Source organism: Streptomyces sp. NBC_00287, from assembly GCF_036173105.1.
Lineage (GTDB): Bacteria > Actinomycetota > Actinomycetes > Streptomycetales > Streptomycetaceae > Streptomyces.
Map to the genome: position 1 here is coordinate 6,893,565 of NZ_CP108053.1, position 115,343 is coordinate 7,008,907.

Genomic DNA, 115,343 nt, shown 5'->3' on the forward strand with positions numbered 1-115,343 from the left:
GCGTCCCAGTCGGGCACGTTCAAGGACGCCCAGGTCAAACTCTTCGACCACCGGTTCGATGTGAAGACCGGCTTCGAGCCGCGTTTCACGGACGCCGATCTGTTGCGGGTCGCACACTGCAGGGTGCACGAGGAGCGTGCCGAGCACTTCACGCTGATGCAGGAGAAGGTCTGGAACCCGGCGATGGCCGGCTCACCCGGTATGGTCCGCGGACTGTTCGGCGAGGCGCCGGGCCACGAGTTCCTCGTACTGTCGATGTGGCTGTCCGCAGCCGAGCACGGCAAATACCGGGCCGAACGCGTCGAGCGTCTGGTCCTGCGGGCCCAAACCGAGGCGGACGTCGCCTCGCTCGCCGGCGACATCGTGGACTTGGAAACCACCTGGACGGTGTGATCATCACGCACATCTCCGGAACGATCACTCCCGGAAATGTGTGACCTACGCCGTATGGAGCCCGTACGGGTGCTCGATGGGCCGTCAACCGATCTAGGGTTTTGGCATGGCACGACCACGGCGCATCGTCCTTGTCCGACACGGCGAGTCAACGGGCAATGTTGATGACACCGTGTACGAGCGTGAACCCGACCACGCACTGGCCCTCACCGAGCGGGGCTGGGAGCAGGCCGAGGAGACGGGCAAACGGCTGCGCGAGGTGTTCGGCCGCGAGCGGATCAGCGTGTACGTCTCCCCCTACCGCCGTACGCATGAAACGTTGCGCGCCTTCCACCTGGACCCCGAACTCATACGCGTCCGCGAGGAGCCCCGGCTGCGCGAGCAGGACTGGGGGAACTGGCAGGACCGCGACGACGTACGCCTGCAGAAGGCCTACCGGGACGCCTACGGACACTTCTTCTACCGCTTCGCCCAGGGTGAGTCCGGCGCCGATGTGTACGACCGGGTCGGCGGCTTCCTGGAGAGCCTGTACCGCAGTTTCGAGGCCCCCGACCACCCGCCGAACGTGTTGCTCGTGACCCACGGCCTGGCGATGCGCCTGTTCTGCATGCGGTGGTTCCACTGGACCGTCGCGGAATTCGAGTCGCTGTCGAATCCCGGGAACGCGGAGATGCGGATGCTCGTTCTCGGGGACGACGGCAAGTACGCGCTTGACCGGCCTTTCGACTCGTGGCGGGATCCGAAACCGTATGGAATCACCGGATAGAGTGGCAGGGCGATGACCGCTGATTCCTCACCCGACGGGCGCCTGGACCGCGCCCTCGCCAGCCTGCGCGGGCTGTCCGTGGGAGACGCGCTGGGCTCCCAGTTCTTCGTGCCGGTGAACTATCCGCTGCTGAAGAACCGTGAGCTGCCGGCCGGCCCCTGGCAGTGGACCGACGACACGGAGATGGCCTGTTCCGTGGTCGCGATCCTCGCCGCCCACCACCGCATCGACCAGGACGCGCTGGCCCGCTCCTTCGCCGAGCACCACGACTTCGACCGGGGCTACGGTCCCGCCGTGAACCGCCTGCTGCGGCTGGTCCGGGAGGGCGGCGACTGGCGCGAGCTGGCCTCCGCGCTCTTCAAGGGGCAGGGCTCCTGGGGCAATGGCGCGGCAATGCGGATCGCGCCTTTGGGCGCCTGGTACGCGGACGATCCGGAGCAGGCAACCCACCAGGCCGAGATCTCGGCGTACCCCACCCATCAGCATCGCGAGGCCGTCGTCGGTTCCATGGCCGTCGCCGCAGCCGCGGCGCTGGCCGGCGCCCCCGGCGGTCCGCCCAGTGCGGAGGCGCTGCTCGACGGGGTGATCGCGCTGGTTCCGAAGAGCGCGGTCGGCGCGGGGCTGCGCCGGGCGCGCGACATGCTGGACTACGGCGACGCCGCCACCGTCGCCGCCGTGCTGGGCTGCGGTCGGCGGACGACGGCCCACGACACAGTGCCCTTCGCGCTCTGGTCGGCCGCGCGGTGCCTCGGTGACTACGAGCAGGCCTTCTGGGTGACTGCGCAGGTCGGCGGCGACATGGACACCACGTGCGCCATCGTAGGCGGGGTGCTCGCCGCGGGTAAGGCAGGAACTCCGCCGGCGGAGTGGGTGGAGCGGACCGAGGCGCTGCCGGAGTGGGTTCCGGGGGTCTGACGGGCGGGCTGGACCCCGGTGGGCGATCCGGGCCCGAGGCGTGGGCTCACAGAGGCCGTCATCTCAGCGACTCCGACGAAGCCGTCGATGGGCCGGTTCAAAACTCTCCGTGCATGTCGGGAACTCTCCGTGACCGTGCGTGCGTTCTCCTGGCATCCGCTGTGTGATCCATGGGCTCGCACAGCCAGGGGATGCGAAAGGGGTACGGGGGGTGGACATGTACGTGGTGCTGGGGCTGATTCTTCCGTTGCTCGGACTCCGGTGGCTGGGATGTGTGCGGATGGCCGGGCCGTCGCCCTCGCCGTCGGTTCCCCGGGCGAGGTCCGGCCATCCGCGGTCCCTTGCGGCCCCGGCCGGATCAACCGGCGATGGGGCCAGCCGTTCCGGCCAGGGCTTCCAGGTCGCTCTTGCGGACCTTGATCACCAACCAGGCGGTGGCCAGGGCGAGAACACCCATCGCGGCGGCCGCCACGAAGCCCATCGAGATGCCCTGGGTGAGCACCTCGTGTCCCCAGGGGCCGGGCAGCTGCTGCGTCTCGGCGAACTGCGCCTTCTGCTCCGGAGTGGCGTCGGCCATGAACTGCGGCAGTTGCTTCTCAGCCTCGTCCCTGCTGGCCGAGCCGAACACCGTGGTCAGGATGGACAGACCGAGCGACCCGCCCACCTGCTGTGTGGTGTTGAGCAGTCCGGACGCCGCGCCCGCCTCGTGCTGGGCGACCCCGGAGACCGCGGTGATCGTCAGCGTCACGAAGTTCAGCCCCATGCCGAAGCCGAACAGCAGCATCGGTCCCAGCACTCCGCCCACGTACGAGCTGTCGGCGCTGATGAGGGCCTGCCAGGCCAGTCCGAGCACGACGAGCGCCGAACCGGCGAGCATGAACGGCTTGGGGCCGAGCACCGGCAGGAACCGCTGCGACAGACCCGCGCCGATGGCGATCACCACTGTTACCGGAAGGAAGGCGAGACCCGCCTCGATCGGGGTGTACCCCAGCACGTTCTGCACGAAGAGCACGATGTAGAAGAACATCCCGAACATCGCCGCGGCCAGGCTCAGCATGATCACGTAGGTGCCGGAGCGGTTGCGGTCGGCGAACATCCGCAGCGGAGTGATCGGCTCCTTGGCCCGCCGCTCGATGAACGCGAAGGCCAGCAGCAGAACCACCGCCGCCACGAAGGAACCGATGGTCAGGCTGTCTCGCCAGCCTTCGTCCGCAGCCCGGATGAACCCGTACACGAGGGACGCCATGCCCAGTGTCGAGGTCATCGCGCCCGCGATGTCGAAGCGGCCGGTGTGCCGTTCGGACTCGTTGATGTAGAGCGGGGTGAGGACGGCGATCAGGATGCCGATCGGCACATTGACGAACAGCACCCATCGCCAGTCGAGCCACTCGGTGAGCATGCCGCCGGCGAGCAGTCCGATGGCGCCGCCGCCCGCGGAGACGGCGGCGAAGACGCCGAATGCCCGGTTCCGTTCCGGGCCTTCGGGGAACGTCGTGGTGATGAGCGCCAGCGAGGTCGGCGATGCGATGGCGCCACCCACGCCCTGAAGCACGCGCGCAGCAAGCAACTGCCAGGGTTCCTGGGCGAGTCCGCCGAGCAGCGAGGCGAAGGTGAAGAGCAGGATGCCGGTCATGAAGACCCGGCGGCGACCGAGGATGTCACCGGCCCGGCCGCCGAGGAGCAGCAGACCGCCGAAGGTCAGCGTGTAGGAACTGACGACCCAGGTGAGGTCGGTTGTGCTGAACTTGAGAGCGTCTTGAATGTGCGGGAGTGCGATGTTCACAATCGTCGCGTCGAGGACCACCATGAGTTGGCAGGCCGCGATGACGGTGAGCGCTATGCCGGGGTGGCCCTGCCTGCGGGCCGCACCTGGCTTCTGGTCCTGAATCAACTGAGAGGTTGTCACTATGGGTCCCCCACAAGTGCGTTAGTGAACGCTCGCGTTCACTGTCGCGTCAACGGTAGTGAGTCCCCAGTAGTGAACGCAAGCGTTCACTCAGCTTGTCGCCGCGTGGCGTTCCCCCTGTCGCTGCCGCGCGGTCTCCCTGAATCCCCCGAAATACCCGCTTCCTTGTTCGCTGGAGACGCTGATGGTTACCTCGCGCTGGACGGCCGCCCCCGCTCAGGCGGCCTCAATGCGCCGGCGCGGCGCCGTGCTCGAACGCGCGATCCTCGACGCCACGCTGGAACAGCTCAGTACGGTCGGCTGGAACGGCCTCACGATGGAGGGCGTCGCCGCCGGGGCCCAGACCGGCAAGGCCGCGGTCTACCGCCGGTGGCCGTCGAAGGAGGATCTCGTTGCCGACGCGCTGCAGGCCGGACTGCCGCGCATCGACGCGGTGCCCGACCTGGGCAGCGTGCGCGAAGACCTGCTCGCGCTGTGCCGCATTGCGCGTGACGCCATGTACTCGCGCCCCGGTTACGCCCTCCGTGCGGTCATTCACGAATGCGATCAGCTGCAGGCGGAGCGGTTCCACAGCGTGATCTACGACGGGGTCGTGGGACCCACCCTCAAGCTTCTCCGTGACGTCATCACCCGCGGAATAGAGCGGGGCGAGGTGCGCTCCGACGCCGCCAACGGATGCGTTTTCGACGCCATCCCGGCCATGATGATGTACCGGTCCAAGATGCGCGGAAGTGAATGGAGCGACGAGGAATTGGCGGAGATGATCGATCAGCTGATGCTGCCGCTGCTCCGGCCGGGCGGGGGTCGAGCGGCTGGAGCGGGGGCTGTGACGCCGCCGGGGGAAACCGGGGTACCGCCGGGTGATCCGGGCGGCGTACGCTAAGGGCGCCATGCCGTACGAACCACCTACTCACACCGTCGAGCGCTCACTCCGCGCCACGACCGGAGCGAAGATCATTGCCGGTGTCGACGAGGTGGGGCGCGGCGCCTGGGCCGGGCCCGTCACCGTCTGCGCGGCGATCACCGGACTGCGTCGGCCCCCGGAGGGGCTCACCGACTCCAAACTGCTGACCGTCAAACGGCGGACCGAGCTCGCCGTGACGCTGCGGGCGTGGGTGACGTCGTACGCCCTGGGGCATGCCTCGCCGGAGGAGATCGACGATCTGGGGATGACGGCCGCACTGCGACTGGCCGCGGTGCGCGCCCTGGAGGAGCTGCCGGTCCGTCCCGACGCGGTGATCCTCGACGGCAAGCACGACTACCTCGGGAACCCCTGGAAGGTCCGTACGGTGATCAAGGGCGACCAGTCCTGCGTCGCGGTCGCGGCGGCTTCGGTGATCGCCAAGGTTCAGCGCGACAAAATGATGGCCGAACTGGGTATCGACCATGCAGACTTCGGTTTTGCGGACAATGCCGGGTATCCGTCGCCCGTGCACAAGGCCGCACTGGAGGAGCGGGGACCCACCCCGTACCACCGCTTGTCGTGGGCGTATCTTGATGCGCTGCCCCAGTGGCGGCACCTCAAGAAGGTCCGCAGCTGGGCGGAACGGAGTGTTCCAGAGATCGAGGGGCAGCTCGGCTTCGATTTCTGACCGTTTCGTTCGCACTCATGTGCCACCCGTTCACGTGAGCCGCACCAACGTTTGATAAATATCAGCCCATGCCTCTCATTCCCGAGGAGCCTCAGATTCACGAGAGTGCCCAGGGTCCCCGCGCCACGCCGGCCAGTGGCCGCACCGCGCCGACCCCCCGCCCCGTACCCGGTCCGCGTCCCGCGGCTCCGTCGCGTCCCGGCCGTCCCGGGCCCCCGCGGCCCACGGCGCCGGCGCAACGCACGCCCCGAGACACGGCCGCGGCCAAGCCCGGACTGTCCGGTCCGCCTGCCCCCGTCTCCGCACCGGCTGCGGCGACTCCGCAGATCCAGCTGATCCCGGCCTCGGCCGAGGGTGCGCTGGACGCTGCCGAGGAAGCCGTCGACCTGTTGCTGGAGTCGGGCCGTCCCCCCGGTGACGTGCTGGTGATCACCACCGGCGAACAGCACCCGTGGGCTGCCCACGAACTGTCCTTCGGTGAAGCCTCCTACTGGGCCCAGCACGACGCGGGCGACGACGTCTTCTACACGGACGCCGCCGTCGCGAGCCGCGCGGCCTCGCGTGCCGTCGTCGTGGTCGCCGTCAACGGCGGATCCGACGCCGCTGCCGCCACCGCCCTGCCCCTGGCCCTCGGCCGGGCCGGCGCCCTGCTGATCGTCTGCGGGGACCCGCAGCAGATCAACTCGGTGCTGGGCGCGGGCGTCTGAGCCGCTTCCGGTTCGTCCGGGGCGGTCGGTGGCCCGGGTGCAGCCGAGGCGGTACCAGCACGGTGGGGACCTCGGCGTGCCCGCGTGAGCGCTCGCCCGGTTCGACGCTGTCACCATGGGGTGCTTCGGCGCGCGGGTCGGCCGGTCTTCCCGGGGGCGTACGAGTGCCGCAATCGGCGGGGAAACGTTCCGTCGGTGCTGGGCTCAGCGGGCCGCCGCGCGGCGCAGGAGGTCCGAGGCGGCGCCGCCGGTGCGGGGGAGCGGGGGCGGTGACTCGGAGGTGGCGAACGGTTCCGGCGCGGAGTCCACGTTCGGGCGACGGCCGCCACGCCCTTCACCGAGGACCTGCCAGCCGTCCCGGGTCAGCGTGATGTACGCGCCGCAGCGCAGGCCGTGCAGCGTGCAGGCGTCACGCAGGCCCCACATCCACGCTCCGTCCTCCTCCGTCCAACGCGCGTCGCCCTCACGGCAGTAGAGCAGGACGGCGGTGCGCACGGGGGTGCGGCGGCGCAGGTCGTGCGGGATGACCCGGCGCAACTGGTCGAGCAGGACATTGCGGAACATCCAGCCGTCGGCCGGGCTGGTCCGGCGGGTGAACGAGGCGCTCGCCCGGAGACGCTCGTCCGGGTCGAGGACGGCCACGATCGCGGTCGCCGGCTCGGGGCGGTGGCGGGAGTGCAGTCCGCTGACGACCTCACGGGGGTTACGCAGCAGAGGGATCCCGGCGGCGGCCCATTCCGCGGGCTCCAGCACGCGGCCCAGTGTGGTGGCGGACAGGTCGCTGGAGGTCGACGTGGATGCCGCGGGGGACGGAGCGAATCCGAAGGTCACGGTCCTCCCTTCGGCTACGCGCCCACACTGCGGGCGGGGTGGAATCGGGGGACGCGCACCGCAGCGGAGCCCTGCCGGACCACGGGCGAGCCGTGCGGGGAGCGGACCTCAATTCTTCCTGTCGAACTTGGTTGCGGCAACGAGCAATTGGGACGACCGACCGATATAGGACGGTAGGCGTTTTATATCCCTACCCATTGCGTCACCTGGTGACGCGTGGGGCACGAAGCTCTTTGGAGGGGATGAAGAGGGGGGAGCGGGTGAACGGCTGGTTCTGTGCGTCGTACAGAACCGTCCGCCCCGTAAACCTCGCTGTCGACGACCTCGGTCGATGTCCCTCCGGTGGCTGACTGTCAGTGCCATCGGGTTGCATGGGGGCATGGACGAACTGGAACTCCGTGCCGAAGCCGATGCCATCCTCGGGCAGCTCGTGGGCGACCCAGGAGGAGCGGCGCGCCTGCGGGAGGACCAGTGGCAGGCGGTCGCCGCTCTGGTGCGCGAGCGTCGGCGCGCGCTGGTGGTGCAGCGCACCGGCTGGGGCAAGTCGGCCGTGTACTTCGTCGCCACCGCCCTGCTGCGCCGACGCGGCTCAGGACCGACGGTGATCGTCTCGCCGCTGCTGGCGCTGATGCGCAACCAGGTCGAGGCGGCGCAGCGGGCCGGCATCCGGGCGCGCACGATCAACTCCGCCAACCAGGAGGAGTGGGATGCCATCCACGAGGAGGTCGAGCGCGGCGAGACCGATGTGCTCCTGGTGAGCCCGGAGCGCCTCAACTCCGTCGACTTCCGCGACCAGATGCTGCCCAAGCTGGCGGCCACGACGGGACTGCTGGTCGTCGACGAGGCGCACTGCATCTCCGACTGGGGCCATGACTTCCGCCCGGACTACCGTCGGCTGCGGGCGATGCTGGCCGAGCTCGCTCCCGGCGTCCCGGTGCTGGCCACGACCGCGACGGCCAACGCGCGCGTGACGGCCGATGTGGCCGAGCAGCTGGGAACCGGCGCCGGCGAGGCCCTGGTGCTGCGCGGTCCGCTGGACCGGGAGAGCCTGCGCCTCGGCGTGGTCCAACTGCCGGATGCCGCACACCGATTGGGCTGGTTGGCTGAGCACCTGGACGAACTGCCTGGATCGGGGATCATCTACACCCTCACCGTGGCCGCCGCCGAGGAGGCCACCGCCTTCCTGCGGCAGCGCGGCTTCCCCGTGGCCTCCTACACGGGGCGAACGGAGAACGCGGACCGCCTCCAGGCCGAGGAGGACCTGCTGGCGAACCGGGTGAAGGCGCTGGTGGCGACCTCGGCGCTCGGCATGGGCTTCGACAAACCGGACCTGGGCTTCGTGGTGCACCTCGGCTCACCCTCCTCGCCGATCGCCTACTACCAGCAGGTCGGACGGGCCGGCCGAGGCGTCGCCCACGCCGACGTGCTCCTGCTGCCGGGCAAGGAGGACGAGGCCATCTGGCGCTACTTCGCCGACACCGCCTTCCCGCCCGAGACCCAGGTCCGCCAGACCCTCTCGGCCCTCGCCGGCGCCGGACGGCCACTGTCCGTGCCCGCGCTGGAAGCGGTCGTGGACCTACGGCGCAGCCGGCTCGAGACCATGCTGAAGGTGCTGGACGTCGACGGCGCGGTCAAGCGGGTCAAGGGCGGCTGGATCGCCACCGGAGCCGACTGGGTGTACGACACCGAGCGCTATGCGTGGGTCGCGCGCCAGCGGGCCGCCGAGCAACAGGCCATGCGTGACTACGTCGGCACGTCCGGCTGCCGGATGGAGTTCCTGCGGCGACAGCTGGACGACGAGGGCGCGACCGCGTGCGGCCGCTGCGACAACTGCGCGGGCCCCTGGGCGGATTCCAGTGTTACGGCGGAGGCACTGACGGGAGCGACCAAGGAACTGGACCGTCCCGGTGTGGAGGTCGAGCCGCGCCGGATGTGGCCCACGGGAATGCCCGCCCTGGGCATCGAGCTCAAGGGCCGTATCCCCGCCGGGGAACAGTGCTCCACCGGGCGCGCCCTGGGGCGGCTCTCGGACATCGGCTGGGGCAACCGCCTGCGGCCACTGCTGGCCGAGAACGCGCCGGACGGCCCGGTCCCCGACGATGTCCTACGGGCGGCTGTGGCCGTGCTCGCCGACTGGGCGCGATCTCCTGGCGGTTGGGCGTCGGGTGCCCCTGATGCCCCGGCTCGGCCGGTGGGAGTCGTCGCGGTGCCCTCCCTGACGCGCCCACGGTTGGTGGGCACGCTGGCCCAGGGGATCGCGGACATCGGGCGGCTGCCGTTCCTCGGCACGCTGACCTACACCGGGCCGGGCGGCGCGCACACAGTGCGTCGCAGCAACTCCGCGCAACGGCTCAGGGCACTGTCCGGCGCGTTCAGCGTCTCCGGGGAACTTGCGGGGGCCCTGGCGAGCTCTCCTGGCCCGGTGCTGCTCGTCGATGACTACACCGACTCCGGCTGGACCCTGGCGGTCGCGGCCCGTCTGCTGCGGCGGGCGGGTAGTGGGGAGGTCCTTCCGCTGGTGCTTGCGGCGGCGGGCTGAGCCGAGTCGAGCGGTCGACAAACTCGGCCGATCGGCCGCTCGGCCGCTCGGAACGCCGAGGGCGGCACCCCGGGGTGAATTGCCATGTCCCTGCTCGGAGTTATCCACAGGCTCAAGCGGAGGTTCGCAATCCGCGAGATCGTCAGGGCATGACGAATCACGGCGAAAACGCTGGAAACCCTGAGAACGCCGACATCGTGGGGCACGAGACGCACCCCGCGGACCAACTCGACTGCACCGCCTACGAAGGCCACGGCAGCGACCAGCAAGTCACGCTGCGCACCCCGGCCGAGCTGGCCGACGCGCTGCCGTATCTGCTCGGATACCGGCCCGAGGACAGCATCGTGCTGGTCGCCCTGCACGACCGGGACGGCCGCGGCCGCTTCGGCGGACGGGCCCGGCTCGGCATCCCCACCAACCCGGACGACTGGCCCTCCGCGGCACGGCAGTTGGCCCAAGGCCTGGTCACGGGCAGCGAACGCCGCGGCGCCCGCCCCGAGCAGATGGTGGCGTACGTCTGCAAGGAGCCCGCACCCGGCGAGTCCGGCCGACAGATCATGGAACGCCTGCGGCCGCTGGCGCAGAAGCTGCGCATCGAATGCGGCCACCTCGACGTACCGGTGATCGAGGCCCTGTGCATCTCGGAGGGCCGCTTCTGGTCGTACTGCTGTGGGAACGAGGGCTGTTGCCCGTCCGACGGCACCCCGATGGGCCTGCCAGGCACCTCGGTCCTGGCCGCGGCCGCCACCTACGCCGGGCTCCAGGTACGAGGCACCCTGCGTGAGCTGCGGGCCCGGCTGTTCCCCTGGGAGAACGCGGCCGCCCTTGAACAGGAAATCGCCCTGGACACCGCCAGCATGGCCCTCGTCCCACGCATCCTCGACGAGACAAGCCGCGCGACGGTTGCCGAGGAGACCCTGGAACTTGCGGGTCAGGTCATGGGGCGCCTCGCCGGAGCATCACCCGTCTCCGGCACGCTCACCGCGGACCTCCGCGACGACCAACTGCTCACCCATGACGAAGCGGCCCTGCTCATCCTCGGCCTGCAGGACCGTACGACGCGCGACCGCGCCGCCGAGTGGATGGAGGGCGACGAGGCCGCCCCCGCCCTGCGCCTGTGGCGAGCACTGGCCCGCCGCTGCGTCGGCCCCTACGGCGAGCATGCCGCGGCGCCGCTCACCCTCGCCGGCTGGGTCGCCTGGTCCACGGGCGACGAACTGGAGGCCCGCGAGGCACTCGCCATGGCCCTCGGCGCGGACCCCGACTACCTCTTTGCCCGCCTCCTGCACCAGGCCTGCAACGAGGGACTGGACCCGGAGTCCATCCGCCGCTGCCTGCGCGCGGAACGCACGGACCGGAGGCCCACGGGGACGACTGAGGAGCCGGCTCGCAGGCGCCGTGCCCGGTCTGCCGCCCCGGCCGACAGCACGTCGCCCCGACCGGCCGGCAGGTCAGGCCGCCAGTCCGGGACGAGGGTGCCGCGCCCGCGTACGCCGGTGGGCGGCACGCACCCCGGCTCCCACCCCGGCTCCACACGAAAGCCCCGGACCACGCGTGCCCAGGGCAGGCGGCGCGGCGCATGCCAGGAAGGGACGAACACCGGAACCGAGGGGGAGTCGTGATCAAGTGCGACCCGCATCCCGGCCGGCCCCATTCGGCCGCACCCGGGCGTGACCCCGAGGAGCGTCGCCCCGTTCACCTGAGTGGCGGAACGCCTGGACGGGCCGTGCCGTCGACCTGCCCAGGTACCCCCGGATCCCCCACCCGGCGCCGAACACGCCCGAGGCGCACAGAGCGCAGAGGAAGCCGCCCCATGCACCAGCCGACTCCGCCCTCCGCCGCCGACCACAACCGCCCGCCCGCTGCCCGGCCCACACCACCCTTCGGACCGGGCGGGCCACCACCCCCCACGGTCGGAGCGGCCGGAGGCGAACCCCGAAAGGCGGCTTCCCTCCCACCCCCGCAGCCCCGCCGTCCCTCCGACCTTCCCCCTGTCCACACCGCCCTGATCTGCGTCGCCCTCCCAGGCCTCGCCATCTCCCCGGAACAAGGCCAGCTGACCGGCCGAGGCCTCGAGGGCTTCTACCGAGCAGGCCGGCGCGTACTCTCCCGGTGCCAGGTGCGCGTCGCCGGACGCGAACCCCTCCCCGTGCACGCCCGGATGACCGCGGCGGACCGAGCCCGCTTCGTCGGAACCCTCCGCGCCTCCCCGGAGGCGGGCCCCGACCCGGACGTCGTCGTCGAGCGCATCCGCCACGCGGACGGCACCGAGCGGATCACCCTCCACAGCGCAGCCTCTCGCCCCCTGCGCCTGCCGGTCGAGGTCGCCCTCGGCACCGACCTGGCCGACCTGGGAGCCATCGCGTCCGGCAGAACCGGCCCCGAACTGCCCGCCAGCGTCCACGACTCCGGCCTGCGCTGGACCTGCCCTTCGGGGAACTCGGCCGTCACGGCCGACCCCCCGCCCACCGACGCCCTGGCCTCCGCGGGCCTGCTGCGCTGGGAGTTCGCGCTGCCCCCGGGCGGCAGCGCGAGCGTGGAGCTACGGGTACGGCCGGACGCAGCTGGACCCGTCCGGGCCGTGGGCCGAACATCGGCGACTACCCCGCTGGCCCCCGCCCGCGCCGCAGGCGACCACCCCGGCGTCCAGCCACTGCTGCACACCTGCATCGAAGACCTCCAGGCCCTGCTGCTGCGCGACCCTGCCCACCCCACCGATACCCACCTCGCCGCCGGAGCCCCCTGGCGATGCGGGCTGGCGCCAGCCGAAGCGCTGGCCGCCGCCCGGATGACGCTCCCCCTCGGCACCCGGCTCGCCGCCGGCACCCTGCGCACCCTGGCCCGCACCCAGCTCACGGCACCCGGACCGCGGTCCGGCATGATCCCGGGGCCACGCCGGGACGCGGGCACCCATCTGCCACCGAGCTGCACGGCCACCGAAGCCACCCTGCTCTTCCCGACACTTCTCGCCGAAGCCCGCCACTGGGGGCTTCCGGAGAAGGAGACGGAAGAACTGCTTCCAGCCGCCGAGAACTGCCTGACCTGGCTGCGGACGGCCGTGGGCGACGACACATACCTCTGCGACCCCCACCCCGGCGGGCCACAGCGCTGCGAAACCCAGGCGCACGCCCACCGCGCGGCGCTGCTCGGCGCCGAGCTGCTCGACGCCTACGGCAGACCGGGCGGCGCCGGGCTGCGGCAGCGGGCGACGAGTCTGCGGACCGCCTTCCAGCGGGACTTCTGGATCGACGCCCTGGGCGGCGGCCGACCCGCGGCGGCCCGCTCCCCGGACGGGCGGCTCGTACCGCACCTGGGCGCGGCCACCGCTCACCTTCTCGACACCGGCCTCCTGGGCGGCGGCCAACCGGCGCCCGGACTGCTCGACAAGGTGCAGACCGAGCAACTCGCCCGACTCCTCGGCGGCCCGGCGATGGACTCCGGCTGGGGCCTGCGCGGACTGGGCGCGAAGGAGGCGGGGTTCAACCCGTTCGGCCACCGCAGCGGCGCCGTACGGACCCACGAGACGGCTGTCGCCGTGGCCGGACTGATCGCCGCCGGATATGAGAAGGAAGCGAACGGGCTGCTGCGCGGAGCCATCGCGGCCGCCGAGGCATTCGGCCACCGGCTGCCGGAAATGTACGGCGGACAACAGCGCACCGACGGGGGCACGCCCCTCCCGCACCCGGCGGCCTGCCGCCCCGCCGCCACCGCCGCGGCGGCCGGGGTCCTGCTGCTGACCACCCTCGCCGGCATCCGCCCCGACGCCCCCGCGGGAACCGTCACCCTCCGCCCCGCCGCCGGCGCACCCCTCGGGGAGATCGTCCTCACCGGACTGAGAGTCGCGGGCGCCCCCTTCTCCGTACGGGTCGGCCGACTCGGCCTCGCCATGGTCGAGGAGGCCGCCGACGGGCTGCAACTGGGAGTCTGACCTCGCGCGACGGGCTACCGCACAGCGGACGGAGGACCGATCCCAGACCGAAATCGATCAGCCGACGGACCTGCTGGACGACACACGGGCGACCAATGACGGACCCGACTCGATCAGCCGACGGACCGCCGGACGACACACAGACGACCGATCACGGACCGACCTCGATCAACGGTCGATGCGACCGGCGAAGGGAGTGTTTATCGTCAGGCAGACGACTATGATCGCCGCATGCCCTACGACCCGTCAGCCTTTCCGCCCTTCGCCGTCACTGTGGACCTGGTCGTGCTGACCGTGCGCCGCCATGCCCTGTGCGCGCTGGCGGTACGCAGGGGCGAGCCGCCGTTCCAGGGGCGCTGGGCCCTCCCCGGCGGATTCGTCAGGGCCGACGAGGACCTGGCCCAGGCAGCGGCCCGCGAACTGGCCGAGGAAACCGGCATGCGGGCCCACGACCCCGCCGTACCCGTCCAGGACAACGGCGCCCACCTGGAGCAGCTCGCCACCTACGGCGACCCCAAGCGGGACCCGCGCATGCGCGTCGTCAGCGTCGCCCACCTCGCACTCGCCCCCGACCTGCCCGCCCCACGCGCGGGCGGCGACGCCAGCAACGCCCGCTGGGCACCGGTCGAGGAACTGCTCCAGCAGGGCGGCTACGGCCGCGACGGCGAACCCGTCGCCCCCCTCGCCTTCGACCACGCCCAGATCCTGGCCGACGGAGTGGAGCGCGCCCGCTCCAAGATCGAGTACTCCTCGCTGGCCACAGCGTTCTGCCCCACCGAGTTCACCGTCGGCGAGCTGCGCCGCGTCTACGAAGCCGTCTGGGGCGTGGCCCTCGACCCGCGCAACTTCCACCGCAAGGTGACCGGCACCCCCGGCTTCCTCGTCCCCACCGGCGGCACCACCACCCGCCAGGGCGGACGCCCCGCCCAGCTCTTCCGGGCCGGCGGCGCCACCCTCCTCAACCCCCCGATGCTGCGCCCCGAAGTCTGAGACCAGCGCCGGGAACCCGGGCCCGCGAGCGAACGGCGAACAAGGGTCCGAGCGCACCGACTGCCGCCCGTGGAGCAGGCCTTGCGGTGCCCGAAAAACCGGACATAGCGCGCTATCTTGCTTCGGGTGATCCAGGCCTTCGGACTGACCAGCGACCCCCGCAAGGAGCTTCCGCCCGCCGTCGACGACGTCTCCTTCGAGGCGCACGCGGGCCGTGTCACCGCGCTGCTCGGTCCACCCGGAGCAGGTAAGACGACGGCGCTCAGACTTATGCTCGAACTCCAACAGGGCCGTGGACTCACCTACTTCAGAGGCCGCCCCCTGCACCGGATCGCCCACCCCTCACGCGAGGTCGGCGTACTCCTCGGTGATGTCCCTGGCCATCCCGCCCGCACGGTCCGCGGCCACCTGCGCATGCTGTGCGCCGCCGCCGGCGTTCCCGTCCGCCGCGCCGACGAAGTCCTCGAAGTCGTCGGCCTCGTCAGCCTGCGCGAAGAACGACTCGGGACCCTCTCCCGCGGCATGGACCGCCGCCTGGGCCTGGCCTGCGCCCTGCTCGCGGACCCGCACACCCTCATGCTCGACGACCCCGCCGACGGACTCTCCACCCGTGAGAGCCGCTGGCTGTACGGCGTACTGCGCGCCCACGCGACCCAGGGCGGCACGGTCCTGCTCACCACCGCCGACCCCAAGGAAGCCGCACGCACCGCCGACCGGGTCATCACCCTGGACCAGGGCCGACTCGTCGCCGACCAGGACGCCGCCGACTTCTCCCGCACCCGCCTGCGCCCCCGCGTCGCCGTCCGCACCCCGCACGCCGCCCGCCTCGCGGCCCTCCTCGCCAAGGACGCCCGCACCGCACAGCGCTCGGTGGAGATCGTCCGAGAGGGCGGCAACCGCCTCTCGGTGTACGGCAGTACCTGCGCCGACATCGGCGAACTCGCCTTCCGCCACGACGTCCTCGTACACCAACTCGCCGACGAGATCGGGGACATGGGACCGAGGGCGGCCGAGAGGCAGGAGGGGCAGGCGGAGGCGACGGAGATTCCCGGCGAGGCGCAGGGCGCCGGCCACTCCGGCCACTCCGAGAAGAGTCCGGGGGCCCCCTCCCCCCTCCCCTCCCTCCCACCCCCCATCTCCGTCCGCCCCGCCCCCAGCCCCCTCCGCCCCCTCCGCTACGAACTCCGCCGAGCCGCAGGCGTCGGCACCGGGTTCCTCACCACGGCCGCCGTGCTCGTCGTCTCCGCGCTCATCGCCCTGGTCCTCGCCCGTATCGGGCACACCCCGCAGGCACGGCTGCTGGCCGCCTGGCCGCGGGAGCTGCCGTTGCCGCCCGCGGCGCTCGGTGCGGGGCTGCTCGGTGCGCTGGCCTTCGGGGACGAGTTCCGCCACCCCGCGCTGGCGGCGGACCGCGGCACTGTGCCCCGCAGGCTGGGGCTGCTGGCCGCCAAGCTCCTCGTCTCCGGGGTCACCGCGCTCTCGCTGGCCGTTCTGACGGTGGGGTGTGACGCCGAGGTGCTGTATCTCGTATACGGACGGGAGCTCGCGGAGGTTCCCGTGGACTGGCTTTCGCTGGGCGTGAGTTGGATCGGGCTGGTGGTCGGTTGTGCCTGGGCCGGGGTGCTGGCCGCCGGAGTGTTCCGTTCCACCACTGCCGGGCTCGCCGCGGTGGTTGCGGTGCCCATTCTCGTCGTACCTATGGTGCACAAGGTGCTGGAGGGGCCAGGGGTGCGGTCGGCGGCCGGATTTCCGCTGCGGGTCAGGGAAGTGCTGCTGATGCAGTGGCCCTTCGGGGGAGAGCGCTATCTGGCGGCCGGCGCGCGCGTGGTCGCCCAACCCGTGGGCGGTGCGCTGATGTTGTCGCTTACCGCACTGCTGTGCGCGTATCTGCTCACGACCCTGCGAACCAGGGTCCGATGACGACTGTCTCGCCGCTTCCGGTGCTTGCTGTGCGCACAACTCCCCACGGAAAGCCCATTTCTTTCCGATAAGGCGTCAATTGCGACGGGGTGAGCGATCACCCTTTCGTGTGCTTTTCACCAAAGACCTCAAGGGAGTTGGAGAGGGCGCCGACAAAGGATCCGTGAGTACCCTTGCGCACACCATGATGACCGCCGCCCGCGCCGCCGACTCCGGTCTCGCCGGCCCGGGCGAACTCGACCGCTACCCCTACGCCGAGGCCCCTGGCGCCGACCGCGTCGGAGCCCCCTCCTGGGAGGGGGCGGACCCGGAGCTGGGCCGCGTGGGCCGGCGCGCCGCGGGCAGCCGCGGACGCGGACTGCACGGCCAACTCGTCCAGCAGCTCGGCCAGATGATCGTTTCCGGCGACCTGGGTGCGGACCGCCCGCTGGTGCCCGAGGAGATCGGCCAGCGCTTCGAGGTCTCCCGCACCGTCGTCCGTGAATCGCTCCGTGTCCTGGAGGCCAAGGGCCTGGTCAGCGCCCGGCCGAACGTCGGCACGCGCGTGCGTCCCGTCAGTGACTGGAACCTCCTCGATCCGGACATCATCGAGTGGCGGGCCTTCGGGCCGCAGCGCGACGACCAGCGGCGTGAGCTGAGCGAGCTGCGCTGGACGATCGAACCGCTCGCCGCGCGCCTCGCCGCGGGGCACGGCCGCGAGGACATCCAGCAGCGGCTGGCCGACATGGTCGAGATCATGGGCCATGCCATGGGGCAGGGCGACGCCCTCACCTTCTCCCGCGCCGACGCCGAGTTCCACTCCCTGCTCATCCAGGTCGCCGGCAACCGCATGCTGGAGCACCTATCCGGGATCGTGTCGGCCGCGCTCCAGGTCTCCGGAGGTCCGGTCACGGGCTGTGACCGGCCGAACGAGGCGTCGCTCGCGCACCACGCCCGGATCGTCGATACCCTCGCCGCCGGCGACGGCGCGGGCGCGGAGGCGGCGATGCGGCAGCTTCTCGCCGTCCACCCCGAGGTGGAGCGCGTGGTGCCCGCCCCGCGCGAGCACTGACCGCGCCCCACGGGCGGCGCGTCCGGGGATGCCACCCCCCTCCTGTGGCATCGCCCGGTCGGCGAACCGCCTCCCGTCGGACCCCGCAGGATCACCCGGATCCTGCGGGGTCCGACGGTGCGGCGAGGCGGCGGCGTGGGCGGTGAACTTCGGGCCGAACCCCCAGCTGACCGCCTCTGTCCGCGTCTGACCGTTTTTGAGCGCTTACGGGGTGTGACTCGGGCCACGCAGATTGGGCGTAACGCTCGCGGGAACAGCGCGATGACCTAAGAGGTGACAGCCGCGGAGGGAATACGGACGCCATTCAAGGCGCTGTGCATCTTCCCGGCCCCCGCCCGCACCGTCGGCCCATCCCCAGGCCGGTGGTCGGCTCCTGTCCACTGTGGACGGGGCCGGAAGCCGTTTTCCAACGTTCCGAGAGGTTGTTCGTGTCGGCCAGCACATCCCGTACGCTCCCGCCGGAGATCGCCGAGTCCGTCTCTGTCATGGCGCTCATTGAGCGGGGAAAGGCTGAGGGGCAGATCGCCGGCGATGACGTGCGTCGGGCCTTCGAAGCTGACCAGATTCCGGCCACTCAGTGGAAGAACGTACTGCGCAGCCTCAACCAGATCCTCGAGGAAGAGGGTGTGACGCTGATGGTCAGTGCCGCGGAGCCCAAGCGCACCCGAAAGAGCGTCGCAGCGAAGAGTCCGGCCAAGCGCACCGCCACCAAGACGGTCGCGGCGAAGACGGTGACCACCAAGAAGGCCACCGCCACCGCCACCCCGGAGGCACCTGCCGCCGAGGCCGCAGTCGAGGGCGAGGCGCCCGTGAAGAAGGCCGCTGCCAAGAAGGCGACGACCGCCAAGAAGGCGGCCGCGAAGAAGACCGTCGCCAAGAAGACGGCGGCCAAGAAGACGACCGCCGGCAAGGACGACGCCGAGGCCGTCGAGGAAGAGGTCCTCGAGGACGCTCCCAAGGGCGACGAGCCCGAGGGCGCCGAGAGTGCCGGCTTCGTGCTCTCCGACGAGGACGAGGACGACGCGCCCGCGCAGCAGGTCGCTGCCGCCGGTGCCACCGCCGACCCGGTCAAGGACTACCTCAAGCAGATCGGCAAGGTCCCGCTACTCAACGCCGAGCAGGAGGTCGAGCTCGCCAAGCGCATCGAGGCCGGTCTGTTCGCCGAGGACAAGCTGGCCAACGCCGACAAGCTCGCCCCCAAGCTCAAGCGCGAGCTGGAGATCATCGCCGAGGACGGCCGCCGGGCCAAGAACCACCTCCTGGAGGCCAACCTCCGTCTGGTGGTCTCCCTGGCCAAGCGCTACACCGGCCGCGGCATGCTCTTCCTGGACCTCATCCAGGAGGGCAACCTCGGTCTGATCCGCGCGGTCGAGAAGTTCGACTACACCAAGGGCTACAAGTTCTCCACGTACGCCACCTGGTGGATCCGTCAGGCGATCACCCGCGCGATGGCCGACCAGGCCCGCACCATCCGTATCCCGGTGCACATGGTCGAGGTCATCAACAAGCTCGCGCGCGTGCAGCGCCAGATGCTCCAGGACCTGGGCCGCGAGCCCACCCCGGAGGAGCTGGCCAAGGAACTCGACATGACCCCCGAGAAGGTCATCGAGGTCCAGAAGTACGGCCGCGAGCCCATCTCGCTGCACACCCCGCTGGGCGAGGACGGCGACAGCGAGTTCGGTGACCTCATCGAGGACTCCGAGGCCGTGGTCCCGGCCGACGCGGTCAGCTTCACGCTCCTGCAGGAGCAGCTGCACTCCGTCCTCGACACCCTGTCCGAGCGCGAGGCGGGCGTCGTCTCGATGCGCTTCGGTCTCACCGACGGTCAGCCGAAGACCCTCGACGAGATCGGCAAGGTGTACGGCGTGACGCGCGAGCGCATCCGCCAGATCGAGTCCAAGACCATGTCGAAGCTGCGCCACCCGTCGCGTTCTCAGGTGCTGCGCGACTACCTCGACTAGGTCGCGGTCCTACGACGCCGAAGGCCCGGTTCCCCGCGCGGGAGCCGGGCTTTTCGTGTGCCCGCGCGGGTGCGGGGCGCGGCGGGGTGGATCACTCTGGGTGTCTCATGACCACCCCTGAGTGAGGAGCGCGCATGCGTCGTCCCCTTGTCCGGGCGCTGGCCGGGCCGTTGGTCCTGGCTGCCGCCGCGGCCGTCATACCACTCGCGTCCGCCGCCCCCGCGGGCGCCGACAGCGTCGTCGTCGGGGGCTTCCCTGTCGATGTGTCCGAGGCCCCCTGGACAGTGGCGCTGTCCAGCCGTGACCGGTTCGGGGGTACGCGCTCGGGGCAGTTCTGCGGTGGCGTGGCCGTCGGCCCGTCCACCGTGCTCACCGCGGCCCACTGTCTGGGCGAGGATGTGCTCGGGGCGCCGCCGGACCAGGTGGAGGACCTCAGCGTCATCGCGGGCCGCACGGATCTGCGCTTGGCCGAGGGCCAGGAGATCGATGTACGGGAGACCTGGGTGAATCCCGGATACGACGACGTCACCAACGCCGGGGACTTCGCCGTGCTCACCCTCGACAAGAAGCTGCCGCAGGGATCGGTGATCGCGATGGCGGCGGCCGGGGATCCGGCGTACACGTCGGGCACGCAGGCCATGGTCTACGGGTGGGGCGATATGACCGGCAGCGGCGACTACGCGTCGGGTCTGCGGGCGGCACGTGTGCAGGTGCTGTCCGACAGTCTGTGCGAGCGGGCCTATCCCGGCGGTGGGGACGGCTCCTACCTCGCCGACAGCATGTTGTGCGCCGGAGAGGTGCTAGGGGGCCGGGACGCCTGTCAGGGGGACAGCGGAGGGCCGCTGGTCGCTCAGGGGCGGCTGGTCGGGCTGGTGTCCTGGGGAAGCGGCTGCGGTCGCCCCGGGAGCCCCGGGGTGTACACGCGCGTGTCCGACGCCCTGACGACCCTGCGCTGGGATGTCGGCGCCGCGCGAGGGCCGCGTACGGCCTTCTGAGCGAGTCCGAGCGGCTCGGCCACGCGTAAGGGCGGCTGCCCCTGGAGGATCAGGGGCAGCCGCCCTTACGCCGGCCTAATGCCTGGAGCTGGCTCGTCGTGGACGCGAGTTGTCAGCGCTCTTCTTCGGAGGCGGTGGCAGGAGCGGCAGTCAGTCGCTCCGTCTCGTCCTGTATCTCAGCGGCGATCTTCTTGAGTCCCGGCTCAAACTTGCGGCCGTGGTGGGCGCAGAAGAGCAGTTCTCCGCCGCTCAGCAGGACGACGCGCACGTATGCCTGAGCGCCGCAACGGTCGCAGCGGTCGGCGGCCGTCAGCGGGCTCGCGGGGGTCAGAACAGTAGTCACGTCGCCTCTTCTCTAGCTCGACGAGCTGTCGTACCAGGGTCAACATCCAACCAGTCGGAAAACGTTCCCGCTCGGGGCTTTTCCTTGAAAAAATCTTTCCAGCGGCTGGCTGCTGCCGGTTGGCGGCGAATGTGCCGTATTGCGTGTCTGTGTGTCGTACGGGTTCGCGCTGTCGGTCAGTGTCGGTCCTCCCGGCTGGATTGCCGGTTTGTTCATGAGGACGTGCCCGGAGCCTAAATGGTTCATGCCTGGAAGGGAACGTGATATGTACTTCACTCCATCGAGGGATCGAACACCTATGCGACTCTGGACTAGTCTGCCAACAGACGAGGGTGGCGTTACATCGGCTCTACCAGGCCTCGGTACCCTCTGAGCGGCAACCGAAGCCGCGCCCTTACCCAAAAGGGCACCACCTGAAATTCAGCGAGGAGCGAACCGCGTGACCGCCGAGACGTCCGTGCCGTCCACAGCGCTGCTGGCAGGAGCAGACCGGGACGGTTCCAACTACACCGCGCGGCACCTGCTCGTCCTTGAGGGCCTGGAAGCCGTGCGCAAGCGCCCGGGTATGTACATCGGCTCGACCGACAGTCGCGGTCTGATGCACTGCCTCTGGGAGATCATCGACAACTCCGTGGACGAGGCCCTCGGGGGCTACTGCGACCACATCGACGTCGTCCTCCACGACGACGGCTCGGTCGAGGTCCGGGACAACGGCCGGGGCATCCCGGTCGACGTCGAGCCCAAGACCGGCCTGTCCGGTGTCGAGGTCGTCATGACCAAGCTGCACGCCGGCGGCAAGTTCGGCGGCGGCTCCTACGCCGCCTCCGGCGGCCTGCACGGCGTCGGCGCCTCCGTGGTGAACGCCCTGTCCGCCCGGCTCGACGTCGAGGTGGACCGCAGCGGCCACACCCACGCCATCAGCTTCCGGCGCGGTGTCCCCGGCGCCTTCGCAGGTGAGGGGGCCGAGGCCAAGTTCGAGGCCAAGGGCGGACTGCGCAAGGCCAAGAAGATCCCCAGGACGCGCACCGGCACGCGCGTGCGCTACTGGGCCGACCGCCAGATCTTCCTCAAGGACGCCAAGCTCTCCCTGGAGCACCTGCACCAGCGCGCCCGCCAGACGGCCTTCCTGGTGCCCGGCCTGACCATCGTCGTCCGCGACGAGCTGGGCCTCGGCCAGGACGGCAGCAAGGGCGAGGAGTCCTTCCGCTTCGACGGCGGAATCAGCGAATTCTGCGAGTACCTGGCCACCGACAAGCCGGTCAACGACGTCCTGCGCTTCTCCGGGCAGGGCACCTTCAAGGAGACCGTCCCGGTCCTGGACGAGCACGGCCAGATGACGCCCACCCAGGTCACCCGCGAGCTCGACGTCGACGTCGCGATGCGCTGGGGCACCGGGTACGACACGACCCTGAAGTCGTTCGTGAACATCATCGCCACCCCCAAGGGCGGCACCCATGTCGCGGGGTTCGAGACGGCCGTGACCAGCACGATGAACGAGGTGCTGCGCGCCAAGAAGCTGCTGCGCGTCGCCGAGGACGACATCGTCAAGGACGACGCCCTGGAGGGCCTCACCGCCGTCGTCACCGTCCGCCTGGCCGAGCCCCAGTTCGAGGGCCAGACCAAGGAGGTCCTCGGCACCTCGGCGGCCCGGCGCATCGTGAACACCGTGATCTCCAAGGAGCTCAAGGCGTTCCTGACGTCCACCAAGCGGGACGCGGCCGCCCAGGCCAGGGTCGTCATGGAGAAGGCGGTCGCCGCCGCCCGTACGCGCATCGCGGCCCGCCAGCACAAGGACGCCCAGCGCCGCAAGACCGCCCTGGAGTCGTCCTCCCTGCCCGCCAAGCTCGCCGACTGCCGCAGCGACGACGTCGAGCGCAGCGAGCTGTTCATCGTCGAGGGAGACTCCGCGCTCGGCACCGCCAAGCTCGCCCGGAACTCCGAGTTCCAGGCGCTGCTGCCGATCCGCGGCAAGATCCTCAACGTCCAGAAGTCGTCCGTGACCGACATGCTGAAGAACGCCGAGTGCGGCGCGATCATCCAGGTCATAGGAGCGGGCTCGGGCCGGACCTTCGACATCGACGCGGCCCGCTACGGCAAGATCGTCATGATGACCGACGCCGATGTGGACGGCTCCCACATCCGCTGTCTGCTGCTGACGCTGTTCCAGCGCTACATGCGGCCCATGGTCGAGGCGGGACGCGTCTTCGCGGCCGTACCGCCGCTGCACCGGATCGAGATCGTCCAGCCCAAGAAGGGGCAGGACAAGTACGTCTACACATACTCGGACCGCGAACTGCGCGACAAGCTCATGGAGTTCCAGACCAAGGGCGTCCGCTACAAGGACTCGATCCAGCGCTACAAGGGCCTCGGTGAGATGGACGCCGACCAGCTGGCCGAGACCACGATGGACCCGCGCCACCGCACCCTGCGCCGCATCAACCTCTCCGACCTGGAGGCAGCTGAGCAGGTCTTCGACCTGCTGATGGGCAACGACGTGGCACCGCGCAAGGAGTTCATCTCCTCCTCGGCGGCGACCTTGGACCGCTCGCGTATCGACGCCTAGTCGCCGCGCCGGGCTCAGGTCGCATTCTCGGCCTCGGCCTCGCCGGAGGTGGTTCCCCTCGCTCATCACCTGATGGGGTGAAGCGCGAGGGGAACAAGAGTCGGGGATCTTCCCGTTCTGTCCATCCTTGGGCATGCACTCAAGCAACGGTCACTCCCGCGCGCGCGAGGGTGGTTCCGACAGGTCGGACCCGGTCGAGGCGCCCGACAGCGTGCGGTACGACGACCCCTGGTACGACGCCCTGGCCTCCGGCTGGGGCGAGGCGGACGACGCCCCCGCCGCCGTACCGCAGGCCCGTGCGGAGCGCGCGGACGGGGCCACGGCCGCGGACGTCTACCTGGAGGTGCAGCGCAGCGCCGCCTTCCAGGAAGTGCGCAGCCGGTACCGGAGGTTCGTGGTACCGGCCGTCATCGGCTTTCTGGCCTGGTACGTCGGCTATGTCGTGACCGCCACCTCCGCACCGGGGCTGATGGCCCAACCGGTGGCCGGCGCCGTGAACGTGGCGATGCTCGCCGGGCTCGGGCAGTTCCTCACCACGTTCCTGCTCACCTGGGCCTACGCCCGGCATGCGCGCCTGCATCGCGACCGCGCCGCGCTCGAACTGCGCTGGGACACCCAGGAGCTGACCCGTGGCGTGAGGGGCGGCCGCTCGTGACGGGCGATCACCAGACCCTGGCACTCCTGCTGTTCAGCGCGTTCGTCGCCGTCACCCTGGCCATCACGACCTGGGTGAGCCGCCACCGGCACGGTTCGGCCGAGGAGTTCTACGCCGGCGGCCGGCTCTTCTCACCGATGGAGAATGGTTTTGCCATCGCCGGCGACTACATGTCGGCCGCTTCCTTCCTCGGCATCTCCGGACTCATCGCGCTCTACGGCTACGACGGACTGCTGTACTCCGTTGGCTTCCTCGTCGCCTGGCTGGTCGTGCTCTTCCTGGTCGCCGAACTGGTCCGCAACTGCGGCCGGTTCACCCTCGCCGACGTGGTGGCCGCGCGGATGAGCGAACGGCCCGTGCGGATCGCGGCGGGAACTTCCTCGGTCGCCGTGTCCGTTCTGTATCTGGTGGCGCAGATGGTGGGTGCGGGCAGCCTGGTCGCGCTGCTGCTCGGCGGCCAGGGCGAGGCGGCGCAGACCTGGACCGTCATCGGCGTCGGCGCGCTCATGGTGATCTATGTGTCGTTGGGAGGGATGCGGGCCACCACCTGGATCCAGATCGTCAAGGCGGTCCTGCTGCTGGGCGGCACCATCACCTTGACCGTGCTCGTCCTGGTGCGATTCCACGGCGATTTCGACCAATTGCTGCTCACGGCGGCCGAGCGCAGCGGCCACGGCGAATCGTTCCTGGCGCCCGGACTCAAGTACGGCGCCGACTGGACCGCACGCTTCGACTTCATCAGCCTCGGACTCGCCCTGGTGCTCGGCACCGCCGGACTGCCGCACATCCTGTCCCGCTTCTACACCGTGCCCACCGCCCGGGCGGCCCGGCGCTCGGTGGTCTGGTCGATCGGGCTGATCGGCGGCTTCTACCTGATGACGATTGTCCTCGGCTTCGGCGCGGCCGCGATCGTGGGCCCGGACGCGGTACGAGGGTCGAATGCCGCGGGGAACACGGCCGTACCGCTGCTGGCGCTCGATCTCGGCGGCGGCGCCGACTCCACTGGCGGAACGGTTCTGTTCGCGATCGTCGCCGCCGTCGCCTTCGCCACCATCCTCGCCGTGGTCGCCGGGATCACCCTCGCCTCCTCGGCGTCCGTGGCCCACGACCTGTACGCGTCACTGCGGCGCCGGCACGCCAAACCGCGCAGCGAGGTCGCCGTCGCGCGCGTCGCCGCAGTCGGCATCGGCGTGGTCGCCATCGCCCTCGGCCTGCTCGCCCGCGATCTCAACGTCGCTTTCCTGGTGGGCCTCGCCTTCGCCGTCGCCGCGTCCGCCAATCTGCCCGTGCTGCTCTACTCACTGTTCTGGCGCGGCTTCACCACCCGCGGCGCCGTATGGGCGGTGTACGGCGGTCTGATCCCGGCCATGACACTCGTGCTGCTGTCGCCGGTGGTGTCCGGCAGCCCCGAATCCTTGTTCCCCGGCGTCGACTTCCAGGTGTTCCCGCTGCAGAACCCCGGCCTCGTCTCCATCCCCCTCGGCTTTCTCGCCGGCTGGCTCGGCACGGTCACCTCCTCCGAGGTGCCGGACGAGGCCAAGCACGCGGAGACCGAGGTGCGCTCACTCACGGGAGCGGGGGCGGCGTAACGCCTCGCGCGCTCCCGGAGACAACGGCACGCCGGATCCGTATGACATGGGCGGGGTACGGCCGCTTCCCCCGCCCCCACCACCGGCCGTGCCCTCAGGCGCGGGTCGCCCACACGTAACGGTGTTCCGGGCGGCCCGCGTCCCCGTACTTGAGGGTGAGTCGCGCCCGCCCCGTGCGCTCCAGGAGCTTCAGATAGCGCTGGGCGGTCTGCCGGCTGACACCGGTGCGTTCCGCGATCTCCTGGGCCGACAGGGGGCCCTCGGCGTTGATCAGGGAGCGGCGGACGAGGTCGGCGGTCGTGGGGGAGTGGCCCTTGGGCAGGTCCGGCTCCGAGGGCGTGGACAGGGCGCCGAAGATGCGGTCCACCTCGGCCTGTTCGGCCTCGCCGCCGCCGTCGAGGGTGCGGCGCAGCTCCGCGTACGCCTGCAGCTTGGCGCGCAGGCCCGCGAAGGCGAACGGCTTGACCAGGTACTGCAGCGCGCCGTGCCGCATCGCCTCCTGGACGGTGGAGACGTCCCGGGCCGCCGTCACCATGATCACGTCGGTCCGGAGGCCGCGCCGCCGCATCTCCCGTACGACCGACAGGCCCGTCTCGTCGGGCAGGTAATGGTCCATCAGGACCAGGTCCACCCGTGGCAGCTCCTCGACCTGCCGCAGCGCCTCGGCCGCGCTGTGCGCCTCGCCGGCCACGTGGAAGCCCGGCACCTTCTCGACGTAGGCGGCGTTGACCTGCGCGACCCGTGTGTCGTCGTCCACGACCAGGACCTCGATCATCGCGTCTCCTCCTCGGCAGTGCGGGGGGCCGTGGGCCCGGTGAGGGCCGGCTCGACATCCGGCTCGGTGAGTGCCTCGGGCAGGACGACGGTGAACTCCGCGCCGCCTCCGCGCGCCTGATCGACGCCGGCGCTGCCGCCCTGCCGTTCGGCGAGCCTGCGCACCAGGGAGAGGCCGATCCCGCGTTCCCGATGGGCCGGTGCCTCCTTGGTGGACCAGCCCTCGGTGAAGATCAACTCTCGCTGTGCGACCGGGATTCCCGGCCCCGTGTCGCGCACCCTGAGGACGGCCGCGCGCCCTTCGGTACGCAATTCGACCTCCACGCGTGCGTGCGCCGTCCCCGCGACCGCGTCCAGGGCGTTGTCCACCAGGTTGCCGACGATCGTGACGATGCCCCGGGGATCGATCAACCGGTCCGGGAGCCATGTCCGCTCCGACACCAGCAGCGCGACCCCTCGCTCGGCCGCCACGGTCGCCTTGCCGACCAGCAGCGCCGCGAGCAGCGGGTCCTGGATCTTCTCGGTGACCTGTTCCGCGGTCGCCCTGTGGTCGCCCACCACCTCGCCGACGAACTCCATGGCGTCGTCGTACATCTCCAGCTCCAGCAGCCCGAGGAGCGTGTGCATGCGATTGGCGTGCTCGTGGTCCTGGGCGCGCAGGGCGTCGATCAGGCCGCGCGTGGAGTCCAGCTCCCGGCCCAACTGCTCCAGCTCGGTGCGGTCGCGCAGGGTGGCGACGGCGCCGCCGTCGTCGGTGGGCATGCGGTTGGCGATCAGGACGCGCTGACCGCGCACGGTGAGCAGATCGGTGCCCGTCACCCGGCCCGCCAGCACATCGGTGGTACGGCCCTCCCCGAGCGCCTCGTCCAGGGACCGGCCGACGGCCTCGTCGCCGATGCCGAGCAGCCGGTGCGCCTCGTCATTGAGCAGGCGGATACGGCCTGCGCGATCCAGGGCGACGACGCCTTCCCGGATGCCGTGCAGCATCGCCTCGCGCTCCGCGAGCAGCGCCGAGATATCGGAGAAAGCCAGGTCACGCGTCTGCCGCTGAACCCGCCGGGAGATCAGCCAGGCAGCCAGCGCACCGACGGCCAGCGCACCGCCCGCGTACGCCAGCAGCTCCGGGATCGCGTGGATCAGCCGGGCCCGGACACTGTCGTACGCGATCCCCACCGAGACCGCGCCCACGATGTCGCCGTCGCTGTCGCGCAGCGGCACCTTGCCGCGGGCCGTGCGGCCGAGGGTGCCGCTGTCGATCTGCATGACCTCCTGGCCGGCCAGGGCCTGCCCGGGGTCGGTGGACACGGTCCTGCCGACCTCGCCGGGCGTGGGGTGCGACCACCGCACGCCCCGCCAGTCCATCACCACGATGTACTCGGCCTGCGTGGCCTTCCGGATCCGCTCCGCCTCCCGCTGCACCGGTCCGTCGGCCGTCGGGGGCGTATTCACGACGTCCTCGGCGATCTGCGGCTCGACGGCAGTGGTCTGGGCGATGGCCAGCGCCCGGCGCATCGCCTGGTCGTCGAGCTGGTTGCCGAGCGGCGCGAGGAACAGTCCGGTCGCGAGCACCGCGACTCCCGCCGCGATGGCCACCTGCATCAGCAGCACCTGCGAGAACATCCGCCGCGGCAGGCCGAGGCGCAGGCGGCGCGCGGGGGGAGTGGGGCTCATACCCAAGACGGTACGTGGACGCGCCGGGGCCACCGAAGGGGGTGTGGGCTGGATCTCTTGATCCATGACCTGCATATCTTGATCGTCAGGCTGGACCCTTTGATCACGGGCTCGATCCCTTGATCAATGGTGGACGGTCCACCGTTGAACTCAGCCGGCGAGTGCCGTCGCCATCGTCAGCTCCCGCACCGCGACCACGTCCATGCGCGCGGGCGAGCCCAGCACCGAGGTTCCACAGCTCTCCGCGCGGGGCGGCAGCGCGGCACCCTGGGCGACGACGACATGCCAGTGGCGTCCGTCGGTGTGCGCGACGGTCACGGTCCAGCGCGGCGCCGTGCCGTCCATGCGGACGACGCTCAGCGCGTCCGCCGCGTACTCACCCACGGCCGTCCGCACGGCCAGCTCGGCCGCCTGCCCGGGCCGCTCCCAGGCGGAGTTCCCACGGCACCCGTCGACGACGATCCGTCCCTCCCGCGTCTGGTGCAGGATCTCCTTCACCGTGTGCGCCTCGGCCCGGCCGTAGGCGTAGCCGTACGGCAGGACGAGCAGTGTCGGAGAGAAGCGATGTCCACCCAGATGTGTGACCTCCCAGACACCTTCGACGCCGGAGGTGTCGAGCTCGGCGGCGAGGGGGCGGCCGAGGAGGGCGCAGCAGCGGTCCCGTTTGCCGTTGGTGCACACGAGCGCCAGCGGGTCGCCCGTGTGCGGGCTCGCCTGGAGCGCCGAGTCGAAGGTGCGCGGGTCGCCGTCGCCGAGCGCGGCGAAGTCGAGGTCGAGCAGCAGGCGGGGGTCACGGATCGTGGCGCCGTGCAGCCAGACGTTCCCGGGTGTGGTGTGGGCGGCGTACACCTGGCGTGCGGTGGGCGTTCCACCGTCGGCGTGGCGTCCGGGGCGGCGGATGAGCGCGATGCGCACGCCGGTGCCCTTGGTGGCCGCCTCCAGGGCGCGGCCCAGTGCGGGGTCCAGATGGCTCGAGGTGAGCGCCTTGGCACCCCACGGCCCCGGCTGCTCCAGCAGCAGCCAGGTCCTCGCGGTGGCCGCGGTGCCCGCGATGGGCTCATCGAGGTCCCGGGAGACACTTGAGCAGGTACTCACGAAGGTGAGCCTAACCTGAGTTGATCCGGTGTGGCTTCCCGAACCGCTCGTGTCCTACTCCGGCAGGGGTTGCGGCGGCCTCGGGCCCACGTAGTTACCGCTGGGGCGCATCCGCAGCGGGCGCTCGCCGTACTCCTCCAGGGCGTGGGCGATCCAGCCCGCCGTACGGGCGACGGCGAAGATCGTCTCGCCGGCGGTGGCGGGCATGCCGCCGGCGACGGTGAGTACGGCCAGCGCCAGGTCGACATTGGCGTGCAGCGGGGTGTGGCGGGCGGTCGTGGCGACGATGTCGCGGGCCGCCGCGAGGGGGGACTCGGCCTGCGGGATCTCCTCAAGCAGACCGAAGAGCACACGCGCGCGTGGGTCTTCGCCGGGGTAGAGCCGGTGACCGAGGCCCGGGATGCGGCGGCCGGCCCGCAGTTCCTCGGCGATCACCGGGGCCGCGTCGCCGCGGTCGAGGACGTCCAGCAGCATTCGGTGGGCGAGGCCGCTGGCCGCGCCGTGCAGGGGGCCCTCCAGGACGCCCAGGCCCGCGGAGACGGCCGCGTAGGCGTGGGCGCGGGCGGACGCGGCGACGCGTACGGCGAGCGTCGACGCGGCGAGGTCGTGGTCGACCAGCAGGGCCAGTGCCGTGTCCAGGGTGCGCAGCGACGCCTCGTCCGCCTCACGGCCACTGAGCCGGGCCCACAGCCGGTGGGCCAGCGGGCCCGCGTCACGATGGTCGCGCCGGACCGGCGGCAGGGCGGCGACGAGCGTGGGGATGAAGCTGCGCGCGGTGCCCAGAACGGCGTTCTCGGACAGGTCGAAGCGCAGCGGGTCCGCGATCGAGGCGGCGACCGCGGCGACCCTCAACCGGTCGGTGGGGCCGGTGTGCTGGGGCAGGGCGTCGACGGCGCGGCGGGCGGCGGCGACCGTGGCTTCGGGCGCCGTGAAGGCGATGCCGGGGCGCAACTGCCCCGTCCACAGCCACTCGGCGACTTCTTCGTAGGAGTGGCGGACGGCGAGTTCGGTCGCGTCGACGCCCCGGAAGTAGTACCGGTCCGTGTCGATGAACGTGATCCGGGTACGCACGGACAGCTCACCTCCGGAGCCCGAAGTCCCGCTGCTCTCCCGCCGGTTGCGCCGGGCCAGCGCCTCGACCTCCTTCGCGTCGAAGGTGCTGCCCCGGCCGCTGGGCACACGTTGACTGCTGAGCTGACCGCGGCTGACGTACGCGTACACGGTCTCGGGCTTCACGCCGAGCAACTCGGCGGCCTCTTTGGTGGTCAGCCGCTGGGTCGTGTGACCGGGGTCGGGCTCTTGATCGCGCATGGGGGTCACCGTATCCGCTGGACAACACATTGACGCTTGCATTGATTTAATCAATATTGACAGGCATTGAGTCAAGCATGGACAGTCGAATCAAGTCCAGGGAGGAAATCATGTCCGTCAACAGGTCGGCCACTGCTCTTGTCGAGGCGCCGCGCGGGCTCGCCGGCGTCGTCGTCACCGACACCGCCATCGGCGACGTCCGGGGCCTTGAGGGCTTCTACCACTACCGCCAGTACTCCGCCGTCGAACTCGCGCAGACCCGCGGCTTCGAGGACGTGTGGCATCTGCTGGTCCACGGTGAACTGCCGGACGCCGAACGGGCCGCGGCCTTCGCCGCCCAGACCGCGGCGCTACGGCGCCTGCCCGACGAGGTGCGCGCCGTCCTGCCCGCCATCGCCACAGCGAGCACCGGTGCCGGCGGATCCGGACCACTGGCCGGCATGCGCACCGCGCTGTCGCTGCTCGGTGCGGTGAAGGGCTTCCGGCCGCTGTACGACATCGCCGGGGACGAGCGCCGCCGGGACACGCTCGCCGCGGCGGCCGCCGTACCGACGCTTCTCACGGCGCTGTACCGGCTGGGCGAGGGTCTTGACCCAGTAGAGCCACGCGAGGACCTGTCGTACGCGGCGAACTACTTGTACATGTTGACGGGCTCAGAACCCGACCCGATAGAGACCAGGGCGATCGAGCAATACTTGATCTCAACCATTGACCATGGATTCAATGCATCAACCTTCACGGCACGAGTGATCGCCTCCACCGGAGCGGATGTCGCGGCCTGTCTCGTGGGAGCGGTCGGCGCGCTCTCCGGCCCCCTGCACGGCGGCGCCCCCAGCCGGGCGCTGGACACCCTGGACGCGATCGGCACCCCCGACCGCATCGACCCCTGGATCCGCGAACGCGTCCTCGCCGGCGACCGCATCATGGGCTTCGGTCACGCCGTCTACCGCACGGAGGACCCCCGCTCCCGCATGCTCCGCGACATCGCGCAGCGCTTCGGCGGCCCACGCGTCGACTTCGCCGTACAGGTGGAGCGCCAAGTGGAGACGATCCTCGCCGAGCTGAAGCCCGGCCGCGAACTCCACACCAACGTCGAGTTCTACGCAGGCGTGGTCATGGAACTCTGCGGTCTGCCCCGCGAGATGTTCACCCCCACCTTCGCGGCGGCCCGAGTCGTCGGCTGGAGCGCCAACATCCTGGAGCAGGCGGAGGACCGCAAGATCATCCGTCCGGCGGCTCGGTATGTGGGGCCGGGGGCACCGGTGGCGGTGCCGACGGCGTGACGGGCCTGCCTCGGTCCGCAGTACAGGACTGGTAGTGCTTCGTCATGCGGGCGGATCGCCCCCGCCGGTCTCGGCGATGGCGCGCTCGAACAGCCGGAACATGCGCCCCTCGTCCGAGTCGGCAGGCAGGGATGCCTTGAGGGAACGTGACGCGGCCCAGTAGCTGCGGAAGGCCGGGCTTCTCACTATGTCCCGGGCCTCGTGGAGGAGATCTTCCTCCGACCGGTCGCCCCACTGGAAGGCGAGCAGGAGGTGGCTGTAGGTCAGATTGGCGAAGAGGTGCTGCCTGATGACCGCATGGGGCTGACCCGGGAAGTCGTTCCACACCTCGGCGAGGGCGGGGTCCTCCATCTGCATCTGGGTGAGCTGCACATGGAGACCGCGCAGGTCGGCTGCCGCACTCCGGCGGAGTTCCGCCCGCGAGGCGGCCAACTCCTCACGTTGGAGGGCGAGTTCCCTGCGCTGAAGTTGCAGCTCACGCTGCTGGAAGAGGAGCGTGGTGACCAGCAGAAGCAGGGCGAGGCCGGAGAAGACGGCGCTGACTGCGCCGAAGTAGTCGCCCAGCATGCTGCGTTCGGTGGCCGTCTGCCGGTCCCCGTTGGCCCGTTCCACCCCGTCGATGAGCCAACCACTGACGACGACGGATGCGGCGCCCACCAGGGCCACTCCCGCTCCGGCCGTGGCCAGCCAGGCACAGACCCTGACCGCTGATCGCCATGCGGGAACTCCTGCCACGCACGCCTCCCCCCGGATCGGCCCGGACATCCTGCCCGCGGCCCGCGAAGGGAAAACGCCGAGCAGGAACGGGCTGAGCGCAGAGAGGGCCTGCCGCACGATCACGGCAGGCCCGGAAACCGCTGCGGTGCCGGATCCGTCGGGCCCTGGAGGCCTCAGGCGGCCTCAAGGCCCGACAGGGCGCTGAGGAGTGTGTACCCCGGTACGACGACCAACGTCTTGCCCGAGGCCAACCGTCGTTGCCGGCTCATCGCATTCTCATGCCTTCCGATGATGGCGATGCGGCCGTCGGACAGCTCCAAGGCAGCGGGACATGTCCGCCCCGTGGCGCATCGCAGGCCTGCAGCAGGCGAGTCGATGCGACGGACTATGCGGAGAGGGACGGGTTCTTTCATGTCGACGTCCTATGGGAGGCGTTACGGGTGGGGGGCCGGGTCGATCGGCGTGGGCGCGTGGCGTGGGCTCAGGAATCGGGGATGTCCCGCTTCGCGCGGAGGAGCGTCTCGCGAGTGATCACCACGATCCGCTCGTACTCGGCGCGTCCTGCGTCCGGCGGTAGCTTCCCGTCGAGTTCCTCGGTGACGTCCGTTCCGATGACGGCGAAGTCACCGTCCTCCAACTCGAAGATGTCCGGGCAGGTCTGGCCGGACGCGCTTCCGCGCTCGCGAGGGGTCGCACCGAGTCGGCGCACGATCTTCACAGGGGGATACCGCCTTATGGCTCTGAGTGATGGTTGCCCTCCGAGCCTGGCCTGACTGTCTGGGGTGTGCCGACAGGGCGAAGTCTCCGAACGCGCTGGTGTCCGTCGGAGTGCCCGGAGAGGGCAGCGACAAGATAGCGAGTTTCGGCGCGCGAGTGGCTGCAGATGTGCGCAGGCGAGTGAGTGAAGTGAAGAACGCGCTGTCAGGGCGCCTCCGGAGGTGTCCCGACCACCCACCACTCTTCGGTGTCGGACTCGGCGAGATCCTGGATCAGCTCGTCCATCATGCGCCCGAGGGCGAACTCCTCCGATGCGCTGGGAAGGCTTTTCCGGTGGTGGCGCGTCGCCTCCCAGTACTCGCGGAACAGCGCGTTCTGGCAAATGACCCGCAGATGCCCGTGGAGCTCGGCCCGGCTGAGGGCGCCGATCCGGTGGAAGTGCAGGGCGTTGATGTAGAGGGCGTTGGCGAACAGGAACTGGCGCTGCTTGTCCAGGGGGATCTCGGTCTCGTAGGTGTCGAGAACCGCGGTGAGGGCAGGATCGTCCATGGCCTTGCAGAGCAGGGTCAGATGGAGCCGATGCTGTTCACGGAGCGCTGCTTTCTTGTGGTGGCGCGTGCCCGCGGCGGCCAGGGAGTGGCTCATGGCCGCAACCCCTGCCCGCACGGCAGAACCGATCCTCCGTATGCCAAAACTCTGTGTGGCCATGTCAACCCCCGATTCAGGCGGCCGTCCGCCGGTCGTCGGGGTGCGGGTCGACTGTAGGGGACCGGCGAGCGGTGGGCGGCGCTTGCCGTCTCCCAGGGTGCCGAGCGGCTCTGATCGGCAGGGAGGCGGAGAGGAGGCGCACGGAGGGAAGCGAGGGTCGCACAGTCCGGCGCCATGCCCAACGTCTGCCCCGCAAGTGCTGCTAACAATCGTTCACTTCGCGCGGTTTCTTTCGGCTCGTATCCTGGGGCGGCATTCATTCTTCGTACGGGCGCCGGATTGCGAGCCGGTGCACGCGTCGGTGAGAGAGAGGTCGCTCGTTGGTCCCGAGCAGCACGTCGCAGCAGATTCCGGTCGTCGTCCTCGCCGGCTTCCTCGGCTCCGGCAAGACCACGCTCCTCAACCATCTCCTCCACCGCAGCGGAGGCAGCCGTATCGGAGCGATCGTCAATGACTTCGGGGCCATCGAGATCGACGCCATGGCCGTGGCCGGCGCGCTCGGCGACTCGACCGTCTCCCTCGGCAACGGCTGCCTGTGCTGCGCCGTCGACGCCAGTGAACTCGACCTCTACCTGGAACGCCTCGCCGCCCCCTCCGCCGGCATCGACGTCATCGTGATCGAGGCCAGCGGCCTCGCCGAGCCGCAGGAACTGGTCCGCATGGTGCTCGCCAGCGAGCATCCGGGGATCGTCTACGGCGGTCTCGTCGAGGTCGTCGACGCCGCCGAGTTCGACGACACCCGTGCCAAGCACCCCGAGATCGACCGGCATCTCGCCCTCGCCGACCTTGTCGTCGTCAACAAGCTCGACCGGGCCGCGGATCCGGAGCGGCTCCTCACGCTCGTCCGTGAGCTCGCCGGTCGCGCCTCCGTCGTTCCCGCCACCTACGGCCGTATCGACCCCGAGTTCCTCTTCGACTGCCGGCCCAGCGAAGAACGCGTCGGGCAGCTGTCCTTCGACGACCTGCATGAGCACGATGACCATGACGGGCATCTGCACACCGGGTACGACAGCGTGTCGTTCGTCGCCGAGCGCCCCCTCGATCCGCGCTCGCTCATGAGCTTTCTCGACAGCCGTCCCGAGGGGCTCTACCGGATCAAGGGGTACGTCGACTTCGGCCCGCACGACGCCCTGAACCGGTACTCCGTGCATGCCGTCGGGCGGTTCCTCCGGTTCTACCCGGAGCCCTGGGCGGCGAACGGCGAGCGGCTCACCCAGCTCGTCCTCATCGGCTCCGGCATCGACGCGACCGCCCTCGCCAAGGAACTCCAGGCGTGCGAGAGCGATGCCCCCCATGCCGACGAACCTGGCATGTGGGGCGTCCTTCGCTACGTACAAGGCGCCGCGGACGAGCCCGCTTAGACCGGGCCCGCCACCACTAGACCGGGCCCGCCACCACCGACACCGTCTTCGCCAGGGACACACCCGAGCCGTCGCGGCGCGGGTCCATCTCCGGGAGTTCGGCCGGGGTGCCGTTCTTCTGCGCCGCCCGGGCCGGAGCGGGGCCCGCCCAGGCCAGGGAGAGACAGTCCTCGCCCTTGAGGAACCGCTGGCAGCGGACACCGCCGGTGGCGCGGCCCTTGCGCGGGTACTGGTCGAACGGGGTCAGCTTGGCCGTCGTCTGGACCGAGTCGTCCAGGGTGCCGCGCGAGCCCGCGACCGTGAACACCACCGCGTCGACCGCCGGATCCACCGCCGTGAAGGAGATGACCTTCGCGCCCTCCGTCAGCTTGACGCCAGCCATACCGCCCGCCGGGCGGCCCTGCGGACGCACCTGCGAGGCCTGGTAGCGCAGCAACTGGGCGTCGTCCGTGATGAAGACGAGGTCCTCCTCGCCGGTGCGCAGCTCCACCGCGCCGACGATCCGGTCGCCCTCCTTGAGGGTGATGACCTCCAACTCCTCCTTGTTGGACGGGTAGTCGGGCACCACGCGCTTGACGACACCCTGCTCGGTGCCGAGCGCCAGACCGGGGGAGGACTCGTCCAGCGTGGTCAGGCAGACCACCGTCTCGTCGCCCTCCAGGGAGACGAACTCCGTCAGCGGGGCGCCGCCCGAGAGGTTCGGCCGTGCCGCCGTCTCCGGCAGCGTAGGCAGGTCGACGACGTTGATCCGCAGCAGACGGCCCGTGGAGGTCACCGCGCCGACCTCGCCACGGGCGGTGGCCGGCACCGCCGAGACGATCACATCGTGCTTGGAACGCTTCGCGTCGCCGTCCTCCGCGAACGGGTCGCCGTTCGCCGTACGGGCCAGCAGGCCCGTCGAGGACAGCAGGACCCGGCACGGGTCGTCGGCCACCTGGAGCGGAACCGTCGCCGCCGTGGCGCCCGCCGACTCCAGCAGGACCGTACGCCGCTCGGTGCCGAACTTCTTGGCCACCGCGGCCAGTTCGTTGGAGACCAGCTTGCGCAGCTCCGCGTCCGACTCCAGGATCCGGGTCAGCTCCGCGATCTCCTCGTTCAGCCGGTCCTTCTCCGCCTCCAGCTCGATGCGGTCGTACTTGGTGAGCCGGCGCAGCGGGGTGTCCAGGATGTACTGCGTCTGGATCTCCGACAGCGAGAAGCGCTCCATCAGGCGCTCCTTGGCCTGCGCGCTGTTCTCGCTGGAGCGGATCAGCCGGATGACCTCGTCGATGTCGACGAGGGCGGTGAGCAGACCCTCCACCAGGTGCAGCCGGTCGCGCCGCTTGGTGCGGCGGAACTCGCTGCGGCGCCGGATGACCTCGAAGCGGTGGTCGAGGTAGACCTCCAGGAGCTCCTTGAGGCCGAGGGTGAGGGGCTGGCCGTCGACCAGGGCGACGTTGTTGATGCCGAAGGACTCCTCCATCGGCGTCAGCTTGTAGAGCTGCTCCAGGACCGCCTCCGGCACGAAGCCGTTCTTGATCTCGATGACCAGGCGCAGGCCGTGCGCGCGGTCGGTGAGGTCCTTGACGTCGGCGATGCCCTGGAGCTTCTTCGAGCCGACCAGGTCCTTGATCTTGGCGATGACCTTCTCGGGGCCGACCGTGAAGGGCAGCTCGGTGACGACCAGGCCCTTGCGGCGCGCCGTCACGCTCTCCACGGACACCGTCGCGCGGATCTTGAACGTGCCGCGGCCCGTCTCGTACGCGTCCCGGATACCGGTCAGGCCCACGATCCGGCCGCCGGTGGGCAGGTCGGGGCCCGGGACGAGCCGCATCAGGGCGTCCAGATCCGCGTTCGGGTGGCGGATCAGATGGCGGGCGGCCGCGATGACCTCGGCGAGGTTGTGCGGCGGCATGTTGGTGGCCATGCCGACCGCGATGCCTGACGAGCCGTTGACCAGGAGGTTCGGGAACGCGGCGGGCAGCGCCACCGGCTCCTGCTCCTGGCCGTCGTAGTTGGGCGCGAAGTCGACCGTGTCCTCGTCGATCGACTCCGTCATCAGGCTCGTCGCGGCGGCCTGACGGCACTCGGTGTACCGCATCGCGGCCGGCGGGTCGTCATTGCCGAGCGAGCCGAAGTTGCCGTGGCCGTCGACCAGGGGGACGCGCATCGAGAAGGGCTGCGCCATGCGCACCAGCGCGTCGTAGATCGACGCGTCGCCGTGCGGGTGCAACTTACCCATGACCTCGCCGACCACGCGCGCGCACTTCACATAGCCGCGGTCGGGGCGCAGGCCCATCTCGTTCATCTGGTAGACGATGCGGCGGTGCACCGGCTTGAGGCCGTCACGGGCGTCCGGCAGGGCGCGGGAGTAGATGACCGAGTACGCGTACTCGAGGAAGGAGCCCTGCATCTCGTCGACGACGTCGATGTCGAGGATCTTCTCCTCGTACGAGTCGTCGGGCGGCGGGGTCTTCGTGCTGCGGCGGGCCATCGCTGCCAAGGCTCCTTTTTCTGTGCGCTCACCTACGGGGCGCTCATGCTGACGCGTGAACTGGATCTGACGCGGACCATTGTGGACCGCGGCACTGACAACCCGGACCAGGACCCGGCGTCGGCCGTCCGGCCCGGCGCGGAGGCGGACCTCCGCTCACGGCTGCCCGCAGGCTACGCGATCCGCTGTCGGCATCCGCTGTCGGCGTACGCAGCCCGGGAACTTCGCCGAGGCCCTGCACGCTTGCATACAGTGGCAGGACCGGCAGGAAAACCGCGGTTTCTTCGACCGCGGACGCGATCGAAGGGACGTACATGCCCATGGGTCACACGGCCACAGCCCAGGCAGGCTCCGGCGGCCTGACAGCGACCGAGCACCGCCTGGCCAACGGCCTGCGCGTGGTGCTCTCCGAGGACCACCTGACCCCGGTCGCTGCGGTGTGCCTCTGGTACGACGTCGGCTCGCGCCACGAGGTCAAGGGGCGTACCGGTCTGGCTCACCTTTTCGAGCACTTGATGTTCCAGGGCTCCGCCCAGGTCAAGGGCAACGGCCACTTCGAGCTGGTGCAGGGCGCCGGTGGCTCGCTCAACGGCACCACCAGCTTCGAGCGCACCAATTACTTCGAGACCATGCCCGCCCACCAGCTGGAGCTCGCCCTCTGGCTGGAGGCCGACCGCATGGGCTCGCTGCTCGCCGCCCTGGACGACGAGTCGATGGAGAACCAGCGGGACGTCGTGAAGAACGAGCGCCGCCAGCGCTACGACAACGTCCCCTACGGCACGGCCTTCGAGAAGCTGACCGCTCTCGCCTACCCCGAGGGCCACCCCTACCACCACACGCCGATCGGCTCGATGGCCGACCTGGACGCGGCGACCCTGGAGGACGCGCGCGCGTTCTTCCGCACGTACTACGCGCCGGGCAACGCGGTGCTGTCGATCGTCGGCGACATCGACCCGCAGCAGACGCTCGCCTGGGTCGAGAAGTACTTCGGCTCCATCGCCTCCCACGACGGCAAGCCCACCCCGCGCGACGGCTCGCTGCCGGAGATCATCGGCGAGCAGCTGCGCGAGGTCGTGGAGGAGGAGGTCCCCGCGCGGGCGTTGATGGCCGCCTACCGCCTCCCGCACGACGGCACACGCGCGTGCGACGCGGCCGACCTGGCCCTGACCGTCCTCGGCGGCGGCGAGTCCTCCCGCCTCTACAACCGTCTCGTACGGCGCGACCGTACGGCCGTCGCCGCCGGGTTCGGCCTGCTGCGGCTGTCCGGAGCGCCCTCCCTGGGCTGGCTGGACGTGAAGACCTCCGGTGATGTCGAGGTCCCGGTGATCGAGGCCGCCATCGACGAGGAGCTCGCCCGGTTCGCCGAGCACGGCCCGACGGCCGAGGAAATGGAGCGCGCCCAGGCCCAGTTGGAGCGCGAGTGGCTGGACCGGCTCGGCACCGTCGCGGGCCGCGCCGACGAACTGTGCCGCTACGCCGTCCTGTTCGGCGACCCGCAGCTCGCCCTCACCGCCGTCAAGCGCGTGCTGGAGGTGACGGCCGAGGAGGTCCAGGAGGTCGCCAAGGCCCGCCTGCGCCCCGACAACCGCGCGGTGCTGGTCTACGAGCCGACCGTCCCCCCGGAGACCGTCGAGGAGCCCACCGAAGACCTGGAGTCCGCGGCCACCGTGGAAGCGACCGACGAGAACGAGGAGACGGTGAAGTGACCGAGCTCGCCACGATGGAGTTCCACCCCCAGCCTCAGGCGGGCGAGCCGAAGGTCTGGGCCTTTCCGGCGCCCACGCGCGGGGCCCTCGACAACGGTCTGACGGTCCTGCGCTGCCACCGCCCCGGCCAGCAGGTCGTGGCCGTCGAGGTGCTCCTGGACGCGCCGCTGGAGGCCGAGCCGGCCGGTCTGGACGGCGCCGCCACGATCATGGCGCGGGCCTTCTCGGAGGGCACCGACAAGCACACCGCCGAGGAGTTCGCCGCCGAGCTGGAGCGCTGCGGCGCCACCCTCGACTCGCACGCCGACCACCCCGGTGTACGGCTCTCCCTCGAAGTTCCGGTCTCCCGCCTGGCCAAGGCGCTCGGTCTGCTCGCCGATGCCCTCAGGGCGCCCGCGTTCGCCGACAGCGAGGTCGAACGGCTGGTGCGCAACCGTCTCGACGAGATCCCGCACGAGCTGGCAAACCCCTCCCGGCGCGCCGCCAAGGAGATCTACAAGCAGCTGTTCCCGGCGGCCGCGCGCATGTCGCGCCCGCGCCAGGGCACCGAGGAGACGGTCGCGGCCATCGACTCCGGGGCCGTACGCGCCTTCTACGAGCGGCACGTCCGCCCCGCCACGGCCACCGCCGTGGTCGTCGGCGACCTCACCGGCACCGACCTCGACGCCCTCCTCGCCGACACCCTCGGCTCCTGGACCGGCTCCTCGGCCGAGCCGCGGCCCGTGCCCCCGGTCACCGCCGACGACACCGGCCGCGTCGTCATCGTGGACCGCCCCGGAGCCGTCCAGACGCAGCTGCTGATCGGCCGCGTCGGCCCCGACCGGCACGACCGTGTGTGGCCCGCGCAGGTCCTCGGCACGTACTGCCTCGGCGGCACCCTCACCTCCCGCCTGGACCGCGTCCTGCGCGAGGAGAAGGGCTACACCTACGGCGTGCGCTCCTTCGGGCAGGTCCTGCGCTCCGCCCCCGACGGCACCGGCGCCGCGATGCTCGCCATCAGCGGCTCCGTCGACACCCCCAACACCGGTCCCGCCCTCGAGGACCTGTGGAAGGTGCTGCGCACCCTCGCCGAGGGCGGGCTCACCGACGCCGAGCGGGACGTCGCCGTACAGAACCTCGTCGGGGTGGCGCCGCTGAAGTACGAGACGGCCGCCGCAGTGGCGAGCACCCTGGCCGACCAGGTCGAGCAGCACCTGCCCGACGACTACCAGGCCACGCTGTACCGCCGGCTCGCCGCGACCGGCACCGTGGAGGCCACCGCGGCCGTCGTGAGCGCCTTCCCGATGGACCGTCTGGTGACCGTTCTGGTCGGTGACGCGGCGCAGATCAAGGAGGCCGTCGAGGCCCTCGGAATCGGTGAAGTCACCGTCGTGACAGCCGAGTAGACACACCCTCGGATGTGAACGCGCGGCCACGCGCGTGTGGGGCCCTGGTGATGGAAGCGTCACCAGGGCCCCTTTATGTCCGAATTGAGGGAGAGGTTGCCTGTCTGACCTGTGGCATGCGCTACAAAAGCCGCGATCCGTTTGGGGATTGAAAGTTGTCCCGTTTAGCGTCGTCCGGGCTGTCCGTCAGGCAGTGCGCCGCATCCGCGGCACCGGACAGTCATCGCCGAGTCCCCGTACGGCGCGAGCCAGGGGAGCCGGGGACCCACCCAAGTCCCTGGGGTGAATCGGACGCCCGCGTGTGAGCGAGGGCGGCCGTAGGAGACCTTCCTGCTCCGAACCCGTCAGCTAACCCGGTAGGCGAGAAGGAAGGAAAGGACCAGCCACTTCATGGCGTTCACGCGCGCCACCGGGAAGCACCGTCGTCCCAGCAGGATGCAGCGCACCACCGCCCGCGCGGCGGGCGTCGCGGCCCTCACCACCACCGGCGTCGTCGGCACCCTCGCGAGCCCCGCGCTCGCCGCCGAGGCCGCCGCCGAGCAGACCGGTCTCACCCCCGTCATCACCATCGGCGACTCGGTCGCCGAACAGATCGACGCCCAGGCTGTAGCCCAGCAGCAGGCGGCCGACGAGGCGGCGGCGAAGAAGAAGGCCGAGGAGGCCGCGCGCAAGGAGGCCGCCGAGGCGGCCAAGAAGGCGCGCGAGGCCAAGGAGCGCGCCGCCCGCGAGGCCGAGCGCAAGCGCCTGAACACCTTCGTCTCCCCGATCTCCGGCTCCTACGTGTCGACGAGCTACCAGGCCGGCGGCGCCGTCTGGTCCTCCGGCAGCCACACCGGCATCGACTTCCACGCCTCCAGCGGCACCTCCGTCCGCTCGGTCGGCATGGGCACCGTCGTCGAGGCCGGCTGGGGCGGGGCGTACGGCAACCAGATCGTCATCAAGATGCACGACGGCACGTACACCCAGTACGGCCACCTGTCGTCCATCGCCGTCTCGGTGGGCCAGAGCGTCACCCCGGGCCAGCAGATAGGCCTCTCCGGCGCCACCGGCAACGTCACCGGGGCGCATCTGCACTTCGAGGCCCGTACGACCGCGGAGTACGGCTCGGACATCGACCCCGCCGCCTACCTCCGCTCGCACGGCGTGAACGTCTGACGACACCCGCCACGCTTCCGAGACCCCGGCTCCCCGAGCCGGGGTTTTTCGGTGTTTACGGGGCCCCGTTGTCCAAAAAATATCCATGGATTCCGGCCCGCCATCGGAAATTCCGGCTCACTGCAATAGAGTCACTGAACACACGTCCGTCGTCGACGTTTCACGGGGATTAAAGCGGAGGTCGGTCATGCGTATTCCGGCGCACTCGGTATGCACGGCGATCCGGGACGACATCGTCGCCGGTGTCTACGAGCGCGGCAGCCGACTCACCGAGGAACTGCTCGCGCGCCGCTACGGCGTCTCGCGCGTCCCCGTCCGGGAGGCCCTGCGCACGCTGGAGGCGGAGGGCTTCGTGGTGACCCGGCGGCACGCGGGCGCGTGCGTCGCGGAACCGACCGAGCAGGAAGCCGGTGACCTGCTGGAGATGCGCTCGCTGCTGGAGCCGCTCGGCGCCGCCCGGGCCGCCCAGCGGCGCACCGAGGCGCATCTGAAGGTGCTGCGCGGTCTGGTGAGGCTCGGTCAGGAGCGGGCCAGAAGGGGCAACAGCGAGGATCTGCGCTCCCTGGGCGGCTGGTTCCACGAGACGCTGGCCCAGGCCTCCGGCAGCCCCGCCCTGACCTCGATGCTGACCCAGCTGCGGCACAAGATCGCCTGGATGTACGCGGTGGAGGCGTCGGCCAGCCCCGCGGAGGCCTGGGTCGAGCACGGGGCGATCGTGGACGCGGTGGCGCGCGGGGACAGCGAGCGCGCGCGGGCGATCACCGCCGTGCACACCGAGCGCTCCAGCGGTACGCACCGGCTGCGGTTCCCCTCCGGCGGGGAGCGTGTGAGGAATTCGCAACATCCCGTAAACATGTCGGGCCTGCGGCATTAACATGCGCACCGTATACAAAGAGGGTGTAATTCCCGGGGGACTATTTTCGCTGCCCGGAAGTGGAAAATGCGAAGGGCCCGCCCGGTAATTCGGACGAGCCCTTCGGGGAAGCGGCGAGTGCCGCGCCCGGCAATTACTCAGACGGTCTCGGGGAGCTCTTCGAGACCCTCGGAGACCAGCTTCGCCAGACGGTCGAGGGCGGCGTCCGCACCCTCGGCGTCGGAGGCGAGCACGATCTCCTCGTTGCCCTGGGCGCCCAGGCCCAGAACAGCCAGCATGGAGGCCGCGTTGACGGGGTTGCCGTCGACCTTGGCGATCGTCACGGGGACGCCTGCGGCCGTGGCGGCTCGGACGAAGATGGAGGCGGGGCGGGCGTGGAGGCCCTCGGCCCAGCCGACGTTGACGCGGCGCTCAGCCATGTGATGCTGCCCTTCAGGTTCTCAGGTTGTCTAGACCAGTGTTCCACAACGTGAAGCGTGCCCGGTACGGACCTTCGTCCCGTCCCGTGTGGTCGTCGGACCGCGGCCTCGATCCGACACTCGTCCTCCACAGACTGCCTCGCGCCGTTGTCGGACGCGAGCCGTACTCTGGGCCCCATGCAGAGCGCGTCGGACCGGCACGAGTACCCCGCCCACTGGGAAGCCGACGTGGTGCTGCGCGACGGCGGCACCGCACGCATCCGCCCCATCACCGTTGATGACGCCGAGCGCCTGGTCAGCTTCTACGAGCAGGTCTCGGACGAGTCGAAGTACTACCGCTTCTTCGCGCCCTACCCGCGCCTGTCCGCCAAGGACGTCCACCGCTTCACGCACCACGACTTTGTGGACAGGGTGGGACTCGCGGCCACGATCGGCGGCGAGTTCATCGCAACCGTACGCTATGACCGCATTGGTGCCGACGGGCTGCCCGCCTCCGCCCCCGCGGACGAGGCCGAGGTCGCCTTCCTCGTCCAGGACGCCCATCAGGGACGCGGGGTCGCCTCCGCGCTGCTCGAACACATCGGCGCGGTCGCGCGCGAGCGCGGGATCCGCCGGTTCGCCGCCGAGGTGCTGCCCGCCAACACCAAGATGATCAAGGTGTTCACGGACGCCGGGTACACCCAGAAGCGCAGCTTCGAGGACGGCGTAGTCCGCCTGGAGTTCGACCTGGAGCCGACCGACCGCTCGCTCGCCGTGCAGCACGCGCGCGAACAGCGCGCCGAGGCGCGGTCCGTCCAACGGCTGCTGGTCCCCGGCTCCGTGGCCGTGATCGGCGCGGGCCGTAACCCGGGTGGGGTGGGCCGCAGCGTCCTCGACAACATCCGGGAGGGCGGGTTCCAAGGGCCGCTCTACGCCGTCAATCAGGCGTTCCCCGACGAGCTGAAGGAGCTCGCCGGGGTACCCGCCTACCGCTCGGTGCGCGACATCGACGGCCATGTCGACCTCGCCGTCGTCGCCGTGCCCGCCGAACAGGTTCCCGAGGTCGTCACCGAGTGCGGTGAGCACGGCGTCCAGGGGCTGGTCGTGGTCTCCGCCGGGTACGCCGAGAGCGGGCCCGAAGGGCGTGACCGCCAGCGCGAACTCGTCCGGCACGCGCGCGCGTACGGCATGCGGATCATCGGGCCGAACGCCTTCGGGGTCATCAACACCTCGGCGGACGTACGGCTGAACGCCTCGCTCGCGCCCGAGATGCCACGCCCCGGGCGGATAGGGCTGTTCGCCCAGTCCGGCGCCATCGGCATCGCCCTGCTGTCCCGGCTGCACCGGCGCGGCGGCGGGGTCACCGGGGTCACCGGTGTGTCCACCTTCGTCTCCTCCGGGAACCGGGCCGATGTGTCCGGCAATGACGTCCTCCAGTACTGGTACGACGACCCGGACACCGATGTGGCCCTCATGTACCTGGAGTCCATCGGCAACCCGCGCAAGTTCACCCGGCTCGCCCGGCGGACGGCGGCGGCGAAGCCGCTGGTCGTGGTGCAGGGCGCGCGGCACGGCGGGGCGGCTCCGCAGGGGCATGCCGTACGGGCGACGCGGTTGCCGCATGCCACCGTGTCGGCCCTGCTGCGGCAGGCCGGGGTGATCCGGGTGGACACGATCACCGAGCTCGTCGACGCGGGGCTGCTGCTCGCCCGCCAGCCGCTGCCGGCCGGTCCGCGCGTGGCGATCCTCGGCAACTCCGAGTCCCTGGGCCTGCTGACGTACGACGCGTGCCTGTCCGAAGGGCTACGGCCGCTGCCGCCGCTGGACCTGACGACGGGAGCTTCGGCGCGGGACTTCCGGGCGGCGCTGTCGCGAGCGCTGGCCGACGACACCTGCGACTCCGTCGTGGTGACCGCGATCCCGGCGATCGGGGAGCCGTCGCCGGGGGACGCGGTGCTGGCGGAGGCACTGCGGTCGGCGGCGGAGGAGGTGCCGGGGAAGCCGGTGCTGGTGGTGCATGTGGAACTGGGCGGGTTGGCGGAAGCGCTGTCGGCGGCTGCCAGTACGGCACCGGGCGCCGCGGTCGAGGCGGGGCCGGTCGAGCAGCCCGGCGCTCACGGGGTGCCGGCCTTCGATGGGCCGGGAGCCGCCCTGGGCGGCACGCATGCCCGCGGCCTGGTGGAACAGGCCGGCTCCGGCAAGGCGGAGGCACCTGACGAAGACGCGCGCGAACCCCGCCTCATCCCCGCCTACCCCGCCGCCGAGCGAGCCGTCCGTGCCCTCGCCGAAGCCGTGAAGTACGCCCAGTGGCGGCGGGAAGCCGCCGAGCCCGGGCGAGTGCCCGAGTACGAGGACATCGACGAGCGGGGAGCGGCCGCGCTGATCGATGGGCTGCTGGCGAGGGGGCAGGGGCTCACGCTCGGGTCCGAGGAGACCTGTGAGCTGCTCGGGACGTACGGCATTCACGTGCTGCGGGCCCTTCCCGCGCCCACTCCCGACGACGCCGCCGAAGCCGCCCGGGCCGTCGGTTACCCCGTCGCCCTCAAGGCCACCGCCCCGCACCTGCGACACCGCGCCGACCTGGGGGGCGTACGGCTGGATCTCGCGGACGAGGAGCAACTGCGGCGGGCGTACGCCGAGTTGGTCGAGCTGTTCGGGAAGCCGGAGGAGCTGCGGCCGGTCGTGCAGGCGATGGCTCCGCGCGGGGTGGACACCGTCGTACGGGCCGTGATCGACCCGGCGGCCGGTGCCGTGCTGTCGTTCGCGCTCGCCGGGGCCGCGTCCCAGCTCCTCGGGGACATGGCGCACCGCCTGATCCCGGTCACCGACCGCGAGGCGACCTCCCTGGTGCGCTCGATCCGGACGGCGCCGCTCCTGTTCGGCTGGCGAGGTTCGACCCCGGTCGACACCCCCGCACTGGAGGAGCTGCTGCTCCGGGTGTCGCGCCTGGTCCACGACCACCCCGAGGTCGTCGCCGTGACCCTGGAGCCGGTCGTCGTCGCCCCGCACGGTCTGACCGTGCTCGGCGCCACCGTACGGCTGGCCCCGCCGCCCGCCCGCGACGACCTCGGCCCGCGCACGCTCCCCGCCTACTGAGGGGCGCGAGCGGTCCCTCGCAGTCAGTGGGCCCCCGTAGGATGGGGGCCATGGCCAAGACCAGTACGACGACCCAGGGGCTGCGAGCGGCGATCGAGCGCAGCGGCTACTACCCGGCCCTCGTGGCCGAGGCGGTGGAGGCCGCCGTGGGCGGCGAGCCCATCCGGTCGTACCTGGTCCACCAGGAGACCACGTTCGATCAGAACGAGGTGCGGCGGCATGTCACCGTGCTGGTCCTCACCGACAACCGCTTCATCGTCAGCCACACCGACGAGCAGGCCGCGGACACCACCTCCCCGACCCCGTACGCCACGACCTCCACGGAGTCGGTCAAGATCGGCCGGATCTCGTCGGTCGTGCTCAGCCGGGTGGTCGCCAACCCGGAGTCGTACACGCCGGGCACGCTGCCCCGCGAGGTCGTGCTGACCATCGGCTGGGGCGCGGTCTCCCGGATCGATCTGGAGCCGGCCGCCTGCGGCGACCCCAACTGCGAGGCCGACCACGGCTACACGGGCAGTTCCACCGCCGACGATCTCAGCCTGCGTGTCAGCGAGGCCGGCGACGGCCCGGAGACGGTCCGCCAGGCGCTCGCCTTCGCGCAGGCGCTCTCCGAGGCGACCGCGGACACCACCCGATAATGGCCCAGCCTGTTTGGGAGCACGACCCGCAACCGCTGCCCCTCGACTCCGCCCCCCTCCCCGAGTACGGCACGGGCTCGCTCGCCGATCTGCTGCCCACGCTGGCCGCCGGCATGGACGTACCGGGCATGACCGCCGCGATCAGTGAGCTGGCCCCGGCCGACCGGAACTGCGTGTTCCTGATCGACGGTCTCGGCTGGGAGCAGCTGAAGGAGCACCCCGAGGAGGCGCCGTTCATGACGTCGCTCCTCGCCAGCTCCCGCGGCGGCACGGGACGGCCGCTCACCACAGGCTACCCGGCGACCACCGCGAGCTCCCTCGCCTCCGTCGGCACCGGACTGCCGCCCGGGGCGCACGGGCTGCCCGGGTACACCGTGCGCAATCCCGCGACCGGTGAGCTGATGAATCAGCTGCGCTGGCAGCCGTGGACCGCGCCGCGGCCCTGGCAGCCGTACCCCACCGTCTTCCAGATCGCCCACAACGCGGGTGTGCACGCCGCGCAGGTGTCGTCGCCGGCCTTCGAGAACACCCCGCTGACCAAGGTGGCGCTGAGCGGCGGCACCTTCCACGGGCGGCTCAGCGGCGAGGAGCGCATGGACCTCGCGGCCGAGCAACTGGCCGCAGGTGACCGCTCCTTGGTCTACACGTACTACGCCGAGGTGGACGGCGCGGGCCATCGCTTCGGCGTCGACTCGGACATGTGGCGCGGCCAGCTCATGTACGTCGACCGGCTCGTCCAGCGCCTCGCCGAGCAGCTGCCGCCGCGCACCGCGCTCTACGTCACCGCCGACCACGGCATGGTCGATGTGCCCTTCGACGAGCAGCACCGGATCGACTTCGACGAGGACTGGGAGCTGCGCGCCGGGGTCGCCCTGCTGGGCGGCGAGGGCCGCGCGCGCCATGTGTACGCGGTGCCGGGCGCCGAGAGCGACGTCCTGACCTGCTGGCGCGAGGTGCTCGGCGAGCAGTTCTGGGTGGCCTCGCGGGAGGAAGCGATCGCGGCGGGCTGGTTCGGCCCGCACATCGACGAGCGGGTGTACGCCCGGATCGGCGACGTCGTCGCGGCCGCTCGCGACGATGTGCTGATCATCGCCTCCGAGCGGGAGCCGAAGGAGTCGGCGATGGTCGGCAACCACGGCTCGATGACCCCGGCGGAACAGCTGGTTCCGCTGCTCGAAGTACGCTCCTGAAGCCAAGCCCCGTACGACCCTGTTGCCGAAAGGTGCTCAACACCCCATGCCCGAGCTGGTGTTCTTCTCCGGAACGATGGACTGCGGGAAGTCGACGCTGGCTCTCCAGATCGAGCACAACCGCTCGGCGCGCGGCCTGGTCGGCATGATCTTCACCCGCGACGACCGCGCGGGCGAGGGCAAGCTCTCCTCACGCCTCGGCCTGGTCACGGACGCGGTGGAGGTCGAGGACGGCCAGGACCTGTACGCGTACCTGGTGGACCACTTGTCCCAGGGCGGCCGCGCGGACTACGTCATCGCCGACGAGGCGCAGTTCCTGGCCCCGGAGCAGATCGACCAACTCGCGCGCGTGGTGGACGACCTGGGCCTGGACGTCTACGCCTTCGGCATCACCACCGACTTCCGCTCCAAGCTCTTCCCCGGCTCCCAGCGCCTGGTGGAACTGGCCGACCGCGTCGAGGTCCTCCAGGTCGAGGCCCTGTGCTGGTGCGGCGCCCGCGCGACCCACAACGCCCGCACGGTAGGCGGCGAGATGGTGGTCGAGGGCGCCCAGGTTGTCGTCGGCGACGTCGACCAATCAGACACCATCGGCTATGAGGTCCTCTGCCGCCGCCACCACCGCCGCCGCATGACAGCAGCCACGGCAAGGGCAGCGGCACTGTCCCCGGATGTTCTGCCGGTGCCGTCGGCCTAGCGGGCCTTGGGGACCTTCCATTCGCCGGTGTCGTCGGCGAAGCCGCTGTTCATCGTGTATTGGACGGTGACGACGCGGGATCCGTCGGGCACTTCGAAGGTGAGGAAGCCGACAGCCTTGGCTCCGGGCCGGATCGTGACGCTGCCGGGGAACTCGGCCCCGGCGGTGGTGGCGTGGAGGACCGACGCGTCGAAGCGCTGATCCTTCTGGTCGATCACCTCCGCGCCGAACGATGGCGCGTCGGTGTACTCGACTGTGCCCGTGTTCTTCATGCGGAACTGGACGGCGACGAGATGGTCGCCCTCGTCCGGCTTGAAGATCGAGTTCTCGGCACGTGCCGGATCCACGACTTTGGTCACGGTGACGTCCAGCTTCTCCCCGTCCTGGAGGCCCGTGAGGCTCAGGGTGTCCCCGACCTTCCCGTCGGACGACAGAGGGGCCAGAGCCAGAGCCGAGCCCGCCAACACGGAGGCCAACAACGGTGCGGTACGACGACGCATCGCTCCTCCCGATCACTCGCGCGGAGCGGCTGATGTCTCCAGGATCCGCCCGGCCCGTCCCCCCGGCGAGCCGGGAGGTTCAGGGCCTGCTCTGGAGCAGTGAGAACCTCGCGCCCTCCGGGTCTGCCACTGTGGACATGCGGCCCAGGGCGCTGTCGTGTGGGGGTTTGAGGATGTGGCCGCCCAGGGTGACGACTTGGGAGGTTGATTCGTCTGTGTCGGCCACCTCGAAGAAGGTCATCCAGTGGGGGCCCCGGTCGCGGGGGAGGGTCTGGCCGAGGCCGAGGATTGCGGCGATGGTGCGGCCGGCCAGGTGGAGGGTGACGTAGTCGAAGTCCGCTGAGGCGACTGCCTGCTGTTCGTGGCCGAATACCGTCTCGTAGAACTTGGCCACGCCGGCCGTCTCGAAGGTCAGCAGCTCGTTCCAGACCGGTGTGCCGGGGACGCCGGTGAGGGCGATGCCGAGGTGGGCCGCGGCCTGCCAGACGCCGAAGACGGCGCCGGAGGGGTCGGAGCAGATCGCGAGGCGGCCGGCCTCGGCGGCGTCCAGGGGGCCCACCCCCACCGTGCCACCGCACAGCCGTACCGTCTCGGCCGTCAGGTCCACGTCCGTCGAGGCGAAGTAGGGCGTCCAGGCGATGGGCAGATGGCGGTCCGGCGGCAGTTGGCCGATGCCGGCCACCTCTTTCCCGTCGAGCAGCGCCCGTACATACGGGCCGAGCTGCTGCGGTCCGGGCCGGAACTCCCAGCCGAACAGCTCCCCGTAGAACTCCTGGGTCGCGGCCAGCCCGTGCACCATCAGACTCACCCAGCAGGGCGAGCCGGGCGCGTGCCGAGCGTGCGCTTCGCCGTTCAGGCCGGCCGACCCCCGTGCCTCGGTCATCGTCACTCTCTCCTCGGCCCCTCGCGGTGGCCGCCTCGATTCCGCTCTCCGGACCCCGGTGCCGATGCTCGCACCACCCGTGGTGCCGCGCGTCCCGGGCGCGCCGCCGTACCGCGCTGTGCCCGGAGGATGCCCGGTGTGCCGTTTCTCGTCCGTCTCCGTGTGATTGCCCACGGGTGTCGATCGGCTGTACAGCATGTGCCCGATCCCGTACGCCTCGTGATCGGGGCTGTCCGGCCGAGCAGAGTAGCCGGACCTGGACGTTGCGGCCACCCCGTACGCGAGGATGGTGGCCATGAACGCCATCATCTCCGCAACCGAACTCGCCGGCGACCTGGCCGGACTCCGTGCGCCGGTGCTGCTCGACGTCCGCTGGCAGTTGAGCGTGGCTCGAGCGGCGGGCGAGCCGCCCTTCGACGGAAGGGCCGAATACGCGGCCGGACACCTCCCCGGCGCGGTCTTCGTCGACCTGGACGAAGAGCTCGCCTCCGCACCCGGTACGGCGGGCCGGCATCCCTTGCCGGACCTCGCCGACTTCGGCGCCGCGATGCGCCGCGCGGGCGTCACGGCCGGGCGCCCGGTGGTCGTGTACGACGGCGGACAGGGCTGGGCGGCGGCACGCGCGTGGTGGCTGTTGCGCTGGACGGGTCACCCGGATGTGCGGGTCCTCGACGGCGGATTGCCGACCTGGGACGGGCCGCTGGAGACCTCGGTGCCGACCCCGGAGGAGGGCGATTTCCAGCCGAACCCGGCATCGGCGGGCCTGCTCGACGCGGACGGCGCCGCGGCGCTCGCCCGCTCCGGGCTGCTGCTGGACGCTCGCGCGGGTGAGCGCTACCGGGGCGAGGTGGAGCCGATCGACCGGGTCGGCGGACATATCCCGGGCGCCGTGTCCGCGCCGACCAACGAGAACGTCGCCGCCGACGGCCGCTTCCTGCCCGCCGAGGAACTGCACGCGCACTTCAAGGCCCTCGGCGCCGAAGACGACACGGCTGTGGGCGTGTACTGCGGTTCGGGTGTCTCCGGGGCGCACGAGGTGCTGGCGCTTGCGGTCGCGGGCATCCCGGCCGCGCTCTACGTGGGCTCCTGGTCGGAGTGGTCCTCGGACCCGGAGCGGCCCGTTGCCGTGGGACCGGATCCGCAGTAGCCGGGCAACAGGAAAGGGCCGCACTCACTCAGGGAGCGCGGCCCCGTCCTCGTCCGACGAACTACTCCTGCTTCTTCCGCCGCGTCCCGAACACGATCTCGTCCCAGCTCGGGACCGCCGCTCGGCGGCCCGGGCGGACGCCGTCGGCCTCGGCCTGGCGGTCGGTCGAGCCGATGAGCCGGTCGCGGTGGCTGCCCACGGAGCGGGGCATCAGGACGTCCGCGTAGGCGGAACCGGCCGAGGCCGCGGGCGCCGGCGGTTCCTCCGCCGCGGGCTCGGCGGCGGGGGGCTCCTCCGGCGGCGGGGTCTCCGACGGCCGCTCCGGTACGACGAGGTCGCCGCGGAAGCTCGGGACGGCCTCCAACAGGCTGGTCAGGGAGTCCCGTTCGCTCACGGTCTCCTCGACCGGCTCGGGAGTCGGCGCCGGCAGGCTCGGCCGCTCCCGGTCGAGGGAACGGTCCAGCGGGCGGTCGCGCGGCAGCCGGGCGATACGCGGGACGAACGGAAAGCTGGGCTCGGCAGCGGCGAGGTCCTCGGACTCGCCGATCAGCGAGCGCGCCTCCTCGTCGACGGCCTGGACGAGCCGCCGGGGCGGGTCGTACGTCCAGCTCGCCGAGTGCGGTTCGCCCGCGACCCGGTAGACCAGCAGGACCTCCCAGGTGCCGTCGTCGCGGCGCCAGGAGTCCCACTGCACGGTGTCCTTCTCGGCGCCGCGCAGGGTCAGTCGCTCCTGGACCGCCTCGCCGAGCTGGGGTCCGGCGTTCTCACCGGGGCGGCGGACCGGGGTCTTGCGGGCCCGCTCGGCCATGAAGGCACGCTCGGCCAGGACGGGGCCCTCGAAGCGACGGACGCGGTCGACGGGAATGCCCGCCATCTGCGCGACTTCCTCCGCCGTGGCACCCGCGCGTATACGCGCCTGGATGTCACGGGGGCGGAGATGGCTCTCCACCTCGATCTCGATCTGGCCGAGGCGGGGACGGTCGCCGCGCACGGCGGCACGGAGCCGTTCGTCGATCGGAAGCGTGTACTCCGTTGCGTCGGCAGCCTTCAGCACCAGCCGTGTGCCGTCATTGGAGACGGCCACGACACGCAGTTCGGGCATGGGGACCTCCCGGGTGGTGCCTGCCGACGTCACGTGCGTCGCTGCTTCCGCTAGTCGAGTGTGGCCTGCCCGGGTGCAGCCTGCCACAACCTTGCCGAGTTGCCCGGCGTGTCGGGCACGGGCCCTGGATCGCCGTTATGGCACGGTTACCTATTCGCAACGCTAAGTGACAAACTCCGTCACCCTGTGCAACTAGCCCCCTCCCGGCGGTCCTTGAAGGCCACGGACGCCCTGGCGGGAGACCGGACCCAGGGCTCGCAACAGTACTCCATTTGGGCCACGTGCGTGGATTGGCGCGCCGCCGAAGTTGGCGCAAGAGGCGGGACTCAGCCGTCCGGCAAGGGAGTTGGGGCATCTCGAACGTGGCGTACCTCACGGAACCCGACGCCTTCGCTACGACCCCAGAACCCTCCGCAAGTAGTCGTTCTGGAACAGCCGATTCGGATCCAGTCGATCCCGCAGCGCAGTGAACTCGCCGAAGCGCGGATAGACCCCGGCGAAGTACTCGGCGTCCCGGGTGTGCACCTTGCCCCAGTGCGGCCGGCCCTCGTGCGCGGTGAAGATGCGCTCGGCGGCGGTGAAGTACCGCTGGTACGGGGTCCCCTTGGCCATGTGGACGGCGATGTACGCGCTGTCCCGGCCCGAGGCGGTGGACAGGGTGATGTCGTCGGCCGGGGCGGTGCGCACCTCCACGGGGAAACTGACCTTCAGGCCCGAGCGCTCGACCATCGCCTTCAACTCGCGCAGCGTCTCGACCGCTGCCGCGCGCGGGACGGCGTACTCCATCTCCACGAAGCGCACCCGGCGCGGCGACGTGAAGACCTTGTAGGGGATGTCCGTGTACGTCCGCGCGGACAGGGCCTTGCTGGAGATCTGGGCGATGGCCGGGATCGTGGCGGGCGCCGCGCGGCCGATCCATTGCGCGGCCTGGAAGACGCCGTTGGAGAGGAACTCGTCCTCGAACCAGGCCTTGAGCTGTCCCACCGGGCGCTCCGGGCCCGCGCTGCGGTTGTTGCGCTTGGTGTTGGTGTTGCCGGTGTGCGGGAACCAGTAGAACTCGAAGTGCTCGTTCTCGGCCCACAGTTCGTCGAAGTCCTGGGTGACCCGGTCGAAGGTCATCGGCTCCTCGCGGGCCGTCAGCAGGAAGACCGGCTCCACGGCGAAGGTGATCGCAGTGACGATGCCGAGGGCGCCGACGCCGGTGCGGGCGGCGGCGAAGACGTCAGGGTTCTCCTTCTCCGAGCAGCCGATCACCGAGCCGTCGGCCGTGATCAGCTCAAGTGCCGTGATCTGGGCGGCTATCGAGCCCGAGTCCCGGCCCGTGCCGTGGGTGCCGGTGCTGGTGGCCCCGGAGACCGTCTGCTCCATGATGTCGCCCATGTTGGTCAGCGACAGACCCTCGCGAGCCAGGGCCATGTTGAGTCTCTTGAGCGGGGTACCGGCTTCCACCGTGACCGTCATGGCGTTCCGGTCAATATTGCGGATGCCGGTCAACAGTTGAGGGCGGATCAACACACCGTCGGTGGCGGCGATCGACGTGAAGGAGTGCCCGCTGCCGACGGGCTTCACCTTCAGGCCGTCCTCGGCCGCTTTCCGTACGGCATCCGCCAGTTCCTCGACCGAGGCGGGCGTGACCTCCCGCGCGGGGCGGGCCGAGACGTTTCCGCCCCAGTTACGCCACGTGCCGTTCTTCCCGCTCGCTGTGCTGCTCAACGGTGCCTCCCCGACGCGGAGCCGGCCGATTGAGCCGGCGGTACCCGAGGAAACCGACCGCGACCGCGACGGCTCCGGAGACCGCCGGAACCCCGTACCCGGCCTGCGCACCGGCCGCGTCGATCACCCAGCCGGCCATGGAGGAGCCGAGCGCGACCCCGACCGCGAGCCCGGTGCTCACCCAGGTCATGCCCTCGGTCAGTTGCGCGCGTGGTACGTGCTGTTCGATGAGGGACATCGTCGTGATCATCGTGGGAGCGATGCAGAGCCCCGCAAGGAACAGCGCCACGGCCAGAAACGGCAAGTTTCCGACCAGTAGGAGGGGGATCATACTCACGGCCATCGCGCATATGCCCAGCAGCCAGCGAGGTTCGGGCGCCCCCTTGAGGTGCAGCAGCCCGAACACGGCGCCCGCGACACAGGAACCGGCCGCGTACAGGGCGAGGACGATACTCGCCGCGCTCTTGTGGCCCTGCTCCTCCGCGAAGGCCACGGTGACCACGTCGACCGCGCCGAAGATCGCGCCGGTCGCCACGAAGGTGGCCACCAGGACCTGGAGGCCGGGGGAGCGCAGGGCGCTGCTGCCGCGCCCCTCGTCCCGCGCGCGTGGGTGCGGGACGGGCTCGGTGGCGCGCTGGGCGGTCAGCCAGAAGACACCGGCCGCCAGGAAGCAGGCCGCGAGCAGCGGACCGGCCTCCGGGAACCAGGCCGTGGAGAGCCCGATGGAGATGATCGGCCCGAAGATGAAGCAGACCTCGTCCACCACGGACTCGAAGGAGTACGCGGTGTGCAGTTGCGGGGTGTCCCGGTACACGGCCGCCCAGCGGGCGCGGACCATCGCGCCGACGCTCGGCACACAGCCGATGCCGGCGCTGAAGACGTACAGCGTCCAGTCCGGCCAGCGGTAGTGCGCGGCGAGCAGCAGTCCGGCCGCCGCGGCGAGCGAGACCAGTGTCGCCGGGCGCAGTACGCGCCGCTGGCCGTACTGGTCCACGAGCCGCGAGACCTGCGGTCCGGCCACCGCGGCGGCGAGCGCGATGGTGGCCGAGAGGGCGCCGGCCAGGCCGTACCGCCCGGTCAGCTGGGACACCATCGTCACCACGCCGATCCCCATCATCGACAGGGGCATCCGGCCGAGGAAGCCGGCGGCGGAGAAGCCCTTGGAGCCGGGGGCGGCGAACAGGGCGCGGTAGGGGCTGGGCACGGGTTCTCCGGTCGCTGGGCGGGAGGCGCGGGAGGCGCGCCGGGTAAGGCGTGTACGTGGCCGATACAGCTTACGAGTTAGGTGACCCTAACGCACCCGATCGGCCGGTCGGAGACCCAGGTCGACACCCCGCCGTTTCCCGGCTGTCAGTGCCGGGTGGCAGGATCGGACGCATGCCAGACGCGCTCGATGCCAGCCCTTACGACGCCCTCCTCCTGCTCTCCTTCGGCGGCCCCGAGGGCCCGGACGACGTGGTTCCGTTCCTGGAGAACGTGACGCGCGGGCGCGGCATCCCCAAGGAACGGCTGAAGGAAGTCGGACAGCACTACTTCCTGTTCGGCGGGGTCAGCCCCATCAACGACCAGAACCGCGCACTCCTCGACGCCCTGCGCAAGGACTTCGCCGACCACGGCCTGGACCTGCCGGTCTACTGGGGCAACCGCAACTGGGCGCCGTATCTGACGGATACGCTGCGCGAGATGGTGCGCGACGGCCGCCGCCGCATCCTCGTCCTCGCCACCAGCGCCTACGCCTCGTACTCGGGCTGCCGCCAGTACCGCGAGAACCTCGCCGACTCGCTCGCCGCCCTGGACCTCGAGGGCCTGGAGCTGCCGAAGATCGACAAGCTGCGGCACTACTTCAACCACCCGGGCTTCGTGGAGCCCATGATCGACGGCGTGCTGCGCTCCCTGGCCGACCTCCCCGAGGAGGTCCGGGGCGGCGCCCACATCGCGTTCACGACCCACTCCATCCCGAACGCGGCCGCGGACAGCTCGGGTCCCGTCGAGGACCACGGCGACGGCGGGGCGTACGTCGAGCAGCACCTGGACGTGGCTCGGCTGATCGCCGACGCGGTCCGCGAGCGCACCGGCGTCGACCACCCCTGGCAGCTCGTCTACCAGTCCCGCTCCGGCGCCCCGCACATCCCTTGGCTGGAGCCCGACATCTGCGACCACCTGGAGGAGCGGCACGCCTCCGGCGTCCCGGCCGTGGTGATGGCCCCCATCGGCTTCGTCTCGGATCACATGGAGGTCCTGTACGACCTCGACACCGAGGCCAAGGCCAAGGCCAAGGAGCTGGGTCTGCCGGTGCGCCGCTCGGCCACCGTCGGCGCCGACCCCCGGTTCGCCGCGGCCGTCCGTGAGCTCGTCCTGGAGCGGGCCGCCGCCGAGAGCGGCAGGGCGGTCACGCCGTGCGCCCTGGGCGCGCTGGGTGCGAGCCACAACCTCTGCCCGGTCGGCTGCTGCCCGGCGCGCGCGCCCCGGCCCGCCGCGGCGGGTGCCGACAGCCCCTATGCCTGAGGACCGCCGCACCTCGCCCCGCCGCGACCCACAGCCCTACGCCTGAGGAGCCCCGTGACCGACCCCCTGCACTCGGACCTGCTGCGCCTCGCCCAGGAGGCCGCGCGCCGCGCGGGCGACCTGCTGCGCGACGGCCGCCCGGCCGACCTCGCGGTCGCCAAGACCAAGTCGAGCCCGATCGATGTGGTCACCGAGATGGACATCGCGGCCGAGAAGCTGATCACCGACCTGATCTCCGACCAGCGCCCCGACGACGGCTTCCTCGGTGAGGAGGGCGCCGCCACCGAGGGCAGCAGCGGGGTGCGCTGGGTGATAGACCCGCTCGACGGCACGGTCAACTACCTGTACGGACTGCCGACTTGGGCGATCTCCATCGCCGCCGAGCAGGACGGCGAGACCGTCGTCGGGGTCGTCGCGGCCCCGATGCGCGGCGAGACGTACCACGCGGTCCGCGGCGCCGGCGCCTGGGCCACCGGTGCCTGGGAGGGCGAGCGCGAGCTGGTCTGCCGCCCGGCGCCGCCGCTGGAACAGGCGCTGGTCTCCACGGGCTTCAACTATGTGACCGAGGTCCGGATCCACCAGGCGGAGGTCGCCCACAGGCTGATCCCGCTGCTGCGGGACATCCGGCGCTCCGGCTCGGCGGCGGTCGACCTGTGCGACGTCGCCGCGGGCCGGCTGGACGGCTACTACGAACGCGGGCTGCACCCCTGGGACCTCGCCGCGGGTGACCTGATCGCCCGGGAGGCGGGCGCCCTGACCGGTGGACGCCCCGGAGAGGGCCCCACGGGCGAGCTGGCGATCGCCGCCACCCCGGGTGTCTTCGAGCCCCTCCAGCGGCTGCTGGAGGACTTCGGCGCCTGGCGGGACTGAACTGCTCGAAGTTGCTCGAGTTGCTCGAAGGTGCTCTCGAAAACGACGAGCGGGCCCCCGGCGCTGGATTCGCCGGGGGCCCGCTCGTGTGCGTACGTGCTGGTCAGACGCTGGACGCGCCGACTTCCACACCGTGCTCGGCGGCGAGGCGGCGCAGGTCGTCGAGTTCGCCCTGCTCCACTTCGACGAGGAAGTCGTCGCCCTCGTCACGAGCCCGCGTCAGGTCGGACTCGGTCGCCCTTATGCGCTGCAGAAGCCCTGCGGTGAATGCGTCCATGCTGTGCCCCCTCGTCCTGGGTCGTGGGTCGGTGGCACGGGGGTGTGCCGTTCGGAAGGGGCGATCACGTCTCCTGTGGGTGCCCAGCGCTGCCCATGCCGGGCGGCGACGGTGCCGGACATCCACGACCGCTCTGCGGAAAGCGGATTGCCGCGTACCGCATGGTGGTGCGGCACAAGCGGAGCGTGATCGCGGGGTGTAAAGCCGTCCTCCCCCCGCTCTCCCTCACGGAAACCTCAACCCCCGCGGAAAATCTCGCATTCCCGGGCCTCACACCCGTCCTTCATGCGTCACTCACCCGTCTTACCGCCGACTTATGGCCGAAAAGGGCAGGATGGAGGCCAACACACCCCACCGGACCCCTGCCCGTGCGCCCCAGCGGCGCTACGCGGGTGGACATCAGGAAGGAACAGCGACGTGCGCGTACTCGTCGTCGAGGACGAGCAACTGCTCGCCGATGCGGTGGCCACCGGACTACGCCGGGAGGCCATGGCCGTCGACGTCGTGTACGACGGTGCGGCCGCCCTGGAGCGCATCGGCGTCAACGACTACGACGTGGTCGTCCTCGACCGCGACCTCCCGCTCGTGCACGGCGACGACGTCTGCCGCAAGATCGTCGAGCTCGGCATGCCCACCCGCGTGCTGATGCTCACGGCCTCCGGCGACGTCAGCGACCGCGTCGAGGGCCTGGAGATCGGCGCCGACGACTATCTCCCCAAGCCCTTCGCCTTCAGCGAGCTCACGGCACGCGTGCGTGCCCTCGGCCGCCGCACCAGCGTCCCGCTGCCGCCCGTCCTGGAGCGCGCCGGGATCAAGCTCGACCCCAACCGCCGCGAGGTCTTCCGCGACGGCAAGGAGGTCCAGCTCGCGCCCAAGGAGTTCGCCGTCCTCGAAGTACTGATGCGCAGCGAGGGCGCCGTCGTCTCCGCGGAACAGCTGCTGGAGAAGGCCTGGGACGAGAACACCGACCCGTTCACCAACGTCGTCCGCGTCACCGTCATGACGCTGCGCCGCAAGCTGGGCGAGCCCCCCGTCATCGTCACCGTCCCCGGCTCCGGCTACCGGATCTGATCCCCCATGGCAGCGACCCCCGCCCCGCCCCAGGCGCCCCCCAAGCCGACCTGGGACCCGAGAAGGCCCGTGCAGCCCTTCCCCTGGCTGCGCCCCACCATCCGCATACGGCTCACCCTGCTCTACGGCGGGATGTTCCTGATCGCCGGCATCCTGCTGCTGTCGATCATCTATCTGCTCGCCGCGAGCGCGCTGAACGTCGGCAGTGATCTGCCCTTCAGGGTCCTGTCCGGTCAGGTCTCCAGCGACATGTGCAACATGCGGGCCACCAGCCTGCCCGCGGACGAGCTCAACCGCGCGCTCAACGAGTGCGTGAACGAACAGCGCCAGCACGCCCTGGACACCCTGCTCAGCCGCTCCCTGCTGGCCCTGCTCGGCCTCGCCGTCATCGCCTTCGCCTTCGGCTACGCCATGGCGGGCCGCGTCCTGTCGCCGCTCGGCCGGATCACCCGCACCGCCCGCGCGGTGGCCGGCTCCGACCTGTCCCGGCGGATCGAGCTGGACGGCCCGGACGACGAGCTCAAGGAGCTCGCCGACACCTTCGACGACATGCTGGAGCGCCTCCAGCGGGCCTTCACCGCCCAGCAGCGCTTCGTCGGCAACGCCTCGCACGAGCTGCGCACCCCGCTCGCGATCAACCGCACGCTCCTGGAAGTGCACCTGTCCGACCCGGAAGCGCCGGTGGAGCTCCAGCAGCTCGGCAAGACGCTGCTGGCCACCAACGAGCGCAGCGAGCAGCTGGTGGAAGGCCTGCTGCTGCTCGCCCGCAGCGACAACCAGATCGTCGAGCGCAAGCCGGTCGACCTCGCCGAGGTGGCCGAGCAGGCCGTCGACCAGGTGCACGGCGAGGCGGAGGGCAGGGGCGTGGAGATCCGCGGCAAGCGCGATCCCGCGGTCGTGCAGGGCAACGGCGTCCTGCTGGAGCGGATCGCCCTGAACCTCGTACAGAACGCCGTGCGGTACAACATCCCGGAGGGCGGCTGGGTCGAGGTCACCACCGAGCTCCAGCACGGCCAGGCGGTGCTCGTCGTGTCCAACACGGGGCCGGTCGTCCCGGCGTACGAGATCGACAATCTCTTCGAGCCGTTCCGGCGGCTGCGGACGGAGCGCACGGGCAGCGACAAGGGCGTCGGGCTCGGTCTGTCCATCGCGCGGTCCGTGGCCCGGGCGCACGGCGGGCACATCACGGCACAGCCCCGCGAGGGCGGTGGGCTGGTGATGCGAGTGGCTCTGCCCGTGTGAGATCGATAAGGCGACACTTCGGGATGTTCGCTTTGCGCGGAATTTTCTGGGCACTCGCGGAGCGGTACCGTGTGTGATCGATCACAAGGGCGAATTTCCGGCCATCTACTCTCCGTGATCATGCGACCGGTCGGAAAGCCGGGAAAATCCGGGTTTTCGGGGGTCTTGATCACGGGAAGTACACGGTGAGACGCCTTTGAAGTGCGGCATTGGGACCGTGTACGGTCCGCATCGCCATCCAAGCCGATCACTCTTGAGGAGTCCGGTTGGGTGTCGATTGAGTAACAGACCTTGATGTGAGGCAAAATCTCCGCCTCGGGTCGGGCACAAGTCCGGCCTCTCACGCGTTACGTGCGCTGGAGACACCGCAGACACCCAGAGGGGGAGAGCGACATGGCAACGGATTACGACACCCCACGCAAGACCGACGACGACGTCGACTCGGACAGCCTTGAAGAGCTCAAGGCCCGTAGGAACGACAAGTCGACCTCCGCAGTGGACGTCGACGAATTCGAGGCCGCGGAAGGCCTTGAGCTGCCCGGCGCGGACCTCTCGAACGAGGAGCTGGCCGTCCGGGTGCTGCCCAAGCAGCAGGACGAGTTCACCTGCATGAGCTGCTTCCTGGTGCACCACCGCAGCCAGCTGGCCCGGGAGAAGAACGGTCAGCCGATCTGCCGCGACTGCGACTGAGGACGGGTCGGCCGTGACTGGCTCGACCTCTCCCTGGAAGCGCCGCTTTCCCGCGCGGGGAGCGGACCAAGGGCCGCCCGGCGGCCCGCACGGCGCGCGTGACGACGAGCGGGGCTCATCCGATTCCGGATCGGCCTCGCTCGAACCGGCGGCCGGCCCTGGCGATTCGCCGGTGCCGGCGCAGGCACCGACGCCCGTGGCCCGGCGACGGGCCGCGGTGGTCGGGGACAAGGCCCGGGAAGGCGTCCGCAAGGGCGGCAGCCGCGCCAAGGCGGGGCTCGCCTACCTCGCCGACCGGATCATCGAGAACGCCCCGCGGGTGCCCGTACGGGACCTCGCGACCCTGCGCAGACAGTTCCCGGGCCTCGGCCCCGAGCAGCTCGCCGACAAGCTCGTGGCGGGTGCGATGACCGCGACGTCCACCGTCGGCGCGGGCATCGGCGCGGCCGCGATGCTGCCCGTACCGCCGGCGATGCCGACAGAGCTGGCCGCGGAGATCACCGGAGTCGCCGCGATCGAGCTGAAGCTGATCGCCGAACTCCACGAGGTCTACGGCGTACGTCCGCCGGGGAACCTGAAACAGCGCTCCACCGCGTATCTGGACTCCTGGTCGGGGGAGCGCGGGATCGACGTGACCAAGCCGTCGACGGTGAGTTCGACGCTGAACACCCATATGAAGCACCAGCTGCGTCAGCAGATCATGAAGCGAATGGTGCGCAACCTGCCGAATCTGATGCCGTTCATGGTCGGCGCGGCCGTGGGCGCGCTGATGAACCGCAGAGACACCAAGAAGCTGGCCGACCGGATCCGCGCTGACCTGCGCAAGATCCAGGTGCCCTGGGAGGCGCTGACCGACCTCCCGCCGCTGGAGAAACCGGCCGACCCGCTCACGATGGGCGAGGTCGCGCAGGAGGTCCGCCCCAAGCGGCTCTGGCGCGGCAGGCCCGGCAGCTGAGACGACGCCCTGCTTGGGTCCCCGTACCGGGGACCCATCGGTCAACAGTGCTAGGCCGCCTTCGCCGTCCTGATCGCCTCCGCCAGCGCCTGCGGCTCCCGCGTCGACAGGTACAGGTACGGCGTCGGATCCTCGGGGTCGGTGACCTCCACGCGCAGTGCCGTGGGGATGTAGGCCCGCAGCAGCAGGAAGGCGCGGGTGTCGGCCTTGTGCGTGCGCCAGGCCCGGGCTTCCTCCGGGTCCAGGATCTCCGTCTCGCCGAGCGCCGTGACCGGGATCTTCGCCTCGCCCGCGATCAGCGAGTCGCCCACCACCCGGATCCGGACCGAGCCGTACGTGCTGGCCACCACCGCCGCCGCGGCCGTACCGCCGGCCAGGGCGCCGAGCATCGGCAGGGTGCCGAAGGGGAGCACGATCAGCGCCATGGAGACGCCGACCAGTACCGACATCAGCCACCACGAGCGGGGGGCGGTGAGGCGTTCTTCGTACGGGGTGGCGGAGAGCTGCATGGATCCAAGCTTGGCACGGTGTCCGGGAGGCGCCGACGCGCGGGTAAGGTCTGCGGCTGTGAGTGGTACATCCGCAAGCCTTCAGCCCCCGGCCGACGCCGTGAAACCGGTGCGACACCCTGATGCTCCCGCGCCCGGTGAGCTTCTCGGCGCGCACTACGGCCAGTGTTTCGGCTGTGGCGGCGAGCAGCCGCACGGGCTGCACCTGCAGGCGCGGGCGGGCGAAGGGGTCTGTCTCACCGCCGAGTTCACCGTGCGCCCCGAGCACCAGGGCGCGCCGGGTCTCGCACACGGCGGCATCCTCGCGACCGCCCTCGACGAGACCCTGGGCTCGCTGAACTGGCTGCTGCGGACCATCGCCGTGACCGGACGTCTGGAGACCGACTTCCGGCGCCCCGTACCGGTCGGGACCGTGCTGCATCTGCAGGCCGAGGTGACCGCGGTGGCCGGGCGGAAGATCTACTCCACCGCCACCGGACGGGTCGGCGGCCCCGAGGGACCGGTCGCCGTCCGCGCCGACGCGCTCTTCATCGAGGTCAAGGTCGACCACTTCATCGACAACGGCCGCCAGGAGGAGATCCAGGCCGCCATGAACGACCCGGACCAGGTGCGGCGGGCCCGCGCCTTCGAGGTGAACCCGTGAGCCGTGACCCCCTGAACGTGCTGATCCGCCGTGTCGATGCGGACGTACCGCTTCCGTCGTACGCGCATCCCGGCGACGCGGGGGCGGATCTGCGCACCACCGAGGCCTGTGAATTGAAGCCGGGGGAGCGTGCGGTGCTGCCGACGGGGGTGTCTGTGGCGCTCCCGGAGGGGTACGCGGCCTTCGTGCACCCACGTTCCGGTCTGGCCGCCCGCTGCGGTGTCGCTCTGGTGAATGCCCCAGGGACGGTTGATGCCGGGTACCGTGGGGAGATCAAGGTGATCGTGGTGAATCTCGACCCGCGCGAGACCGTGCGGTTCGAGCGCTTCGACCGGATTGCCCAGCTGGTCGTCCAGCAGGTCGAGAGGGTCCGCTTCCAGGAGGTGGCGGAGCTTCCCGACTCGGCGCGGGCCGAGGGGGGCTTCGGGTCCACCGGTGGACACGCTGCCGTGGACGGCGGGCGCGGCACAAGCGGTCAGGCCGCCGAGGGCGGCACGACGGGTGGGACTAGATACGCTTCGGTCGTATCCGACCGGGAAGGACAGTGACGTGTTCGGACGTCGCAAGAAGAAGGGTGCCGCCGAGGACGCGGCCGGCGAGCCCGAGCAGGTCGTCGACGGCGTCGACACCGAGGCGGACGACGAAGGCACGCGCGAGCGCGTGCGCCTGGAGCCGGAGCCGCGGCCCGACGGACCGTGGGACAGCACCGAGGTGCGCGAGCCCGGCGAGGGCCGGGTGGACCTGGGCGGGCTCTTCGTGCCCGGAGTCGAGGGCATGGAACTGCGGGTCGAGGTAGCGGGCGACGCGATCGTCGCGGCGACCGTCGTCCTGCGCGACAGCGCCATCCAGTTGCAGGCCTTCGCCGCTCCCAAGCGGGAGGGCATCTGGGGCGAGGTGCGCGAGGAGATCGGCTCCGGCATCACCCAGCAGGGCGGCATCATCGACGAGGTCGAGGGTCCGCTGGGCTGGGAGCTCAGGGCGCAGGTCCCGGTCCAGCTGCCGGACGGCACGGGCGGTTTCCAGGTCGTGCGGTTCGTCGGGGTGGACGGTCCGCGCTGGTTCCTGCGCGGTGTGATCTCGGGCCAGGGCGCGGTGCAGCCGCAGGCGGCCGGGCTACTGGAGCAGATCTTCCGGGACACGGTCGTGGTCCGCGGCGAGGGCCCGATGGCGCCCCGCGACCCGATCGTCCTGAAGCTGCCGAACGACGCCCAGATGGTCCCCGAAGGGGTCCAGCAGGAGGAGGCCGGATCTCGGTTCTCCGGCGGCATGGGGCAGTTGCAGCGCGGACCGGAGATCACCGAGGTCCGCTAGACAGTCGTAAGGAACGTAAGGAAAGGGCCGTACCCCTCAGGGGTGCGGCCCTTTCTCGCGTGCGGACTCTTGACGACGTATTGGTCTGGACCTATTGTCTCCGGCCAACGCGTCTGTTCATAAAGGCGCTTCACGTTCATATACGAGAACGGAAGGCCCCCCACCTATGCGCAGAACCGGACTGCTCGCGGCCGTCGCCGCCCTCGTCGCCGGTGTCCTCGCCTGGCCGTCCGCGCCCGGCGCCGACGCGGCGCCCGCCACCTTCACCCATCCCGGAGTCACGGTCTCCAAGGGCCAGTTGGACTTCGCCCGCTCCAAGGTCCTGGCCGGCGCCCAGCCCTGGAAGGGCGCCTACGACCAGATGATGGCGAGCAAGTACGCCGACCTGAACCGCACCCCCAAGCCCCGCGCGGTCGTCGAGTGCGGCTCCTACTCCAACCCCAACTACGGCTGCACGGACGAGCGCGAGGACGCGATAGCCGCGTACACCAACGCCCTCGCCTGGTACATCACGCGGGACGCGCGCTACGCGCAGAAGTCCATCCAGCTGATGGACGCCTGGTCCGCGGTCATCACGGACCACACCAACAGCAACGCCCCGCTGCAGACCGGCTGGGCAGGCTCCTCCTGGCCCAAGGCCGCCGAGATCATCAAGTACACGTACACCGGCGGCTGGCCGAACTCCGGCCGCTTCGCCACCATGCTCCGCAATGTCTACCTGCCCGAGATCATCAACGGCTCCAACTCCAACGGGAACTGGGAGCTGTCGATGATGGAGGCCGCCATCGGCATCTCCGTCTTCCTGGAGGACAAGGCGTCGTACGACAAGGCCATGGCGAAGTTCCGCACCCGCACCGCCGCCTACGTCTACCTCGCCTCCGACGGCGAGCTGCCGAAGACCGTGCCGAGCCAGAACCTCAACACCCGCGAGAAGATCGTCAACTACTGGCAGGGCCAGTCGACCTTCGTCACCGGCCTCACCCAGGAGACCTGCCGCGACCTCACGCACACCGGCTACGGCATCTCCGCGATCTCGCACGTCGCCGAGACCAGCCGGATCCAGGGCGAGGACCTGTACGGCACCGACGTCGGCGAGCGGCTGCGGCACGCGCTCGGGTTCCAGGCCAAGTACGAACTCGGTACGGCCGTGCCGAGCTGGCTGTGCGGCGGCTCCCTGCATCTGGGGCTCGGGCCGGTCACCGAGGTCGGCTACAACGCCCTGCACAACCGTCTCGGCCACGCCATGACCAACACCGAGACGCTGACCGAGAGCAGGCGCCCGGCCGGCAGCAACAACCTCTTCGTCGCCTGGGAGACCCTCACCCACGGGGACAACCCCTCCTGAGCCGGGGGGAGCCCGCCGCCGGGTGCGGTGCGTCAGGGTTGCGTCAAAGACGCCCCGGCGGCCGTACCCGGTGGCATATGTCGGGTTTGCTGGTCGTAAGGTCGACGCTGTGGGACGCGGCAGGCTTCGGATCTACCTCGGCGCGGCACCGGGCGTCGGCAAGACGTACGCGATGCTGTCCGAGGCGCACCGGCGTGCCGAGCGGGGCACCGACTGTGTGGTGGCCTTCGTGGAGCACCACGACCGGCCGCGCACCGAGGTGATGCTGCACGGCCTGGAGCAGATCCCGCGGAGGGAGCTCGCGTACCGCGGCAGCGCCTTCACCGAGATGGACGTGGACGCCGTGCTCGCCCGCCGTCCCCGGGTGGCGCTGGTGGACGAGCTCGCCCACACCAACGTCCCCGGCTCCCGCAACGCCAAGCGCTGGCAGGACGTCGAGGAGCTGCTCGCGGCCGGGATCGATGTCATATCGACCGTCAACATCCAGCACCTGGAGTCGCTGGGCGACGTCGTGGAGTCGATCACGGGTGTACGGCAGCAGGAGACCCTGCCGGACGAGGCGGTGCGTCGCGCCGATCAGATCGAGCTGGTCGACATGTCCCCGCAGGCCCTGCGCCGGCGGATGGCGCACGGCAACATCTACCGGTCCGACAAGGTCGACGCGGCCCTGTCCAACTACTTCCGGCCGGGCAATCTCACGGCCCTGCGCGAGCTGGCGTTGCTGTGGGTGGCCGACCGGGTCGACGAGTATCTGCAGCAGTACCGCAGTGACCACCGGGTGTCGAAGATCTGGGGCTCGCGCGAGCGGATCGTGGTCGGGCTGACCGGCGGTCCCGAGGGCCGGACCCTCATCCGGCGGGCCGCGCGGCTGGCCGAGAAGGGCGCCGGCGGTGAGGTGCTCGCGGTCTACATCGCCCGCAGCGACGGCCTGACCTCGGCCTCGCCCAAGGAACTCGCCGTACAGCGCACCCTCGTCGAGGATCTCGGCGGCACCTTCCATCATGTCGTCGGCGACGACATACCGGTGGCGCTGCTGGCCTTCGCGCGCGGGGTGAACGCCACTCAGATCGTGCTCGGCTCCTCGCGCCGCAAGACCTGGCAGTACATCTTCGGGCCCGGCGTCGGAGCGACCGTCGCGCGGGAGTCGGGGCCGGACCTCGACGTGCACATCGTCACGCACGAAGAGGTCGCCAAGGGGCGTGGGCTGCCGGTCGCCCGGGGGGCGCGGCTGGGACGGGCCCGGATCACCTGGGGCTGGCTCGTCGGCCTCCTCGGTCCCGTGCTGCTGACGGTGGCGCTGAACGAAGTCGACCTGGGCCTCGCCAACACCATGCTGCTGTTCCTGACGGCGACCGTGGCGGCGGCGCTGCTCGGCGGGCTCTTCCCGGCGCTGGCCTCGGCGGCCTTCGGGTCGCTGCTGCTGAACTACTTCTTCTCCCCGCCGCTGCACCGGTTCACCATCGCCGACCCGAAGAACATCGTCGCCATCGCGATCTTCATCGGGGTCGCGGTGTCCGTCGCCTCCGTGGTCGACCTCGCCGCCCGCCGCACCCACCAGGCCGCCCGGCTGCGCGCCGAGTCGGAGATCCTCTCCTTCCTCGCCGGCAATGTGCTGCGCGGCGAGACCAGCCTGGAGGCGCTGCTGGAACGGGTCCGGGAGACCTTCGGGATGGAGTCGGCCGCCCTGCTGGAGCGGCAGAGCGACGTGGAGCCCTGGACCTGCGCCGGGAGCGTGGGACCCGAGCCGTGCACGAACCCGGAGGACGCGGACGTCGACATGCCGGTCGGCGACCACATGGCGCTGGCGCTGACCGGCCGGGTACTGCCCGCCGAGGACCGCCGGGTGCTGGCGGCGTTCGCCGCGCAGGCCGCCGTCGTCCTGGACCGGCGCCGCCTCAAGGAGGAGGCGGACCAGGCCCGTGCGCTGGCCGAGGGCAACCGCATCCGTACGGCGCTGCTGGCCGCCGTCAGCCACGATCTGCGCACCCCGCTCGCCGGGATCAAGGCGGCCGTGAGCAGCCTGCGCTCCGACGACGTGGCCTGGTCCGAGGAGGACGAGGCGGAGCTGCTCGCCGGGATCGAGGAGGGCGCCGACCGCCTGGACCACCTGGTCGGCAACCTCCTCGACATGTCCCGGCTCCAGACCGGCACGGTCAGCGCGATCGTCCGCGAGATCGACCTCGACGAAGTGGTGCCGATGGCGCTCGGCGGGGTGCCCGAGGACAGCGTCGAACTCGACATCCCGGAGACCCTGCCCATGGTCGCCGTCGACCCCGGGCTGCTGGAGCGCTCGGTCGCCAATGTCGTCGAGAACGCCGTGAAGTACAGCCCGCTCGGCACCCCTGTCCTCGTCGCCGCCAGCTCCCTCGCCGACCGGGTCGAGGTCCGGGTCGTGGACCGTGGGCCCGGTGTCCCCGACGACGCCAAGGAGCGGATCTTCGCGCCCTTCCAGCGGTACGGTGACGCTCCGCGCGGTGCCGGGGTGGGGCTGGGACTCGCGGTGGCGCGCGGGTTCGCGGAGGCGATGGGCGGGACGCTGAACGCGGAGGACACTCCCGGCGGCGGCCTCACGATGGTCCTCACGCTCCGCGTCGCCGCCGACCAGCTCGTTTACCCCGAAGTGCCGGAACCCGAAAGGCAGGCCAGATGACCCGGGTGCTCGTGATCGAAGACGAGCCGCAGATCGTGCGCGCCCTTGTGATCAACCTCAAGGCCCGCAAGTACGAGGTGGACGCGGCGCACGACGGCGCCACGGCCCTTCAGCTGGCCGCGGCCCGCCACCCGGATGTGGTCGTCCTCGACCTCGGACTTCCCGACATGGACGGCGTCGAGGTGATCCGGGGCCTGCGCGGCTGGACCCGGGTGCCGATCCTCGTGCTGTCCGCCAGGCACTCCTCCGACGAGAAGGTCGAGGCGCTGGACGCGGGCGCCGACGACTACGTCACCAAGCCGTTCGGCATGGACGAGCTGCTGGCCCGGCTGCGGGCGGCGGTCCGGCGCGCCGAGCCCGTCGGGGGCGGCGAGGACGACGTCATCGTCGAGACCGGCACGTTCACCGTCGACCTGGCCGCGAAGAAGGTCAACCGGGACGGGGCGGATGTCCGGCTGACGCCGACCGAGTGGCATCTGCTGGAGGTGCTGGTGCGCAACGCCGGGCGGCTGGTGAGCCAGAAGCAGTTGTTGCAGGAGGTATGGGGGCCGTCGTACGGGACGGAGACGAATTATCTGCGGGTGTACATGGCGCAGTTGCGGCGGAAGCTGGAGGCGGATCCGTCGCATCCGAAGCACTTCATCACGGAGCCTGGGATGGGGTATCGCTTCGAGAAGTGAGCGGCGAGGCTGGCCGGGGGGCCGGGGGTTGTCCCCCGGGGGATGCAGCATCACGGAGCCTGGGATGGGGTACCGCTTCGAGCGGTAGTCCCCTGTCGGAGGGCGAGTTCCGCGAAGCGGTCGCCGATTCGGTGGTGCGTCGCCGCGTCCGGATGGAGTTCGTCGGGGAGCGGCAGCTCGGCGTAGTCCTGTTCGCCGTACAGGTCGCGGCCGTCGAGGTAGCGCAGGTTCGGGTCGTCCGTCGAGCGCTGTTCGACGATCCGGGACAGTTCCTCGCGGATCACCTTGAGCGTCAGTTTGCCGGTGGCCGCTTCCGCGGGGTCGCCGAGTGCCTGGAACTTCAGCTGTCCCGTGCTGAGTGCGGCGAGGTCGAAGGCGCCCGGGCCCGGCGTGTCCTCGTGGATGGGGCACAGGATGGGGGAGACGACCAGCAGCGGGGTGTCGGGGTGGCCGTCGCGGATGGTGTCCAGGAAGCCGTGGACGGCCGGAGTGAAGGCGCGCAGTCGCATCAGGTCGAGGTTCACCAGGTTGATGCCGATCTTGACGCTGATCAGGTCGGCCGGGGTGTCCCGAATCGCGCGGGCGGTGAAGGGGTCCAGCAGGGCGCTGCCGCCGAAGCCCAGGTTGATCAGGTCGACGCCGGCCAGCGCCGCGGCGTGGGCGGGCCAGATGCCGGTGGGGCTCGCCGCGTCGGAGCCGTGGCTGATGGAGCTGCCGTGGTGCAGCCATACCTTGCGGCCGCGTTCGGGCAGCGGCTCGACGGGGGCGTCGGTGCGCAGGTCCACGAGTTCGGTGGTCTCGTTGTGCGGCAGCCAGATCTCCACGTCCTTCTCCCGGGCGGGCAGTCCGGTGAAGCGCAGGGTGGCGACCGGGCCGGGGCGGTGCTCGGCGGTGCCGGTCGACATGTCGATGGTGAGGGTGTTGCCACCGGTCGCCACGAGCTGGGCGGTCAGGACGCCGTCGACGAGCAGGTCGTAGACGCCGTCCGGGCGGGGCGGGGCGCCGACGTACGCCCGCTTCGTGGGCAGTGTCTTCAGCGTCACGGCGGTGGCGCGGGTGCGGAAGGCCAGTCGTACGCCCGAGGGCTGGGACTCGACCATGGCGAGCTGTGGGTCGGCGTACTGGGCGCGGGCCCGGGCGGGCAGCCGGTGCGGGAGCAGACCGTGCTCGGTGCGCTCCAGGTCGAGGGCGCCGCGGACGAGGGCGGGGGTGAGGGGCGTGGAGTGCATGAGGGACCTTCAGGCTCGGGGCCAGTTGCGCAGGGTGGCGTCGAGGGCGTCCAGGATGCGGGCCCAGGACTCCTCGCTGTCGGGGGAGCTGTGGCTGAAGCCGCCCGCCAGTTCCAGGTCGACGTAGCCGTGGAAGACGCTGCCCAGGAGGCGGACGGCGTGGGTCTGGTCGGGCTCGGTCAGGTCGTAGCCGCGCAGGATCGCCCGGGTCATCTGGGCGTGCCGTACGCCCGCGCTCCTGGCCGCCGTCTCCGGGTCGAGGCGGAAGCGGGCCGCGGCATAGCGGCCGGGGTGGGCGCGGGCGTAGTCGCGGTAGACGTCGGCGAACGCGGTCAGCGCGTCCTTGCCGGCCCGGCCCGCCAGCGCGTCCGCGGCCCGGTCGGCGAGCTCCTCCAGGGCGAGCAGGGCGATCCGGGTCTTGAGCTCCTGGGAGTTCTTCAGATGCGAGTACAGGCTCGCGACCTTGACGTCGAACCGGCGGGCGAGCTCCGAGACGGTCACCCGGTCGAAGCCGACCTCGTCGGCGAGGTCCGCCCCGGCCCGGGTCAACAGCTCCGGGGTGAGTCCTGCGCGTACCATGACCGTCCCTTCATTTACCGAAAGCCAGTATGGGATTGCCTAAAGGCTTTAGGCAAGTCGAGAGCCGCTCACCGCTGGTTCGAGCCCGCTCCCCGCGGGTACGTAGGTGTCGGTGCACCCCGGTACGCTTCAGACATGAGTTCTGTTCCTCGTTCCGAGAAGCCGGTGGGCCGGTTCCGGCGCATGCTCGACCGGCTCTCCTCGTCGCAGGAGGACCTGGAGTCCGAGGAACTGCGCGAGGACGCCGAGACCGCCGGCTGCATCCGCATCGGTGACTGCCACGACCGACAGATAGTCACCGTTACTGGTACCTTGCGCACGGTCACTCTGCGGCCGCGTGCCGGAGTCCCGGCCCTGGAGGCCGAGCTGTTCGACGGCTCCGCCGCGCTGGACGTGGTGTGGCTCGGCAGACGCTCCATCGTGGGGATAGAGCCGGGGCGCAAGCTGATCGCATCGGGCCGGATCTCGATGAGCCGGGGCCGCCGGGTGCTGTTCAACCCGAAATACGAACTGAGACCGCTCGGACGGGAGTAGCCGGTGACGTCGCTCGACAAGCCGACCGAAGACACCACCGCAGAAGCTGAGCACGACTCCCGGGCAGTGACCCAGGACGCGTTGTTCGAGGCCTTCGGCGGCATGCGCGGCATGGTCGAGACGGTGCTGCCCGGACTGCTCTTCGTCACCATCTACACCATCAACAAGGACCTGCACCTGTCGGCGATCGCCGCCCTCGGTGTGTCCCTGCTGCTCGTCGCCGTCCGCCTGGTGATGAAGGACACCGTCAAGCACGCCTTCAGCGGTGTCTTCGGCGTCGCCTTCGGTGTCGTCTTCGCGATGATGACCGGCAACGCCAAGGACTTCTATCTGCCGGGCATGCTCTACACGCTGGGCCTGGGTCTGGCGTACATCATCACCACGCTGTGTGGTGTCCCGCTGATCGGACTGATCCTCGGCCCGGTGTTCAAGGAGAACCTCTCCTGGCGCAAGCGCAACCCGGGCCGCAAGAAGGCGTACGCCAAGGCCAGTTACGCCTGGGGCGCGATCCTGCTCGCCAAGTGCGCGATCCTCTTCCCGCTGTACTGGTGGGCGGACACCGAGCAGTTGGGCTGGGTCCTGGTCGCCCTGAAGATCCCGCCGTTCCTGCTGGCCGTCTGGCTGACGTGGGTCTTCCTCGCCAAGGCGCCCGCTCCGATCGACGTGTTCGCGGAGATGGAGGCGGCGGAGAAGGCCGAGAAGGAGCGCGAGGCCGCGGGGCGGTCCGCGCAGTAGTGACGACGACGAAGGGCGCCCTGGATTTCCCGGGGCGCCCTTCGTCGTCGTCACCCTTAGTCCGCCGTGCCCTCGCGGCGCACCGACAGCAGGTCCTCCAGCTGCTCCTCGCGGGCCTGGGCGGCCACGAACAGGAGCTCGTCGCCCGCTTCGAGGGAGTCGTCCCGGGTCGGGGTGAGGACCCGGGTGCCTCGGATGATCGTGACCAGCGAGGTGTCCTGCGGCCACTCGACGTCGCCGACCTGGGTGCCGGCCAGGGCCGACTCCTCGGGCAGGGTCAGCTCGACGAGGTTCGCGTCGCCGTGGCTGAAGCGGAGCAGGCGGACCAGGTCGCCGACGCTGACCGCCTCCTCGACCAGGGCGGACATCAGACGGGGAGTGGAGACGGCGACGTCGACGCCCCAGGACTCGTTGAAGAGCCACTCGTTCTTGGGGTTGTTGACGCGGGCGACGACGCGCGGGACGCCGTACTCCGTCTTCGCCAGCAGGGAGACGACCAGGTTCACCTTGTCGTCGCCGGTCGCGGCGATCACGACGTTGCAGCGCTGGAGCGCCGCCTCGTCCAGGGACGTGATCTCGCAGGCGTCGGCGAGCAGCCACTCCGCCTGCGGGACGCGCTCGACCGAGATGGCGGTCGGCGCCTTGTCGATCAGCAGGACCTCGTGGCCGTTCTCCAGCAGCTCGCCCGCGATCGAGCGGCCGACTGCGCCGGCACCGGCAATGGCGACCCTCATCAGTGACCGCCCTCCTCTTCGGGACCCTTGGCGAACGCCGCCTCGACCTTGTCGACCTCGTCGGCACGCATCATCACGTGCACCAGGTCGCCCTCCTGCAACACCGTCTGCGAGCTGGGCAGGATGGCCTCACCGAGGCGGGTCAGGAACGCCACGCGGACGCCCGTCTCCTCCTGGAGCTTGCTGATCTTGTGGCCCACCCAGGCTGCCGAGGTGTGCACCTCGGCGAGCTGGACGCCACCGGTGGGGTCGCGCCACAGCGGCTCGGCACCCGAGGGGAGCAGCCGGCGCAGCATCTGGTCGGCGGTCCAGCGGACGGTCGCCACGGTGGGAATGCCGAGACGCTGGTAGACCTCGGCGCGGCGGGGGTCGTAGATACGGGCCGCGACATTCTCCACACCGAACATCTCGCGGGCCACGCGCGCGGAGATGATGTTGGAGTTGTCGCCGCTGGAGACGGCGGCGAAGGCGCCGGCCTCTTCGATGCCCGCCTCGCGCAGGGTGTCCTGGTCGAAGCCGATACCGGTGACCCGGCGGCCACCGAAACCGGGGCCGAGTCGGCGGAAGGCGGTGGGGTCCTGATCGATCACAGCGACCGTGTGCCCCTGTTGTTCCAGGGTCTGGGCGAGAGCGGAACCCACTCTTCCGCAGCCCATGATGACGATGTGCACGACCGTCCTTCCAGGTGTCAAGAGATACTGCTCAGCGAGATCAGGGTCTCAGATCGACGCCCAAGCTACACACGCGCGGTAGGACGTCGGCACCCCTGTGCACGGTTGCCGTGAGTTCGGAACGATCAGCGGCGGCTGATGCTGCGGACGCTGGCGAGCGTCAGGATTCCGAGGCCGACGAGTGCGGCGGCGGCGCCGATCAGCTGGGCGGTGCTGTCCATGGGACCTCCGGAGGGCGGCAACGGCCGGGAAAACGGGCGGGTTTTGTCATATAGGCATGCCGATGCCGTGCGCTACGGAATCCGCAGCCGCGCCACCCCCGATTTCACCCGGAGAGCAGGGGCGATGGACAAGTGGGGTGGCGGGTGGGCGGCAGCCCGTTCGAACGCCTACGATCCTCTGTTGTGTCCAAACTGACCGACGTGCCCAAACGGATCCTGATCGGGCGCGCTCTGCGCAGTGATCGGCTGGGCGAAACGCTCCTGCCGAAGCGCATCGCACTCCCCGTGTTCGCTTCCGACCCGCTGTCCTCCGTGGCGTACGCGCCCGGCGAGGTGCTGCTGGTCCTGTCCATCGCGGGTGTGTCGGCGTACCACTTCAGCCCCTGGATCGCGGTCGCGGTCGTCGTCCTGATGTTCACGGTCGTCGCCTCCTACCGGCAGAACGTGCACGCCTACCCGAGCGGCGGCGGCGACTACGAGGTGGCCAACACCAACCTCGGCCCCAAGGCGGGCCTGACCGTGGCCAGCGCGCTGCTCGTGGACTACGTCCTCACCGTGGCCGTGTCCATCTCCTCCGGTGTGGAGAACCTCGGCTCGGCCGTGCCCTTCGTCGTCGAGAACAAGGTCCTGTGCGCGGTCGGCATCATCGTGCTGCTGACCCTGATGAACCTGCGCGGCGTGAAGGAGTCCGGCAGCCTCTTCGCGATCCCGACCTACGTCTTCGTCGCCGGCGTCTTCATCATGATCGCCTGGGGCGCGTTCCAGGGACTGGTCCTCGACGAGACCATGAAGTCGCCGACCGCCGACTTCGAGATCAAGGCCGAGCACGAGGGCCTGGCCGGATTCGCGCTGGTCTTCCTGCTGCTGCGCGCCTTCTCCTCCGGCTGTGCCGCGCTCACCGGTGTCGAGGCGATCAGCAACGGCGTCCCCGCCTTCCGCAAGCCCAAGTCGAAGAACGCGGCGACCACGCTCGCCCTCATGGGCTTCTTCGCGGTCACCATGTTCTGCGGCATCATCGGCCTCGCCATGGCCACCGATGTGCACATGGCGGAGAACCCGGCCAAGGACCTCATCAACGACGGCGTGGCCGTCGGCAGCGACTACGTCCAGGACCCGGTGATCTCGCAGGTCGCCGCCGCCGTCTTCGGCGACGGCACGTTCTTCTTCATCCTGCTCGCCGCCGCCACGGCCCTGGTCCTCTTCCTCGCCGCGAACACCGCGTACAACGGCTTCCCGTTGCTCGGGTCGATCCTCGCCCAGGACCGCTACCTGCCCCGCCAGCTGCACACCCGCGGCGACCGCCTCGCGTTCTCCAACGGCATCGTGCTCCTCGCCGGCGCGGCCGCCCTGCTGGTGTGGATCTACGGCGCCGACTCCACGCGTCTGATCCAGCTGTACATCGTCGGCGTGTTCGTCTCCTTCACGCTCAGCCAGACCGGCATGGTCCGCCATTGGAACCGCCACCTGCGCACCGAGAAGGACCCCGCCAAGCGGCGCCACATGATCCGCTCCCGCGCGATCAACACCTTCGGCGCCTTCTTCACCGGCCTGGTCCTGGTCGTCGTCCTCGTCACCAAGTTCACCCACGGCGCCTGGGTCGCCCTGCTCGGCATGGTGATCTTCTACGCGACCATGAGCGCGATCCGGAAGCACTACGACCGCGTCTCCGAGGAGATCGCCGCCCCCGAGGGCCCGAGCGACGACAGTGTCCGCCCCTCGCGCGTGCACTCCGTGGTCCTGGTCTCCAAGATCCACCGGCCCACGCTGCGCGCCCTCGCCTACGCCAAGCTGATGCGCACCGACACCCTGGAAGCGCTCAGCGTCAACGTCGACCCGGCCGAGACCAAGGCGCTCAAGGCCGAGTGGGAGCGGCGCGGCATCGACGTACCGCTGAAGGTCCTCGACTCGCCGTACCGCGAGATCACCCGGCCGATCATCGAGTACGTCAAGAATCTGCGCCGTGAGTCGCCGCGCGACGCCGTGTCCGTGATCATCCCCGAGTACGTCGTCGGCCACTGGTACGAGCACCTCCTGCACAACCAGAGCGCCCTGCGCCTGAAGGGCCGGCTGCTGTTCACGCCGGGTGTGATGGTGACGTCGGTGCCCTACCAGCTCCAGTCCTCCGAGGTCGCGAAGAAGCGGGCCCGCAAGCGGCAGGAGTGGAACGCGCCGGGTTCTGTGCGGCGTGGTCCCGCTCAGGAGCGGGCGAAGGAGTCCTCGAAACAGTCGTAGACTGGTGGGCTGTTGTCCGCCCCTCGTTCCTTACGCAACTGGAGTCACCCCGCCATGCAGGCAGAACCGAAGAAGTCGCTGGTGGGGGCCGAGTACGAGGTCGAGGTCGGGCCAGTCGCCCACGGTGGCCACTGCATCGCCCGCACCGATGAGGGCCAGGTGCTCTTCGTACGGCACGCGCTGCCCGGGGAGCGGGTCGTCGCCCGGGTCACCGAGGGCGAGGAGGGTGCCCGCTTCCTGCGCGCGGACGCGGTCGAGGTGCTCGACGCGTCCAAGGACCGCATCGAGGCGCCCTGTCCGTACGCCGGTCCCGGCCGCTGCGGCGGCTGCGACTGGCAGCATGCGAAGCCGGGGGCGCAGCGGCGGCTGAAGGGCGAGGTCGTCGCGGAACAGCTGCAGCGCCTTGCCGGGCTCACGCCCGAGGAGGCCGGCTGGGACGGCACGGTGATGCCCGCCGAGGGCGACAAGCTGCCGGCCGGGCAGGTGCCGCAGTGGCGTACACGGGTCCAGTACGCGGTGGACGCCGACGGGAACGCCGGTCTGCGCCGGCACCGCTCGCACGAGGTCGAGCCGATCGAGCACTGCATGATCGCGGCCGAGGGCGTGAGCGAGCTGGGCATCGAGGACCGTGACTGGTCAGGGATGGCATCCGTGGAGGCCATCGCGGCGACCGGTTCCCAGGACCGCATGGTGATCCTGGAGCCCAGGCCGGGCGCCCGGCTGCCCCTCGTCGAGCTCGACAAGCCCGTGTCCGTCATGCGGGTCGATGAGAAGGACGGCGGCATCCACCGCGTCCACGGCCGCGCCTTCGTGCGGGAGCGGGCCGACGGCCGTACGCACCGCGTGGGCAGCGGCGGCTTCTGGCAGGTCCACCCGATGGCCGCCGACACCCTCGTCAAGGCAGTCATGCAGGGCCTGCTGCCGCGCAAGGGCGAGATGGCGCTGGACCTGTACTGCGGCGTCGGCCTCTTCGCGGGGGCACTGGCGGACCGGCTGGGTGAGGCGGGCGCGGTGCTGGGCATCGAGTCCGGCAAGCGCGCGGTCGAGGACGCTCGCCACAACGTCGCGGACTTTCCCCGGGTGCGGATCGAGCAGGGCAAGGTCGAGGCGGTGTTGCCGCGGACGGGTATCACCGAGGTCGACCTGATCGTCCTGGACCCGCCGCGCGCGGGGGCGGGCCGCAAGACGGTGGAGCACCTGTCGTCCCTCGGGGCGCGACGCATCGCGTACGTGGCCTGTGACCCGGCGGCGTTGGCCCGGGATCTGGGGTACTTCCGGGATGGGGGGTATCGGGTGCGGACGTTGCGGGTGTTCGATCTCTTCCCGATGACGTCGCACGTGGAGTGCGTGGCTATTCTGGAGCCAGTTGACAAGGGCGTCTGACCTGCGGTTTTGTGGCCAGGGTAGAGGGCTCGACCTGTTTCACTCCGTCCAGCGGTTCCAGCGGACGGCGCCCCTCACAACCTTCCTGACCTGCGCATTCATGGGGGAGGCGCTGTATCGGAGGACGCAGTCAAGGTCTCGTCCGGAGATTCTTGACGCTCGCATGACGCTCGAAGCGGGAATCTCAACCTGCCGGACCTCTCCGGCCCGGGCCGCGCGGAAGGGTTCCATCGGCACGGGCAGGGACTCTGGTACGTGCGTCCCGCTTGGTCTCCCCAGCGGCGGTGCCAGGTGCCATCTCGGCCTTACGTTTCTTGCAGCCGAGAGCGCGGGGGGAATCGCTGCCCACAAGTTCGGGCGCGTCGACGGTCCGCTCGGATCGTCGGTGGGGCTCATGCTCACTGCCGCCGCGCACGCCGTGGGCTGGCCGGTAGCCGAAGGCGGCACGGAGTCCATCGCGCGCGCTGCTCGCCGAACTGGCGGCGTCCGGCGGGAAGGTGCTCACCGGAGTCCGCATCTCCTCGCTCGATCAGATCCGCGAGGTCGCGGGCACGGTCCCGGACGTTGTCATCCTCGACACCGCTCCCGCCGGGGCACTGCGGATCGTCGGCGACCGGTCCGCCGTGCGTTCAGCGGCTACACCTACGGGCCGGCGGCATTCAAGATCGATCTCGCCATCGAGGGCCACGTGCCCTGGACCAACCCGGCCTGCCGGCGCGCGGGCACCCTGCACCTCGGCGGTACGGCCGCCGAGATCGCCGCGGCAGAGGCGGCCACCACGCGAGGGAAGATGCCGAAGTGGCCGTTCGTGCTCGTCGGTCAGCAGTACCTCGTCGATCCGAGCCGTTCGACGTTGGCCGCGAACCCGCCCGCTCTACGCCTACGCCCACGTGCCGAACGGATACACCGGCGATGCCACGGAAGCCATCGTCGACCCCGATCTCCCGCATCGCTCCTGGCTTCCGCGACCAGGTCCTGGCTGTCGCCTCCCGCGGCCCGGCCGACCTGGAGGACTACAACCCCAACTACGTCGGCGGCGACATCAGCGCCGGCGCCAACACCGCACTCCAGATCCCCTTCCGGCCGCGTGCCACCCTGCACCCCTACAGCCTGGGGGTGCCCGGGATCTATCTCTGCTCCCCAGCGACTCCCCCCGGCGCCGGGGTACACGGCATGGACGGCTTCCACGCCGCCGAGAGCGCCTTGGAGCTCGTAACACGATCTTGTTGAGGTGTGCTGGTCGGGCGTGATCAGTACGACGATTCCGCCGTTCGTGGGGTGTGGGGAATCGGCCGTGGATCGTAGACGATGAACTGTGGGCGCTGATCGAGCCGTTGCTGCCGCCCTGGCCGTAGAAGGCTCCCGGCCCGAAGCCGGTCCATGACCGGCTGTGCCTGCAGGGCATCTTGTACGTGCTCTACAACGACGTCAGCTGGCAACTGCTGCCGCTGGAGCTGGGTTTCGGCTCGGGGCAGACCTGCTGGCGCCGACTCGGTTGGTGGCACGAGGCCGGTGTCTTCGACAAGCTGCACCGCCTCCTGCTCGCCGAGCTGCAAGCGGCCGACGAACTGGACTGGACCCGGGCCTGCGTGGATGCCTCCCACATCCGCGCGAAAAAGGGGGCGAGGCCACCGGCCCGTCACCGGTCGACCGCGGGAAGGCGGGCAGTAAGCACCATTTGATCTGCGACGGCAGAGGCACTCCGTTCAAGGTCATCACCACCGCGGCCAACGTCAACGACGTCACTCAGACGCTGGCCCTGGTCGACGCCATCCCACCCGCGGCCGGCAAACCCGGCCGACCGCGCAGGCGCCCCGACGCCCTGCTCGGCGACAAGGGGTACGACAGCAATCCCAATCGGCGTGAGCTGCGCGGCGCCGGATCCTGCCGGTGATCTCCCGCAAGGGTGCCCCGAACATCAAGGGCCTGGGCAAGCTCCGCTACGTCGTCGAGCAGACCTTTTCGCTCCTGCACCACTTCAAGCGGCTGGCCGTTCGCTGGGGAAGACGCCTCGACCTGCACGACGCCCTCGTTTCCCTGGCCTGTGGCCTCATCTGCTGGGGACGCCTCAAGAAGGCCCCCCTGATCGTGTTACGAGCTCTATGAGCTGTGTGGGCTGTTGATCGTGGATCGACGGCCTGCATTGTGTGAACGGCAGCACGTGCTTCTCGATCGGCTCGCGGCTGGTGAGGGGTGTCCCGCAGTTAGGGCTCGTGGGCGGCCCAGCACTTTCACGGAGGTCGCGGAGTTGTAGCCGCCATCAGTCCCACCTGAGGGAGTCACAGTTTCATCACGAGCCCTTTACTTTCTCTTGCGCTTCGTAAACGGTGTACTCCGTTCCGTCACGTGCGTTCGGCTATGGACAGCAACTCAGGGGTGGGGCTGTGAAGTTGAGAGGGCGTCGTCGTGCCGACGGCGAGGGTGGCAGATCCGGTCGGCGTCTGGTCGGCGCGATCACCGCGGGGGTGTTGCTTGCCGCTCTGCCCGTGCTGACCCCGCGTTCCGGTGCGACGGCGGCCGCTGACGAGGCGACGGCGGCCCTGTCCGAGGGGCAACAGGCTCTGGCGGAGGCTCAGCAGAGCGGTGAGCGGGTGGAGGTGACCGCGGAGCGCTCGGAGCGGACCACGGTCTATGCCAACCCAGATGGCTACACCTTCACCCTTGAGGAGTCGGTGGTCCCGGTACGGGTGGCCAAGCCGGGCGGTGGCTGGCAGGCGCCCGACGCGACGTTGGAGAGACGATCCGACGGTTCGGTGGGGCCGAAGGCCGCCGCCGTGCAGATGGCCTTCTCGGGCGGCGGAGACCGTTCGCCTCTCGCCAGGATCGACGATCAGGGCAGATCCCTGGAGCTCGAATGGCCGGGTGAGCTGCCTGCCCCGGCGCTCGACGGGGCCAGCGTTCTGTACGCCGATGTGCTGCCGGGCGTCGATCTGAAGGTGACCGCGACGCCCGAGAGTTTCCAGCCGGTGTTCGTGGTCAGGACTCCCGAGGCCGCGGCGAGCGAGGAGCTGAAGAAGCTCACCTTCGGGCTTGAGACCGAGGGCCTGGTCGTAAGCGAGGGCGCGGCTGGCAATCTTGCGGCCGTCGATATGGACGGACGTCGTGTCTTCAGGGCGCCGCCCGCGCGCATGTGGGACTCGGCCGGAGAGGCGGAGTCGGCTGCGGGGACGCAGACGCAACTCATGGCAGCGCAAGCGGTCGCCGTGGATGAGGCCGCGCCGTCCGACCCCTCGGAGACGGCCCCGTCAGGTTCGGGCCTGGAGCCCGGACAGGGCGATGCGGTGGCCCGTATGGACGTGGACGTCACCGAGGACTCTCTGACGGTCGTACCGGACGCGGAGATGATGTCGACGACCCCGGAGTCGGCCTTTCCGCTGTTCATCGATCCGACCGTGAGCTGGGGCGAGTCGGAGCGCACCCTGCTGCGTAGCGACGGTTATGAGTCGTACGGCTGGAGCAATGGTGAGGACGAGGTCGGCAAGGGGGCGGGCCGGCAAGTGCGGTACCTGGAACGGCTACTACTGCGGTCCGGGCTATGTGCAGCGGCTGTACTTCGAGTTCTCCGCGGCCAGCCTGAAGGGCAAGCGGGTGTTGGATGCTACGTTCCGCGTGACCGAGCCGTGGGCGTTCCAGTGCGACCCCCGCTGGGTTGACCTGGTCCGTACACGCAACATCTCGGACGCCACCACTTGGTCGTCCCGTCCGGAGCATCTGGACTTGATGGTGGACCGCAATGTGTCCGCCGGGCGTGGCTCGGCGTGCGACCCGGACTCGCCGGACGCGCCGATCGAGTTCAACGACAGCCCGGACGAGTCGAACGAGAACCTGACCCCCACGGTGCGGGACTTCGCTGCGGGTAAGTTCGACCGGCTCACACTGCTGATCAAGGCCAACGACGAGACCGACACCGCGGCGTGGAAGCGGTTCAAGAACGACGCGGTCCTTGCGGTGGACTTTGTCGGCCTGCCCGCTAAGAGGTCCTAACAGAAGCTGTTGATCATGTGACCTTCGGCTTGGATGGTCGTTGGTCTGGTCGTGGGAAAGCGACAGTCGCGGCCTTGGATCGTGTCGGATGAACTGTGGTCGCTCATCGAGCCGTTGCTGCCCGAGCCGGGGCCGAAGCTGGTGGAGGGCCGGCCGCGGGTACCGGACCGGCAGGCCTTGTGCGGGATCCTGTTCGTGCTGCACACCGGCATCCAATGGGAGTACCTCCCACAGGAGTTGGGCTTCGGCTCGGGCATGACGTGCTGGCGGCGGCTGGCCGCCTGGAACGAGGCCGGCGTGTGGGACGAACTGCACCTGATACTGCTGAAGAAGCTGCGGGTAGCGAAGAAGCTGGACTGGTCGCGGGCGGTGATCGACTCCTCCCACGTGCGGGCCGCTCGGCGCGGCCCAAAGCGGCCCCAGCCCGGTCGACCGCGCACGGCCGGGCAGCAAGCACCACGTCCTCACCGACGCCCAGGGCATCCCGCTCGCGGTGTCCCTGACCGGCGGAAACCGCAACGACGTCACGCAGTTGCTGCCCCTGCTGGACAAGGTCCCGGCCGTGGCCGGCGTCGTCGGCCGGCCCCGACGCAGACCCGATGCGCTCCTCGCCGACCGCGGCTACGACCACGACAAGTACCGCCGATTGCTCTGGGCCCGCGGCATCCGTCCGGTCATCGCCGAACGAGGACAGGAACACGGCAGCGGCCTGGGCATGTTCCGCTATGTGGTCGAGCGCACGATCGCCTGGCTGCACGGTTTCCGCCGCCTGCGGATCCGCTGGGAACGACGCGACGACATCCACGAAGCCTTCCTCGGCCTCGCCACCTGCCTCATCACCCACCGCCACGTCCAACGCCTTTGTTAGGACCTCTAAACCGACCGGTGTGGGGCTGAATGTCAACAGCAAGCCGGTGTGCGAGACCGACTCCTCGGATCCTCTGGTGGTGAGCCATCCGAGGCCGACGCTCATGGCGACGGCTCAGACGATGCCGGGCGGCGAGAAGGACGCGCAGCTGCGGGCGTACTTCGACATCGACCACAAGAGCGGCAGCAGTTGGGTGGACACTCCGGCGGGCAGCGGCGATCTGCGGCCCTCGACTGGTTATGTGGGCGACAACACGAAGCTGTCCATGCAGTGGGCACCGGACCTGACCGACGGCACTCTCTACCGGTACCGGGCGTGGGTGCGCTCCTACTACAACGGCGGAGCGGACCATCTGGCGGGCCCAGCCAGTGCCTCGACGACGGGGTGGTGTTACTTCAAGGTTGATCCGTCTCGGCCCAAGCCCCCGCAGATCGCGATCGGTAACCCGTACAGCGAGTGCACGTCCAACGCCTGCGCGGAAGCGGGCGGACCGGGGGTGAAGGCAACTTTCACCTTCAGCCCTGCCCCTGAGGACACCACCAACGTCGCCTACCAGTACAAGCTGTCCAAGGAAGCCGCCTGGTCTGCTGCCAAGTCGGGTTCGACGGTGTCGGTGGACATCACCCCTCAGAGTCCGGGACTGCACCAGCTGTATGTCCGGGCCAAGGACTCCATCACCTGGGGCGCTCAGAACGTGGTGGAGTTCAAGGTCGCGACAGGTGAGGATCCGGTCGCCCAGTGGCACTTCGACGAGGCGAGCGGAACGGCAGCAGACGCGGCTGTCGGGGACGGCGCGGATGACGCGAGCCTGGCCACAGGGGCGGTACGGCATCATTCCGGCCGCCGGGGCCTGCTCACGCATGACTCCCAGGGTTTGCCGCTGGAGCAGGCCGTCACAGATCAGGGACTGTTGCTGGACGGCACCAGCGCGGGCTACGCGTCCACTGCTGGTCCGGTTCTGGAGACCCGTTCGTCGTACACCGTCTCGGCCTGGGTGCGCGTGGATCCGTCAGTGACGAAGACGGTCACGGTACTCAGCCAAACCCCGACGAGCGCGAGCCCGTGGTCCCAGAAGTACAGCCCGTTCGCCATCTCCTACGGCAGCCGGTGGAGCATCCGCGCCTTCTCCACCGACGGTGCCTTCGTCCGGGAGGCCGCGTCGACGGTGGCCCATCCCAAGGGCGTGTGGACGCACGTGGCCGCCGTGCACGATGCGCAGGCCAAGAAGATTCGCCTCTACGTCAACGGCCAAATGGAGGCGTCCGTCGACGCCGGCACGTCCTGGTCGGCCGACGGAAGCATGCAGATCGGCCGGCTGATGTGGGCGGACAGCTACGTGGATCACTTCAAGGGAGTGATCGACGAAGTGACCGTGTGGCAGAACGCGCTGACCGACGAGCAGATCCTGGACGAGTCCCGGCTGAAGGTTGCCGAGAGCTACGCGGGCGTGGAACTGGTGGGCGGCTGGCTGGCCGACAAGGGCAGCGGTACCACGGTCGCCGACACCGTTTCGGGCTACGGCCGCACGATGACCCTGAGTGGCGGCGCATCGTTGAACGGCGAGGAGATCGTGCTGGACGGCGTGGACGACTCCGCCACGGTCGCAGGCCCGCTGGTGGACGGCACGGGCTCGTTCACGGTGACCGCACTGGCCGAACTGGACTCGGCGAGCCTGGTGTCCAAGGAGATCGGCTACAAGGGCCAGGTCGCGGGCCAGCGCACTGCTGACGGGTCCGCGTGGGGTCTGTGGTTCGAGCTGACGGACAAACAGACGGTGCTGGACCCGGAGACCTTGGTGGAGAAGACGGTGCCCGTCGGGTTCTGGCGCTTCGGCCGCCTCAACACCGATGGTTCGTTCAGCGCGGTGGCGTCCGACGAGGGCGCCCTGCTGGATGGCATGGTGCGGCTGACCGGTGTCTTCGACGCTCAGTCCGGCACGATCAACCTCTACTTGGGCGCTACGCAGAATGACGAGCCCCGTGCGTTCACCGCGAACGTCGGGTCGGGCGAGTTCGCTGTCGGCAGGGGTTTCACGGGTGGTGTGTGGCAGCACTACCTGCCGGGCCGGGTCGCAGAAGTCCGCGTGTGGGTCGGTGCGATGGCCAGTTCGGAACAGCTGGAGACGGCTGTGGGCGGCTGACGGGCAAAGAGTGAGGACGGCCTCAAATGGCCGTCCTCACCTGGGCCATGGCACGCATTGGCCCGCGATGACTTTGTGTACTTCTCTTCACGGGACTGGGTGGGACGAGAACGATGGCCTTTGGCATAGGCACCTCAAGACGGCGGGAAGCCGCGCGGCACCGCACCAGCCGATTGCTGGCGACGTCACTGGCATTGGCACTGGTAGCGCCCCTGGGGCTTGCACAAGTTGCCGAGGCCAAGGAGGAGCCGGGCGGTCTCGGGCGGCCCGATGTGCCCGAGTCCCGGGTGAGCAAGGTCAAGACGTACGACGGGCCAGGGGCGAAGAAGGCCCGGCAGAGGGTGGCCAAGGACAAGAAAGCCAACGCGGCACAGGCTGAGCAGGCCCGGGCCGATCAGAAGGCCGCCTGGCCCAAGAACGGTGAGGCGACGCTCAAGCTCACCGGCGGCAAGACGGCCAAGGCGGCGCCTGGTGGTGTGCCTGTCGCGGTGAACCCGTTGTCCCCGAACTCTGCCAGTTCCCCGAAGTCCAGAACCTCCGGGGACTCCGGTCAGGAGGCCGCAGCCAGTGGGGATGTGCGGATCACTGTCCTGGACCAGAAGGCAGCCCGCAAGGCGGGAATCACAGGAGTCCTGCTGACCGCCGAGGCGGACACAGCGGGCACCGCTGAGGTGAGCGTCGACTACAGCGCTTTCGCCTCGGCTGTGGGCGGTGACTGGTCGCAGCGGCTGCGCCTGGTACAACTGCCGGCCTGCGTGCTGACCACCCCGCAGAAGGCCGAGTGCCGCGAGCAGCAGCCGCTCACCTCGGGCAACGACACCACACGGCAGTCGGTTTCGGCGCAGGTCGATCTGTCCGAGGCGGCCGACGGTACATCCCCGCAGCTTGTGGGGTCGGAAACGGCTACCGCCTCATCGGCGACTGTCCTTGCGGTCACCGCCGCGGCCGCCGGTTCAGGTCAATCGCCGTCAGGAACCGGAGACTACTCGGCGACCCCGCTGTCGGCGTCCTCGGAGTGGCAGGCGGGAGGCAACTCGGGCTCCTTCACGTGGTCGTACGGCTTCACGATGCCTCCCGCCGCAGCGGGCCCCGCGCCCGGGCTGTCGCTCTCGTACGACTCGGGTAGTGTCGACGGACGCACCTCGACCACCAACAACCAGGGCACATCGATCGGTGAGGGCTTCTCCCTCACCGAGTCCTACATCGAGCGCAGCTACGGCTCCTGCGACGACGACGGCCACGCGGACGTCTTCGACCGCTGCTGGAAGTACGACAACGCGAGCCTGGTTCTGAACGGCAAGTCCACCCGCTTGGTCAGGGACGATGCCAGCGGCCAGTGGAAGCTGGCGGACGACGACGCCTCCCAGGTGACGCGCTCCACCGGCGCGGACAACGGCGACAACAACGGCGAGTACTGGACCGTCGTCTCCGGCGACGGCACCAAGTACGTGTTCGGCCTCAACAAACTCGACGGAGCGGACACCCAGCGCACCAACTCCACCTGGACCGTTCCGGTGTTCGGCGACGATGCCGACGAACCGGGCTACTCGGCCGGTGACACCTTCGGCGACCGGTCCGTGACCCAGGCGTGGCGCTGGAACCTCGACTACGTCGAGGACACCCATGGCAACGCGGCCACCTACTGGTACACGAAGGAATCGAACCACTACAAGAAGAACAAGGCGACCACCGCCGACGCCTCCTACATCCGCGGCGGATACCTCACCCGGATCGAGTACGGCCTGCGCAAGGGCGCCCTGTTCACCGACAAGGCCGACGCGAAGGTCACCCTCGGCCACGCCGAACGCTGTACGGCCTCGGACTGCTCCAGCCTGACCGAGGCCACGTCCGACAACTGGCCGGACGTCCCGTTCGACGCGATCTGCACCGACGGCGACACCGAGTGCAACGCGGCAGGCCCGTCGTTCTTCTCCCGCAAGCGTGTCACCAGCGTCAACACCTATTCGTACAACGCGACCAGTGACGCCTACGACCCGGTGGACTCCTGGGACCTGATCCAGCAGTACCTGGACGGCGGGGACATCGGCGACAGCTCCGACCAGACGCTGACACTGAAGTCGATCAAGCGCACCGGCAAGGCGGGCGACACGAGCATCGCGCTCAACCCGGTCTCGTTCACGTACCAGATGCGCCCCAACCGGGTCGATGCCACCGACGACATCCTGCCGTTGACCCGGCCCCGCATTTCCACCGTGACCACGGAGACGGGCGGGATCACCACGGTGACCCTGTCGTCGCCGGAATGCGTGCGCAGCCAGGTTCTGGGAGCGGCCGAGGACACCAACACCCGCTCCTGCTACCCGCAGTACTGGAACATCAACGGAGCCGAGGAAGCCTCGGTCGACTGGTTCCACAAGTACCGCGTGCTGGCCGTGGGCGTCGCCGACCCCACCGCGGGCAACGAGATGGTTGAGCACGCCTACGACTACAGCGGCGCGGCCTGGCACCACAGTGACGACCCCTTCACGCCGAAGGACGAGCGGACGTGGTCGGACTGGCGCGGCTACCGCAAGGTCACCGCCTTCACCGGCGCGACGAGCGTGACCCGGTCCAAGACGGTGTCCCTCTACATGCAGGGCATGCACGGCGACAAGAACAAGGACGGCACCACCAAAACCGTCACGGTGGACCCGCTGCTCGACACGGACGTGGACTTCACCTCCGCCACCGACAGCGACTACTTCAAGGGCGCGCTGCGCCAGCAGGTCACCTACAACGGCAGCCAACCAGTAAGCACCACCTTCAAGAACTACACCCACAAGAACATGGCCACCCAGACGGTCCCCGACGCGGCCGACCATGTTGCCCGGTGGGTTCGCGACACCGTCAGCTACAGCAGCACCTACCTCACGAGCACCGACACCTGGCGCACCCATGTCGCGACCAAGCGATACGACTCCCTCGGCATGGTGTACGCCTACGACGACTACGGCCAGAAAGGCCTGGGCAGCGACGAAACCTGCACCCTCACCTGGTACGCCCGCAACACTGACGTGGGGATCACCAGCCTGGTCTCCCGCACTCGCACGGTCGCCCGGGAGTGCTCGATCACGGACAGCAACCTGACCCTGCCCGCGAACTCCGACACACGCGGCGACGTCCTGTCCGACACAGCGATCGTCTACGACAGCGCCACAGCGACGAGCTGGTCATCAACGCAGAAGCCCACCAAGGGTGAAGCGACCTGGATCGGCCGGGCCACCGGCTACGCCGCCACCGCCGACCTGAACGGCGACCGGCTTCCGTCGGGCTGGCAGACGACCGCGAAGACGAAGTACGACACGCTCGGCCGTCCGCTGAGCGTCACCAACACCGAGGGAGACACGTCTTCCACGGAGTACACGCCGACCGACGCGGGCCCGCTGACCAAGACCATCACCACCGACCCCAAGCTGTACAAGGCGGTCAGCTTCCTCGACCCGCGCCGCGGTCTTACGCTGCGCAGCTACGACATCAATCTGAAGAAGACCGAGCTGAACTACGACGCGCTCGGCCGGCTGACCGAAGTGTGGCTGCCCAACCGAATCCGTGGCAGCCAGGCCCCGAACAGCAAGTTCGCCTATCACCTGGACAACACAAAGCCGTCCTGGGTGTCGACCTCCGCCTTGAAGAGGGACGGCGACACCTACAACACCAGCTACGCGCTGTTCGACTCCCTGCTGCGTCCGCTGCAGACCCAGTCGCCGACGCCGCAGGGCGGGCGCCTGCTGACCGATACCCGCTACGACACCCGTGGCCATGCCTACGAGACGTACGCGGACATCTTCGACACAACCACCACGCCCAACGGCACCTACACACGGGCCGAGTACGGCGAAGCGCCGATGCAGAACGGGACGGTCTTCGACGGCGCGGGCCGGCCGACAACCAGCACACTGCACGTCTACGGAGTCAAGAAGTGGTCCACGACCACGAGTTACACGGGTGACTCCGTCGCGACGACGGCCCTGGAAGGCGGATCGGCACAGCGCACGATCACCGACATCCGCGGCCGGACGATGCAGACCCGCCAGTACGCGACCGAAAGCCCGGCCGACACGTCCTTCGGTACTGGCCCCGGGTCGTCGTACGCGACGACGAAGTTCACGTACGCCCTGGACGGTCAGCAGAAGTCGATCACGGGCCCGGACAATGCGCAGTGGACGTACACGTACGACCTGTTCGGACGCCAGGTCAGCGCCACCGACCCGGACAGCGGCACCACACTCACCGAGTACGACCAGCTCGACCGGCCCGTCCAGACCACGGACGCCCGCAACACGTCGATCGTCACCGGATACGACGAACTCGGCCGTGTCACCGGAACCTGGAAGAGTTCGAAGGCGGACGCCAACCAGCTCACCGGCTACACCTACGACACGATCCTGAAGGGTCTGCCCACCTCCTCCACCCGTTACGTGGGCGGCAAGACGGGCCAGGCATACACCCAGACCGTCACCGCGTACGACAGCCTTAACCGGGCCACCCACACGCAGCTGGAGCTGCCCGCCGACGATCCGTTCGTCAAGGCGGACCCGTCGTTGTCCACGCTGGCGTACGAGACGTACTTCAACATCGACGGAACCCAGCAGTACGACCGGCAGCCCGCGATGGGCGGTCTGCCGTCGGAGACCATCGGCTTCACATACGACGGCCTGGGAAATGTGGCCTCGATCGGCGGCTCGACCGGCTACTTGCGGGAGGTGTCGTACTCGGCGCTCTCCCAGCCGCAACTGCTGACGCTGGGGACGGGCGGCACGGGCGCCAAGGACATCTACGTCTCCAACCGCTTCGAGGAGGGCACCGGCCGCCTGCTCCGCAGTCATGTGACGGACCAGAGCCACCCGTACATGCTGCAGGACCTGAACTACCGCTACGACCAGTCCGGAAACGTCACCGCGATCACCGATCCGACCACGCTGGGCGGCTCCAGCAGCGCGGAGACACAGTGCTTCGCCTACGACGGCTACCAGCGCCTGATCGAGGCGTGGACCCCGTCCTCGCAGGACTGCTCCGCCACGCGCAGCGCATCCGCCCTGTCGGGCCCGGCCCCGTACTGGACCAGCTACACCTACAACGACGCCGGCCAGCGCCTGACCGAGACTCAGCACGGGGTCGGGGTCCGCGCGGGCCAGGACACCGAGCGCGCCTACACCTACCCCCCGGCGGGCGAGGGCCAGCCGCACACCCTGAGCTCCGTGAGCACCACGGGTGACGGCACTCGGACACAGTCCTTCTCCTACGACGACGCGGGCAACACCGAGCGGCGCACCACGGCGGTGTCCCATCAGTACCTGCGGGCGGGCTGGAAGCTCACCGCAGGCCAGGAGGTGCGCAGCCAGCGCGCCCGGATGGTCATGGAGAATGACGGTGACCTGGTCATCTATGACCGTGACACCGGCAAACTGCGCTGGCACACCAACACCGGGGGCAACCCCGGCGCGTGGGCGACCATGCAGGACGACGGCAACTTCGTCGTCTACAGCGCCACTGGGACCTCACTGTGGTCCACGAACACCGCGGTCGGCGCCGGCTCGGGTCACTTCGCCACCCTCCAGGACGGCGGCAGCTTCGCCGTCTACGACGCCACCTGGAAGCTGAAGTGGACCGCCGGCTCCTGGATCGGCACGGCACCAGTTTCCTCCGGCACGCATGCCCACACCTGGGACGACGAGGGCCACCTCGCCACCAGCACCGCACCTAACAACATCGTCACCTCCTACCTCTACGACACATCCGGCAACCTGCTGATCCGCGCCACGGAGAACGGCGAACGCGTCCTGTACGCGGGCGCCACCGAACTCCACCTCCGAGCAGACGGCACGACCTGGGCCCAGCGCTACTACGCCGCGGGCGGCGTGACGGCGGCACTCCGCTCGAACGAATCGGGTACCAACACTCTCACGTACCTCACGGGCGACCACCACGGCACCAGCACCCTTGCCATCACCCCGAACACCACCCAGACCTTCACCAGACGACACCTCACCCCGTTCGGCGCCGACCGCGGCGCCCCCGACGGCGACACCACCACCTGGCCCGACGACAAGGGCTTCCTCGGCAAAACCCGAGACACCACCACAGGCCTGACTCACATTGGCGCCCGCGAATACGACCCCACCCTCGGCCAGTTCATCAGCGTCGACCCCCTGTTGGAAACCGACAAACCCCAAACCCTCAACGGCTACAGCTACGCCGCCCAGAACCCGCTGACTTTCTCCGACCCCACCGGAATGGGCCTCGCCTGCGGTGGCAACGGCGACAGCGCACCCTGTCCGACCCGCCCCGACGGATCCGAGGGCAACGGACGCCCCAACGAAGCCGTCGATTACACCAAGCCGAAAACGCCTCACCCCTGCAACAGCAACTGCGGCACGGCCGATACGAGCAACGCAGACCCTACCCCGGCTCCTAGCCCAGGACCCGATCCAGTTCCCGGCCCATACAACCAGCAGGTAAACGATCCCCCTTTCGACGCGTTCAAATGGCTTTTCGATCAGCTCCTTCCTGATGACGACCCCCACCTCATGTGTAATGAGGACGGATCATTCTGCGGATATGTCGAGCTTCAGGAAAATGCCGTCCCGTGGGCACCGGGTCCTGGCTGGCTGCGCCCACTGAGCATAGGGAAAGGCGTCGCAGGACTTAAAGAATTCGCCGCTCGGGCGTTGCCGGAATTCATTAAAAACAAAACGCCGACAGTCGGGGTCGGTACCCACCCTTCAGGCCACATAATCAGAATCATCAGCGGTAATAAGAAGGCGGATGCTGCATTGATAGGCATCGTTAACGATCGACTTCGGAAGGCGGGGGCTCTCGGGACTGCAAATTCAGCTCGCGCAGCCGATGCAGAGCAGAAAATGGCCGCTGTCATGATCCGCGATGGTGTAGAAAAGGCGGACATCTTCATTAACAATCCAGCCGGGCCGTGCTCCCAGCCTCTGGGGTGCCACAAGGTGCTTCCCATGATCCTGGGCGAGAGGCAGCTCACTGTACACTGGCCCGACGGAATGGGCGGCTGGAAAAGTAACACGTATGGAGGTGCAGGGTGACGGATCGTAAGGTGCAGGCGTACTATCGGAACGAGCACGGAGATGACCCGATTCTGCTTCAGAGCCCGAGCGATGTTGACGCTCTAATCGACGACCTCCTTCTCATTGATCCGTCGAGGAACTTGGCAGCATTGCACAGTATGGAACGGCCACTCATGCCTGCAGGGGTTCCCGACCATGAGTTGCTGGTTGGGGTAGACGGAGAAGCGCAGGTCGGTGTCCTAGCCTTTATGGACGACGGAAACTGGGTCTCGTTTGACCCTTCGACGAGCCGGGGAGAAGTCTCCTACTTCATCATGGGTAATATTACGGAGTTTCCGAGTCACTCTGAAATCCCCCTCCCATTTGTGCGGCAAGCTGTGAAGGAGTTCTTGTCCTCAGGCGGGCAGCGTCCAACGTGTACCCAATGGCAAGAGCCAGAATTCTGGTGAGCTAATCCATTCTTGTTCCGCAGCGCGGTTTCTTAAGGGCGCTCCTCGTCGGGTTGACGGGAACCTTTAGCGCTGTCCCGTAAATGATCGACGAGGTGTTCGTTGGCCAGCCTGTTCTTCGTCACCCGGCGAGGATGAGGTTGTGGAGGCGGGCGATGCCGAGCATGGCGTGGTGGACGCCGTCGCCTTTGAGGCGGCAGCCGCGGAGGATCTTCCAGGTCTTCATCCGGGCGAAGGTGTGCTCGACGCGGGCGCGGACTTTGCGGTGGGAGTCTCAATGATGAAGTCAAGCCGCCTGTATGACTGGTGGTGCGGAGGTGAAGATCCGTCCGTCACGCAGCAGGGCCCACAGCACACTCGTTCGGCGACGGGCCAGCGCATTGACGGCTTGGACGTGCTTGCAGCCCTCGGCGCGCTTCTTGAGATAGAAGTCCCGGTTCGGTCCCTCACGGATGATGCTGGTCTGCGCGGACATGTAGAACACTCTGCGCAGGCGGCGGCTGTAGCGTTTGGGGCGGTGAAGGTTACCGGTCCGGCGGCCGGAGTCGCGCGGGACGGGCACCAGCCCGGCCGCCGAGGCCAGATGACCGGCGTCTGCATAAGCGGCCAGGTTGCCGGCGGCCACGACGAACTCTGCCCCGAGTATCGGCCCCATTCCGGGCAAGGACTCGATGATCTCCGCCTGCGGATGGCTGCGGAAGGTATCGCGGATCTGCTTGTCGATGCGATTGAGCCAATCGTCTAGGGCCAGGATTTGTGCGGCCAGGTCGGTGACGTTCTGCGCGGCGACGTCCTCGCCGGGCAGCGCGGTCTGCTGGGCCTGCGCGGCCTCCAGTGCGGTGGCCGCGACACCGTTGGCGCCCCGGACGCCGCGGTTGGCCAGCCATGCCGTGAGCCGGGCCCGGCCGCGGCGGCGGATGGCTGCAGGTGTCTGATATCCGGTCAGCAGGACCAGCGCGCCCTTGTGAGCCGAGTAGTCGAAGGCCCGTTCCAGGGCGGGGAAGACACCGGTGAGCACGTCGCGGAGCCGGTTGATCATCCGCACCCGGTCGGCCACGAGGTCGGAGCGGTGAGCTGTCAGCAGAGCGAGGTCGGCGGCCAGCTGGGCGGACACATTGATGGCGGCGAAGTCCTGTCGGTGGCGGGCGGTTTCGGCGATGACGTAGGCGTCGCGCGCGTCGGTCTTCGCCTCGCCCCGGTAGGCGGCCGACATGCGGTTGACGGTGCGGCCGGGCACGTAGACGGCCCGCTGGCCGTGCGCCGCGAGCAGGGCCAGCAGCAGCGCTGACGGGGTTCCGGATATGTCCACTGCCCAGTGGACCTCGTCCGCCAGGTCCAGGATCTCGCCGAGCGCGGTCAAGATCGCCGACTCGTCATTGTCGATCTTCTTCGACCACAGGGTCGCGCCTGTCTCATCGACCACGGCCGCCCAGTGGTGGCCCTTCTCGGCGTCGATGCCAGTCCAGACCTGGGTCCGTCGCTTGCTCACTCGCCCCTCCTCGTTCCGCACAGCAGTGCCGTTGGCCCGAGGAACACCCCGCTGTCATCTCCGTAATCAGCGACCGAAACGCACATCTCAATCAGCAGCCAGGGCGCCCCGGAGAGCTGGGCGGCCACTCCCACCGAGCCACGTCCGACAAGGCGTTGTCAGCCACACCCGGCTCTCCCGGGCCACCCAACAACTTACGGAGGTGTTGTGTTCCTCTTTCCAATCGGGGAGTTCGCTCTGGCCGGGTTCGCGGCGGTGCGGGATGACCAGGCCGGTGCCGCGGTAGCCGCCGTCCGCGATGACGGTGGTGTGGCCGACGGCGGCCTTGGCGGCGGACAGCTCCCATGCCTTGCAGTCGTTGCGGTTGCCGGGCAACGGGCGGCTGACGGCGACGACGAGCCGGGTGTCGGCGTCGATGACGACCTGATGGTTGGTGGAGTACCGGTAGTTCTTGGACTGCTCGGCGACGGTGTGTTCGCGGGTGGGGACCAGGGTGCCGTCCACGAGGAGGACGGCGTCATGGCGGAACCGCTTGCGCTGCTGGAGGGTGAGCGCGGGTCCGGGGTGGTCGATGATGCGGTCGGCCGCGGACTTGGACACCCCGAACAGCGGTGCCAGTTGGCGCAGTGTGAGGTTCGTTCGCCAGTATGCGGCGACCAGCAGCACGCGGTCCCCCGGCGGCAGGCTCCACGGCCGGCCCTTGCGCACCGGGTCTTCACCCTCGCGCGCCGCAACGCGGTGATCAGCTTGCCGAACTGACACGGGCTCAGCCCGGTGAACGGGCTTATCCAGGACGGCTCCGACGCCTGGAGCTGCCCGCCGACGATCCGTTCGTCCTCAGCCGCCGTCGGGTGGGCCCGGCTGAGTGCGACGTTCAGGAGGCGGCAGGTCGGCGAGGACAGTCCCGTTCCGCTGGAGAAGAAGCCGGGATCGTTGCCGGGAGTAGCCGAGTTAACCGCCGTGCCGATCGGAGTGGTTTGAGGCGGCATCTGAGGGATGCGGGGCCTGAGCTGGCAGGCTCCGGCGTATCGGTCTTGGCGAGAGATTCGTGGTGGTCTGACCAGTTGGAGCTGGTGCGGCCGGTAGGTGAGGAGTTCGTCTGTATCTGCGGAGGCTGAGTTCGGGCAATTGGCAGGCTACGGTCCGGGACCGTGAGGGCAGACGCTCTTCTGCGACGTTCCCGCTCAAGGCGCAGGCCCGTTCCTGGGGTGTCGAGCAAGAGGCGAGTCTGTGCATCCGGGATCCTCGGGATCCGAGGGGAAGCGCGGTCAGGTTCCGTGACTGGCACGCACGCTGGTGGAACGCGAGGGTGGTCGCCCCGCGCACGCTACGGGGCGATGAGTCCGTCATGAGGAATCATGTCCTGCCCTACTGGGCGGACTGGAAGTTGAGGGACATCCAGCGCATCGACGTACAGGCGTGGATTCGTCTGCTCACTGACAAGGGGATAGGGCCGTCCGTTGTCAGACGGTCTTACCACCTGACATCGTCGTTGCTGAGCGCGGCAGTCGATGACGGCCTCCTTGTGGCCAGTCCATGCCGGCACATTGCGCTGCCGCGCCTTCCGGACCGCCCGCCGCAATGGTTCACGCCCAGCGAGGCACAGAGCGTGCTGTGCTCGCTACCGTCGGCCTGGCGCACCATGTGTTTGCTGGGCTTCTACACCGGACTGCGTTGGGGCGAGCTCACCGGGCTCCGCTGCCGCAGTATCGACCGTGATCGATCCCGCTTGCTTGTCGTTGACGTCAACACTGGCAGGGGCATCGAGCCGTACCCGAAGACGACGAACAGCCGGCGCGAAGTCCCGCTCCCACCTGGCGTCCTCAACGCCCTCGAGCGCCACTCGCGCGGACTCGCCTCCGATGATCTGGTTTTCACCACAATCACCAAGGGCCGGGCCGGGCGACCGTTGAACGACGGGAACTGGCGCCGGTACACCTGGTGGCCGGCCCTGGACAGCGCCTACTACCTTGACGGCCTCGGTGAGCAGCGGCGCGTCCCGCACTACTCGCCGCACACCATGCGCCATACATGCGCCTCCTGGCTCGTCCAGATAGGGGTCTCTCTGTACGAGGTCCAGCATTTGCTCGGACACGCGAACTACCAGACGACCGAGCGCTATGCGCATCTCCAGCCCGGAGCCCATGCAACGGTAATTGATGCGTGGGAAGGCATGGGCGCTCGACTGAGCCTCGTCGCGTAGTCCGCCGGAAAGGCGCTGAGCAACTGGACGGGCGACGGGGGAGAGGCGGCTGTGGCTTCCTCGGTTCGTTGTATGTCGAGCGTCCTCGGGCCGTCGAGGCTGTCCCAGGTGCGCCTTGGCAGTCTGATCGGCACACCCGCGAGAGGCGGCGCTCCGGGTGGCGGTCTTGCTGGTGCGAACAATGACGGCGGCGGCCGCGAATCTGGTGAACTAATCCTGGTCGCCTACGAGGCATGGGTGCGCTGGGGCGGTTGCCGTGCTCACTTGGGAGGGCTGCCGCCAGGCACCCTTCGCTACGCTCGGTACGCAAGTGGGCGTCATTTGTGATGGCGCGTCCCTTGTGCTTGTTGCCTCTGCCTACCCAGGCCGACGGGTGAAGTCCGTCGCCGGGCCGGCCTGAGGCCGTGGCCGGACGTAATCGCATGACGCTCGTTTGACGCTCAAAGGGGGTTTTGGGGAGGTGGATGGGCTCGAAAGTGCCATCTGACCTGGGATTTTAAGATGATCGGATTTTCCGACCTGTTCCCGATGACCCATCATGTGGAGTGCGTGGCGATTCTGGAGCCCGTGAAGTAACGGGCGAACCAGGCGAGCATCTCCGGGTGGGTGACTGATCCTTCGCTGCTGACGTCGGTGGCGGGGGACCCCTGCAGGATGCGTTTGACGGGCACTTCGAGCTTCTTGCCGGTGAGCGTGCGTGGGACGGCGGGGACCGGCACGATCACATCGGGCACGTGGCGCGGGGACAAGCGGTGCTTGATGGCCAGGGTGATCCGCTCGCGCAGTCCGTCGTCGAGGGCGATGCCGTCGGTGGTCACCACGAAGAGCGGCATGAAGTAGCCGCCGTCCGGCTGTTCCACGCCGACGACGAGGCTGTCGGCCACTTCGGGTAGCTGTTCGACGACGTTGTAGATGTCGGCGGAACCCATCCGGACGCCCATGCGGTTGAGCGTGGAGTCGGAGCGGCCGGCCACGACGACCGAGAGGTCTTCGTCCACGATGATCCAGTCGCCGTGCCGCCAGACCCCGGGATAGGTGTCGAAGTAGCTTGCACGGTAGCGGGAGCCGTCCGGGTCGCCGACGAAACGGAGGGGCATGGACGGCAGCGGTGCTGTCACCACCAACTCGCCCTGTTCGCCGGTGAGCGGGTGCCCGTCGGCATCCCAGGATCCGAGCGCGACACCGAGTGCGGGGCACTGGATACGGCCGACGCGTACGGGCAGCAGGGGAGTCCCGCCCGCGAGGACCGAGCAGATGTCCGTACCGCCGCAGATGGACTGGAGCCAGACACCGGGAGCGAGCCGTTCGTGGACCCATCGCCAGGTGCTGGACGGCAGGGACGATCCGGTCTGGAGGATGGAACGCAGGCGCGCAAGACCGAACTCGGCCGCTGGATGCGTGTCGGACTTCTCCACGGCGGCGAGGTAGGCCGCGCCCACGCCGACCATGGTGGCGCCGGTCTGTTCGGCGATCCGCCAGGCGCCGTTGACGTCGGGAAACGTGGGGCTGCCGTCGTACAGGACGATCGTGCTGCCGTGCAGCAGGCCGCCGATGAGGAAGTTCCAGACCATCCAGCTCGTGGACGTGAGGAAGAGGTAGCGGTCGTGGGGGCGCAAGTCCGCGCCCAGGCCGAGTGCCTTGAGCAGTTCGACCACGATGCCACCGTGGCCCTGAACGATTCCCTTCGGTATCCCGGTGGTCCCCGATGACCACAGGATCCACAACGGGTGGTCGAAGGGCACGTCCGCGAATTCCAGGGGTGACGTGGCGGACGGTAGCGCGGACCAGGCGTGCTGTTCGATCCCGGACCGCGCCGACCACGGTTCGGTCGGGGGCGTGAACAGGTTGTCGACCGCGATGATGTGACGGAGGGTGGGGAGTCCGTCCGCCAGCTCGGTGACCGCCGGGCGCTTGTCGTACGTCTTGCCGCCGTAGCGGTATCCGTCCGCGGCCACGAGGACGGTCGGCCGCGCCTGTTGGAGCCGGGCGAGCACGCTGGGCGTGCCGAAGTCCGGGGAGCACACCGTCCATACGGCGCCGACGGTGGCGGTGGCCAGCAGGGCGACGACGGTCTGCGGGAGGTTGGGAAGGTATCCGGCCACGCAGTCGCCGGGCCCCACGCCCATGCGGCGCAGCGCCGCGGCGACGTCCGTGACCTGGCGGCGCAGCTCCTGCCACGAGGTCTCCACCGGTGTGCCGCCCTCGGCCACGCCGACCAGCGCCGGGCGGTCGTCCGCGGCCTGGGCGAGGCAGCGCTCGGCGAAGTTCAGCCGGGCGCCGGGAAACCAGACGGCGCCCGGCATCGACGCGTCGCCCAGTACCTCGTCGTACCGGGTGACCGCGTCCAGCCCGTAGAACTCCCAGACCGCCGACCAGAAGCCGGGCAGGTCGGTGGAGCTCCACCGCCACAGGGCGGCGTAGTCGGAGAAGTGCAGCCCCCGCACCTCGCTCAGCCATTCCATGAGGCACGCGACGTTGGAGTCCTCCAACTCGCGCGGACCGGGAGACCACAGCAGGTCGGTGTCGGTGTCGATGGCGGTGTTCATCGCTGCCTTTCGCGGGGGCTGCACGGGGGATCAGCTCTGTTCGAGCTCGCGGAGCAGTTCTTCGGCTTTCGGCCACGGGCCGTAACCGGAGGCGGGGTTGAGATGGCCGACCGCGCCGAGTTCCACGAGGCGGCTGCCCCAGTTCCGGGCCAGCTCGGTGACGCGCTCGACGGTGCCCAGGGGATCGTTCGAGCTGGCCGCGACGGTGCTGGGGAAGGGCAGCGGCGAGCGGGGCACCGGTGTCCAGCCGTTCTCGTCGAGCACCTCGGGGGTGGGGTAGCCCTCCGGAAGCGGCGTCTCGAAGTCCGGCGGGGTCACCAGCAGCGCCCCCTGCACCTGGGCCTCGTGCCACTGGGACCAGTGGACGGTGATGAGCACGCCGGCGCTGTGGGCGACCAGCACGACCGGCCCGTCGATCTCCGAGATCACCTTGTCCAGTGCGGCGACGCGAGCCTCGCGGCTGAGCTGGTCCCGCGTCAGCGGGGGAACGGTGCGGACCGTGCGCCCGGCCTCGGCGAGCCGGGCCGCCAGCAGGGTCTGCCAGTGTTCCTCGACGTGATCGCGCAGGCCGGGGACGATCACGACCACCGGCTCGGTGGTACGGCTCATGAGGACACCTCCGGTTCCTTCGGCTCCGCCACCGGGGCGGCGCCGGTCAGCCGGAGCAGGTCGCGGTCGTAGTGGCGGCGGCCGATCAGGAAGGCCACGGTGGCCGCGATCGCCACGAGCGGGACGAGCTGGAGCGCGCCGAGCAGACCGAACCGGTCCGCGAGCGCGCCGGTGACCGCGGGGCCGGGGGCCAGTCCGAGCAGGCTCTGGGCCAGGGTGAGCGTGGCGAACGCCGTCGCGGCGATGGCCGCGGGCGTCAGATTCGCCACCATGGCGGCCCCCGGCCCGGCCGTCCCGGCGCACAGCAGGGCGCCGAGCGCCAGCACCAGCAACTGCACCTGGCCGGCCGGCAGGCGGAACGCGGTCATCAGCAGGACGAGGGAGCCCACGCTGCAGGCGATGGCGACGGCCCACTTGCGGACCGGGGCATGTCGGCTGATCCGGTCCGAGGCGATTCCGCCGGCGATCATGCCGATGCCGATCACCAGGGCGAAGAGCCCCGCGGTCGCGCCTGCCTTCGCGGTGGGCATGTCGTAGTAGCGGTTGAAGTAGCTGGGCAGCCAGGCGATCAGGGCGCCCGCGATGAACAGTTGCAGACCGCTGCCGATGTAGGCGCTGACGACCGAGACGGAGGAGAACAGCCGGGGGAGGAGCACGCGCAGACGGTCGCGCCCGTCGGTGCCGGTCGCTTCCTCGGCCGGATCCTTGCGCGGAGTCAGCCGCTTCTCCGTGACCACGACTGCGTAGACGGCCGCGAGCACCAGGCCGAAGACGCCCATCACACCGAACGCCCAGCGCCAGCCGTACGCCTGGGCCACGGCGCCGCCGATGGATATACCCAGGACCGAGCCGAAGGCCCCGCCCGCGATGAAGGCCCCCGAGAGCGACGCCCGCAGGGCGCGCGGGAAGACGCTGAGGACCACGGCGATGCCGACGCTGCCGTACGCGGCCTCACCTATGCCTACGAAGAGGCGGCCGACGAACATCTGGCCGTAGCTCGCCGCCACCGCGCAGCCGAGTGTCGCCAGGCTCCACATCGTCGCCGCGAGGACCAGGGATTTCACCCTGCCCCATCGGTCTGCGAGCAGCGAGAGGGGGAAGGTGAGCAGACCGACCATCAGTGCCACGATGCCGCTGAGGGAGCCCAGTTGGGCGTCCGAGAGCAGCCAGTCGGCCTTCAGCATCGGGAAGACGGCGTTGAGGACCTGCCGGGACATGTAGTCCGAGAGCAGGAGCCCGAAACTCAGTGCAAAGACCACCCAGGCGTAGCGCCGGGACACGGGCCACTGGGAGGGACCGGAGCCGGTTCTCTCGGGGGCGGGTGCCGCAGTGGTGAGAAACCCCATTGTCATCACCTCAACTGCTTTGACGGAACGTGCTTTTGACGGAGAGTGCTTTCGACGGAAAGGGAAGGGTCAGAACGGTCTGTCGCCGACGATTCCGGCGCGCTCCATCCGGCGGACGGCGGGCCAGTAGTCCTGGACGGCGTAGTGCTGAGTGGAGCGGTTGTCCCAGATGGCGACGCTGTTCGGCGTCCAGCGCCAACGCACCTGGTACTCGGGGACCGCGGCCTGGCTGATCAGGTAGTTCAGCAGGAGGCCCGCGCCGGGGGCGTAGTCCTGCCCGAAGCGGACGTTGCCGGGCGTGTGGTAGTTGACGAAGTGCGTGGTGAAGGCGTTGACGAAGAGGATCTGTTCGCCGGTCTCGGGGTGGGTGCGCACCACCGGGTGCTCCGCGTCGGGGAACCGCGCCTTGAGCGCGTGACGCTTCTCCTGCGGCATGACGGCGCCGAAGGTGGCCTCGATGCTGTGCCGGGCCCGCAGGTCCTGGATCTGGGCCCTGATGTGCTCCGGCAGTCGGCGGTGGGCCTCGGCCATGTTGACCCAGATCGTGTCGCCGCCCACCGGGGGCGATTCGACGCAGCGCAGTACCGCGCCCATGGGTGGGTTCTCGCGCCAGGTGGCGTCGGTGTGGAGCGCGTTCTCGTAGTGCTCGGCCGGGCTGTCCAGGTCCTTGTAGATCCGCACCAGGCCGGGATGGTCGGGGTCACTGCCCGCCACCGGGTGGTCCTCCAGCGGGCCGAAGCGCTCGGCGAAGGCGACGTGCTCGGCGCGCGTGATGTCCTGGTCGCGCAGGAACAGCACCTTGTACCGCAGGAGCAGGGACTTGATCTCGGCGAACAGTTCGTCGTCGCGTGAGGCGTCGGCGAGGTTCACCCCGGTGAGTTCGGCGCCGATGGTGCAGGTCAGCGGTTCGACCCTGATCGAGCCGTGGGAGTGCGGGCGGACGAGCGCCGGCGCTTCCCGCACCGGAACGGCGGTCTTTTCCATGGGTCTTCCTCCAGGAGAGGGGCGTGGTGCTCAGAGGGCGAAGACGGACGATCCCGTGGTGCGTCCCGCCTCCAGCTCGCGGTGCGCCTGTACGGCGTCCTCGAGCGCGTAGCGCTGGTTGATCTCGATGGCGATGCGGCCGGAGGCGACGTGGTCGAACAGCTCGCCCGCCAGTTCCGCCCGCTCCGCCGGGTCGGCGATGTAGTCGGCGAGTGCCGGCCGGGTGACGAACAGGGAGCCGCTGACGGCCAGTTGCATGGCGTCGATGGGCGGAACGGGCCCGGAAGCCGTACCGAAGCAGACGAGCAGACCGCGGCGCCGGAGCGAGGCGAGCGAGGCGGCGTAGGTGGTCTGGCCCACGCTGTCGAAGGCGACCGGGACCCCGGCGCCGTCGGTCAGTTCGCGCACCCGCTCGGCCACGTTCTCGCGCCGGTAGTGGATGACGTGGTCGCAGCCGTGGGCGCGGGCCAGCTCGGCCTTCTCCTCGGTGGAGACGGTGCCGATGACGGTGAGCCCGAGCAGCTTGGCCCACTGGCAGACGATGAGGCCGACGCCGCCCGCCGCCGCGGTCAGCAGGATCGTGTCGCCGGCTTTCAGCGGGTGGATCCTGCGCAGCAGGTATGCGGAGGTGAGGCCGCGCATGGTCATCGCGGCGGCGGTCTCGAAGCCGATGCCGTCCGGCAGCCGGATCAGGGAGTCGGCGGGCATGACCCGTTCCGTGCTGTAGGCGCCGAGCGGGCTTCCGGTGTACGTGACCCGGTCGCCCTCGGTGATGTGGGTGACACCCTCGCCCACCGTCTCGACCACACCCGCGGCCTCGACGCCCAGTCCGGCGGGCAGCGGTGCGGGATACAGGCCGCTACGGAAGTAGGTGTCGGCGAAGTTGAGTCCGACGGCTTCGTGCCGGATCCGTACCTCGCCGGGGCCGGGGTCGCCGACGACGACCTCTTCCCAGCGCAGGACGTCGGGACCGCCGGTCTCCTTGAAGCGAATGGCGTGGGCCACGGGCGTACTCCGTTGTTCATGGGACGTGAGAAGGGGCCGCCGGTGCCGGGGGAGTGGCCCCGGCGGCCCGTGCGTGCGCGCGGACGCGCGGCGGTGCGGTGGTTCCGTCCCGCGGTCAGGCGTCGCGCAGCATGAAGCCGCGCTGACCGGGCCGCCGGTTCGGCACCATGCCCAGGCGGGCCAGGGTCTCGTCGGCGCCGGCGTAGTACTCGCCGAGCTGGTAGATCTTCTTGGCCTCGGCGCCGGTCGCGATGTCGCGGCCGAGCGCCTCGGAGATCTGCACCATCTGCTCGACCTGCTCGACGGTGGTCATGCGCTCGCCCTTGCGGCGCCACAGGTTGTCCTCGTTGCCCACGCGCACGTGCACGCCGAGCGCGATGCCGATCGCGTTCATCGGCGCGACGGCGCGCATGGAGCTCTCGATCGTGAGGACGGCGCCGTCCGGGGTGCGGCGCACGAACTCGATCAGGTCGGCGGGGTGACGGCCGGAGAAACCGCCGCCGATGGCCACGTAGTTGAGGATCAGCGGGCCGGTGTGGATGCCGGCCCGGATGAGCCGCTCCACCGTTTCGAGCTGGGCCAGCGTGGCGAGCTGGAAGTGCGGCTGGATGCCGTTCGCGTGCAGGCGCTTGAGGTGCTCCAGGTAGAAATCGGGGCCCGCCTCGACGACCATGTCGCGGTACGCCTTGTAGTACTCGGGCTTCGCGATCGAGGTGCCCTCGAGGTCGTCGTCGGTCATGATCTCGACGATGTTCATCTGGCTGGTGTTGATCGCGATCGTCACCTGGTCCGGCGCGGGGGTGAGGTCGGCCAGCAGGTGGCGGGTGTCGTAGCTCAGCCACTTCGCCTCGCTGCCCTCGTCCTCCGGGGCGAACGAGATCGAGCCGCCGATCTGCAGGACCATGTCCGGTACGGCCTCACGCAGCCGGCCCAACAGCTCGTTGAACATGGACATCCGCTTGGAGCCCTTGCCGTCGAGCTCCCGTACGTGGATGTGGAGCACGGTGGCGCCGGCGTTGTAGCAGTCGACGGCCGCCTGGACGTGCTCGTCCATCGTCAGGGGAAGGTCGTCGGCGTCCCCGGGCAGCCACTCCGGCCCGTAGGGAGCGGCCTGGATCACCAGCTTTTCCTGGTTCTCCGGGAAAAGTGAGTCGTCGTGGAAGTGCACGGTCCGTCTCCTTCGTGCGATCGATGCGGGTCACCGGTGACAGCGGGCGCAGGGCAGCCCGGATACGCTCGGCCGGTCCGGAGGGGGGCGTGCCCAGGGGAAAAACCCGCCCTCCTCCGGCGGCCGACCGCGTCTCTGCGGTGGTGCCAAGGTAGGGGCGGGCATCCGTGATCGCTTGACCTACAGAGACAGATAACTTGCCATTTGGGGACACGCCCCAGCGGTGTGATCAGTCCTGACCGGAGGACTGCCGCTCGCTCCTGCCCCTGCGCCACGCCCTCGGGCTGCACCCGAACTGTTCGCGGAACCAGCGCGAGAACGCGCTCAGCGACGAGAAGCCCAGCAGGTCGGAGATCTCCGTCAGCGAGCGCCGCGGGTTCGCGACGAACTGCTCCGCAAGCTGCATGCGGGTGGTGTTGAGGAGCGAGGAGAACGTCTCGCCGGAGGCGGCCAGATGGCGGTGGACGGTGCGCCGGTCCACGCCCAGGCTGCGCGCGACCTGCTCGATCGAGCAGCGCCCGCTGGGCAGCAGGACCTCGATCAGCTCCCGCACCCGGTCCGCGACGGTGGTGTCCCTGGGGACCGTGATCGCCTCGAAGTACTGGCGGGCGTACTCCCGCAGCAGCGGGTCCGCCATCGCGTTGGAGGCGTCGAGGTCGTCGGCGTAGAAAACGATGCCGTTGAACTCGCGGCCGAACTCCACCACGGGGCCGAACAGACGTCGGTGCGTCGCGGCGTCCGCCGGGGCAGGGTGCCTGAACCAGACGGAGATCGGCTGCCACCGGGGGTGCAGAAAGCCGCGCAGGATCCGGTGGAAGGCGGCGACGGCCAGCTCCGTGGCCTGCCGGGTCTCCATCGCCTCGCCGATCCGCAGGTCGACCTTCAACGTGGCCAGCCCGTGGCCCTCGGACAGCCGGGCGTGCAGAACCTCGTTGTACATGTGCTGATGTCGGATCAACAGACCCAGCGCGCTCCGCACGTCGGGTTCCTCGCGGACGACCAGACTGACGGGGCCGAGGTTGGAGAAGCGCCGGAACTCCGCCATCCGCACGCCGAAGTCCTCGTGCCCCGAGGCGGCCGCCGACAGCTCCAGCACCTGGACCGCGGCCGCGCCGGAGATCCACCGGTCCTGCACCGTGAGGGCGGCGGTGTCCAGGCCCACGTGCTTCATCAGCGCCTGCGGGTCGATGCCGAGCGAGCGGCACAGCTCGACATAGCCACTGAGGGCTGCGGTGCGGACCAGGGGCCTCATGGGCACGCTCCAGGACTGACCGGGCTTGTCCCGAAAAGAAAACTCTGCTGTCACGCGAGGACAAGCGAAGCGGGGATGGGCAACCTAGCATGGCGCCGTTCGCCGGCCCGGACCGCTCGTGGCGACCGCCCCGGGCCGGTGAACGCCTGACGGTACGGAGGCGCACATGACAGGTACGACGGACACAGACGAGGCGCTGCACGTGCCCTGTTCGGGCCCCTCGGTGTGGCGTGGCGAAGATCTGGCGGACCACCGCGAGGAGTGGGTCCTGCGGCTCTCGCCGCACCAGCTGGTCGAGATCGACTCCGCGGTGAGGGAGGCGCGCAGGCGCGATCTCACGCTGCTGAAGCTGACAGCCGCCGACTTCCCGCTCCCCACGCTCGCCCCTGAGCTGGAACGCGTCGCCGAGACGCTGGAGCACGGCCGGGGGTTCGTGCTCGTCAAGGGCATCCCGGTCGAGCGGCTGGGCGCGCCGGCCGCGAGCGCCGTCTTCTGGGGCCTCGGTCAGTACCTGGGGCAGCCCGTCCCGCAGAACGCGTACGGCCATCTGCTCGGCCACGTCAGGGACACCGGCCGCAGCCTGGCCGATCCGGCGACGCGCGGCTACCAGACCCGAGCCGCGCTGCCCTTCCACACCGACGGGGCCGATCTGCTAGCGCTGCTGTCCCTGCGGGAGCCCCGCACCGGGGGACGCACCTCCCTGGTCAGCTCGGCGGCCGTCCACAACGCGGTGCTGGACCGCCGCCCCGATCTGGCCGAGCGGCTGTACCGCACGTATTTCTTCGACCGCCGGCAGGAGCATCTTCCCGGGGAGGCGCCGTACGCGGCCGCCCCGCTCGCCGTCCGGCGGGGCGGCGGCGCACTGAGCATGCGCTACAACCGCTGCTACCTCGAATCCGCCCAGCGCTTCCCCCAGGTGCCCCGCCTGGAACCGGCGGACGTGGAGCTGTTCGACCTCATCGACGAAGTGGCGGGCTCCCCGGAGTTCCGGCTCGACATCGACCTCAGGGCCGGCGATCTGCTGCTGCTCAACACCCACACGATCATGCACGCGCGAACGGAGTTCGAGGATCACGACCGGCCCGGCCTCAGGCGCCACCTCCTGAGGCTCTGGCTGGCCCTGCCGCACCACCTCGCAGCCGACGGCGCTCGCCAGGGGGTCACCCCTCGCGATGTGATCCGGCCCCGGAACGCCGCATCGGCTGCCGGGACGAACCCGCTGCCGGGACGAACCCAAGGAGACAGCTGACATGACCAACCTCGCCACGATCCTGGTGAACTCCGCCGTCGACCAGGGCGATCGCATCGCCGTGCGCCACGACGACAGCACGCTCACGTACGCCGCACTGGACGACGCGTGCGCCAGAGTCGCCGCCCTCCTGCGCGACCGAGGGGTCCGGCCCGGTGACCGTGTCGCGCTGACCATGCCCAACGTCCCGCTGTTCCCGGTCGTCTACTACGGCGTCCTGCGGGCCGGCGGCGTGGTCGTCCCGATGAACCCGCTCCTCAAGGCCCGTGAGGTGGCGTTCGCCCTGCGCGACTGCGGAGCGCGGATGGCGCTGGTGTTCCCGCTGTTCGCGGACGAGGTGACCAAGGCCGCCGCCGAGACCGGAACCGAATGCCTGGTGACCGAACCCGCTGCCTTCGAGGACCTGCTGCGGGCCCACGAGCCGATGTCCGGCATCGTCGACCGGACCGATGACGACCCGGCCCTGATCCTTTACACCTCGGGCACGACCGGGACCCCGAAGGGCGCCGCGCTCTCGCACCGGAATCTGGCGACCAACACCGCCACCGCGGCCGAGACGCTGCTCCAGGTCGGACCCGACGACGTGCTCTTCGGCGGCCTGCCCCTCTTCCACGCCTTCGGCCAGACCTGCGCCCTCAACACGGCCGTCGCCGCCGGTGCCACACTGACCCTGCTGCCGAGGTTCGAGCCGCGGCGCGCCCTGGAGATCATGGCCCGTGACGGGGTCACGGTGTTCCTCGGAGTGCCGACGATGTACGCGGCGCTCCTCCACGCCGAGCTCCCCGACGGCTTCGACGCCCACCGGCTGCGGCTGGCCGTCTCCGGCGGCGCCTCGCTTCCGGTCGAGGTGCTGCACGGCTTCGAACGGCGTTTCGGTGCCGGCGTACTGGAGGGATACGGTCTCTCCGAGACCTCACCGGTCGCCGCGTTCAACCACCCGGACCGCCCGCGCAAGGCGGGCTCGATCGGACAGCCCATCCGCGGAGTCGAGATGAAGCTCGTCGCCGAGGACGGCGCCGCGGTGCCCCCGGGCGAGGTCGGCGAGATCGCGATCCGCGGCGAGAACGTGATGAGCGGCTACTGGAACCGCCCGGAGGCCACGGCGGAGGCGATCCGCGACGGATGGTTCCACAGCGGCGACCTGGCCCGCGTCGACGACGACGGCTTCTATTTCATCGTCGACCGCAAGAAGGACCTGATCATCCGCGGCGGTTACAACGTCTACCCGCGTGAGGTCGAGGAGGTGCTGTACGAGCATCCGGCCGTCGCCGAGGCCGCCGTCGTCAGCGTGCCGCACCCGGTCCACGGCGAGGAGATCGCGGCCGTGATCACGCTCCGGCCCGGCGCCCGGGCGACGGCCGAGGAGATCCGCGACCACGTCAAGGACCGGGTGGCGGCGTACAAGTACCCCAGGATCGTCACGTTCACGGCCGAACTCCCCAAGGGACCCACCGGCAAGATCCTCAAGCGCGAGATCGTCATCGGCGGGCATTTGCTGTGAGTCCAACTCGCCCAGGTTTCAAGGCGGTTGAAGTGGCAAGGATTTGGGTTCCGAACGTCGTTCGGGTGCGCGAGTGGTGTCCTTGGGACCCCGCGCTGAAGGGTGGCTCGGTCGGTTCTCGGCCCCGCCCCGGTCCTTGGTGGAGATCGAAGAGGGGTTCGATCGCGCCCAAGTCGTGAGTTTCGGGAATCCGTTCTGATCCGGACGGTGGGACTCCGAGCGATACTTGCCAAGTTCAGCGTGGGTGCGGTGGGGAATCGCGGACAGGACTGGACCGGATCGATTCCTCAACACGTCATGAATTACCCGTACCGCGACGGCATCTTCCCTCGTTATGATGCGGTCTCATGCAGCCGACACCCGTCTGGGGGTCGAGGAGAGGTCATGTGTTCCTTGAGCGTCGGCCGTTAGCTTCGCGCCATTGAGTCGAACGGGGGCGGTTCGAAATGGGTGGTTTTCTTGGCGCATTACGACGTCGCATGGAGGCGGCGGATCCCAGCCGCGAGGCCTTCAGCTTCGTCGGCGCCGAGTCAACCCCGCGCCGTGACGGCGGGTCAGGATCACCGGTCCGGACTTTGACGTACGGCGAACTCGACCGCCAGGCACGGCAGTTGGCGGCCTGGGTCCAGTTGCGGGGCGGTGCGGGGCAGCGTGTCCTGCTGCCGCACTGCGAGGGTCCGCTGCAGATCGCCGCGTTGCTCGGCTGCTTCTATGCCGGGGCGACGGCCGTGCCCTGTCCGTCCCCGTTGGACGGCGGGCGCAATGTGCGTCGGCTGACCGCCATCGCCAAGGACGCCGATGTGGCGTTGGCGCTCGCCGACTCCGCCGTGGCGGCCGAGTTGTCCCGGCTGTTCGCCGGCAGTGACCTGGTCTGTCTCGCGGCGGACCGGGCTGCCCTGCCGGGCCCGGAGGACTGGCGGCCGACGGAGTCGGCGGAGGACGACATCGCCCTCATCCAGTACACGTCCGGCTCGGTGACCCAGGTGAAGGGCGTCCTGATCAGCCAGCGGAATCTGCTGGCCGGGCAGGAGGCCATCACCCGGGCGCTGGGGACCGACGAGCACTCGGTGATCGGCGGCTGGCTGCCGCCGTACCACGACATGGGCCTGGTGGGGCAGTTGCTGCACCCGCTCCACCTCGGCGCCCGAGGCGTGCTCATGCCCGCCATCACCTTCGCCACGCGGCCGCTGAGCTGGCTGCGGATGATCGAGACGTACGGCGTCACCGTGTCCGGCGGCCCGGACTACGCGTACGACATGTGCGTCCGGGCGGCGACGGACGAGGAGGCCGGCCGGCTCGATCTGGGCTCCTGGCAGGTCGCCGTCAATGGCGCCGAACCCGTGCGGGAGGCCACCATGGCCGCCTTCGCGGAGCGGTTCGCCCCGGCCGGGTTCCGGCCCGAGGCGTTCTATCCGGCGTACGGGCTCGCCGAGGCGACCCTGCTGGTGACGGGCGGCTCCCCGGGGCAGCGGCCGGTGGAGCGCGCGGCGGACCCCGCCGCGCTCGCCGCCGGCCGGATGACCGCGCCGAGGAACGGCTCCCGCAGCCGGACCCTGGTCGGGGTCGGACGGCCGTGCGGGGTGGAGATACGTATCGTCGACCCGGAGACCCGGCAGGTTCTGGAGCCGGGGCGGGTGGGCGAGATATGGATCCGGGGCGAGAGCGTTGCGCCGGGTTACTGGCGGCGTCGCGCCGAGACCGAGGAGTGTTTCGGAGCGGTCACGTCCGCTCATGACGGATCGTTTTTGCGTAGCGGCGACCTGGGTGCCGTGGATGAACACGGCGAGTTGTTCGTGATCGGACGGCTCAAGGAAGGCGTCGTTGTCAACGGGGTCGATGTCGCGCCGGAGGACATCGAGACCTCGGTCCAGGGCCTGAACCCCGTGTTCGGGGTCACCGCGGCCGTCACCACGGGGGCGGAACGCGACCGGCTGATCGTGATCCAGGAAGTGCGCGAGAACGGCCTGCTCGACGGTGAACTGCCGTCGCTCGTCGAGGCCGTACAGACCCACCTCGATGGGGAGTTCGGGATCCCCGATGCCGTCATCCTGCTTGTCCGGCAGGGCGTGGTGCGGCGTACCACCAGTGGCAAACTCCAGCGCTCGGCCATGCGCGGGCTGCTGCGGAGCGGGGGCATCAGGCCGCTGTATCCGCAAGTACCCGTGTTCCAGGCCGACTTGAGTCCGAGTTGAGCTCATATCCAGGCGCTCAACGGACCATCGCGTGACCATCACATCACCTGGCGGAACCAATGCTGCGGAACTTCAGCAGCGGAGTGCAGGCAACAGAGAGGATGCCGATGGACATCGAAGTGCTCGGCGCATGCAGAGTGATGCAGACCGGCAAGTCTGTGGTGCCTTCCGCGGTCAAGCCACGCAAGGTTCTCGCAGTACTGGCCCTCAACCCTGACCGTCCCGTCTCTGTCGGGATGCTGGTGGAAGAGGTCTGGGGCGAGACCCCACCGCCCAGCGTCGCAACGACCCTGCAGACGTACATACTTCAACTACGGAACCTTATCACCTCTGCCATCGGAGGCCCATCGCCTGATATGCCTCTGGGTGCGAAAAGTGTGCTCGTGACCCAGCCCGGCGGGTATCTGCTGGACACCCAGGGCGGTTCGGTGGACGTCCGGGAGTACGAGCGGCTCTCCGGCGGCGGTCATCGGGCCCTGGAGAAAGGGGACTACGAGGCGGCGGCGGACCTGTTCCGCAAGGCGCTGTCGCTGTGGCGCGGGCCTGCGCTCGCCGACGTGGAGTGCGGGCGGGTGCTGGATGTCGAGGTGACCCGCCTCGAGGAGTCCCGAATGGGCATACTGTGCCGCCGCATTGAGGCGGACCTGCTCCTCGGGCGCCACCACGAGATCATCGGTGAGCTGTTCGGGCTCGCGGCGCGGCATCCGCTGCACGAGGGGATTCACCTCCAGTTGATGCTCGCGCTGTACCGGGCGGGGCGGCGTACCACGGCGCTGGAGGTCTACCAGCGGCTGCGGGACGTACTCGCCGGGGAGCTCGGGCTCGATCCGAGCTATGAACTGCAGTCGCTCCAGGGGGCGTTGCTCGACTCCTCCTCCGAACTACGGCTGGACCAGCCGCTCTCGCTCTTCAGAGTGCGAGCGCCGGGCCGGTACTGACGCACCGGTGCCGCCGGTTGCGCTGCTCCTGCCGGGAGCGGGAGCTCAGTACCCCGCCATGGCCTATGGCCTGTATCGGTACGAGCCTGCCTTCACCACGGCGATGGACACGGTGTTGGAACTGCTGGGTCCGTCCGGGGAACGGTTGTACCGACTGTGGTCCTCCGGTGCGCGGCTGCGCACCGTGGCCGAGGTGCATCCGCTGCTGTTCGCGGTCTGCCACGCGCTCAGCGAGACGGTTCGGGATCGAGGGCTGCGCCCCGGCGCGGTCCTCGGTCAGAGTGTCGGCGAGCTGGTGGCCGCTGTCCAGACCGGGGTGCTGCCTCTGACGGACGCGGTGCGGCTTGTCGTCGTACAGGCCGAGGCGTTGGCCGGAGCGCCGCGGGGCGGTGCGCTCGCCGTTGCCGCCGCGCCGCCTGCGGTGACGCCCTTCCTGAAGGGTGGGGCGGTGGTCGCGGCCTCCAACGGGCCTGGGCAGACTGTGGTGTCCGGGTCGGAGTACGGGCTTGCGGCTACTCGGCGGGCGTTGGAGCGCGCCGGGTTGACGTGGATGCGGGTGCAGGTGCCTGCGGGGTTGCATGGGCCGTTGGTCGCGGATGCGTGCCTGGAGACGTTGCCGGCGTTCGAGGCTTCCGTGTTCGCGGATCCTCATACGCCCTTGCTGTCCGGGAGTGCGGGTGGGCGGCCGGAGCCCGAGCGGGCCGTGGATCCCGAGTTCTGGGCGCTGCAGCCTTCCCGGCCGGTGCTCCTGGATGCAGCGCTCGGTCAACTGGCCGACTTAGGGGCGCTGTTGTGTGCCGAGGTGGGGCCTGGGCATGGGCTTGCCGTGCAGGCTCGGCGGCATGGGCATCGGGCCGTGTCGTTGCTCGACGGGTGTGTCGGGGCGCCGCACGAGGAGCGGGATCGGTTGCGGCAGGCGTTGGACTGTCTGGTACTCGGGGATCCTGCGGAGCGGGTCGATGACGGGCCTCGTGCGACGGTGGCGTGGTTACGGCCGCCGCGTTCGCCGGGGTGCGGGTGGGCGGGGCTGTCGCTTGCCCGCGCTTGCGGGGTGCCGCTCTCATTGGCAGCGGGCGCCGCCCTGCGGCACGACTCCCCGCAGCTGCGCAGGACCCCGAAGCGGAACCCGGAACCTGAACTGGGCATATGCCGGTCCGGGGTAACTCCGTGCGGTCCACCAGGGCTTGAGCGGTGCGGCGGAGGCTTGGTTTGTTCTCGTGCGGTGGGGTGGGGTGACCGGCGTGCGGGGGTGGATCGGACCTACGGACCGCGAGGAGTGACACCCGGTGGAGCAAGCTGTGCGTGCGACCACGGCCGAGGGGCGGATCCGGAGCCGTGCGGACGAACTGGAGCGTGCCCTCGCTCCGTTCGGGAACGGGAACGGCGCGATCGGCTCGGAGGAGCTCGTCCGCGCCGAACGCGCCCTTGACGACTGCGAGTTCGGGGCCGACTTCGTGCCCGCCGAGTTCGGCGGACGGCTGGAGCGGATCGACGGGCTCGGGCGGGTGGTGCGGCCTGCCTGCCGACGGGATCTTTCGCTCGGGTTCGGGTACGGACTCAATTGCTATTTCGCCGCCACCCCTGTGTGGACCGCCGGGGACTCCGCTCAGCGGGAGTGGACCGCCGCGCTGCTCCTCGGCGGTGGGCGGATCGCCGTCGCCCGGCCCGCCGTCGCGCACGCCAACGACTTCGTGCGGGACGAGTTCGCGCTGCGCCGGACCGACGGCCGGCGGCGGCTCGACGGCGCCAAGACCGCCGTATGCAATTACGCACGCGCGCGTGGGCTCACCGTCGTCGCGGGGACTGAGGACGGCTCGCACGAGGTGCTGCTCATCGACCGCGAGATCCTGCCCGAGGGCTCGCTGCGCACCCTCCACCGGTACCGCACCGTCGGTCTGGACGGCTGCGAGTTCGGCGGTCTGGAGTTCTCCGGCTGCCCCGTGCCGGACGAGGCCGTGGTGGGTACGGCCGGGGAGGGCATGGGACTGGTCGTCCGCTGCTCCGTCGTCACCCGCGCCCTGCTGCCCTCCGTGATGATCGCCGCCGGCGACACCATCCTGCGCACGGCCGTACGGTTCGCCGTGGAGCACCGGGCCGACGACCCCTACGGCCCGCTCAGGTCGCCGTACGGGCGCGATGTGCTGACCGGGGCCCTGCTGGATCTGCTGATCAGCGACAGCATCGCGCTGGCCGCCGCGCGCGGTATCCATCTGCTGCCGGACCGCGTGAGCGCCTGCGCCGCGGCCGCCGCCTACACCGTGCCCAAGCTGCTGCAGGACTCCGCGCACGATCTGTCCACCGTGCTCGGCGAGGCGTACTTCGACGTCAAGGGCCGCTACGGCGCCTTCGGCCGCATGGTGCGCGATCTGCCGCTGCTCGGCCAGGGCCACGCCGGCACCGCCGCCCGCCAGGCCATGCTGGTCGCCCAGCTCCCGCACCTGGCCCGCAACTCCTGGCTGGTCGACGAGGAGCCGCCCGCCGCGCTGCTGCGCCCCTGGGAGGACCTGCCGCCCGCCGACCTCGCCGCGCTGTCCCCGGCCGGCGCCTCCGACCCTGTCGTCCCCGTGCTGGCGGCCTGCGCCGGTGCCGACGGCGAGCTGGGCGAGCTCGTCACCGCCTTCCTCGGCGAACTGCGCGAACTGCGCGACCGGTTCGCCAGGATCGCCCCCGGCGACGGACTGTCCACCCCGGACACCCTCGCCCTCACCGACCGCTACGCCCTGGTCTGCGCCGCGGCGGCCAGCCTCGGCGTCTGGCGCGAGCACCACAGTGCCCGGCCCGGCACCTTCCTGGCCGACCCCGCGTGGATCACCGGCGCGCTGCACAGGCTGGGCGTCCTGCTGGGGCTCGACGTACCGAAGGCTCCGCAGGAGTCCGTCGAGCGGCTGCTGTTCGACACGGTCATGGACCGCTACGAGCGGCGGCGTTCCTACGACCTGCACGAGACGTCTCTCGAAGCCTGACCGGAAGGAAACCGCCCATGAGCCACGGTACGCACGCCGACGACACACGCGCCGGCAACTCGTCCGGCGATCTGATCTCCGCGGTGGTCCAGGCGGTGCGACGGGTCATCGACGACCCGGTTGCCGAGGTGGGCACGGACTCCCTGCTGCGCGAGGACCTGGGCTTCGACTCGGTCCTCATCATGCAGCTGAAGTACCGCGTCGAGCAGGCCGTCCCGGAGCTCGGTGAACTCTCCCTGCCCGACATGATCGGCAGCATGACATCCGTGGGTTCCCTGGTCGCTTACCTGCGCGACCGTCTGGTGAAGGCGGCTGTCTGATGGCCGCTCCCGCCGCCGGGGCCCCCGTGCGTGTGTACGGTCCCGAGGGAGCCTGGGACAAGGTGCTGGAACCGCTCGCGACACGCGGCACCGTCGTCACCTTCGGCAGAGTCGCCGACTGGCTTCCATCGAACACTGAAGAAAGGGTTCTGCGCCCCTTGCTCGGCCCCCGTGACTGGGCCCGCTTCCAACGGCTGAGCCACCGCCGGGTGCGGGAGGGCTTTCTCGCCTCCCGACTGCTGCTGAAGCACACCGCGGCCCGGGTGCTGGCCAGCCGCCCCGAGGCGGTGGACCTGGCGTACAAGCCGGGCGGCCGGCCCTATCTGCGCGGCTGCGACCAGATCGACATCAGCCTCAGCCACACCGAGGAGGTCATAGTCGTCGGGGTGACCCGGCGCGGCCTGCTCGGCGTCGACGTGGAGCGCGCCGAACGCCCGATGGTGGGCACCGGTGTCGAGTTCCAGGCCTGTACGCCGCACGAGCGCGCGCTGCTGGACTCGCTGCCCGAGCAGACCCGCAACAAGGCCCTGGTCCGGCTGTGGACGCTCAAGGAGGCGTACAGCAAGGCCATCGGCCAGGGGCTGCGCTTCCGGTTCACCGAGTTCGGCTTCACGCTCGACGACGCGCGTATCCGCCTCCAGCGGCCGGACGGCTCCCCGGGCACCGGCCCGGAGTGGACCTTCGGCACCTATGCCCTGGAGTCCGACTACGTGGTGAGCGCCGCCCTGCGCGACGAGGGCTTCGGCGCCGCGGCGGACACCGCCGCCGACACCACGCTGGACCAGAGCCTGCTCGGCGTGCTGCTCGGCCGGCTCTGAACCACCAACTCCCCATACCACCGCACCACTTCACCCTTCATCCGGTTCAACTTTCAAGGAGGAATCCATGGCCATGTCCGACTCCGCCGGCTTCACCCTCGACGATCTGCTCCGGCTCCTGCGCGAGAGCGCCGGCGTACCGGAGAGCGTCGACCTGAAGGCCGACGACGTCCTGGACACGCCCTTCTACCGGCTCGGCTACGACTCGTTGGCGCTGCTCCAGGTCACCGGGCGGATCAAGCGTGAGTACGGGCTGCTGCTGCCCGACACGATCGTCGCCGACGCCCCGACCCCCCGGGCCCTGCTCACCGTCATCGCGCAGGCACGTGCGGCCTGAAGCAGCGGCGCGCGCTCCGTGCGCGCCGCTTCGCGGCCCGAACAAAAAGAGCCGGCCGCGTACCTTCCCGGAAATTCCGGAGAAGGTACGCGGCCGGCCGTTGCGCTCCAGCTCTGCCGCTCTCCCGGCTGGGGGAGGGCCGGGTTCGATCAGAAGCTGGGCGCGGCGGTGGGGGACCTCAGCTGACCCAGGTACGGGTGCCACAGGTGCGTCGGGTCGCTCTCGACGGCCTCGATGATCTCCCACATCGCGGACAGCGCCCTCGGCTCCTCGTCGTCGTAGACGTCGCCCTGGAGCATCTTGAGGATGTCCAGACGGTAGCGGTCGTCCTGGACGAAGGCCGTGAACAGGATGTTGAGGCGGTAGTAGGCCTCGATGAAGCGGTGCCAGTAGCCCACCGCCTTGCGGAGCTTGCCCTCGTAGGCGGCGAAGCGCTCGTGCTTGAAGTCGCCGGCCTCGGCGGCGGCGATGATGTCCTTCGCCGCGAGCCGCGCGCTGTTGAGCGCCACGGAGACACCCGAGGAGAAGATCGGGTCCACGAAGCGGGCGGCGTCGCCGATCAGGACGTAGTTGTCGCCGGCGATCTGCTTCATGCCGTAGCTGTAGTCGCCCTCGGTCTTCATGGGCTTGACCTGCTCGCAGTTCTT

Annotated in this window: 90 protein-coding genes, 5 pseudogenes and 1 riboswitch (2 of these 96 cut by a window edge); of the genes and pseudogenes, 61 read left to right on the forward strand and 34 right to left on the reverse strand. The window is 69.9% G+C overall.

Annotated elements, in window-relative coordinates:
• The 3 genes from OHT76_RS31510 to OHT76_RS31520 all read left to right on the forward strand — a co-directional run.
• On the forward strand, nt 1-393 hold the 3' portion of the coding sequence (locus OHT76_RS31510; RefSeq protein ID WP_328874230.1) for a YdbC family protein. It extends 213 nt beyond the left edge of the window; only the last 393 of its 606 coding nucleotides appear in the window; its start codon lies off the left edge, out of view; it ends in the stop codon at nt 391-393.
• Nucleotides 394-499: 106 nt separating this feature from the next.
• The gene (locus tag OHT76_RS31515; protein ID WP_328874231.1) at nt 500-1,159 is read left to right on the forward strand and encodes a histidine phosphatase family protein; all 660 of its coding nucleotides are present in this window, start codon (nt 500-502) and stop codon (nt 1,157-1,159) included.
• A 12-nt stretch (nt 1,160-1,171) separates the two neighbouring features.
• Nucleotides 1,172-2,074, forward strand: a complete 903-nt coding sequence (locus OHT76_RS31520) for an ADP-ribosylglycohydrolase family protein (protein WP_328874232.1) — start codon at nt 1,172-1,174, stop codon at nt 2,072-2,074.
• A 358-nt stretch (nt 2,075-2,432) separates the two neighbouring features.
• On the opposite strand, the gene OHT76_RS31525 is transcribed toward OHT76_RS31520, so the two are convergent.
• Complete coding sequence (locus tag OHT76_RS31525) at nt 2,433-3,980, reverse strand: MFS transporter (RefSeq protein WP_328874233.1); 1,548 nt, start codon at nt 3,978-3,980, stop codon at nt 2,433-2,435.
• A gap of 184 nt (nt 3,981-4,164) precedes the next feature.
• Here OHT76_RS31525 and OHT76_RS31530 point away from each other — a divergent pair, with 184 nt between their 5' ends.
• The 3 genes from OHT76_RS31530 (at nt 4,165) to OHT76_RS31540 (ending at nt 6,279) form a co-directional block, all read left to right on the forward strand.
• Nucleotides 4,165-4,863, forward strand: a complete 699-nt coding sequence (locus OHT76_RS31530; protein WP_328874234.1) for a TetR/AcrR family transcriptional regulator — start codon at nt 4,165-4,167, stop codon at nt 4,861-4,863.
• A 7-nt stretch (nt 4,864-4,870) separates the two neighbouring features.
• Nucleotides 4,871-5,572, forward strand: coding sequence for a ribonuclease HII (locus OHT76_RS31535; protein WP_328874235.1), 702 nt, complete (start codon nt 4,871-4,873; stop codon nt 5,570-5,572).
• Between the two features lie 68 nt (nt 5,573-5,640).
• Nucleotides 5,641-6,279, forward strand: a complete 639-nt coding sequence (locus OHT76_RS31540; protein ID WP_328874236.1) for a hypothetical protein — start codon at nt 5,641-5,643, stop codon at nt 6,277-6,279.
• 204 nt (nt 6,280-6,483) lie between these two features.
• On the opposite strand, the gene OHT76_RS31545 is transcribed toward OHT76_RS31540, so the two are convergent.
• Nucleotides 6,484-7,110 carry a hypothetical protein gene (locus OHT76_RS31545; RefSeq protein WP_328874237.1) on the reverse strand — a complete coding sequence of 209 codons (627 nt, stop codon included), beginning with the start codon at nt 7,108-7,110 and terminating at the stop codon, nt 6,484-6,486.
• A gap of 379 nt (nt 7,111-7,489) precedes the next feature.
• Here OHT76_RS31545 and OHT76_RS31550 point away from each other — a divergent pair, with 379 nt between their 5' ends.
• From OHT76_RS31550 to OHT76_RS31585, 8 genes are all read left to right on the forward strand, one after another.
• Nucleotides 7,490-9,649 carry a RecQ family ATP-dependent DNA helicase gene (locus OHT76_RS31550; RefSeq protein WP_328874238.1) on the forward strand — a complete coding sequence of 720 codons (2,160 nt, stop codon included), beginning with the start codon at nt 7,490-7,492 and terminating at the stop codon, nt 9,647-9,649.
• Between the two features lie 149 nt (nt 9,650-9,798).
• The gene (locus OHT76_RS31555) at nt 9,799-11,271 is read left to right on the forward strand and encodes a DUF4192 domain-containing protein (RefSeq protein WP_328874239.1); all 1,473 of its coding nucleotides are present in this window, start codon (nt 9,799-9,801) and stop codon (nt 11,269-11,271) included.
• A gap of 191 nt (nt 11,272-11,462) precedes the next feature.
• Entirely contained in the window at nt 11,463-13,577 is a 2,115-nt protein-coding gene (locus OHT76_RS31560; protein ID WP_328874240.1) for a glycogen debranching N-terminal domain-containing protein, read from the forward strand.
• Nucleotides 13,578-13,808: 231 nt separating this feature from the next.
• The gene (locus tag OHT76_RS31565) at nt 13,809-14,567 is read left to right on the forward strand and encodes an NUDIX hydrolase (RefSeq protein ID WP_188292918.1); all 759 of its coding nucleotides are present in this window, start codon (nt 13,809-13,811) and stop codon (nt 14,565-14,567) included.
• 126 nt (nt 14,568-14,693) lie between these two features.
• A complete protein-coding gene (locus tag OHT76_RS31570) occupies nt 14,694-16,487 on the forward strand; it encodes an ABC transporter ATP-binding protein (RefSeq protein WP_328874241.1) in 1,794 nt (597 codons plus the stop codon).
• A 163-nt stretch (nt 16,488-16,650) separates the two neighbouring features.
• Nucleotides 16,651-17,538: a FadR/GntR family transcriptional regulator gene (locus tag OHT76_RS31575; protein ID WP_328874242.1), complete on the forward strand. Its 888-nt coding sequence runs from the start codon at nt 16,651-16,653 to the stop codon at nt 17,536-17,538.
• Nucleotides 17,539-17,966: 428 nt separating this feature from the next.
• Nucleotides 17,967-19,499 (forward strand): RNA polymerase sigma factor, encoded by a 1,533-nt coding sequence (locus OHT76_RS31580; RefSeq protein WP_328874243.1) that lies wholly within the window; start codon nt 17,967-17,969, stop codon nt 19,497-19,499.
• Nucleotides 19,500-19,633: 134 nt separating this feature from the next.
• Nucleotides 19,634-20,494: a serine protease gene (locus OHT76_RS31585; protein WP_328874244.1), complete on the forward strand. Its 861-nt coding sequence runs from the start codon at nt 19,634-19,636 to the stop codon at nt 20,492-20,494.
• Between the two features lie 112 nt (nt 20,495-20,606).
• Here the strand turns inward: OHT76_RS31585 and OHT76_RS31590 are convergent, their stop codons facing one another.
• On the reverse strand, nt 20,607-20,837 hold the full coding sequence (locus OHT76_RS31590) for a DUF7455 domain-containing protein (protein WP_250071150.1): 231 nt from the start codon (nt 20,835-20,837) through the stop codon (nt 20,607-20,609).
• A gap of 439 nt (nt 20,838-21,276) precedes the next feature.
• On the opposite strand from OHT76_RS31590, the gene OHT76_RS31595 reads away from it, so the two are divergent.
• The 3 genes from OHT76_RS31595 (at nt 21,277) to OHT76_RS31605 (ending at nt 25,644) form a co-directional block, all read left to right on the forward strand.
• The gene (locus OHT76_RS31595; RefSeq protein ID WP_328874245.1) at nt 21,277-23,400 is read left to right on the forward strand and encodes a DNA gyrase/topoisomerase IV subunit B; all 2,124 of its coding nucleotides are present in this window, start codon (nt 21,277-21,279) and stop codon (nt 23,398-23,400) included.
• A gap of 133 nt (nt 23,401-23,533) precedes the next feature.
• A complete protein-coding gene (locus OHT76_RS31600; protein WP_328874246.1) occupies nt 23,534-24,055 on the forward strand; it encodes a DUF485 domain-containing protein in 522 nt (173 codons plus the stop codon).
• Nucleotides 24,052-25,644, forward strand: coding sequence for a solute symporter family protein (locus tag OHT76_RS31605; RefSeq protein WP_328874247.1), 1,593 nt, complete (start codon nt 24,052-24,054; stop codon nt 25,642-25,644). Before OHT76_RS31600 ends, OHT76_RS31605 begins: the two co-directional genes overlap by 4 nt.
• 94 nt (nt 25,645-25,738) lie before the next feature.
• Here OHT76_RS31605 and OHT76_RS31610 read toward each other — a convergent pair whose 3' ends face one another.
• The 4 genes from OHT76_RS31610 to OHT76_RS31625 all read right to left on the reverse strand — a co-directional run bounded on the left by OHT76_RS31610 (nt 25,739) and on the right by OHT76_RS31625 (nt 30,495).
• Nucleotides 25,739-26,419: a response regulator gene (locus OHT76_RS31610; protein ID WP_328874248.1), complete on the reverse strand. Its 681-nt coding sequence runs from the start codon at nt 26,417-26,419 to the stop codon at nt 25,739-25,741.
• A complete protein-coding gene (locus tag OHT76_RS31615) occupies nt 26,416-28,089 on the reverse strand; it encodes a sensor histidine kinase (protein ID WP_328874249.1) in 1,674 nt (557 codons plus the stop codon). Before OHT76_RS31615 ends, OHT76_RS31610 begins: the two co-directional genes overlap by 4 nt.
• Before the next feature lie 150 nt (nt 28,090-28,239).
• A complete protein-coding gene (locus tag OHT76_RS31620; protein WP_328874250.1) occupies nt 28,240-29,184 on the reverse strand; it encodes a sucrase ferredoxin in 945 nt (314 codons plus the stop codon).
• A gap of 54 nt (nt 29,185-29,238) precedes the next feature.
• On the reverse strand, nt 29,239-30,495 hold the full coding sequence (locus OHT76_RS31625; RefSeq protein ID WP_328874251.1) for a citrate synthase: 1,257 nt from the start codon (nt 30,493-30,495) through the stop codon (nt 29,239-29,241).
• Nucleotides 30,496-30,605: 110 nt separating this feature from the next.
• On the opposite strand from OHT76_RS31625, the gene OHT76_RS31630 reads away from it, so the two are divergent.
• Nucleotides 30,606-31,778, forward strand: coding sequence for a citrate synthase/methylcitrate synthase (locus OHT76_RS31630; protein WP_328874252.1), 1,173 nt, complete (start codon nt 30,606-30,608; stop codon nt 31,776-31,778).
• Nucleotides 31,779-31,820: 42 nt separating this feature from the next.
• Here OHT76_RS31630 and OHT76_RS31635 read toward each other — a convergent pair whose 3' ends face one another.
• The 3 genes from OHT76_RS31635 to OHT76_RS31645 form a co-directional block, all read right to left on the reverse strand.
• Entirely contained in the window at nt 31,821-32,513 is a 693-nt protein-coding gene (locus tag OHT76_RS31635) for a DUF6082 family protein (RefSeq protein ID WP_328874253.1), read from the reverse strand.
• A 463-nt stretch (nt 32,514-32,976) separates the two neighbouring features.
• Nucleotides 32,977-33,213, reverse strand: coding sequence for a hypothetical protein (locus OHT76_RS31640; RefSeq protein WP_269662080.1), 237 nt, complete (start codon nt 33,211-33,213; stop codon nt 32,977-32,979).
• 203 nt (nt 33,214-33,416) lie between these two features.
• Entirely contained in the window at nt 33,417-33,857 is a 441-nt protein-coding gene (locus OHT76_RS31645) for a DUF6082 family protein (protein ID WP_328874254.1), read from the reverse strand.
• Between the two features lie 383 nt (nt 33,858-34,240).
• Here OHT76_RS31645 and OHT76_RS31650 point away from each other — a divergent pair, with 383 nt between their 5' ends.
• Nucleotides 34,241-35,281, forward strand: a complete 1,041-nt coding sequence (locus OHT76_RS31650; protein WP_328874255.1) for a CobW family GTP-binding protein — start codon at nt 34,241-34,243, stop codon at nt 35,279-35,281.
• A 16-nt stretch (nt 35,282-35,297) separates the two neighbouring features.
• Here the strand turns inward: OHT76_RS31650 and OHT76_RS31655 are convergent, their stop codons facing one another.
• A complete protein-coding gene (locus OHT76_RS31655; RefSeq protein WP_328874256.1) occupies nt 35,298-37,754 on the reverse strand; it encodes a DNA gyrase/topoisomerase IV subunit A in 2,457 nt (818 codons plus the stop codon).
• Nucleotides 37,755-38,068: 314 nt separating this feature from the next.
• Here OHT76_RS31655 and OHT76_RS31660 point away from each other — a divergent pair, with 314 nt between their 5' ends.
• The 4 genes from OHT76_RS31660 to OHT76_RS31675 all read left to right on the forward strand — a co-directional run bounded on the left by OHT76_RS31660 (nt 38,069) and on the right by OHT76_RS31675 (nt 42,874).
• Nucleotides 38,069-39,460, forward strand: coding sequence for a M16 family metallopeptidase (locus OHT76_RS31660; protein ID WP_328874257.1), 1,392 nt, complete (start codon nt 38,069-38,071; stop codon nt 39,458-39,460).
• Nucleotides 39,457-40,845: a M16 family metallopeptidase gene (locus OHT76_RS31665; RefSeq protein ID WP_328874258.1), complete on the forward strand. Its 1,389-nt coding sequence runs from the start codon at nt 39,457-39,459 to the stop codon at nt 40,843-40,845. Before OHT76_RS31660 ends, OHT76_RS31665 begins: the two co-directional genes overlap by 4 nt.
• Nucleotides 40,846-41,059: 214 nt before the next feature.
• Nucleotides 41,060-41,222, forward strand: a riboswitch (cyclic di-AMP (ydaO/yuaA leader).
• Between the two features lie 13 nt (nt 41,223-41,235).
• Nucleotides 41,236-42,000: a M23 family metallopeptidase gene (locus tag OHT76_RS31670; protein ID WP_328874259.1), complete on the forward strand. Its 765-nt coding sequence runs from the start codon at nt 41,236-41,238 to the stop codon at nt 41,998-42,000.
• 187 nt (nt 42,001-42,187) lie between these two features.
• Nucleotides 42,188-42,874: a GntR family transcriptional regulator gene (locus OHT76_RS31675; protein WP_328874260.1), complete on the forward strand. Its 687-nt coding sequence runs from the start codon at nt 42,188-42,190 to the stop codon at nt 42,872-42,874.
• 137 nt (nt 42,875-43,011) lie between these two features.
• Here OHT76_RS31675 and OHT76_RS31680 read toward each other — a convergent pair whose 3' ends face one another.
• Complete coding sequence (locus tag OHT76_RS31680) at nt 43,012-43,293, reverse strand: HPr family phosphocarrier protein (RefSeq protein ID WP_328874261.1); 282 nt, start codon at nt 43,291-43,293, stop codon at nt 43,012-43,014.
• A 177-nt stretch (nt 43,294-43,470) separates the two neighbouring features.
• Between OHT76_RS31680 and OHT76_RS31685 the strand changes: the two genes are divergently transcribed.
• From OHT76_RS31685 to OHT76_RS31700, 4 genes are read left to right on the forward strand one after another with little or no spacing between them, the layout of a single operon-like run.
• A complete protein-coding gene (locus OHT76_RS31685; RefSeq protein ID WP_328874262.1) occupies nt 43,471-46,368 on the forward strand; it encodes a bifunctional acetate--CoA ligase family protein/GNAT family N-acetyltransferase in 2,898 nt (965 codons plus the stop codon).
• A gap of 41 nt (nt 46,369-46,409) precedes the next feature.
• The gene (locus OHT76_RS31690) at nt 46,410-47,006 is read left to right on the forward strand and encodes a DUF5998 family protein (RefSeq protein ID WP_328874263.1); all 597 of its coding nucleotides are present in this window, start codon (nt 46,410-46,412) and stop codon (nt 47,004-47,006) included.
• Nucleotides 47,006-48,196, forward strand: coding sequence for an alkaline phosphatase family protein (locus OHT76_RS31695; protein WP_328874264.1), 1,191 nt, complete (start codon nt 47,006-47,008; stop codon nt 48,194-48,196). The genes OHT76_RS31690 and OHT76_RS31695 overlap by 1 nt, the downstream gene beginning before the upstream one ends.
• A 46-nt stretch (nt 48,197-48,242) precedes the next feature.
• A complete protein-coding gene (locus tag OHT76_RS31700) occupies nt 48,243-48,890 on the forward strand; it encodes a thymidine kinase (protein WP_250071171.1) in 648 nt (215 codons plus the stop codon).
• Here OHT76_RS31700 and OHT76_RS31705 read toward each other — a convergent pair.
• Entirely contained in the window at nt 48,887-49,390 is a 504-nt protein-coding gene (locus OHT76_RS31705; RefSeq protein WP_328874265.1) for a DUF4352 domain-containing protein, read from the reverse strand. The two genes, OHT76_RS31700 and OHT76_RS31705, sit on opposite strands and share 4 nt — an antisense overlap.
• Nucleotides 49,391-49,469: 79 nt before the next feature.
• Entirely contained in the window at nt 49,470-50,273 is an 804-nt protein-coding gene (locus OHT76_RS31710; protein ID WP_328874266.1) for a VOC family protein, read from the reverse strand.
• Nucleotides 50,274-50,568: 295 nt separating this feature from the next.
• Here OHT76_RS31710 and OHT76_RS31715 point away from each other — a divergent pair, with 295 nt between their 5' ends.
• A complete protein-coding gene (locus OHT76_RS31715) occupies nt 50,569-51,420 on the forward strand; it encodes a sulfurtransferase (protein ID WP_328874267.1) in 852 nt (283 codons plus the stop codon).
• A gap of 61 nt (nt 51,421-51,481) precedes the next feature.
• On the opposite strand, the gene sepH is transcribed toward OHT76_RS31715, so the two are convergent.
• From sepH to OHT76_RS31730, 3 genes are all read right to left on the reverse strand, one after another.
• Nucleotides 51,482-52,522, reverse strand: a complete 1,041-nt coding sequence (gene sepH / locus OHT76_RS31720) for a septation protein SepH (protein WP_328874268.1) — start codon at nt 52,520-52,522, stop codon at nt 51,482-51,484.
• Between the two features lie 393 nt (nt 52,523-52,915).
• Entirely contained in the window at nt 52,916-54,235 is a 1,320-nt protein-coding gene (locus tag OHT76_RS31725; RefSeq protein WP_328874269.1) for a D-arabinono-1,4-lactone oxidase, read from the reverse strand.
• Nucleotides 54,195-55,439, reverse strand: coding sequence for an MFS transporter (locus tag OHT76_RS31730; RefSeq protein ID WP_328874270.1), 1,245 nt, complete (start codon nt 55,437-55,439; stop codon nt 54,195-54,197). Before OHT76_RS31730 ends, OHT76_RS31725 begins: the two co-directional genes overlap by 41 nt.
• A 173-nt stretch (nt 55,440-55,612) precedes the next feature.
• On the opposite strand from OHT76_RS31730, the gene OHT76_RS31735 reads away from it, so the two are divergent.
• The gene (locus tag OHT76_RS31735) at nt 55,613-56,740 is read left to right on the forward strand and encodes a ferrochelatase (RefSeq protein ID WP_328874271.1); all 1,128 of its coding nucleotides are present in this window, start codon (nt 55,613-55,615) and stop codon (nt 56,738-56,740) included.
• A 54-nt stretch (nt 56,741-56,794) separates the two neighbouring features.
• Nucleotides 56,795-57,610: an inositol monophosphatase family protein gene (locus tag OHT76_RS31740; protein WP_328874272.1), complete on the forward strand. Its 816-nt coding sequence runs from the start codon at nt 56,795-56,797 to the stop codon at nt 57,608-57,610.
• A 103-nt stretch (nt 57,611-57,713) separates the two neighbouring features.
• Here the strand turns inward: OHT76_RS31740 and OHT76_RS31745 are convergent, their stop codons facing one another.
• A complete protein-coding gene (locus tag OHT76_RS31745; protein WP_003997305.1) occupies nt 57,714-57,887 on the reverse strand; it encodes a hypothetical protein in 174 nt (57 codons plus the stop codon).
• Nucleotides 57,888-58,304: 417 nt separating this feature from the next.
• Here OHT76_RS31745 and OHT76_RS31750 point away from each other — a divergent pair, with 417 nt between their 5' ends.
• From OHT76_RS31750 to OHT76_RS31765, 4 genes are all read left to right on the forward strand, one after another.
• Nucleotides 58,305-58,958 (forward strand): response regulator transcription factor, encoded by a 654-nt coding sequence (locus OHT76_RS31750; RefSeq protein WP_007385219.1) that lies wholly within the window; start codon nt 58,305-58,307, stop codon nt 58,956-58,958.
• Between the two features lie 6 nt (nt 58,959-58,964).
• Entirely contained in the window at nt 58,965-60,200 is a 1,236-nt protein-coding gene (locus OHT76_RS31755; RefSeq protein WP_328874273.1) for a sensor histidine kinase, read from the forward strand.
• A 393-nt stretch (nt 60,201-60,593) separates the two neighbouring features.
• Nucleotides 60,594-60,890 (forward strand): DUF4193 domain-containing protein, encoded by a 297-nt coding sequence (locus OHT76_RS31760; protein WP_005481602.1) that lies wholly within the window; start codon nt 60,594-60,596, stop codon nt 60,888-60,890.
• A gap of 13 nt (nt 60,891-60,903) precedes the next feature.
• Entirely contained in the window at nt 60,904-61,845 is a 942-nt protein-coding gene (locus OHT76_RS31765) for a hypothetical protein (RefSeq protein ID WP_328874274.1), read from the forward strand.
• Between the two features lie 50 nt (nt 61,846-61,895).
• On the opposite strand, the gene OHT76_RS31770 is transcribed toward OHT76_RS31765, so the two are convergent.
• Entirely contained in the window at nt 61,896-62,354 is a 459-nt protein-coding gene (locus OHT76_RS31770; RefSeq protein WP_328874275.1) for a DUF3093 domain-containing protein, read from the reverse strand.
• A 58-nt stretch (nt 62,355-62,412) separates the two neighbouring features.
• Between OHT76_RS31770 and OHT76_RS31775 the strand changes: the two genes are divergently transcribed.
• From OHT76_RS31775 to OHT76_RS31800, 6 genes are all read left to right on the forward strand, one after another.
• Nucleotides 62,413-62,997 (forward strand): PaaI family thioesterase, encoded by a 585-nt coding sequence (locus OHT76_RS31775; RefSeq protein WP_328874276.1) that lies wholly within the window; start codon nt 62,413-62,415, stop codon nt 62,995-62,997.
• Nucleotides 62,994-63,545: a dUTP diphosphatase gene (gene dut / locus OHT76_RS31780; RefSeq protein WP_328874277.1), complete on the forward strand. Its 552-nt coding sequence runs from the start codon at nt 62,994-62,996 to the stop codon at nt 63,543-63,545. The genes OHT76_RS31775 and dut overlap by 4 nt, the downstream gene beginning before the upstream one ends.
• A gap of 1 nt (nt 63,546) precedes the next feature.
• Entirely contained in the window at nt 63,547-64,308 is a 762-nt protein-coding gene (locus OHT76_RS31785; RefSeq protein WP_328874278.1) for a DUF3710 domain-containing protein, read from the forward strand.
• A 166-nt stretch (nt 64,309-64,474) separates the two neighbouring features.
• Nucleotides 64,475-65,653: an alginate lyase family protein gene (locus tag OHT76_RS31790; RefSeq protein ID WP_328874279.1), complete on the forward strand. Its 1,179-nt coding sequence runs from the start codon at nt 64,475-64,477 to the stop codon at nt 65,651-65,653.
• A 109-nt stretch (nt 65,654-65,762) separates the two neighbouring features.
• The gene (locus OHT76_RS31795) at nt 65,763-68,303 is read left to right on the forward strand and encodes a sensor histidine kinase KdpD (protein ID WP_328874280.1); all 2,541 of its coding nucleotides are present in this window, start codon (nt 65,763-65,765) and stop codon (nt 68,301-68,303) included.
• Entirely contained in the window at nt 68,300-68,983 is a 684-nt protein-coding gene (locus OHT76_RS31800; protein WP_328874281.1) for a response regulator, read from the forward strand. Before OHT76_RS31795 ends, OHT76_RS31800 begins: the two co-directional genes overlap by 4 nt.
• A gap of 50 nt (nt 68,984-69,033) precedes the next feature.
• Here the strand turns inward: OHT76_RS31800 and OHT76_RS31805 are convergent, their stop codons facing one another.
• Nucleotides 69,034-70,212 carry a GDSL-type esterase/lipase family protein gene (locus tag OHT76_RS31805; protein WP_328874282.1) on the reverse strand — a complete coding sequence of 393 codons (1,179 nt, stop codon included), beginning with the start codon at nt 70,210-70,212 and terminating at the stop codon, nt 69,034-69,036.
• A gap of 9 nt (nt 70,213-70,221) precedes the next feature.
• Nucleotides 70,222-70,791: a TetR/AcrR family transcriptional regulator gene (locus tag OHT76_RS31810; RefSeq protein WP_328874283.1), complete on the reverse strand. Its 570-nt coding sequence runs from the start codon at nt 70,789-70,791 to the stop codon at nt 70,222-70,224.
• Between the two features lie 135 nt (nt 70,792-70,926).
• On the opposite strand from OHT76_RS31810, the gene OHT76_RS31815 reads away from it, so the two are divergent.
• Both OHT76_RS31815 and OHT76_RS31820 read left to right on the forward strand, forming a co-directional pair.
• Complete coding sequence (locus tag OHT76_RS31815) at nt 70,927-71,325, forward strand: OB-fold nucleic acid binding domain-containing protein (RefSeq protein ID WP_041819167.1); 399 nt, start codon at nt 70,927-70,929, stop codon at nt 71,323-71,325.
• A 3-nt stretch (nt 71,326-71,328) separates the two neighbouring features.
• The gene (locus tag OHT76_RS31820) at nt 71,329-72,060 is read left to right on the forward strand and encodes a DUF3159 domain-containing protein (RefSeq protein WP_328874284.1); all 732 of its coding nucleotides are present in this window, start codon (nt 71,329-71,331) and stop codon (nt 72,058-72,060) included.
• Nucleotides 72,061-72,116: 56 nt separating this feature from the next.
• Here the strand turns inward: OHT76_RS31820 and OHT76_RS31825 are convergent, their stop codons facing one another.
• Nucleotides 72,117-72,794 carry a potassium channel family protein gene (locus OHT76_RS31825; RefSeq protein ID WP_328874285.1) on the reverse strand — a complete coding sequence of 226 codons (678 nt, stop codon included), beginning with the start codon at nt 72,792-72,794 and terminating at the stop codon, nt 72,117-72,119.
• Nucleotides 72,794-73,465, reverse strand: a complete 672-nt coding sequence (locus OHT76_RS31830; RefSeq protein WP_328874286.1) for a potassium channel family protein — start codon at nt 73,463-73,465, stop codon at nt 72,794-72,796. The genes OHT76_RS31825 and OHT76_RS31830 overlap by 1 nt, the downstream gene beginning before the upstream one ends.
• 404 nt (nt 73,466-73,869) lie before the next feature.
• On the opposite strand from OHT76_RS31830, the gene OHT76_RS31835 reads away from it, so the two are divergent.
• From OHT76_RS31835 to OHT76_RS44190, 9 genes and pseudogenes are all read left to right on the forward strand, one after another.
• Nucleotides 73,870-75,918 (forward strand): APC family permease, encoded by a 2,049-nt coding sequence (locus OHT76_RS31835; protein WP_328874287.1) that lies wholly within the window; start codon nt 73,870-73,872, stop codon nt 75,916-75,918.
• A gap of 54 nt (nt 75,919-75,972) precedes the next feature.
• Nucleotides 75,973-77,301, forward strand: coding sequence for a class I SAM-dependent RNA methyltransferase (locus tag OHT76_RS31840; protein WP_328874288.1), 1,329 nt, complete (start codon nt 75,973-75,975; stop codon nt 77,299-77,301).
• Nucleotides 77,302-78,213: 912 nt separating this feature from the next.
• On the forward strand, nt 78,214-78,531 hold the full coding sequence (locus OHT76_RS31845) for a hypothetical protein (RefSeq protein WP_328874289.1): 318 nt from the start codon (nt 78,214-78,216) through the stop codon (nt 78,529-78,531).
• Nucleotides 78,532-78,581: 50 nt separating this feature from the next.
• A pseudogene (locus tag OHT76_RS31850) lies at nt 78,582-79,407 on the forward strand (IS5 family transposase).
• Between the two features lie 335 nt (nt 79,408-79,742).
• Nucleotides 79,743-81,276 (forward strand): annotated as a pseudogene (locus OHT76_RS31855) (LamG domain protein jellyroll fold domain protein); the annotation flags it as partial.
• A 42-nt stretch (nt 81,277-81,318) separates the two neighbouring features.
• Nucleotides 81,319-82,153 (forward strand): IS5 family transposase gene (locus OHT76_RS31860; RefSeq protein WP_443049679.1). Its coding sequence is split into 2 segments (ribosomal slippage): nt 81,319-81,701 and nt 81,700-82,153, totalling 837 coding nucleotides; the frame shifts between segments, so codons are not numbered across the junction.
• 19 nt (nt 82,154-82,172) lie between these two features.
• Nucleotides 82,173-84,293, forward strand: a complete 2,121-nt coding sequence (locus tag OHT76_RS31865) for a LamG domain-containing protein (protein WP_328874290.1) — start codon at nt 82,173-82,175, stop codon at nt 84,291-84,293.
• Between the two features lie 113 nt (nt 84,294-84,406).
• Nucleotides 84,407-91,345, forward strand: a complete 6,939-nt coding sequence (locus OHT76_RS31870; protein ID WP_328874291.1) for an RHS repeat-associated core domain-containing protein — start codon at nt 84,407-84,409, stop codon at nt 91,343-91,345.
• An 11-nt stretch (nt 91,346-91,356) separates the two neighbouring features.
• Entirely contained in the window at nt 91,357-91,776 is a 420-nt protein-coding gene (locus OHT76_RS44190) for an Imm1 family immunity protein (RefSeq protein ID WP_443049937.1), read from the forward strand.
• Nucleotides 91,777-91,897: 121 nt separating this feature from the next.
• Here OHT76_RS44190 and OHT76_RS31875 read toward each other — a convergent pair.
• From OHT76_RS31875 to OHT76_RS31885, 3 genes and pseudogenes are all read right to left on the reverse strand, one after another.
• Nucleotides 91,898-92,047: pseudogene (locus tag OHT76_RS31875) on the reverse strand (transposase); the annotation flags it as partial.
• A 15-nt stretch (nt 92,048-92,062) separates the two neighbouring features.
• Nucleotides 92,063-93,265 (reverse strand): IS110 family transposase, encoded by a 1,203-nt coding sequence (locus OHT76_RS31880; RefSeq protein ID WP_328874292.1) that lies wholly within the window; start codon nt 93,263-93,265, stop codon nt 92,063-92,065.
• Between the two features lie 138 nt (nt 93,266-93,403).
• A pseudogene (locus OHT76_RS31885) lies at nt 93,404-94,092 on the reverse strand (transposase family protein); the annotation flags it as partial.
• Nucleotides 94,093-94,499: 407 nt separating this feature from the next.
• On the opposite strand from OHT76_RS31885, the gene OHT76_RS31890 reads away from it, so the two are divergent.
• Nucleotides 94,500-95,468, forward strand: coding sequence for a tyrosine-type recombinase/integrase (locus tag OHT76_RS31890; protein WP_328876672.1), 969 nt, complete (start codon nt 94,500-94,502; stop codon nt 95,466-95,468).
• Nucleotides 95,469-96,004: 536 nt separating this feature from the next.
• Here the strand turns inward: OHT76_RS31890 and OHT76_RS31895 are convergent.
• From OHT76_RS31895 to OHT76_RS31925, 7 genes are all read right to left on the reverse strand, one after another.
• On the reverse strand, nt 96,005-98,014 hold the full coding sequence (locus OHT76_RS31895) for an acetoacetate--CoA ligase (protein WP_328874293.1): 2,010 nt from the start codon (nt 98,012-98,014) through the stop codon (nt 96,005-96,007).
• A gap of 30 nt (nt 98,015-98,044) precedes the next feature.
• The gene (locus OHT76_RS31900) at nt 98,045-98,623 is read right to left on the reverse strand and encodes an RBBP9/YdeN family alpha/beta hydrolase (RefSeq protein ID WP_328874294.1); all 579 of its coding nucleotides are present in this window, start codon (nt 98,621-98,623) and stop codon (nt 98,045-98,047) included.
• Nucleotides 98,620-99,969: an MFS transporter gene (locus OHT76_RS31905; protein ID WP_328874295.1), complete on the reverse strand. Its 1,350-nt coding sequence runs from the start codon at nt 99,967-99,969 to the stop codon at nt 98,620-98,622. The genes OHT76_RS31900 and OHT76_RS31905 overlap by 4 nt, the downstream gene beginning before the upstream one ends.
• Before the next feature lie 69 nt (nt 99,970-100,038).
• The gene (locus OHT76_RS31910) at nt 100,039-100,953 is read right to left on the reverse strand and encodes a TauD/TfdA dioxygenase family protein (RefSeq protein ID WP_328874296.1); all 915 of its coding nucleotides are present in this window, start codon (nt 100,951-100,953) and stop codon (nt 100,039-100,041) included.
• A 30-nt stretch (nt 100,954-100,983) separates the two neighbouring features.
• Nucleotides 100,984-101,958 carry a quinone oxidoreductase family protein gene (locus tag OHT76_RS31915; protein WP_328874297.1) on the reverse strand — a complete coding sequence of 325 codons (975 nt, stop codon included), beginning with the start codon at nt 101,956-101,958 and terminating at the stop codon, nt 100,984-100,986.
• A gap of 115 nt (nt 101,959-102,073) precedes the next feature.
• Nucleotides 102,074-103,126 carry a 3-keto-5-aminohexanoate cleavage protein gene (locus tag OHT76_RS31920; RefSeq protein ID WP_328874298.1) on the reverse strand — a complete coding sequence of 351 codons (1,053 nt, stop codon included), beginning with the start codon at nt 103,124-103,126 and terminating at the stop codon, nt 102,074-102,076.
• Between the two features lie 229 nt (nt 103,127-103,355).
• Complete coding sequence (locus OHT76_RS31925) at nt 103,356-104,378, reverse strand: AraC family transcriptional regulator ligand-binding domain-containing protein (protein WP_328874299.1); 1,023 nt, start codon at nt 104,376-104,378, stop codon at nt 103,356-103,358.
• 166 nt (nt 104,379-104,544) lie between these two features.
• Between OHT76_RS31925 and OHT76_RS31930 the strand changes: the two genes are divergently transcribed.
• The 9 genes and pseudogenes from OHT76_RS31930 to OHT76_RS31970 all read left to right on the forward strand — a co-directional run bounded on the left by OHT76_RS31930 (nt 104,545) and on the right by OHT76_RS31970 (nt 114,696).
• Nucleotides 104,545-105,627, forward strand: coding sequence for a TauD/TfdA family dioxygenase (locus OHT76_RS31930; RefSeq protein WP_328874300.1), 1,083 nt, complete (start codon nt 104,545-104,547; stop codon nt 105,625-105,627).
• Nucleotide 105,628: 1 nt separating this feature from the next.
• Nucleotides 105,629-107,128: a long-chain-fatty-acid--CoA ligase gene (locus OHT76_RS31935; protein WP_328874301.1), complete on the forward strand. Its 1,500-nt coding sequence runs from the start codon at nt 105,629-105,631 to the stop codon at nt 107,126-107,128.
• A gap of 479 nt (nt 107,129-107,607) precedes the next feature.
• Complete coding sequence (locus tag OHT76_RS31940) at nt 107,608-109,320, forward strand: fatty acyl-AMP ligase (protein ID WP_328874302.1); 1,713 nt, start codon at nt 107,608-107,610, stop codon at nt 109,318-109,320.
• A gap of 107 nt (nt 109,321-109,427) precedes the next feature.
• On the forward strand, nt 109,428-110,258 hold the full coding sequence (locus tag OHT76_RS31950; protein WP_015657270.1) for an AfsR/SARP family transcriptional regulator: 831 nt from the start codon (nt 109,428-109,430) through the stop codon (nt 110,256-110,258).
• Nucleotides 110,155-111,147 (forward strand): annotated as a pseudogene (locus OHT76_RS44195) (acyltransferase domain-containing protein); the annotation flags it as partial. The gene OHT76_RS31950 and the pseudogene OHT76_RS44195, both read left to right, overlap by 104 nt.
• Nucleotides 111,148-111,556: 409 nt before the next feature.
• The gene (locus OHT76_RS31955; RefSeq protein ID WP_328874303.1) at nt 111,557-113,221 is read left to right on the forward strand and encodes an acyl-CoA dehydrogenase family protein; all 1,665 of its coding nucleotides are present in this window, start codon (nt 111,557-111,559) and stop codon (nt 113,219-113,221) included.
• 17 nt (nt 113,222-113,238) lie between these two features.
• Nucleotides 113,239-113,541 (forward strand): acyl carrier protein, encoded by a 303-nt coding sequence (locus tag OHT76_RS31960; RefSeq protein WP_328874304.1) that lies wholly within the window; start codon nt 113,239-113,241, stop codon nt 113,539-113,541.
• Nucleotides 113,541-114,359 carry a 4'-phosphopantetheinyl transferase family protein gene (locus OHT76_RS31965; RefSeq protein ID WP_328874305.1) on the forward strand — a complete coding sequence of 273 codons (819 nt, stop codon included), beginning with the start codon at nt 113,541-113,543 and terminating at the stop codon, nt 114,357-114,359. Before OHT76_RS31960 ends, OHT76_RS31965 begins: the two co-directional genes overlap by 1 nt.
• 67 nt (nt 114,360-114,426) lie before the next feature.
• The gene (locus OHT76_RS31970) at nt 114,427-114,696 is read left to right on the forward strand and encodes an acyl carrier protein (protein ID WP_328874306.1); all 270 of its coding nucleotides are present in this window, start codon (nt 114,427-114,429) and stop codon (nt 114,694-114,696) included.
• 149 nt (nt 114,697-114,845) lie between these two features.
• On the opposite strand, the gene OHT76_RS31975 is transcribed toward OHT76_RS31970, so the two are convergent.
• On the reverse strand, nt 114,846-115,343 hold the 3' end of the coding sequence (locus tag OHT76_RS31975; protein ID WP_328874307.1) for an NAD(P)/FAD-dependent oxidoreductase. Its footprint extends 846 nt past the window's final position; only the last 498 of its 1,344 coding nucleotides appear in the window; the start codon falls outside the window, past its right edge; the stop codon is at nt 114,846-114,848.

What these genes read in the sequence shown, in the direction of transcription:
- OHT76_RS31690 (WP_328874263.1), top strand. Translation starts at nt 46,410, where the DNA reads ATGGGGGCCATGGCCAAGACCAGTACGACGACCCAGGGGCTGCGAGCG.
- OHT76_RS31680 (WP_328874261.1), bottom strand. Translation starts at nt 43,293, where the DNA reads ATGGCTGAGCGCCGCGTCAACGTCGGCTGGGCCGAGGGCCTCCACGCC.
- OHT76_RS31550 (WP_328874238.1), top strand. Translation starts at nt 7,490, where the DNA reads ATGGACGAACTGGAACTCCGTGCCGAAGCCGATGCCATCCTCGGGCAG.
- OHT76_RS31670 (WP_328874259.1), top strand. Translation starts at nt 41,236, where the DNA reads ATGGCGTTCACGCGCGCCACCGGGAAGCACCGTCGTCCCAGCAGGATG.
- OHT76_RS31675 (WP_328874260.1), top strand. Translation starts at nt 42,188, where the DNA reads ATGCGTATTCCGGCGCACTCGGTATGCACGGCGATCCGGGACGACATC.
- OHT76_RS31715 (WP_328874267.1), top strand. Translation starts at nt 50,569, where the DNA reads ATGAACGCCATCATCTCCGCAACCGAACTCGCCGGCGACCTGGCCGGA.
- OHT76_RS31815 (WP_041819167.1), top strand. Translation starts at nt 70,927, where the DNA reads ATGAGTTCTGTTCCTCGTTCCGAGAAGCCGGTGGGCCGGTTCCGGCGC.
- OHT76_RS31940 (WP_328874302.1), top strand. Translation starts at nt 107,608, where the DNA reads ATGGAGGCGGCGGATCCCAGCCGCGAGGCCTTCAGCTTCGTCGGCGCC.
- OHT76_RS31520 (WP_328874232.1), top strand. Translation starts at nt 1,172, where the DNA reads ATGACCGCTGATTCCTCACCCGACGGGCGCCTGGACCGCGCCCTCGCC.
- OHT76_RS31685 (WP_328874262.1), top strand. Translation starts at nt 43,471, where the DNA reads ATGCAGAGCGCGTCGGACCGGCACGAGTACCCCGCCCACTGGGAAGCC.
- sepH (WP_328874268.1), bottom strand. Translation starts at nt 52,522, where the DNA reads ATGCCCGAACTGCGTGTCGTGGCCGTCTCCAATGACGGCACACGGCTG.
- OHT76_RS31900 (WP_328874294.1), bottom strand. Translation starts at nt 98,623, where the DNA reads ATGAGCCGTACCACCGAGCCGGTGGTCGTGATCGTCCCCGGCCTGCGC.
- OHT76_RS31705 (WP_328874265.1), bottom strand. Translation starts at nt 49,390, where the DNA reads ATGCGTCGTCGTACCGCACCGTTGTTGGCCTCCGTGTTGGCGGGCTCG.
- OHT76_RS31870 (WP_328874291.1), top strand. Translation starts at nt 84,407, where the DNA reads ATGGCCTTTGGCATAGGCACCTCAAGACGGCGGGAAGCCGCGCGGCAC.
- OHT76_RS31555 (WP_328874239.1), top strand. Translation starts at nt 9,799, where the DNA reads ATGACGAATCACGGCGAAAACGCTGGAAACCCTGAGAACGCCGACATC.
- OHT76_RS31930 (WP_328874300.1), top strand. Translation starts at nt 104,545, where the DNA reads ATGACAGGTACGACGGACACAGACGAGGCGCTGCACGTGCCCTGTTCG.
- OHT76_RS31540 (WP_328874236.1), top strand. Translation starts at nt 5,641, where the DNA reads ATGCCTCTCATTCCCGAGGAGCCTCAGATTCACGAGAGTGCCCAGGGT.
- OHT76_RS31710 (WP_328874266.1), bottom strand. Translation starts at nt 50,273, where the DNA reads ATGACCGAGGCACGGGGGTCGGCCGGCCTGAACGGCGAAGCGCACGCT.
- OHT76_RS31755 (WP_328874273.1), top strand. Translation starts at nt 58,965, where the DNA reads ATGGCAGCGACCCCCGCCCCGCCCCAGGCGCCCCCCAAGCCGACCTGG.
- OHT76_RS31960 (WP_328874304.1), top strand. Translation starts at nt 113,239, where the DNA reads ATGAGCCACGGTACGCACGCCGACGACACACGCGCCGGCAACTCGTCC.
- OHT76_RS31970 (WP_328874306.1), top strand. Translation starts at nt 114,427, where the DNA reads ATGGCCATGTCCGACTCCGCCGGCTTCACCCTCGACGATCTGCTCCGG.
- OHT76_RS31600 (WP_328874246.1), top strand. Translation starts at nt 23,534, where the DNA reads ATGCACTCAAGCAACGGTCACTCCCGCGCGCGCGAGGGTGGTTCCGAC.
- OHT76_RS31625 (WP_328874251.1), bottom strand. Translation starts at nt 30,495, where the DNA reads ATGCGCGATCAAGAGCCCGACCCCGGTCACACGACCCAGCGGCTGACC.
- OHT76_RS31805 (WP_328874282.1), bottom strand. Translation starts at nt 70,212, where the DNA reads ATGCACTCCACGCCCCTCACCCCCGCCCTCGTCCGCGGCGCCCTCGAC.
- OHT76_RS31630 (WP_328874252.1), top strand. Translation starts at nt 30,606, where the DNA reads ATGTCCGTCAACAGGTCGGCCACTGCTCTTGTCGAGGCGCCGCGCGGG.
- OHT76_RS31585 (WP_328874244.1), top strand. Translation starts at nt 19,634, where the DNA reads ATGCGTCGTCCCCTTGTCCGGGCGCTGGCCGGGCCGTTGGTCCTGGCT.
- OHT76_RS31560 (WP_328874240.1), top strand. Translation starts at nt 11,463, where the DNA reads ATGCACCAGCCGACTCCGCCCTCCGCCGCCGACCACAACCGCCCGCCC.
- OHT76_RS31535 (WP_328874235.1), top strand. Translation starts at nt 4,871, where the DNA reads ATGCCGTACGAACCACCTACTCACACCGTCGAGCGCTCACTCCGCGCC.
- OHT76_RS31695 (WP_328874264.1), top strand. Translation starts at nt 47,006, where the DNA reads ATGGCCCAGCCTGTTTGGGAGCACGACCCGCAACCGCTGCCCCTCGAC.
- OHT76_RS31615 (WP_328874249.1), bottom strand. Translation starts at nt 28,089, where the DNA reads ATGAGCCCCACTCCCCCCGCGCGCCGCCTGCGCCTCGGCCTGCCGCGG.
- OHT76_RS31515 (WP_328874231.1), top strand. Translation starts at nt 500, where the DNA reads ATGGCACGACCACGGCGCATCGTCCTTGTCCGACACGGCGAGTCAACG.
- OHT76_RS31935 (WP_328874301.1), top strand. Translation starts at nt 105,629, where the DNA reads ATGACCAACCTCGCCACGATCCTGGTGAACTCCGCCGTCGACCAGGGC.
- OHT76_RS31825 (WP_328874285.1), bottom strand. Translation starts at nt 72,794, where the DNA reads ATGAGGGTCGCCATTGCCGGTGCCGGCGCAGTCGGCCGCTCGATCGCG.
- OHT76_RS31845 (WP_328874289.1), top strand. Translation starts at nt 78,214, where the DNA reads ATGCCACGGAAGCCATCGTCGACCCCGATCTCCCGCATCGCTCCTGGC.
- OHT76_RS31655 (WP_328874256.1), bottom strand. Translation starts at nt 37,754, where the DNA reads ATGGCCCGCCGCAGCACGAAGACCCCGCCGCCCGACGACTCGTACGAG.
- OHT76_RS31530 (WP_328874234.1), top strand. Translation starts at nt 4,165, where the DNA reads ATGGTTACCTCGCGCTGGACGGCCGCCCCCGCTCAGGCGGCCTCAATG.
- OHT76_RS31735 (WP_328874271.1), top strand. Translation starts at nt 55,613, where the DNA reads ATGCCAGACGCGCTCGATGCCAGCCCTTACGACGCCCTCCTCCTGCTC.
- OHT76_RS31810 (WP_328874283.1), bottom strand. Translation starts at nt 70,791, where the DNA reads ATGGTACGCGCAGGACTCACCCCGGAGCTGTTGACCCGGGCCGGGGCG.
- OHT76_RS31910 (WP_328874296.1), bottom strand. Translation starts at nt 100,953, where the DNA reads ATGGAAAAGACCGCCGTTCCGGTGCGGGAAGCGCCGGCGCTCGTCCGC.
- OHT76_RS31760 (WP_005481602.1), top strand. Translation starts at nt 60,594, where the DNA reads ATGGCAACGGATTACGACACCCCACGCAAGACCGACGACGACGTCGAC.
- OHT76_RS31660 (WP_328874257.1), top strand. Translation starts at nt 38,069, where the DNA reads ATGCCCATGGGTCACACGGCCACAGCCCAGGCAGGCTCCGGCGGCCTG.
- OHT76_RS31840 (WP_328874288.1), top strand. Translation starts at nt 75,973, where the DNA reads ATGCAGGCAGAACCGAAGAAGTCGCTGGTGGGGGCCGAGTACGAGGTC.
- OHT76_RS31925 (WP_328874299.1), bottom strand. Translation starts at nt 104,378, where the DNA reads ATGAGGCCCCTGGTCCGCACCGCAGCCCTCAGTGGCTATGTCGAGCTG.
- OHT76_RS31790 (WP_328874279.1), top strand. Translation starts at nt 64,475, where the DNA reads ATGCGCAGAACCGGACTGCTCGCGGCCGTCGCCGCCCTCGTCGCCGGT.
- OHT76_RS31950 (WP_015657270.1), top strand. Translation starts at nt 109,428, where the DNA reads ATGGACATCGAAGTGCTCGGCGCATGCAGAGTGATGCAGACCGGCAAG.
- OHT76_RS31700 (WP_250071171.1), top strand. Translation starts at nt 48,243, where the DNA reads ATGCCCGAGCTGGTGTTCTTCTCCGGAACGATGGACTGCGGGAAGTCG.
- OHT76_RS31610 (WP_328874248.1), bottom strand. Translation starts at nt 26,419, where the DNA reads ATGATCGAGGTCCTGGTCGTGGACGACGACACACGGGTCGCGCAGGTC.
- OHT76_RS31645 (WP_328874254.1), bottom strand. Translation starts at nt 33,857, where the DNA reads ATGAGCCACTCCCTGGCCGCCGCGGGCACGCGCCACCACAAGAAAGCA.
- OHT76_RS31965 (WP_328874305.1), top strand. Translation starts at nt 113,541, where the DNA reads ATGGCCGCTCCCGCCGCCGGGGCCCCCGTGCGTGTGTACGGTCCCGAG.
- OHT76_RS31905 (WP_328874295.1), bottom strand. Translation starts at nt 99,969, where the DNA reads ATGGGGTTTCTCACCACTGCGGCACCCGCCCCCGAGAGAACCGGCTCC.
- OHT76_RS31895 (WP_328874293.1), bottom strand. Translation starts at nt 98,014, where the DNA reads ATGAACACCGCCATCGACACCGACACCGACCTGCTGTGGTCTCCCGGT.
- OHT76_RS31800 (WP_328874281.1), top strand. Translation starts at nt 68,300, where the DNA reads ATGACCCGGGTGCTCGTGATCGAAGACGAGCCGCAGATCGTGCGCGCC.
- OHT76_RS31565 (WP_188292918.1), top strand. Translation starts at nt 13,809, where the DNA reads ATGCCCTACGACCCGTCAGCCTTTCCGCCCTTCGCCGTCACTGTGGAC.
- OHT76_RS31770 (WP_328874275.1), bottom strand. Translation starts at nt 62,354, where the DNA reads ATGCAGCTCTCCGCCACCCCGTACGAAGAACGCCTCACCGCCCCCCGC.
- OHT76_RS31745 (WP_003997305.1), bottom strand. Translation starts at nt 57,887, where the DNA reads ATGGACGCATTCACCGCAGGGCTTCTGCAGCGCATAAGGGCGACCGAG.